Genomic DNA, 96,431 nt, shown 5'->3' on the forward strand with positions numbered 1-96,431 from the left:
CTTCGAGATCAGCCAGCGGGATCGGGTGTTTTTCCAGACGCTCAAGCAGCAGCGTTGCCGCATTCACAAAACCCGGCGTGCAGTAACCGCACTGGAAACTGTAATGTTCCAGAAACGCCTGCTGAACCGGAGAAAGGTGGACTTCGCCTTTGTCATCGGTTTTCGCGTGCCCTTCGACGGTACGCACTTTTTTGCCGTTGAAGAAATGTGCGCCGGTGATGCAGGTCCGCACTTCTTCGCTGGTGCCGCTTTCATGGTCGACGATCGCCACGCAGGCGTGACAAATCCCCTGACCGCAGCCCAGACGGCAACCGGTCAGCGCCACATACTCATGCAGGAAATCAATCATCATCAGGCCTTCAGGAACCTCCAGCGGGCCGTATTGTTGATTGTTGATGGTCAGCGTCATTGGCTGAGTTTTGATGCTCATTGTAAAACCTCACGAATATTTTCAGCACGAACAGGCAAATCACGGAAACGGTGGCCGGTGGCTTCGGCAATGGCGTTCACCAGCGCAGCGACGACCGGGATCATCACCACTTCAGCCATGCCTTTCGGCGGATCGGTTTCCGACAGCGCAGGCAGGATATCGCTGGTCTGTTTCCAGACCGCCACATCACTGGCACGCGGCAAATGGTAACGGTTGAAGTTCCACGTTCCGTTGCCCGGTCCGTCTTCGTACAGCGGTAAATATTCGTGTAATGCGTGACCGATACCCATCGCCAGCCCGCCCTGTAGCTGACCGGAAACCAGCTCAGGTACGATCAGATTGCCGCACTCCATAATGGAATGATGCGTCAGGAGTTCGACCTTGCCGGTGGCAATGTCGACTGCGATTTCGGCCAGCGTACCGACCGCGCTGTAGTAGGTCACAGAAGCGTTGTTACGCTGAGTTGGCGGGTAATACACCGCGTCACGCGCCAGGGTCTGGAATTGATCCGCACCGTGACGTACTGACATGCCATCCACCGGAATGCGCTGACGCACATTATTGAGGGTAAAATCGGCTTCTGCCCATTGCCAGCGGTTGAATACGTGAACGGCTGCGCCGGTCATGCCTTTCATTTCGTACACTTTTTTCGCCAGCATTTCGAGGCTGAGAATTTGCATTCCGTTAGCGGTCAGACCACCTTCCACCCAGCGGGCATCTTCTTTGCGCACGACATAAGGGGCAGCCTGTCCGCCACCAATGCCGGTTTGCCAGATAGCCATCGCCGCCGGCCAGATGCCGTTGTCGAAGATCAGGCGCGCTGCTTCGCGGGTGCTGTGAGAGAAGTAATAGGCCGAGTTACTGGCGCTGGATGGCGAGCAGTAAGAAGGCGACCAGCGCGGATTAGTTTGCAGTTTGTCCTGCTCTTCCTGCGACATAATGTACGGATCGCCGCTGGTTTCCACCGGCAGTACCGACCAGTCTGTCACCGAGAAATGCGCCTGTTCAGCCGGTTTCCCCAGCCATTCAGCGCACAGAACGGACTGCGATGTCGACATCCCCGTGCCCATTTCCGCGCCACTGTGCCACAGGCTGATTTCGCCTTTTTCACTGAGTTCCACGCGGGCAAAAGAGGTTTCCGCGCCGGTGCCGAAATCTTTCTGCACGCAACCAAAACCGACGCCATAGCGTTTACCCGGATTCTGACTTTCGTATTCGGCTTTACGCTTTTTACGCTCTGTCCATAACGGATGAACAGCGGCTTTTTCCAGCACTTCATCAGCACGAATAGCGCCCGCCGGAATGGCGCCCTGAGTGTTTTTCATGCCCGATTTCAGAACGTTGCGCATGCGGAACGCAATCGGATCCAGCTTCAGTTCAGCGGCCAGCTCATCCATCATCATTTCAGTGGCGGCCATACTTTGCAGCGTACCGTAGCCGCGTGCGGAACCCGCATCGAGCGCGCGCGAGGCCAGACCGACGGCAGATAAATCACTTTTCGGGAAGTAGTAAATCGACTGTGCCGCTGTTGCGCCAACCATCACCACCGACGGCGTGAAGTTGCTGCGCCCGCCGCCGTCTGCGGTCATTGCCGCATGGAATGACTGCAACATGCCGGTTTTACGGTTCACGGCAATGTCGTAATTCATATCAAACGCATGGCGTTTGAGCGCTGACTGGAACTGTTCAAAGCGGTCGTTAGCCAGACGCACCGGCGTGCCGTCACCGTACATCGCCGCGACGGCACCGTAATACGGGAAGTTGTAGTGATCTTTCGAGCCGTAACCGACGGTGTAGCACGGATGCATAATAAGCGTTTTCACCGTGCGGTGTGATTTCGCCATCATGCGCGGCATCTCATCCGCCACTTCCTGCGGCGACTGCGTTGGCACCACCATATGCAGCGTTTGTGTCGCAGCGTCATACCAGCCGTTGGCGTTGTCCGGCTCAAGCGCGGAAGTATCAACGGATTGCGTGGTAAAACGGCGCGACATCACCAGCCAGTCCTGCGGCGGCGATTTCAGTTCATCAGCCATTTCACCCGCGTAGAACATCCCCTGCTCGTCCAGCTTGCCGCCCTCGCGCCCTTCCGGCCAGACCGGCAGGTGTTTGCGCATCCCGACAGGGAAGACCGGCATATCTTTCAGGCTGGAGAATTTATCGTCTTCATAGGCAGTTTCACCCCCGATGCGCACGAAGCGGAACGTGCCCCACGGATCGCGCTCCAGCGGGCCTGTTTTCTCGCCGTAGCGCACCACACCGTCTTTGAATTTCAATGCATTTTTGGCGAAACGGAATTTGGCAAAATCCTGATAAACCAGGATCGCCACGGCTTGTCCCAGATAGGCAGGCGTTTTGCCTTCCGGCAGCAGCATGTCTTCGCCGTAAAAGGCCGGGAATGCCAGCCCGTCGCGCGCCAGCACGTCGGCCGTTACCAGCTGGTCGGGCTGAAGATCGTCGCCAAGCAGTGAGAGATCCAGACCGGTGTAAACTTTATCGGCTTCAGTTACGCGCAGGATAAAGGCGTGCGCCTGCTTCTGGGGCCAGTGCGGCATGTCTTTGGCGCGGATATCGCGGGCAAAGACTTTCTGTCCCATAACTTTCGCTTTGCCATCGATACGGAAACGGACGCGTTTGTTTTGTGCATCCCACTGGGGTGATTGCAAAATTTTTTCTTCGAACAGTGCGGCATATGCCCGACTGTGCAACGGCGCGAGATAAACGGAGACGCCAGCGATCACCGCGCCTTTCACAAAGCGCCGCCTGGACGGATTGAAATTGCTCATAAATTCCTTTGATTCTTTTATGTCTTTTTATTGTTCAGCACTTTCTAATATTCTGAAAATCCTGTTTTTCGCGGGCGATTATAGGTACGCAAAACCTTATAAGCTATGATGAGAAACACATTTTTAATATCTTGTTCACAAATGAGCGCAAAAAAGTGCGATAATTCATTTCTGTTGCGCAAACAATAACCAGAAGGGATAGAAGCGAAATGGCCGGAATTATTTTGCTCGCAGCAGGGTCAGGAAAGCGGTTTTCTGCCGCCGGTGGCGAGGGAAACAAGCTCAATGCCGTTCTGAGTCAAACAGCAGAAAATCCTGTCACAGTATTTGAAACCACGCTGAATCAGTTAACCGGCAGCGGTTTATCAGTCCATGTGGTCACCCGTCCGGAAAATGTGCAGGTTCAGGCCAGTTGCGCACGTAAAGCCGTGCCGTTTACCCTCGTCAGCAGTGCCGGAACCGGTGAATCCATTGCTGCCGGCGTACGCGATACGCCGGAATGGGACGGCTGGCTGATTCATCTGGCGGATATGCCCTTTGTTCCCGCAGAGGTTTTCACCGCGGTTGCTAAAAGCCTGCAACAGGCGCAGGTGGTACGGCCTTACTGGCAAAATGAGCCGGGCCATCCGGTCGGTTTTTCCCGGCCGTTGCGTGAGGGACTTTTGCAGTTACGCGGCGATCATGGCGCGCGGGATCTTTTGCGCGGACGCGAAGTTTTACGACTGAATTTTAACAATCCGGCAGTGATCGCAGATATCGATCTGCCGGAGCAACTCCCCAAATCTTCGCTTTTTCAGAACGGACAACCGCATGCAGCATCTTGATAATCAGGTTATTTCTCAGGCGATGGAATGGCTGGCGCACCAGCCGGTCTGGCTTTGTACGGTGCTGAACACTTACGGTTCTTCCCCGCGTGCGCCCGGCGCATTGATGGTGGCAACAGCCGGGGGGCATTTTTGCGGTTCGCTTTCCGGTGGCTGTGTCGAAGAGGATTTCCTGCAACGCATAGCGAGAGGCGAATATCAGCAAGCCAGCCAGATTGTGCGTTACGGAGAAGGCGGTCTGACGCCAAATATTGCCCTGCCGTGCGGTGGTTCGCTGGATGTGCTGATCGAGTATTTGCCGTCATCGCAATGTAATTTGGATTATCTGCAAAGAATGGGCATGGCGCTGGCGGGACATTACGCCCTGACCAAGTCACTTACCCTGCCCGCAGCCTGCGATCATCTGGAACTGACGAATTATCATAATGCGACTCAGGTGATGCGCAATGATGATTGCATCACCCTGCATCTGGCCGCCCCGCCGCGTCTGCTGATTGCCGGATTGTCGAGTGTCGCGCTTTACTGCGCGGATTTTGCCTGCGCGCTGGGATTTGAAGTGGTGGTATGTGAGTGCCGCGAGGACGTGCTGGAAAACTTTCTGCCGTCGCTGAAGGCGGATATTCGTCTGGAAAAACAGTTTCCTGCTAAATATCTCGAGCAAAAAAGCTGTCATGCGAATACCGCCATTGTTGCGCTGACCCATGACCCGAGAATGGATGATCTGACCCTGATGGAAGCGGTGAATACCCCGGCATTTTATATCGGTGCGATGGGATCGCAGCGCAACAGCGCACGTCGCCGTGAGCGTCTGCAAACCATCGCTGATTTCACAGCAGATGATTTTTCCCGTCTGCACGCGCCGGTAGGCTTGCCGATTGGCAGCAAAACTCCCGCCGAAATCGCGCTGGCCGTCATGGCCGATATCGTTAAACATAAAAATGGAGTAAAGCAGTTCAGCACGACGGACTGAATGCACGGTTGATTCCATAAAAAAAGCCTGAGGTTTACGCCTCAGGCTTTTTTGTACAGACTAACCGGTTGATTACGAACGGGTAAGCTGCAACTGACCGCTTTTATCCAGCGGGATCTGAGTGCCCGGATCGTGGTCCATACGAACTTTCCCTTGCTGATCGCCTATTTTATAGGTCACATCATAACCGAGCGTTTTATCTTCTTTGTCATACACGGTTTTACAGCGCTGCTGCTGAGTCGTGTAAGTATCGTTATCCTGCATGCTGCTTTGTACGCGGTTACCTGCATAACCGCCACCCAGCGCACCGGCTACCGTCGCGACGTCGCGTCCGCGGCCACCACCAAACTGGTGACCCAGAACCCCCCCCGCCACCGCACCCAGTACGGAACCGGTGATCTGATGCTCATCCTGCACAGGGCGGCGATGAGTGACAGTGACGTTACGGCATTCCTGACGCGGAGTTTTCGTGGTCTCTTTGATTGGCGTCGCGCTGACAACCTGCGCAAATTGCGGACCAGACGAAAAGACGTTCATGCTCGCAACGCCAGCAATGCCCAACGCCGCAGCCACACCAATTCCGACCCCAGCTAACATTGACTTGTTCACAGGACTTCCTCCGAAAATGTTACCACGCAATTCGCCCTTTCAAGGGCGCTCCTCAGCGGACAACAACACATCTGAGGTCCGGCGTGCGTGAAACGCCGTCTGTAAACTTATTGTCAATAGTGCATACCAAAACGTAAGCAAACAATAAGACGAAATCTGTAAGTGAGGAAAATGACCTGTCTGAGGGGCGTTTCGGAGGATTCTTAGCTGACAAAGTAATAGTGACGTGATCTTGTGCTGTGTGGGTATCTGTAACGTATTAAATATTGCATCAGAAATAAAAAAGCCTGTAATTAACAGGCTTTTAGGAACGAAACGATTCAGCTGACGTTCAAAAAAACGTCGCTGAACGGAATCAGTGCAGTTTAAGACGCGGGCGGATCACGCGGTTTATGCCACCGACCAGCATCATCAGACCGGTTTTGATGTAACCGTGCAGTGCAATCTGATGCATACGATATAGCGAAATATAAACCAGTCGCGCCAGACGCCCTTCGACCATCATAGAACCGCGCATCAGGTTACCCATCAGGCTGCCGACAGTACTGAAGCGTGAAAGGGAAACCAGTGAGCCATGGTCTTTATAGACGTAAGGCTTTAGGCTCTGCCCTTTGCGCTGCGCCATGATGTTTGCAAAGCAGCGGGAGGCCATCTGGTGTGCTGACTGAGCACGCGGTGGCACGAAACCGCCGGACGGCTGTGGACAGGACGCACAGTCACCAATCGCATAGATGTTCGGGTCGCGTGTGGTTTGCAACGTCGGTTCCACCACCAGCTGGTTAATACGGTTGGTTTCCAGACCGGCGATCTCTTTCATGAAATCAGGGGCTTTAATCCCCGCCGCCCAGACCATCAGATCGGCATCAATGAATTCGCCGGACCTGGTGTTCAGGCCGTTTTTATCCGCGCTGGTAACCATGGTTTGCGTCAGAACGCGCACGCCCAGTTTGGTCAGCTCATTATGTGCCGCCGCAGAAATCCGCGGTGGCAACGCCGGCAGAATACGTTCACCCGCTTCCACCAGCGTGACGTTCAGCGCTTCGCTGTCCAGACCTTCAAAACCGTAGCTGTGCAGCTGTTTGACCGCATTGTGCAGCTCAGCAGACAGCTCAACGCCGGTCGCACCGCCACCGACAATCGCGATGTTCACTTTCTTCTGCTTATCGGAACTGGCAGAGAACTTGAGGAACAGGTTCAGCATTTCGTTATGGAAACGGTGCGCCTGATGCGGGTTATCCAGGAAGATGCAGTTGTCTTTCACGCCCGGCGTACCGAAGTCGTTAGAGGTGCTGCCCAGCGCCATCACCAGAGTGTCGTACGCAATGTCGCGTACCGGCACCAGCATTTCGCCGTTCTCGTCGCAGATTTCAGCCAGTTTGATGGTCTGATTTTCGCGATCGATATCAGTCAGTGAGCCAATCTGGAAGGTAAAGCCGTGATTGCGGGCATGAGCCAGATAGCTCAGCGCATCCACGCCGTCATCCAGACTACCGGTCGCCACTTCGTGCAACAGGGGTTTCCACAAATGACTATGGTTGCGATCGACCAGAATGATCTTCGCTTTTTTCTTGCGGCCAAGTTTATGGCCCAGGCTGGTTGCCAGTTCCAGACCGCCGGCGCCACCGCCGATAATCACAATTTTCTTCATTGGTGATGTCAAAATGACCCCCTCAAATGTGAACCAATTGTTATATAAGAGTAAAAATATTATCCTTATATTACATGGGGTTGCTTAAGTTAAATCGGTATCTGAGACGGAGGATATCACGCGTGGTGATTTGGTCATACCAAAATTGATATAGGTCAATTTAAATTCATTTGGCTAATTTGACTTAGGGAAATGGCACGTATTTTGACGGATTTAAATCAGCAGGTTAGAGGAAAAACAGGCGGAAAAATGATTTCATCCCGCGGAATGAACCAAATAAAAAAACCACTGCTTTCGGGCAGTGGTTTTTAAATATTGCAGAAATGAAATGTTAAATCAGGCGATGTTTTTGAACGCTTTGATCCGCTGAAGATGGGTCGAGATGTCCTTGAACTTATGGCTCTGATGTTCATCCCATTCAACCGGGTAATAGTGATGAAGTTTCTCAGCGGTTTGCTTGCTGTCGAGCACACCGTCTTCGCGGGATAAAATCACCAGACAACGGTCGCGGTTTTTCTCGCGAAAATCACTGATGCATTTCGTCGCGATGTCTTCGTACTCTTCGGGACGGTCGATTTTCCCGGTCATATTGTCCTGCGGCGATAAGTTCGGATTGAACATCACCTGGCGGATACCGCACAGGAAACCGATACGTTCAGCCCAGAACCCGCCGAGCCCGACACCGCAAATCAGCGGATTTTTGTCGGTGGTTTCATGCAGCACTTTATCGACTTCTTTCAGCAAATGTTGCATGTCGTGGCGCGGATGCAGCGTGCTGTAGCTGATGAAACGGACGTCGGGATCAATAAACTGTAGCTGCAACACTTTCTCGTGGTTACCGGGACTGGTTGAATCGAAGCCATGTAAATAGATAATCATCGTTTACCTCATCCTGAATGTGCGTTGAAACCCTTACGCGGACTGAAAAACGTTACCGGGCAGTTTCTTTATGTTCCTGCCAGCGGGCGTCGAGCGCGGTCAGTTCACGGTTTGCGTCTTTCCAGCGACTGGAATTTTGCAGGTCCTGACGGGCCTGTTTTCCACTGTACAGTCCGCGATGATACAACTGCGCAACACGTTCAGCTTTGACCGGAGACAGGTTATCCAGCACGCTCACTGCGCCCTGACGGTTGTTACAGGCCAGGATCATATCGCAACCGGCATCCAGAGAAGCCTGAGCACGTTCCGGATAGCTGCCCATAATCGCGGCACCTTCCATCGAAATATCATCGGAGAAAATCACACCGTTGAAATTCAGTTCTTTGCGCAAAATTTCCTGTAGCCAGTAAGGTGAACCGCTTGCCGGACGCGGATCAGCCTGGGTATAAATCACATGGGCTGGCATGACGGCATCCAGCAATTTACGTTCATTAAGCTGCCGGAAGATTGCCATGTCGTGCCCGCGGATCACCTCAAGCGGGCGATCGTCACGCGGCGTTTCTTTATGAGAATCCGCACTGACCGCGCCATGTCCCGGGAAATGCTTACCGGTGGTTTTCATCCCCGCGGCATGCATGCCGAGAATAAACTGCTCTGCCATATCCAGCGCTTTCTGCGGTTCGGCGTGGAACGAACGCTCGCCAATGGCCGCGCTGATATGACCGATATCCAGAACCGGCGCAAAACTGATATCGATATCCATAGCAATCATTTCTGACGCCATCAGCCAGCCGCCTTCCTGTGCCAGGCGCTTCGCTTCATGCGGCGCATTCAGGGCCGCAAAAGACTGCGCGGCAGGCAGACGGGTGAAGCCTTCACGGAAACGCTGCACGCGTCCACCTTCCTGATCCACCGCCAGCACCAGCCGGTCGTGGGACGCGGCGCGGATCTGGCGGATCAGTTCATGCAACTGATCAACGTCATGATAATTTCGGGTGAATAAAATCAGCCCGCCGACCAGCGGATGCTGCAAAATTTCACGTTCCTCGGCATCCAGCTCAAAGCCAACGACATCCAGCATTACAGGTCCTAACAAAATGGACGCTCCTTTTTATTTTCAGACGATTGTCACGGCCGCAACGGTTGCGCCCATTCACGGTATTTATGCTCGCCGGTCTGCTGCCAGCGCACTTCAAACCACATCAGCATCAGGTAATCGACCCAGGGGATCCAGCGGTTAACCTGCTGCTGCAAAAGAGAAATATCCTGATAGCCACCCGCGTTGATGTACTCACGCAGAAAAACATTTTGCTGCTGTGTGCTCCAGCCATTGCCGCGAACAATCGCAGCCAGCTCCAGGGCAACATCCGCATCCGCCGCGTATTCCCAGTCAATCAACCGCAGGCCGTCTGGCGTATGCAATACATTTCCTGCGTGGATATCCATATGCACCAGCGCCAGTTTCAGCGGCACGGGCTGTGTCTGCGACATCATCTTGCGATGTAAACGCAACCAGCGCGGCGTGAGTCTGCGCCGGTCGATATGTTGCCAGTAACGTGCAAACTGATGCTGCAAATCCAGCCGGTAGCCTGAAGGCGGTAACTGGTGCAGCCTGACCAGCGTCCGGCTCAGTGACTGCTGTGTGGCGGGCGTTGCGAAGGTCTGTTCCGTATGCGGCGTACCTTCTATCCAGTCAACAATCAGCCACGGCGGCGAATAAAGTCTGACACACGGGCCTGATCTTTGCCGCGCGACATGCCGCAAAATCGCAGATTCTCGTCGCCGGTCAGCGCCCGCAATCCGCTTATCAAAAGACTGATGCCGCGCCAGTAAATCACCGGCAGGCGAACAGATTTTCCAGCTTTCCCCTGTCAGTCCGGCGACCGGTAATAAACGAAATCCGGCGGTTTTCACCGCCGGATAATGTTTTTCGATCAGCTGTTGTAGTTCTGATTGCAGAAGCTCAGCGTTAATTCTGGACTGCACCACGGCCTGACCAGACGATCTCGCCACTTGGTGCGGTAATCAGACGCATCGACATGGTCGGCGCTTTAACATCACCGCTCACGGTGCTGTAAAGCACGTACTGGGCCTTCACGATGTTTGCCAGACCGATGGCTTTGCTGACCGACGCCAGGCTGTCATCCGGCGATAATCCCAGTGACTGTTTGGCCGAAGACACCTGATCTGCCGGAACCACCTGGAAAGTGGTGTTGTTCGCCAGTGCATTACGCAGGGCATCCGTCGCTTTGGCCATCTGCAGCGAGCCGTTAGTGCTGTTTTTCACGCTATCCACCAGCAAAACGCTGCCGGACTGCACACCATCGGATTTCAGCATTTTTGCCAGCATCGGCTGAACGGTCGCCGTCCAGTCGATATTCGCGAATTTTGGCGGCTGTGGAACCGGTTGAACCGGTGGCTGCTCTGGCACTGGCGGATTGACCGGCGGCAGTGGCTGTTGCGGTTGCTGTGGTTGTTCTTGCTGCTGGGTTTGTTGCTGGTTTGGCAAAGTACAACCACCAAGGATCAAAGCGGCCATTGCCACAATGAGAAAATACTTTTTCATCAACCTTCTCCGTACGGGAATTTAGAGATAAAGGTACATGCGCACACTGTACGCATCGAGATTGCCATTAAGTGAACTTATGTCAACGCTGCTGTTGGCTGGCACGGTGACGGTCCGGGATTCGGCAATCGGTAATAAATCCAGTCCCTGCTTATCATACCAATAGAAACGGTAATGCAAGGTGACAGGATGTGGCTGGTTATTATCCAGTGTACTGGTGGCTTTTTTCTGCCCACCGGAATCAGACACGGATGGCGAACTAGGGATAATACCCGCCGTCAGCACGGGGGACTCCATGACCACTCTTTGCTGATTATTGAGCGCAATGCCTGGCTTACTGCTGCAGGCTGTCAACAAAATTACCGGCAATAATGCCATCAGGAAACGCATGTTTACCCTTACTGACGTGACAGCAATGGACCCAATGCACGGCCACCGACCAGATGCATATGGATATGATAAACCTCCTGACCCGCGTCTCGGTTGCAGTTGACGATCAGGCGGTAACCGCTTTCGGCAATCCCTTCCTGTTCAGCAATTTTAGCGGCAACCGTCATCATCCGGCCCAGCGCGGCTTCATGCGTGGTATCAACGTCATTCATTGTCGGGATCAGGGTATTCGGAATGATCAGAATGTGGCTTGGCGCCTGAGGAGAAATATCGCGGAATGCAGTTACCAGTTCGTCCTGGTAAACCACATCTGCGGGAATTTCACGGCGAATAATTTTGCTGAAAATTGTCTCTTCGGCCATCTTAACTGTCCTTAACAAAGTAAAAAGCGTTGTACGCAGTATGGGTTAGAATTTCCATTCCTTTCAACCTGATTACGCTTTTTGATGCTTAATTGACGCAGAAAGCGCCAGCGAGAGGCAGCGGCAACCGCTCCTCCAAATCGCAGGCATGAAAAAAGGAGGCCGAAGCCTCCTTTCTCAGAACCAGACATTGCTCACCATTAATGGTTACGCATGTACTCGTCCATATCAGTTTTCAGGTTGTCAGACTTGGTACCGAAAATCGCCTGAACACCAGAACCAGCAACCACTACACCTGCCGCACCCAGTTTTTTCAGGCCAGCCTGATCAACTTTGGAGACGTCCGCTACGCTGACGCGCAGACGGGTAATACAGGCATCGAGGTTAGTGATGTTGTCTTTACCGCCGAAAGCCTGAACCAGAGAAGCAGACATTTCAGAACCGCCTTGCGCTGTGGTTTCGCTGGTAGAGTCTTCACGGCCAGGGGTTTTCAGATCCAGTTTCGCAATCAGGAAACGGAAGATGCTGTAGTAAACCACGGCATACACCGCACCCACGATTGGGAACAGCCAGATTTTGCTGCTGTTGCCGCTCAGTACGATGAAGTCAATCAGACCGTGCGAGAAGCTGGTACCGTCACGCATACCCAACAGGATACAGATTGGGAATGCCAGACCGGCCAGGATCGCGTGGATCACATACAGAATCGGCGCAACGAACATGAAGGAGAATTCGATTGGCTCGGTGATACCGGTCAGGAATGCAGTCAGTGCAGCGGAAATCATGATGCCGCCGACTTTTGCACGGTTCTCAGGTTTTGCTGAGTGCCAGATAGCGATAGCCGCCGCTGGAAGACCGTACATTTTGAACAGGAAGCCACCGGACAGTTTACCCGCAGTCGGGTCACCCGCCATGTAACGTGGGATATCGCCGTGGAATACCTGACCCGCAGAGTTCACGTACTCACCGATTTGCATCTGGAATGGAACGTTCCAGATATGGTGCAGACCAAACGGAACCAGCGCACGTTCTACAACGCCGTAGATACCGAATGCCACAACCGGGTTCTGGTAAGCAGCCCATTGTGAGAAGGTCTGGATACCTGTACCGATTGGCGGCCAGATGAAGGACAGAACCACACCCAGAATAATCGCTGCCATACCAGAGATGATTGGCACGAAACGTTTACCAGCGAAGAAGCCCAGGTATTCTGGCAACTTGATGCGGTAGAAACGGTTGAACATGTATGCCGCAATCGCACCGGAGATAATACCGCCCAGTACGCCGGTATCCGCCAGATGCTTGGCTGCAATTTCTTCAGCAGGCAAATGCAGAACCAGTGGTGCAACAACTGCCATGGTTTTCACCATGATGCCGTATGCCACAACGGACGCCAGTGCAGAAACACCGTCGTTGTTGGTGAAGCCTAACGCCACACCGATAGCAAAGATCAGAGGCATATTAGCGAAGACGGAACCACCGGCTTCGGCCATAACATGGGAAACGATCACTGGCAGCCAGCTAAAGTTTGCAGAACCGACACCAAGCAGGATACCTGCGATTGGCAGTACGGATACTGGCAGCATTAGCGATTTACCGACCTTTTGAAGGTTTGCAAACGCGTTCTTAAACATAATTGAGTGTGCTCCTGAGTAATGATGCTTTTTGATACTTCATGCGGTTTAGCCTGATAACTAGCCGCTTTGCAAAAGGTCGTACAGCCCTTTGCTATCGGGTGTCTGAGCACCCCTTTTAATTTTTACGCAGGGTAAAATAATTCCCTTTGTTAATGTTTGATGGCAGTCACGTTTTTCTGAAAAATGCAGTGAGAGCGTTTAAAAAACCCACGATTTACAACATTTAATCCGAAATAAACGCCGGTGACCCCGCAAAAAACGGGGCCACGATACCTCATTCTGGTGATTAATTACGAGGTGTAAAATAAATCTGGCGTATATGACTAAGCCTAAGGTTAGATCAGGGAGGAAGTATCGATGTGAAATAATCGTGAAAAGTTTGCAGTGGTCGCTTCAGCCAGCTGTTCCACACTCACACCTTTGAGCACGGCCATGTAATCGGCAACGTCACGCACATAAGCAGGCTGGTTCTCTTTACCACGATGTGGTACGGGTGCCAGATACGGTGAGTCAGTTTCCACCAGCAATCGATCCAGCGGTACATAACGGGCCACTTCACGCAACGCTTCAGCGTTACGGAAAGTCACAATCCCTGAGAACGAGATAAAGAACCCCAGATCCAGCAGGAATTTTGCCGTCGGCAGATCCTCGGTGAAGCAATGCAAAACACCACCGCACTCCCCTGCGTTCTCTTCTTTGAGAATATCCAGCGTATCCTGACGGGCATCACGGGTATGGACGATCACCGGTTTGTTAAGCTCGCGGCCAATGCGGATGTGCTCGCGGAATGAATCCTGTTGCAGTTTCAGCTGATGCGCTTCTTTCTGATAAAAATAATCCAGACCGGTTTCACCCATTGCCACCACTTTCGGGCTGGCGGCAAGCTCACGCAGTTCTGCGAAATCATAGCCATCGTCAATATTCAGCGGATGCACACCGCAGGAAAATGCGACGGCGGGACGGTCACCAATCAGTTGTGTCATCGCGCGATAACCTGGCAATGTGGTCGCCACCGCCAGCATAAATTTCACGTCACGTTCACGGGCTTTTTCCAGCACATTATCCACGCCGGAGTGCAGCTCATTGTAATCAAGGCTGTCGAGATGACAGTGGGAATCGACTAAAAACATAGTATTTAACTCATGACAAATAAGGGGTTCAGCGGGAAAGCGCGGAACTGAAAATCGACGCAGAAACTGTGCCCTGAAGCATCTTTTCCCACTCAAGAAGTTGTTCGGTCAGCAGTAACTCACGGTTAACACCGACGATAGAAAGCAGCTGATGGCGGCAATGCATCCAGGCACTCACCGATTGCTGTAAAGCCAAACTGGACTGCGCACCGGCGAGCAACGCAATTAACGGCTGCTGATCGTGGTTGATGATGAACTGCCCCGCCTGTTGCTGCCATTTAATGGCATCAAGAAGTAACGTCGCCAGCCAGTACAGACGTTCCGGTGCATCATCATGATTAAGCTGCGGCAACAGGGAAAGCATATCCTGTTGCTGACATTGCGTATAAAGCTGCTGGCATAATGCCACGCGTTGCTTCCAGCGTTCCGGCTGCAACAGTTCAATGGCTGACAACGGCGCACCGTTGGTCAGACGCAATGCGGTTTTGATCGAGACAGGATCAGCACTGAGCTGACGGTTGATCCACTGCACCGCCAGCGCTTCTTCCGGCACCGGCAGATGCCAGTAAAAACAGCGGCTGCGGATCGTTGCCAGTAACGCCGAAGGTTCGCGGCATCCGAGCAGGAAATAGGTGCCCGCCGGGGGTTCTTCCAGCGTTTTCAGCAAGGCGTTCGCTGCAGCTTCAGTCAGCAATTCCGTTTGCGGGATCCAGACAACTTTCGAGCCGCCCTGTTGGGAATAATTGTAGAGCGTTTCGATGAGCTGACGCACCGGATCAATGCCCAGCGAGTTTTTGCCTTTTTCAGGTTGCAGGATATGCCAGTCAGGATGGTTGCCGGCAATCATCAGCTGACAGCTGTGGCATGAACCACAACTCTTTTCGCCATCCTTGTGCTGGCACAGCAGCCAGCGGCTCAGACCATATACCAGCGCCTCATCCCCAATCCCCGCAGCGGCATGCATCAGCACCGCATGATGCCCGCGGCCTGTCAGATATTGCCCTGTCAGCTGGCGATAAGGGGCGCTGAGCCACGGATACCAGTTCATGAATGCTCCCGGGTTGCCTGCTCGTCAAACCAGTTTTTCAGTGTCTGTTCGATCGATGACTTCACTTCTTCAATAGTCTGCGAGGCATCAATGGTTTTAATGCGGCTGTCAGCGGCGGCAAGCTCCAGATAACGGGCGCGCGTACGTTCAAAGAAAGGCAAGGCTTCCTGCTCGATACGATCCAGTTCACCACGCGCACGGGCACGTTGCAGGCCAATGGCCGGAGGTAAATCCAGATACAACGTCAGATCAGGGCGGAAATCCCCCAGAACGATATCGCGCAATGAGGTCATTAGTTTGGCATCAATCCCACGTCCGCCGCCCTGATAAGCTTGTGAGGAGAGATCGTGTCGGTCACCCACCACCCATGCGCCACGCGCAAGAGCGGGTAAAATCACCGTCTCAACCAGCTGGACACGGGCAGCGTAAAGCATCAGCACTTCGGCTTTGACCGTCGGTTTTTCGCCATCTACGCCACGCTTAAATAAATCGCGTAATTTCTCCGCCAGCGGCGTACCGCCCGGCTCACGGGTAAACACAATTTCTTCTACGCCGTGCTGGCGCAATGCATCCACCACCACGTTATGAGCAGTGGTTTTCCCCGCCCCTTCCAGGCCTTCAATCACAATGAAGTTACTTTTCATTCTTGTTCTTAAGAGCCTCTATATACACACGAACCGCCTTGTTGTGGTTCTCAAGGTTAGTGCTGAAAGTATGCCCGCCTTTGCCGTCAGCGACAAAATAAAGATACGGCGTTTTTGCGGGATGTGCCGCAGCCTGAAGTGAGGCTTCGCTCGGCATCGCAATCGGTGAAGGCGGCAGGCCGGTAATCACATAAGTATTGTAAGGGGTCGGCGTTTCTAAATCTTTCTTCGTGATATTACCGGTGTATTTATCACCCATACCATAGATGACGGTCGGGTCTGTTTGCAGACGCATGCCGATCCGCAGACGATTGATGAACACAGACGCCACTTCAGGACGCTCATCTTTCACGGCAGTTTCTTTTTCAATAATCGACGCCATAGTGACCATGTCTTCAGGCGTTTTATACGGCAGCGAATCAGCGCGGTCTTTCCAGATATCCGCAACGGTTTTTTCCATGCGCACATGGGCGCGTTTGAGCAGAGATAAATCCGTCATGCCCGCAGTGTAATGGTAAGTATCGGGATACAACCAGCCTTCGGCATTTTTGGTATCGGCCATGCCTAAGGCCGCGGCGATCTCTTCACCGCTTTTGCCGCTAAGTTCATGCCTGAGATACTCTGAAGTATCTAAAACCTTCATCCAGTCGCTGAGCTTAAAGCCCTCGACAAAACGAATACTAAATTGGGCTTCTTTGCCACTTTTCAGCAGCTCCAGCATCTGGCGAACGGTCATGCCTTTTTCCAGACGGTAGGTACCGGCTTTAAACTCACTCAGTTCGGGCTCTAAACGTAATAACCATGGGAACCACGGATTGGGCTTCATCAGGTTCTTGTCGATGAGCAGCGTTTCCAGAACCACACGCCCGGTACCGGCAGGCAGGGTGAAGATCGTTTCACTGCTGACATTGATCGGGCGGTCCGCAAACTGTTTCACTTTCTGGTAGGCAAACGTCGCCAGTCCTGCAAGGATCAGGACAATAATGGCGAAGATTTTGGTCTTTTTGTTTGTCATTGTTTATTCACTTTTTTAACAGTTCTGGAGCAAAAAATTGTACAAATCTCGGGATGAGTAATGCCATCCGCACGCCTGTGCCACGGGTAAAACCGGCATCAGCGCATTACAAATCAGCACCTCATCGGCATCAAACAATACCTCGGCGGGTTCACTGACAATGTACAACGCCCAGGGCGACGAGTTTTCAATGAGCCGGATAATGTGCTGACGCATAACGCCATCCACGCCCGACAGTGATAAATCCGGTGTAAATACCTGATTCCCCTTCCGCCAGAATAAATTAGCCGCACAGCATTCCACCAGGCAACCTGAGGTGTCAACCACCAGAGCCTCGTGGGCGTCCGTCTGGTCAAGATGCAGGCGGATCATCACCTGCTCAAGACGGTTGAGGTGTTTTATGCCCGCCAGCAGCGGATTTTTGCTCAACGTCACCGGGCTCAGGGCGAGTTTTACACCGGGCTGCCGTAACGCGTGATAATGTGCCGGATAAGCGGACACAGATACAATCCGGGTCGGTTCAGAGCATCCTGCCGAACTGTAGCCTCGTCCACCCTGCCCGCGTGTCACAACGGCTTTAACGACAGCCTCTTCCTGTTGCCCTGCGGCCTGAATCATTTCGCGTTCTAAAGCTGCCCAGTTCACGCCATCAATATGCAAAACAGACACCGCGCGCTGCATCCGCGCAATGTGCTCTGGAAGAAGCTGGATTTCACCGCGCAACACCCTGGCCGTAGTGAAGCAACCGTCGCCAAATTGCACAGACCGGTCTGCCGCTGGCAATGTTGTCGCCGCCGCACCGTTAATCCACATGGTTACTTCCTCCTGACTTCAGGGTTAGCGTTCTCCGACCGCTGAGACTGCGTGAGCAGGCCTCTGGCAGCAAGTGGAGCATTCTTACTTTATCGTACCGGCAGGCTGAAATGGCGGGAAGACTCTTTCCGTTGAGCTGCCGTTTGATTCCACTTTACCGCATAGCAAATGCTTTTATTCAGACAGCAAAAAGGCCCGATTAACGGGCCTTTCTCAATAATACACCGTCGCAATCACATCTTGCGGAATACCAGGGAACCGTTAGTTCCACCGAATCCGAAGGAGTTGCACAGTGAATATTGCATGTCTTTCACCTGACGCGCTTCGTGCGGTACAAAGTCCAGATCGCACCCTTCGTCTGGATTGTCCAGATTCAGGGTCGGTGGAACGGCCTGATCACGCAGCGCGAGTAAAGTGAAGATAGACTCCACCGCCCCCGCCGCACCTAACAGGTGGCCGGTCATAGACTTGGTTGAACTGACCAGCACTTTGTGAGAATCCGCACCAAAGACAGATTTAACCGCCTGCGCTTCGGCTTTGTCACCCGCAGGGGTAGAAGTCCCGTGCGCGTTGATATAGCCAATTTGCGACGCAGAAATGCCTGCATCACGCAACGCGTTTTCCATCGCCAGCGCGGCACCTGCACCGTCTTCCGGTGGAGAGGTCATATGGTAAGCATCGCTGCTCATACCAAAGCCGACGATTTCAGCATAAATTTTTGCACCGCGTTTGCGGGCATGTTCGTACTCTTCCAGCACCATAATTCCGGCACCGTCACCGAGTACGAAACCATCACGATCTTTATCCCACGGGCGGCTTGCGGCCTGCGGATTATCGTTGCGCGTGGATAGCGCGCGTGCTGCACCGAAACCACCGACACCCAGCGGGGTGCTGGCTTTTTCTGCGCCGCCTGCCAGCATCACGTCAGCATCGTTATAGGCGATGATACGTGCTGCATGACCAATATTATGCACACCAGAAGTACAGGCTGTAGCAATAGAAATACTCGGCCCACGCAACCCGAACATGATACTCAGATGACCGGCAATCATGTTAACGATGGTTGATGGAACGAAAAAAGGACTAATTTTGCGAGGTCCGCCGTTAACCAATGACGTATGGTTTTCTTCAATCAGACCAAGTCCGCCGATGCCAGAACCGATCGCCGCACCAATGCGTGTCGCGTTCTCAGCAGTCACTTCAAGCCCGGAGTCTTGCATCGCCTGAATACCGGCAGTAATACCATACTGAATAAAGGCGTCCATCTTGCGGGCATCTTTACGCGGGATGTAGTCTTCACAGTTAAAATCTTTTACTAAGCCAGCAAAACGCGTTGCATAGGCACTAGTATCAAAATGGTCGATCAGGCTGATGCCACTCTGACCGGCAAGGAGAGCGTTCCAAGTGGACTCTACAGTATTGCCGACAGGAGACAGCATGCCCAGTCCAGTCACTACAACTCGACGCTTAGACACGTGTGTCCTCCAGGGAGGGAAAAAAGTAGTAATACCGTGGGATATAAAAAACTTAGGCGGTCAAATGACCGCCTAACTATCTAAACTTAAAGCATGTACGCTTACTGTTGGCTAGCGTTGATAAAATCAATTGCTGCCTGAACAGTAGTGATTTTTTCAGCTTCTTCGTCAGGGATCTCGGTATCAAACTCTTCTTCCAGAGCCATAACCAGCTCAACGGTGTCGAGAGAATCAGCGCCAAGGTCGTCTACGAAAGATGCAGCATTCACTACTTCTTCCTGTTTAACACCCAGCTGTTCAACGATGATTTTCTTAACGCGTTCTTCGATAGTGCTCATACTCTTAAATTTCCTATCAAAACTCGCTTTCGCGATGGTTTTCGTAGTGTATAAAATGTTGAAAAAGATGCAACTAAATCCAGGCTGGTCAAACCACGAATTTGCTCTATTTTGCGGTTTTTACCGCAAAAAACGCAAATAATTTCGTAATTTTTAAATCATATACATGCCGCCATTGACATGTAATGTTTCACCCGTGATATAGCCGGCCTCGTCAGAGGCTAAAAAAGCAACGGCGCTGGCAATTTCTTTGGCATCGCCCAACCGGTTGGCTGGAACTGATGACAAAATGCCTGCGCGTTGATCATCTGTCAACGCCCTTGTCATATCCGTCTCAATAAAGCCGGGAGCGACGACGTTGACAGTAATGCCACGTGAAGCAACTTCACGTGCCAAAGACTTACTAAAACCAATCAAGCCAGCTTTAGCCGCCGCGTAGTTCGCCTGCCCTGCGTTACCCATGGTGCCAACAACGGAACCAATTGTAATAATCCGTCCACACCGTTTCTTCATCATAGCTCGCATGACAGCTTTTGAAAGCCGAAACACAGAAGTCAGATTCGTATCCAGGATATCCTGCCACTCATCATCCTTCATACGCATGAGAAGGTTATCACGGGTAATGCCGGCATTATTAACTAAAATATCAATTTCGCCAAATTCAGCTCGAATTGTCGCCAATACTTGCTCAATAGATGCAGAATCAACCACATTGAGCATAATACCTTTGCCATTTTCGCCTAAATATTCGCTGATCGCTTCAGCACCTTTCTCGCTGGTCGCTGTGCCGATCACTTTCGCGCCGCCTGCTACCAGTTTCTCTGCAATAGCGCGGCCAATACCACGACTGGCACCAGTAACAAGTGCAATTTTGCCTTCGAAGGTCATACTCATCCTCTTATTACTGCTCTAACGCCGCTGCCAGACTTGCCGTGTCATTCACAGCGGCCGCCGTCAGGGTGTCAACAATACGTTTTGTCAGACCGGTCAATACTTTACCCGGCCCCACTTCTAAAAGCTGCTCAACGCCCTGTGCTGCCATAAATTCGACAGACTCAGTCCAGCGCACCGGGCTGTACAGCTGGCGTACCAGCGCACTGCGGATGGCTTCAGGAGACGTTTCAATTTTCACATCAACGTTGTTCACCACGGAATACTGAGGTGCGCTGAATGTGACATTTTCCAGTGCAACGGCAAGTTTATCCGCAGCAGGCTTCATCAGAGCACAATGCGATGGCACGCTGACTGGCAGTGGCAGAGCGCGTTTTGCACCTGCTTCTTTACAGGCCGCACCGGCGCGTTCTACCGCTTCTTTGTTACCCGCGATCACAACCTGACCTGGCGAGTTAAAGTTAACCGGAGAGACAACCTGACCCTGAGCTGACTCTTCACAGGCTTTGGCAATCGCGTCGTTGTCCAGACCGATAATGGCGTACATCGCGCCAGTACCCGCCGGAACCGCTTCCTGCATCAGTTTGCCGCGCAGTTCAACCAGTGAAATCGCCTGTTTGAAATCCAGCACACCGGCACAAACCAGAGCAGAGTATTCACCCAGGCTATGACCCGCCATCAGAACAGGCTGAGCGCCGTTCTGCTGCTGCCATACACGCCAGATAGCGACGGAAGCGGCCAGCAACGCAGGCTGTGTCTGCCAGGTTTTATTCAGTTCTTCAGCAGGCCCCTGTTGCACCAGCTGCCATAAATCATATCCCAGCGCCGAAGAAGCTTCGGCAAATGTTTCTTCAACCACCGGATGCGCAGCGGCTAGATCAGCCAGCATACCGAGCGTCTGAGAACCCTGACCAGGGAAAACAACTGCAATTTTTGTCATTTTTATCATCCTGTTAAATCAAAAACGTACCAGCGCCGAGCCCCAGGTAAAGCCACCGCCAAATGCTTCGAGCAACACTAATTGCCCGCGCTGAATTCTGCCGTCACGCACTGCTTCGTCAAATGCTGCAGGCACAGAGGCCGCAGAGGTATTGCCATGACGATCGAGCGTAACCACGACTTTGTCCATTCCCATACCCAGCTTTTTCGCTGTCGCACTGATAATGCGCAGGTTCGCCTGATGCGGAACCAGCCAGTCGAGTGCAGTACGGTCGAGATTATTTGCGGTCAGTGTTTCATCAACAATGTGCGCCAGTTCAGTCACAGCGACTTTGAAGACTTCATTACCCGCCATGGTGACATAAGCAGGTTTTTCCGGCTCAGTCTGGCTTGGGTAGGCCAGCGTTAGCAGGTTGCCGTAATGACCATCCGCATGCATATGCGTAGAAATGATGCCCTGCTCTTCTGAAGCGCCCAGCAATACTGCGCCCGCGCCATCACCGAACAGAATGACCGTACCGCGATCTTCAGGATCGAGTTTACGCGACAACACATCAGAGCCGATCACCAGTGCATATTTCACTGCACCGTTTTTGATGTATTGATCGGCAACGCTCAGTGCGTATGTAAAACCTGCACAAGCGGCGGCCAGATCGAATGCTGCAGAATCCTTGATGCCCAGCATGTTCTGCACCTGGCAGGCTGAACTCGGGAATGCATGTGAAGATGAGGTTGTTGCAACAATGATCAAACCCACGTCGCTTGCGCTGACGCCGGCCATTTCAAGTGCTTTTTCTGCTGCGTGCAGGCCCATTGTGGCCACAGTCTCATCCGGTGCAGCGATACGACGTTCACGAATACCTGTGCGGGTGACAATCCACTCGTCGGAGGTATCCACCATTTTTTCTAAGTCGGCATTAGTCCGAACTTGCACGGGCAAATAGCTCCCCGTACCGAGAATTTTTGTATACATGTACGATCAGTCACTCTTGGGTAATACAGCTTCAAGGCGCGCGGCAATCCGCTGAGGGACCTGCCGCTGCACCGCCTGCACAGCCTGTTCGATAGCAACAGCAAACGCACGCTGGTTTGCTCCACCGTGGCTTTTAATAACGATGCCCCGTAATCCTAACAAACATGCGCCATTATACTGGTCGGGGTTGAGGTGGCTAAAACGCTTTAGCAACTTCTTCTGGACTATCCGTCCCAACCATTTCAACCACCAGGCTTTCTTGCCACCCTCACCGGAGGATTTTAACAGTGACAAAAACATCCTTATTACGCCTTCCATGGTCTTGAGCGTAACATTGCCCACGAAGCCGTCACACACCATCACATCTGTCTTACCGGTCAGAAGGTCATTGCCTTCAAGATAGCCGATATAGTTGATTAGTGCGGTATTTTTTAAAATAGCGGCGGCTTCGCGGATATTATCCAGCCCTTTGCTTTCCTCTTCACCGATATTGAGTAAGGCGACGCGGGGGTTACTGATACCCACCACCTGCTCCGCCATTACTGCACCCATCACGGCAAACTGGACCAACATTGTGCTGTCACACTCAACGTTCGCCCCCAAATCCAGCACCACAGTTTTACTGCGTTGCTGATTGGGCAGGACGGTCATCAGCGCCGGGCGCTCAATGCCATCCAGTGGCTTGACCACCATTTTGGCTAATCCCATCAGAGCGCCGGTATTCCCGGCACTGACACACGCTTGTGCATCTCCGCTTTTGATCAGTTCCAACGCCACACGCATTGAGCTTCCTTTACTGGCACGTATAGCTTGCGACGCGCGCATGTCGCTGGCTATAACTGATTCAGCAGGAATTATCCGAATTCGTTCTGATATAGAAGGATCGGCTTTGGCTAAGAAAGGTGTGATTGCGTCGGGATCGCCGACCAGAAGAAGATCTAATTCAGAATTAGAGATCAGTGCCTGCAATGAAGCAGGCACTGTGACGGAAGGACCGAAATCTCCGCCCATTACATCTAACGCGATGGTTAGACGAGTCAAGGTATCGCCTTGCCAGCACTTATCACGTGAATAAGTTGCAGGCAATTATCAGCCGATTACCTTGCGACCGCGGTAGAAACCGTCGGCAGTGATGTGGTGACGCAGGTGAGTTTCACCAGAAGTCTTGTCCACAGACAGAGTGGAAGTGGTCAGAGCGTCATGTGAACGACGCATGCCACGTTTAGAACGGGTTGGTTTATTCTGTTGTACGGCCATGGACCTTACTCCTTAAGTACTTTTCTTTAAACTCGCTAATACGGCAAATGGATTAGGTTTCTCCGCCTCTTCAGGCAGTTTGCCAAATACCATGTCCGCGTCGGACACTTCACAGTGTTCAGATTCATGTACCGGAACGACAGGCAGTGAAAGAATAATTTCGTCTTCAATCATTGCCAGCAAATCGACTTCGCCAAAATCATCGACTTCGATAGGCTCGTACGCTTCCGGTAATGCCTCAGCCTGTTCATCATTCTGGACAGGGCTAAAACAATATGTTGTGTGAACCTGATGTTCAAACGTCTTACCGCATCTCTGGCATTCCAGAGTCACAGCAACATCGGAGTGGCCGGTAATCACAGCCAGGCGCTGATTGTCGATATTAAACGACAATGAGGTTTGTATATCAGAATCCACACTGACCACTGATTGGGCAACACGCGTAACCTGATCTGCAGTATAGACACCTGTATAGTCTAAACGCTTCTGGGCAGTGCGGACCGCATCAAGGGTCAGGGGTAATTTTACTTTTTGCATAGGGCGCGCATATTAACTTTGTAACGACAGAGAGTCAAAGAAAAAGGCCTCAAAACCGCACCTTTCACCAATATTCGCTTCCGCAGCGGACGACAGTTTAAAATGTGTGATTCAATAACGCTACGCTTTGTGAAAAAAAATTATGATTATGTCTGCACCAGATTTACTTTTAGCCTCGACCTCGGTCTACCGGAAAGCCTTGCTGGAGAAAACCGGGCTGAAATTTACCTGCGCTTCACCCGATATTGATGAAACCCCTTTTCCCGATGAAAATCCGGCAGAACTGGTGCAGCGACTGGCACAATCCAAAGCTGACGCGCTCGCCACTGCTTACCCGCATCATCTGATCATTGGCTCCGATCAGGTTTGCTTTATCGATGGAAAAATCACCGGAAAGCCGCACACTTTCGATAATGCATTCCGTCAGTTGCGGGCAGCCAGCGGCAAAATGGTTACGTTCTATACCGGCCTGAGTCTCTATAACAGCGATGCAAAAACAGCGCAGACGTTATGCGAAACGTTTGACGTCACCTTCCGGCCATTGACCGATGAAGAAATTACCGGATATTTGCATCTCGAAGAGCCGTACGACTGCGCGGGTAGCTTTAAATGCGAAGGTTTGGGGATTACGCTTTTCAACAGTCTGACGGGGCGCGACCCAAACACGCTAATCGGGCTGCCACTTATTGCCCTGCTCTCCTTACTGCGCGAACACGGCATCAATCCATTGCTTGAAAGCCGTTAATTGAGAGGCATAAAAAAAGGCGCAACCAGTGCGCCTCTTTATAAGCTGATCTTTTTAACGAGCGTTTGCTTTGCCGCGTAAAATTTTCAGGCAGTTACGCAGTTTGGCATCCATAGGAGCCTCAATGCGCAGGGTTTCACCGCTAGCCGGATGTTCAAAACGTAGCGCAGCCGCATGCAGGAAAAGACGGTTCAGACCCGTTCCTGACAGTTTCGCATCGAAATCACGCTCACCATAACGATCATCAAAAGCAATCGGGTGACCAGCGTGCAACGCATGCACACGGATCTGGTGCGTTCTGCCTGTCACTGGGCTGGCTTTCACCAGCGTTGCAAATTCATAACGCTCTTCAATTTTGAAACGTGTTTCAGAAGGTTTTCCTTCCGCATTCACCCTGACAACACGCTCACCGCTTTGCAGGATATTTTTCAGCAGCGGAGCCTGCACCACTTTGCAATGCGAAGGCCATTCACCGCGCACCAGCGCCAGGTAATCCTTCTGCATACTTTTAACGCGCAATTGCTCATGCAGAGATCGCAGGGCGGAACGCTTCTTGGCGACCAGCAAAACGCCGGAAGTATCACGGTCAAGACGGTGAACCAGTTCAAGGAAGCGCGCTTCCGGACGCAGGGCTCGCAGACCTTCGATCACGCCAAAGCTCAGACCGCTGCCACCGTGGACGGCAGTACCGGAAGGTTTGTTCAGGATCAGTAAATGATCGTCTTCATATAAGATGCAATCAGCTAAAGCCGCGACTTTATCCAGCTTCGCAGAAACCGGCGCTTCATCACGCTCTGCCACGCGAACCGGCGGGACACGCACTTCATCACCGGCAAGTAATTTGTATTCAGGCTTAATTCTTTTCTTATTAACCCGCACCTCACCTTTACGCACAATGCGATAGATCATGCTCTTCGGCACACCCTTTAGGATTTTAAGTAAGAAGTTGTCGATGCGCTGACCGGCTTCGTCTTCGGAGATGGGGATTAATTGTACAGTTGGATTCTCAGTTTTCATGGCTCGAGATTCTAAATATCCGGCACGGTTCGCGCCACTGATTTTTATGTGCTTAACTCTTACTTTACCAGTAACTGCTGAGGAAAACCCTTCTATACCCCTTGTTTTTACAGAAAGCGAAAGTTCAGACAATGCGGCACATCTCTCATTGAGGTAAATATCTTACCCGCATGGGAAAAGTCACCTTGCTATCACAGTGCCTGCAATGGAATAATGAAACTACTTTCGGCGTTGTTTCTCTTAAGTTAGGGAAAACGCAGGAATTATAGATTTGCCTGATCGCGCAAAAACGCAGCAATGGCGTAAGACGTAATGTGAAATCAAGCAATTAGCGGGCTGCGGGTTGCAGCTTGGCCGGCATACGGAATGAGATCTGTTAACCTAAATTCAGAAGCTATTCCCCTAATAAAAGTGCTGCTTTCATAACGCTGGTGTCTTTAATACAGCAAAAGCAGACTTACCGAAATAATGCGCCCCTATGCAAGCGACAACCGTGAGGTTGACGATTTGCGAGAAGACTCGGGGCCAACGGTTTACCCGGTCATGAGGTCATTTTGCCCGCAGCTCTGTCAATAATGGAATAATAATGAGTAAGTTACGATGAAAAGAATGTTGATTAACGCGACTCAGCAAGAAGAGTTGCGCGTTGCCCTTGTAGATGGACAGCGGCTGTATGATTTGGATATTGAAAGTCCGGGCCATGAGCAGAAAAAAGCGAACATTTACAAAGGTAAAATCACCCGCATTGAACCTAGTCTGGAAGCGGCATTCGTAGATTACGGCGCAGAACGACACGGTTTCCTCCCTCTGAAAGAAATTTCCCGTGAATATTTCCCTAGCAACTATTCTTCCCACGGCCGCCCAAACATCAAAGATGTGTTGCGCGAAGGTCAGGAAGTTATCGTTCAGGTCGATAAAGAAGAACGTGGAAATAAAGGCGCAGCACTGACGACGTTTATCAGTCTGGCCGGTAGCTATCTGGTTCTGATGCCTAATAATCCACGCGCTGGGGGAATTTCCCGCCGGATTGAAGGTGATGACCGTACTGAACTGAAAGAAGCGCTGTCTTCTCTGCAACTGCCTGATGGAATGGGTCTTATTGTGCGTACTGCCGGTGTCGGCAAATCCGCAGAAGCCCTGCAATGGGACCTGACTTTCCGTCTCAAACATTGGGATGCTATCAAGAAAGCTGCTGAAGGCCGCCCTGCCCCATTCCTGATCCATCAGGAAAGTAACGTTATCGTTCGTGCATTCCGTGACTATCTGCGTCCGGATATCGGCGAAATCCTTATCGATAACCCGAAAATCCTCGACCTGGCAAAAGAGCATATCGCCGCTCTGGGCCGTCCTGATTTCAGCAGCAAAATTAAACCGTACGTCGGTGAAATTCCGCTGTTCAGTCACTACCAGATCGAATCGCAAATCGAATCCGCTTTCCAGCGTGAAGTCCGTCTGCCTTCCGGCGGCTCGATTGTTATCGACAGCACTGAAGCGTTGACCGCTATCGACATCAACTCCGCGCGTGCAACCCGCGGTGGCGATATCGAAGAAACTGCATTCAACACTAACCTTGAAGCGGCTGACGAAATTGCCCGCCAGTTACGCCTGCGTGACCTGGGTGGCCTGATCGTTATCGACTTCATCGATATGACGCCAGTTCGCCATCAGCGCGAAGTGGAAAACCGTCTGCGTGACGCCGTTCGTCAGGACCGCGCCCGCATCCAGATTGGTCGTATTTCCCGTTTCGGCTTACTGGAAATGTCCCGTCAGCGTCTGAGCCCTTCACTGGGTGAATCAACGCACCATATTTGCCCGCGTTGTGCAGGTACCGGTACCGTCCGTGACAACGAATCTCTGTCACTGTCGATTCTGCGTCTGATTGAAGAAGAAGCGCTGAAAGAAAACACCAAAGAAGTGCATGCCATCGTTCCGGTGCCAATCGCTTCTTACCTGCTGAACGAAAAACGTGAATCGGTGAATGCCATCGAAAAACGTCAGGGTGGCGTGCGTGCAGTGATCGTACCTAACGATCAGATGCAAACTCCGCACTACCACGTTCTGCGTGTACGTAAAGGTGAAGAAATCTCTGCACTGAGCTACTTGCTGCCTCAGATCCACGAAGCAGAAATGCTGCAACCTTCTGAAGAGTTGCCGGCTGAACGTCGTCGTCCTGAGCAACCGGCACTGGCTGCATTCGCGCTGCAAAGCGAAGCACCTCCTTCCAGCTTCGAGCAGGCTGCTGTGCCTGAAGAACCTGTCAAAACCAGAACAGCCACAGTGAATGCTCCGGCAGCGCCTGTTGTTGAAAAATCCGGTTTTGTCAGCCGTCTGCTAAGCGGGTTGAAGAGCTTGTTCGCACCGGAGCCACAACAGGAAGTTAAACCTGTTGAAACACCAAAAGAGACTACGGAAGCAACTGAAACCGAAAACCGTCGTAATAACGAACGCCGCAACCAGCGCCGTCAGGGCGGACGCCGTGAGCGTAACGGTGAACGTGGCGAGCGCAATGACCGCGGTAATCGTGGTGAGCGTGGCGAAGGTCGTGATAACAATCGTGATAATCGTGGCGAAGGCCGTGATAACCGCGAAAATAATCGCGAACAACGTGATGATCAGCGTCGTGGCCGTCGTAATCAGGAACCGGTTGTTACTGAAACCCGTAACGAAGAAGTTGAAACTGCTGCTCGCGAAGAACAGCAGCAACAACCTCGTCGTGAGCGTTCGCGTCGCCGTTCTGAAGACAAACGTAAACCACAAACTGAAGAGAAAATTCAGGATGCGGTTGCTGTTGAGCAAGTTGTTGTTGCACCGGTTGTTACTGATGAAACTGAACAGGAAGACCGTCAGCCAGCACAGCGCCGTCAGCGTCGCCAGCTGAATCAGAAAATCCGCTTCGAATCTGAAGAAGTTGATCATGAAGAAGAAGCTGCGGCTCAGTTGCTGATCACCGGCACTCGTCCGGCAGCACCAGCGCCAGCCGTGGTTGCGCAAGAATCTTCTGATGCCGAACCGGCAAACACAGCGGACAACGAAGACAATCAGAATGACAACGCCCGTGAAAATGGAATGCCGCGTCGTTCACGTCGTTCTCCGCGTCACTTGCGTGTCAGCGGACAGCGTCGTCGTCGTTACCGTGACGAGCGTTACCCGACTCAGTCGCCAATGCCAATGGCAGGTGCGTTCGTTTCTCCGGAAATGGCGTCTGGCAAAGTTTGGATCACCTATCCGGTGGCTCAATCTTCTGAATATCAGTCTTCTGAATATCAGTCCCATGAGCAGCAGAACACTGAAACAGAAGCACCTGAAGTGCTGACTCAGCAAGTTGAGATTGCCCAGGCGAATACGCCGGTCATTTCTGAAGCTGCAGAGGTTGCACCTCAGCCAGTAGCTCAGTCAGAAACAGTAGTTGAAGCTGCTCAGCAAGAAGCAGCTACAGATGCTACAGATGCTGCACCTGCAGAAGCGGCACAGCCTGTTGCTGACGAACCTGTATTGGTTGAGCCTGCAACAGCTGAACCTGTTGAAGAAACGCCTGTTGTCGAAGTGGCACCGGAAGCGCACGAGCCAGCCGTCGTTGAACCGACAGCCGTGCTTGCTGAACCTGAACTTCAGGCACCTGCGCCAGTCGCAGAACCTGAAGTGAAAGTGGAAGAGAAAGCAGAACCGGTTGCGGAAGTAAAACCTGCCGTGGAGGCTGCCCCCGTTGCGCAAGCTCCGGCAGTGACTGAAGCTGCGGTTGTTGCACCTCGCTTCAAGCATTTCGCGACAGCGCCTATGACGAAAGCACCAGCACCTAGCTATGTGCCTGAACCCGCGCGTCAAAGTGACTGGGTTCGCCCTGAGTTCAACTTTGATGGCAAAGGTTCTGCCGGTGGCCATGCTGCAGTAACTACTGCCACGGCTCCTGCCACTAAGCCGGAAATGCCAGCAGAGTAATTCCGCTGAGCTGACAGTGTCACAAAACTAAAAACCCGCCTCGGCGGGTTTTTTTATTGGCGAGTTAGCTGCCCCATGAAAATCAGGCCAGACTTTTCAGACGACGGATCGTCAGTTCCTCAAGTTTCCCTTCCAGGCTTCTGGCGAAATGCTGAAAATGCTCGGTCTTGTTGTGCTGGTTCAACGCATCTTCTGATGCCCAGCGCTCATAGAAAACAAAAGTGCCGTCGTTATCCAGATCCTGATGCAGCTCATATTGCAGGCAACCCACTTCCTGCCGACTTGGCTCAATTACGTCAAGCAATGCTTCTGTCACTTTTGCCCTGAATTCTTTTTTCGCGACAATTGTGGCAACAACTCTGATTTCCATAATGGTTCTCCCGTTATTTTGTCGTGCTTCAGGCACACACCATGAAGCACGGTGACTAAAATCTCCCTCCACTATGAACCTTTCGATACATTGATTTCAATACGAACTTTATTTAACAGATGCAACACAACGGTTTTACGCTTATTCTTGTTCCCCGCCGTTAATGCTCCCATTACCGCACCTGATCCCAACATCTTGTCTCTCAATGCCGGAGTTTTGCCTGATGACCGCAACACCGCAAGTTTTGAAAATCCGCCGCCCAGATGACTGGCATATTCACCTTCGTGATGACGAAATGCTCAGCACGGTGTTACCTTTCACCAGTGAAGTCTTTGGTCGCGCGATTGTCATGCCAAACCTGACGCCACCTGTAACGACTGTCGCTGCGGCAATCGCCTATCGTGAACGTATTATGGCCGCGCTGCCTTCCGGGCATAAATTCACCCCGCTGATGACCTGCTATCTGACCGATTCTCTGGATCCGGAAGAAATTGCCCGCGGGTTCGAGCAAGGTGTTTTCACTGCGGCAAAACTGTATCCGGCCAATGCGACCACCAACTCCCAGCATGGGGTTACGGATGTCAAAACGATTTATCCTGTGCTCGAGCGTATGCAAAAAATCGGCATGCCTTTGCTTATCCACGGCGAAGTCACTCACAGCCATGTTGATATTTTTGATCGGGAAGCTCGTTTCATCGATGAAGTGATGGATCCGGTTCGCCGTCAGTTCCCTGAGCTGAAAATTGTCTTCGAGCACATCACAACCAAAGAAGCGGCTCAGTATGTTCTTTCCGGTAATCAATATCTGGGCGCAACCATTACGCCACAGCATCTGATGTTTAACCGCAACCATATGCTGGTAGGCGGAGTTCGTCCGCATCTGTTCTGTCTGCCGATTCTTAAACGCAACGTTCATCAGGAAGCACTGCGTGAAGTCATCGCCAGCGGTGCTGACCGTTTCTTCCTGGGCACAGATTCCGCGCCACACACTAAAGACCGTAAAGAATCGAGCTGTGGCTGTGCTGGTTGCTTTAATGCACCACTCGCGCTGTCCGCTTATGCCACCGTCTTTGAAGAGATGAATGCGCTACAGCATTTCGAAGCATTCTGCTCCCTTAATGGTCCGCGTTTCTATGGTTTGCCGCTCAATGAAGATTTCATCGAACTGACGCGCACGCCGGTGACGCAGCCGGAAGAAATTGCTTTAGGTAACGAATCTGTTGTGCCATTCCTCGCGGGACAAACCCTGAACTGGAAAGTGACATCGTACTAAATACTTTTTCTCAGCACGGTAGCTTGCGCTGATCATGATTTGACTGTATAAATATACAGTCAAATCTATTCAGGAGGTCCTATGCGTGTTGAAGTCACAATCGATAAAACCAAGCCTCTGCCTGTTGGCGCGCTGGACGCGTTATCGGGTGAATTGAGTAAGAGAATTAACAAACAGTTTACTGATCGCGAAAATAAAGTTCAGGTCCGTTATGCGGGAGCAAATAGCCTGTCCGTATTGGGCGGAGCTAAAACTGATCGCGATCTGATCGAAGAAATTTTGCAGGAAACCTGGGAAAGTGCCGACGACTGGTTTTCAAATCAGAACGATGAGTAACACTATGAAATGTCTGCAAACCTATTCATTTTCTCTGCCCTATTTATAATAATCAGGTTTATTAAAACCACGCCGTAAGGCTATTTCTGTATTTCACCGGGCGTCGCAGTCCGGTTTTTTATTCATTGGAATGCATAAATCACACTTCCCCCAAAAATAATTTTGGTTAATCTTCGGACTATTCTGCTGAATTATTAATCGCCACAAATTATTTACAATTTAATACTCTCAAATCTCACCATAAATCGATTTAACTGTTTATACTGAACAAGCTCACCTGATAATGAGCCGCATTGATCCTCAGATAGTCACTCACGTTAGTCACTACAATATAAGGGGTCTATATGGACAGAAATGATGAAGTTATTCAGACACACCCGCTTGTTGGTTGGGATATCAGTACCGTCGACTCTTATGACGCCATGATGATACGTCTTCATTACCTGTCTTCAAAAGACCAGACACCCGAGGATGCTCAGGTAGACAGAACCCTGTGGTTAACTACCGACGTTGCCCGACAACTGATCAACATTCTCGAAGCCGGCATTGAAAAGATAGAATCTAACGAGTACGAATACAGTGATCACCGAAAACATTGATTTTAATCTGCCAGCCTGAGGCACCAGCGATTTCATCCTGGTGCCTTTTTCTTTGCCTCTGCCCTGCTTGCCTTCACCGTCGTAAACTCTCTATCATGCCTGTAGCCTATTTGTTAAAAACTCACCTCAGGAATTTTTAAATATGGATTACGATCTCATCATCGTCGGCAGCGGTTCCGTCGGTTCTGCGGCGGGCTACTATGCCACACGTGCCGGATTGAAGGTACTGATGATAGACAGTTCAATGCCGCCCCATCAGGCAGGCAGCCATCACGGTGAAACCCGCCTGATCCGCCATGCTTATGGTGAAGGCGCGCGATATGTACCTATGCTGCTCAGGGCACAAACGCTGTGGAATGAACTGGCAGAACTGAGCGGCGATAAGATTTTTCATCGCAGCGGCGTGCTCAACATCGGTCCTGAAAATTCTGAATTCATCGGCAATGTAAAACACAGCGCACAAACCTATCACCTGAACACACAGAATCTGAGCGCCGCCGAGATCCGCGATAAATGGCCCTTATTCACGTTACCTGACGGTTACTCAGGCGTGTTTGAACCTGACTCCGGTTATCTTCAATGTGAAATGGCCGTCACCGCATATATCCGTCTGGCACGAGAAGCCGGATGCGCGCAGTTGTTTAATTGCCCGGTTGAAAGTATTCAATGGCATGAGAACAGCGTTGAGGTGACTACGGCGGATGGCGTCTACAGTGCGGCAAAAATGCTGATATCTGCTGGAACCTGGGTCACCAAAATTCTGCCTGAATTGCCGGTTAAACCTCTGCGCAAAGTTTTCGCCTGGTTCCATGCAGATGGCCGTTATAGTGAGGAAAACCACTTCCCTGCATTTACCCTTGAAACACAGCAAGGCGATCAGTACTACGGTTTCCCCTCTGTCAAAGATGCCTTGAAACTAGGAAAACACAACGGGGGCCAGTGGATCACAGAACCGGTAGAACGGTCACCTTTCGGCAAAATCAGTCAGGATGGTACCGAGTCCTTCAATTTTTTCCGACATTTCCTGCCAGGAGTTGGGGTCAGTCTGCGCGGTGCATCATGCACTTACGATATGACTGTGGATGAAGACTTCATTATAGATACACTGCCTGACCAGAAAAACACGCTGGTTATTTCAGGGTTAAGCGGACACGGGTTCAAATTTTCCAGCGTATTAGGTGAAATAGTTACTCACTTCGCTAACAATCATCCTATTCCTTTTGATCTTAAACCCTTTTCTCTCTCAAGATTCAGTTAATGTATAAATGTTTCAACCATCGTTGATATTTAACGATGGTTGTCATTGTATTTCTGTAAGGATTATTTCTAATTTCGCTTTGAACGAGATCAATAGTCTGGTATTTCTGAATTGACAGCATTATAGAAAAAAAACTATGCTAGCCGCAGAAATCACAGGAGTGGTTTCCATCGCGTAATGACACGCATGACAAGGACGTGACATGAAAATCTCAATTATTGAACCCTGTGGTTTTACCCGATTAGGAATTTTCTCTTATCTGGCTGAGAATAATAATCTCCAGATTATTGATGCAGTGAATGTTTCTCAGGCGTTAGAATCAATCCCTGAATTTCAGCCAGACATTATCTTAGTTAACATGACGAGGTATTGTCACAACTCCGAATTGTCTCAGGAATTAAAAAACTTCTTCGAGTATCGACACGGCGCAAGTATATACTGCTATATCGATGCGAATTATCCTGATTATGATACTCCGATTCCGATTACCCGCGAGGTATTTATTCTCAACAAACAGTCACTGACGTCATTATTACGAGACATAGCGTTAGACCCGCAATCGTTTATGCCAGTCAATAATTTCAAGCTCCCCAGAACCTTGTTCAGCGATCAGGAGATTCTGGTGATGAGTTACTGGATGTCGGAAATGCCTAACTACCGCATCGCCAGAAAATTGAATATCAGCAGCCGTACGGTGTATGTCCATAAGCGTCATCTGGCGCAAAAAATAAAAGTGCGTAACCGTCTGGAGTTCTGCTTCGTTTATAATCTCATCAAGTATATGTTCTGGCCGATCGATGATATTTCCGCAACACCCGTCAGTCGTCAGATTAAAGATGACCTTCAGCAGATTTACAAAATCTACAGTTAAGTTAACAAAGCTAATTAATATCCTGTTCAGTCAGGGTATTAAGTGGCTTTGTCATCGCTATTTCTCCGCTTCAAACCTTCCACTTTACCCGTCGTGCTTTTAACTCCATGCCACAGGCAGGTTGCACTCCCCCCGCGGAGGGATACAATAAACTCAACGTTAGCAGACTAATTTTGAGTGGCCTCACAATATGATTGAACACACATCTGACGATGCAACTCCGGCGGTGATCACTGAAACGCTGCTGTCGGTTATCCGGCTGATGCGTAAACAAGTAGACGCCGCTATGTCCGCTCAGGGACTTTCTCTGGCACGCGAAAAACTGCTGACAGCAATTGCCCAGGAAGGGACCTGCCGTCCAGCTGAGCTGGCCAACGTGCTTCAGCAATCTCCCCGAACGATCACAGATGCGATAGATGCGATGGACAGAGATGGTTTACTGGTACGTCGTCGCCATCCTACTGACCGCCGTTCGCAATTGCTTGAGCTGACAGAAGCCGGCAAACAGGCACTGGCGCAGGTAAAAAAACCCAAGCAGGAAGCCATCGACAGATTGTTTGACGGGCTTGATCTAGCCGCCCGTCAGCAATTACTGATATCGCTTCAAAGCATCGAAATTCTCGCTCAGCGAATAGAAGAGCAAAACTGAAATTAGCGTTTCAGCGGTCCGTCGCCCAACAGGACGGCAATTTTGTGACCAGCAGCGGTCGGCTCCAGTGCAATTTTCAGCACAATGGTCAGCGGTACTGACAGCAGCATTCCCACCGGCCCCATCAGCCATCCCCAAAAAATCAACGATACAAACACCACCAGCGTTGAAAGCCCAAGCCCGCGGCCAAGAATTTTCGGATCAATAATGCTGCCAAACAGCAGATTGATCAGGATATATCCGCCGGTCAGAATCAGACCTTCACTGAAGCCATTGAACAAAAATCCCTGAATGATGGGAGGAATTGCCGCGATAAAAGAACCAATATTGGGGATATAGTTGAGCGCAAAAGCCAGCATCCCCCAGAGAAACGCAAACCTGATCCCCATAACGGCCAGCAACGCCCACACCGCCAGCCCGGTCACCACGCTGATCAGCGTTTTGATCACCAGATAACGGGTTACGCTGTCGAGCGCACGCTGAACATTCGCCATGCCCTTGCCCGGATCTTCGGACAACTGCTGCACCTTATAAGGCAGTTGCGGAACTTCGAGCAGCATAAAGGCGACGGTCATAAGCAGTAAAAATAAACCCGCCATAGCATTAGACAGATAGCTGATAAGCTTGCTGACCAGATTGAGCATGAAGGCCGGATCAATATAGCCGGCCAGTTGTTCAGGTGTTAATGAAAATTCTGACCAGTGGAACCTGGTATCAATTTCGATCAGCTTTGCTGCAATCAGCCCGCGATACTGCGGCAATGTGCGGGCAAACTCATTCAGGGTCATCAGCAACTTGGTGGTCAGAAACACCATCAGGCATACCGTCAGGGTCGCAACCAGTAATACCGCGAGTGCCCGGGGCACCCGCCATTTTCCCAGTAAGACAATCAGCGGATTGAGGACGAAAGCCAGAAACAGCGCCAGAATGAATGGGACAATGATATCCGCTGCCGATTTAATGCCCGCAAATATCACCACCAGCATCGCCATCATCACGACGATCCTCAGCCCCTGAGTTGTCACCATTGTCTTTCGCAAATTTCTTTCCCTCATGCCTTTAGCGGGATTTCGTCCACTCACGTAAACACTGAATATGAACATACAGCGCCGGGATAAACAGGATCCCCACCGTCGTGGACAGCAACATGCCGCTAAACACTGTGACACCGATAATATGACGGCTCATGGCTCCCGCTCCTGACGCCATTACCAGAGGTAACACGCCGAGAATGAAGGAAATGGCCGTCATCATAACAGCACGAAAACGCTGTTTCGCCCCTTCCTGCGCGGCTTCGCGGACGGATGCCCCTTCTTCCCTGCGCGCTTTGGAGAACTCGACGATCAATATAGCGTTTTTCGCGGCCAACCCGATGAGCAACACCATGCCAATTTGAGCATAGACATCGTTACTTAATCCCGCTAAATGCAGGCCGCCGATAGCGCCAAATACCGCAAAAATAACCGAAATCATGACCACCAGCGGAATGCTCCAGCTCTCGTATTGCGCTACCAGGAACAGATAAGCAAACAGAAGTGCCGCGGCATAGATAAGGATTGCCTGCCCTCCGGCCTGAATTTCCTGCAACGACATTCCGCTCCATTCATAGCCATATCCTGCCGGTAACTTTTCACTGAGGATATTTTCCATCTGCGCCATGGCCTCACCAGAACTGACGCCCGGCGCTGCCGCCCCGCTCACCGCCAGTGACGGGAACTGGTTATATTGCGTAATAAAGGGCGCGCCCAGTGACGGTTTCAGCTCCACCATTTTCCCAAGGCTTACCAGTGAACCGTTATCACTGCGCACAGTGAGTGTCGAAATCTGGTCCGCGCGCTGGCGATCTTCCATTTCATTTTGCATCTGCACGTTAAACAAACGGTTGTTCTTGATGAAATCGCTGACATTCACGCCGCCCAGAGACGTCTGTAATGTCGAGAAAATCCTGCCAACGGGCACCTGCATCATGGCGGCACGATCACGATCCACGCTTAAAGCAATTTCCGGTACGGAGGCGCTGAAGGTTGTGAAGACACGGCTCAGCTGCGGATTTTGATTAGCACTCTGGATTATCGTTCGCCCAATCTCTGCCAGTTCCTGCGGGGATTGTCCCTGCAAGGCCTGAAGGCGTAAATCCAGTCCGGAAGCGGTTCCCAGCCCGGAAATCGCCGGCGGATTTATCGCCATGATCATCGCGGAAGGAATGCCCGCCATTGCCGGTTGCAGACGACCGATCACCTGATCCACTGCGCTGCGCTCACCCCAGGGTTTGAGCAATACAATGCCGAACGCAGTATTGGGCGCACTTCCGCCGCTCATCAGGCTAAAACCGCTGATAGCGATCACATCTTCCACCGCAGGATCCTTCTCCAGAAGGGTCTGCATCTGTTCCAGCACGGCGTCAGTCCGGTTCAGGGATGCACCATCTGGCAACTGCACATTCACGAAGAAGTAACCCTGATCTTCATCCGGCAGAAAAGATTTTGGCAGGCTGTTGTAGCCCCACACGCAGGCGCCGGTAATGACCAGCACCGTCGCTACGCTGGTCAGGGCATGTTTACTCAGACCCGCAGCGGTTTTGACATACCTGTCACGCACCTTGTCCAGCCCCTGATTAAAGAGGTGGAAAATGCGGGCGGGTTTCTCAGGGCGCGGTTTGAGCAACGTCGCGCAAAGTGCCGGCGTCAGCGTCAGCGCATTGATACTGGAAAGCACCACCGCAGCAGACAATGTAACGGCAAACTGACGATACAGGGCGCCGGTAATGCCAGGCAAAACCGCAATCGGGACAAATACCGCCAGCAGAACCACGGTCGTCGCAATTACCGGGCCCGCAATTTGCTTCAGGGCTTTGCGGGTGGCGGCAACGCGTCCGAGAGACGGGTCTTCCATCATCAGACGCTCGACGTTTTCTACCACCACAATGGCATCATCGACCACCACCGTCAGGGCCAGAATAATGGCGAACAAACTCAGCGTATTGGCGGAATAGCCAAAGGCGTACAGCACAGCAAATGTGCCAAGCAACGAAACCGGAATGGTCAGCGCGACGATGAATGTCGCTCGCAAGCTTTGCAGGAACAAATACACAATTGTCAGAACAACGATAAAGGTCAGCACCAGTGAAACAGCGATTTCATCGAGCGTAGCGCTGACAAAACGGGTTGAGTCGAATTTAATTTCATAGGTTAGGTCGTGAGGAAAATTGCGCGCCTGACGCGTCATCTCTTCACGCACCGCATTGGCCACATTCAGCGCATTCGCTCCCGGCGCGGGATATACAGACAGGAACGCAGATGGCGTCTGATTCAGTGTGGCATTGACCTGATAATCCTGCGCGCCCAGTTCAATTCGCGCGACGTCCCGCAGACGAACCGTTCCGCCATTGGCATTCTTGCGCACAATGATATTGCCGAACTCTTCCGGCGAACTCAGCCGTCCGGCACCGCTAATGGTCAGGGTTTGCTGCTGCATCGATGGACTGGGTGACGCGCCAATCTGTCCGGCAGCGGCCTGTACGTTTTGCTCGCGGATAGCCGTGCTGATTTCAATACTGCTGACATCCAGCGCTTCCATTTTGTTCGGATCCAGCCAGATCCGCATACTGTAATCACGCGAACCGAAAACCCGGACATCACCTACACCATCAATACGCGCCAGCGCATCGCGTAACTGGATGCTGGCAAAGTTACTGATAAATAATTTGTCATGCGTATTCTTAGGTGAAAGCAGGCTGATCCCCATCAGAATATTAGACGCCTGTTTACGTACCGATACACCCGTACTTAGCACTTCCGGCGGAAGACGCGAGCTGACCTGAGAAATACGGTTCTGGACTTCCACGGCCGCGGTGTCCGGATCGGTTCCACTGGCAAAGGTGATGGTCAGGGTGTAACTGCCGTTATTGCCGCTGTTCGACGACATATACAACATATTACTGACGCCATTGACCTGCGCTTCAATCGGCGCAGCGACGGATTCCGCCACATCGCGCGCGCTGGCACCGGGATAAGTGGCGCTGACCGAAACCACCGGTGGAGTAATATCAGGATACTGCTCAACCGGGATCACCTTCAGTGCAACGGCACCCATCAGCGCCGTCACCAGCGCGATCACCACCGCAAAACGGGGTCTTTTGATAAATTGCTGAAGCATCGTTGTTCCTTAACCTTTCTTAGCAGCGGCGGCTGAGACGTCAGAAGCGTCCCGTACACTGACCTTCATGCCTGGCTGAACCTGTTGCAGGCCTTCCGTCACGACACTTTCGCCGCCCTGCAATCCTTCCGCCACGAAATAGCCGTGAGAAGTTTGTGCGCCAAGCCGGACAGGACGCGCCTCGATGCGCTGTTCAGCATTCACCAGCAGAACAAAATATCCTGTCGCATTTTGCTGCAGAGCCTGCGCCGGTAATACCGGCAGCTGATCCCCTGTGTGCGGCTGGGCGGTGACATTGACTGTTCCGCCCGGCAATAAACGATGCTCAGGATTGGCGACCGTCAGCCTGACCGGCAACGTTCCTGTCTGTGCTTCGATGCGGTTACCCAGTGACTCAAACACCGGCGTTTTCATATAGGGTGAGCCATCCGATAAGCACAGGGACAAAGCCATATGGGTATCAGAAAATGCCTGCCCGAGGTCACCGCTGGTATGCGTCGCGCTAAGAACATCCCGCTCGTTGACCGAAATCACCACGCGGACGGGATCAAGTTGCACAATTTCCGTCATTACACCGCTGGCCGGACTGACCAGGCTGCCGGTATGAAAATGACTCACGCCGATGCGCCCCGAAATGGGCGCGGTGATACGGGTGTAACTGAGCTGAAGTTCCTGCGTTTTCAATGCAGCCTGGGCTTGCGCCACGGCAGCGCGGGCGGTATCACGTGCGGCGAGCGCCGTATCGACATCGGACTGACTCACCGTACGCGCATCTCCCAGACGCTGAATACGGTTCAGATGTGTCTGGGCGTGGCGCGCGGTGGCATTCGCACTGTCCAGCTGGGCCTTTGCCTGAGCAACCGCGGCCTGATGCAGGGCCGGTTCGATTTCATACAGCAGATCCCCGGCCTTCACGAACTGCCCTTCTTCAAAGGCGCGGCGGGCAATAAATCCTTCCGTCCTGCTGGTGATATTCACCGCCTGAACGGCCTCAAGGCGCCCGAGATAAGTACGGCCAACGCCGTCAGCCTGAGTTTTGATAGTGGCCGCGGTTACTACCGGCAGAGACTGCGCAGCATGAACGACCAGCGGGGCGATGAATAATGTCAGCAGTACCGGAATGGCGGCAAAACGTTTTGTTGCAGTGAACCGTTTTGTTGCAGTAAACATAGTGTCACTCTCCATGTGATGCCGGATGCCGCTCTCTTTGAATTCAGGGAAAGAAACCTCATCAGGAAACATCAAATATAAGACAATAAAAATATTCCTAATCGGAATTAAAAAGGATTATAAATATCATCCTATTGCATAAGCTGATCTCGATCAGGTCTGAACAAAACCCTAAAAGTCTTTACGCTTTCTTTAAGAAACATTGAGTCTTTCCGACATAAATACTGCCTTATTCCGTATCCTCAGCCATTCAACAAACCTCAAGCCAAAAGCATTCGATTTTATTAATCACTGTTGCAATCATTATTTTTACTCAAATTTTTAGAAGAAAAGCAAACTTTACCGTCGATGACAAAAGTTGACAAACCCTTGCCCGCCCTGCCTTACACTCAAAAACCCGTATCTTCGTGCAGATAAAACGAAAGCACTGAATAAGATCATGATAAAAACATCAAAAATAATGAAAGAGTAAAATTAATCGCCTTTTTTGGAAATAATAGTTTGCCAGAATGTTTCTAAATGTTTAATTTCCACAAAAAGCCTTAGTCGAGATCGCCTGTTTATGTTGTGGAAAAATACGCCCGTCCGGTTTGGTCATATTTCAGTAATCCTTCACTGGATTATAGCACTGGCCGTTTACGGATTATTTGCACTGGGATTGTGGATGGTCGGACTGGGTTATTACGACACCTGGTATCACCGTGCGCCGGAAATACATAAAAGTATTGGCGTACTGGTATTTATTGCCATGGTATTTCGTCTGGCCTGGCGCTTTATTTCACCGCCGCCTGCGCCTCTTGAAAGCTATAGCGCGAAAACCCGGATCGGCGCGTGGCTTGCTCATGTTCTGTTATTTATCGGGTTGTTCGGCATTCTTATCAGCGGCTATCTCATTTCGACCGCTGAAGGCCAGGCCGTCAGCGTCTTCGGCTGGTTTGAACTTCCCGCAACGCTGTTCGGATTGAATCAGCAGGCGGACATTGCAGGCACCCTGCATCTGTGGCTGGCGTGGGGCATTGTGATTGTCTCGGGGTTCCACGCGCTTGCAGCGCTTAAACATCATTTTATTGACCGAGACAGCACCCTGACACGCATGCTGGGGCGCTGATCCGGTTAAGGTTCTGCTCTTTACTTATGTTGTTCGCATTATGGATAAACGGAGAATAACCATGTTGAAAAAAACCACTCTGGGTCTGACGCTGGCATCCCTGTTAATGGCCGCCGGTTCTGCCACCGCAGCAAATTACAAAATTGATAAAGAAGGTCAGCACGCCTTTATCGAGTTTCGTATCAAACATTTAGGTTACAGCTGGCTCTACGGCAGCTTTAACGATTTTGACGGCGGATTCACTTTCGACGAGAAAGACCCAGCGGCGGATAAAGTGAATGTGACCATTAACACGACCAGCGTGTTTACCAACCATGCCGAACGTGACAAACATCTGCGCAGCGCTGAATTCCTGAATGTCGGCAAACATCCGCAGGCAACGTTCAAATCAACGTCAGTGAAAAAAGAAGGTGAGGATCTGGAAGTCACCGGTGATTTCACTCTCAACGGCGTCACCAAACCGCTGACCCTTCAGGCCAAATTGCTCGGTCAGGGCAAGGATCCGTGGGGCGGCTATCGTGCAGGCTTTGAAGCCGCAGGCACTATCGCGCTGAAAGATTACGGCATCACCACCGATCTGGGTCCTGCGTCTCAGAATGTGGAGCTGATTATTTCCGTGGAAGGTGTGCAGGAGAAGTAATTCACTGCGCCAAAAAAGCCCTGAACAGCGAATGCCGTTCAGGGCTTTTTGTCATTCAGCATTCAGACGCAGATCAGTCGTTTTCTGGTGACGGAATGTGCATGGTGGTTTGCAACAGGCCTTTGGACTTATTGAAAATCTTGATGCCGTTTTCACGGCCAGCACGCAGCGCACGCTGTTCTTCCACCGGCAATTTCAGTTCGGTCATACAGATTTCGCTGCAACAACCGTCAAACTTCGCCGCACACGTCGGGCACTGAATAAACAACAGATGGCAGCCGTCATTTTTACAGTTGGTGTGGTTGTCGCACGCTTCGCCACACTGGTGGCAATGCGCGATCACGTCATCAGAAATACGCTCACCCATGCGTTCATCAAAGACAAAGTTTTTGCCTTTAAATTTGACCGGTAATCCCTGCTCTTTCGCACGGCGCGCATATTCAATAATGCCGCCTTCAACGTGATACACATTCTTAAAACCGTTATGCAGCATATAGGCGCTGGCTTTTTCACAGCGGATCCCACCCGTGCAATACATCACGATTTTTTTGTCTTTGTCTTCTTTAAGCATATCAACGGCCATTGGCAGCTGATCGCGGAAGGTATCCGATGGCACTTCTATCGCTTTGTCAAAATGCCCCACTTCATATTCGTAGTGGTTACGCATATCAACAAACAGCGTGTCCGGATCGTCAATCATGGCGTTGACCTGTTCGGCTTTCAGGTACTCACCCACGTTAGAAGGATCGAAAGTATCATCATCAATCCCGTCCGCCACGATACGGTCACGCACTTTGAGACGCAGCACCCAAAAGGATTTACCGTCGTCTTCCAGCGCCACGTTCAGACGAATTTGATCCAGCGCCGGATGGCTGGAAAACAGCTCGGTTTTAAACGCCTCAAACTTGCTCTGCGGAACGCTGATTTGCGCGTTAATCCCTTCTTTTGCCACGTAAATACGACCAAACACGTTAAGACGCGTCAGGCTGACATACAAAGCATCACGGAAGGTTTTCGGATCTTCGAGCTGGAAATACTTATAAAAAGAAACGGTGGTGCGCGGCTCTGTTTCAGCCAACATGCGCGCCCTGAGTTCCTCATTAGAAATACGGTTATGTAACACTGGCATGGTGTACGTTCCTGTCTTTCAGGGGAATTTAACTATTGGATACCGAATAGCTACTTTTGAAGCGGCAAGATTATACATTAAAGCAACAACGAGGACATCTTCCGTTGCAAATTCGTCATAAGAAAAACACCTGCTGTTCATTGCCCATGTTTTAAATGCGATAACCTATTCTTAGATATCACCCATCCTTGGGAACTCTTCACAACGCTGAATTTTAAGGGGCATGAAATATGAGTAAGCTTTTTGAACCAATTACCTTAGGCGAGCTGACGCTGGAAAACCGCATTGTGATCGCGCCAATGTGCCAGTATTCCTCCGATGAGGGGAAAGCTACTGCATGGCATCACGCCCATCTGGGGCAGTTATCCTTCTCGGGTGCCGGTCTGCTCATCCTTGAAGCCACTGCCGTTGAAGCCGCAGGACGTATCTCTGCCGAGGATTTGGGGTTATGGGACGATGCCACTGAAGCAGCAATGAAAGATCTGATTACCGGCCTGCGCGCCAACAGCAAAATGCCGCTGGGTCTGCAACTGGGACACGCCGGTCGCAAAGCCTCCTGCGCAGCGCCGTGGAACGGTGGCGCGCAAATCCCACAATCTGCTGGCGGCTGGCAAACGGTCGCACCTTCCGCGATTGCCTTCACAGAGGGCACTGAAGCACCTGAGGCGATGTCTCTGGCGCGTATTGATGAACTGAAAAAAGCGTACGTTGAGACTGTCCGCCGCGCGGATCGTCTGGGCTTAGACCTGCTCGAACTGCACGGTGCGCACGGTTATCTGCTGCATCAGTTCCTGTCACCGCTGTCAAACCAGCGCACGGATCAGTACGGTGGCTCACTGGAAAACCGTATGAGATTGCTGCTGGAAATCTTCCAAGAAATACGTGCCGAATTCCCGGCTGAAAAACCGATTGGTGTGCGAATCTCTGCCACTGACTGGGTGGAAGGTGGCTGGGACCTGGAACAATCCATTGAACTGGCTAAAGCGCTGGACAAGCTGGGTTGCAGCTATATTCACGTCTCCAGCGGCGGCCTGAGTCCGCAGCAGAAAATCGCCGTTGGCCCGAACTATCAGGTGCCTTTCGCTGACGGCATCAAGCGTTATGTGAACATGCCAGTGATCGCCGTAGGACTTATCACCGAACCGGAGCAGGCTGAAGCCATTATCGGCACCGGTCAGGCTGATATGATTGCCCTCGCTCGTGGCATTTTATATAACCCGCGCTGGCCGTGGCATGCCGCCGCGAAACTGGGCGCCAAAGTTTCGGCGCCGAAACAGTACTGGCGCAGCGAGCCTCACGGGCTGAAAGGTCTGTTCCATTCGGAATAACCCCTCAGTCGCAAAAGCACAACAGGCAGCCTTCGGGCTGCCTGTTTCATTGACAAAAACCGTTTATCTGCTGATATTTGATGCGATGTATACCATGGCAAAACGGATGAGCAGATAAAAACCAAATTGTTTTCCATTCACCCAATCCATAAGTAAAATGAGGTATTAGTGCCGTGAATTTTCACCTCATCCAAAAAAGATGCCACAATGTTTCACATTACTGCAAATAATTACGAACAACTTTTATTCCCATCGAAATATGGACGTATTTCCGTGGCAGGCTGCTGCACTAGACAGAGCTTATAAACTTTCTACTTCGATCCATTGACGCAGAGAATCTATGACTCAGGTACCCACCTTTAACCGCTCGTTGCTGCACCCACGCTACTGGATCACCTGGCTTGGTCTGGGCTTGCTGTATGCGCTGGTATTATTACCTTATCCGGTCATTTATCGAATTGGCACCGGACTGGGCCGCTTCTCTATGCGTTTTCTCAAACACCGCTATAAAATTGCGCAGCGTAATATCGAATTATGTTTCCCGGATATGCACCCGGAACAGCGTGAAGATATGGTGGTGAAAAACTTTGAATCCGTGGGGATGGGCTTATTTGAAACCGGTATGGCCTGGTTCTGGCCGGACTGGCGTATCGAGCGCTGGTTCAAAGTCAGCGGTCTGGAGCATATCCAGCACGCACGTGACAACAAACAGGGCGTGTTGCTGATAGGCGTACATTTCCTGACGCTGGAGCTGGGCGCCCGCATTTTCGGCATTCACAATCCGGGCGTGGGCGTTTACCGTCCGCACGATAATAAGCTGATGGACTGGATCCAGACCAAAGGACGTATGCGTTCGAACAAAGGGATGCTTGATCGCAAAGACCTCAAAGGTATGATCCGTAGTCTCAAGCAGGGCGACATCATCTGGTATGCGCCCGATCACGACTATGGCCCGCGTGCCAGCGTATTCGTTCCTTTCTTTGCCGTGGATAAAGCCGCAACGACCACCGGCACCTACCTGCTGGCGCGGATGGGCAAACCGGCCATTATCCCATTCACTCCGCGCCGTCTGCCGGGTGGAAAAGGCTATGAGATGATCATTCATCCTCAGGTGGCTGACTTCCCGCTGGATGATGAAGTGGTCGCCGCGACGTATATGAATAAAGTGGTTGAGAACGAAATCCGCCAGGCGCCGGAGCAATATATGTGGCTGCACCGCCGCTTCAAAACGCGCCCGCAAGGGGAACCGTCGCTCTATAAAGCCCTCAGGGATTAACGTACCAAACCGGCAGACTCAGGTTCTGCCGGTTTTTTGATTTGCTTCGACAGTTTTTTTGACAGACATCTTCAAAGTTATCAGATTTTATCCCATCCCGTTTAGGCCAATACTCTCTGCATAATTTCTCCACGTGATTACTCCGCTGATCTTGGAGCCGCGTGACCCCCTGCCTGCACCCGTGCATGTTACCTTCAAAAGGAACACATTATGTTGGCTAAACTGAACGCTTCTTTTACCCGCGCCATTGATCATCAGGATTTTGGTAAGCTGCTGTTACGTCTGACTTTTGGCATTCTCATTTTATTTCATGGCGTGGCTAAAATGGAAAACGGTGTCGGCTGGATTGCCCAGATGTTGCAGGCTGACGGTCTGCCTGGTTTTATCGCCTATGGCGCTTACATTGGCGAAGTGATTGCGCCGGTTCTGATTATCCTGGGTATTTTCACCCGCCCTGCTGCGCTGGTAATGGCCTTCAATATTTTAGTCGCTGTGTTCCTGGTCGTCGCCGGTAAGTTCTTTACCACCACAGAAGTCGGAGCCTGGGGTCTGGAAGGTGAAGCCATGTACTTCTTCGGCGGTCTGGTGATCATGTTCCTGGGCAGTGGCCGTTACTCCGTTATGAAAAACGAAGCCTTGCGTTAATCGGTCTTTTTTGCGTCATCCTGGCTGTTATTAAATCTGTGTCTGTCGCGGTCAGCTTCGTTGCTGGCCGTTTTTTTTGCATTTTTCACCCTCCATTTGATCTTCTTCACTCCCCGATTTTTTTAAACCTGTATTTTAGTTCTTACTGTTACAGTTCATTAACATCATTGAAGTGAATGATAATTAGGCGCATAATTATCATGCCAATTGATTGTTACTTGTGCTCTGTCTTGTTTCCGTCTGTCATTCCAGAGCGAACCTGACCTCATTTTTCGGTATTTTATGACTCCGGCACCTGAACCTGAAATCGCACCAGATCCTATAAACTGGAAACGTAATCTGTATGTTGCCTGGATTGGCTGCTTCCTGACCGGTGCCGCATTCAGCCTTATCATGCCGTTCCTGCCCTTGTATGTAGAAACCCTCGGTGTTACCGGCCATGAATCCCTGAATATGTGGTCGGGGCTGGTTTTCAGTATTACCTTTCTGTTTTCTGCTATCGCCTCGCCTTTCTGGGGCGGACTCGCCGACCGTAAAGGCCGTAAGCTCATGCTGCTGCGTTCCGCGCTGGGCATGGCGATTGTCATGGCGCTGATGGGCTTTGCACAAAATATCTGGCAATTCCTGATCCTGCGTGCGCTGCTCGGGCTTCTTGGCGGATTCGTCCCTAATGCCAATGCGCTGATCGCCACCCAAATTCCGCGCAATAAAAGCGGCTGGGCGCTGGGCACGTTATCTACCGGTGCGGTCAGTGGCGCACTGATCGGCCCGCTGGTCGGGGGGTTGCTCGCCGACAGCTACGGTTTGCGTCCGGTGTTCTTCATCACCGCCTGCGTGTTATTCCTGTGTTTTCTGATGACGCTGTATTTCATCCGCGAGCAGTTCGTGCCGGTGAACAAAAAGGACATGCTCAACCGTAAGCAAGTTTTTGCTTCGCTGAAAAACCCCAAGCTGGTGTTATGTCTTTTCGTCACTACGTTGATTATTCAGATTGCGACCGGCTCAATTGCGCCGATTCTGACGTTATATGTGCGTGAACTGGCGGGAAATACGCAAAATCTGGCGTTCATCAGTGGGATGATTGCGTCGGTACCGGGCGTGGCCGCGCTGATGAGTGCGCCCCGTTTGGGCAAACTCGGCGACCGGATTGGCCCGGAGCGAATTCTGGTGGCGATGCTGGCGCTGTCAGTGTTACTCCTGATCCCCATGGCTTTTGTCCAGACGCCATTACAACTCGGTATTTTGCGCTTTCTGCTGGGTGCCTGCGATGGCGCACTGCTTCCCGCCGTGCAGACGCTGCTGATTTATAACTGTACCAATCAGGTTGCCGGACGCGTGTTCAGCTACAATCAGTCTTTCCGCGATGTCGGGAACGTCACCGGTCCGTTACTGGGCGCGGCAGTATCCGCCAGTTACGGCTTCCGTACGGTATTTTTCGTCACGGCGATGGTCGTGCTGTTCAATGCGGGATATTCGTACTGGTGTCTGCAACGTCGCCCTAAACAGGCCATGGCGGACTAGCGCCTGACTGGCGTCGCAAGGCTTGTACTGACGCAAGTTTCTAGACGCTCCAGTCACGCTGAGCCAGAACCACGCGATAACCATCGATATCCTCAAAGGTTTTACCGCATTCATCCCAGTAAGGATTAAACGATGGCGCGGCGATAAAACCCGCTTTTGACATCAGCTCACACTGACTACGCCATTCCTCCTTATCCGGGATATAGAACACCAGGAGATTGTCCTGCGTGGGCGCCCGCCCAACTGATGTGCCGTGGTGATGCGTGAACTCCAGATGATAATGGTGATGCGGATGCCCTACCAGCACACCATCAAAGCCCTGATGATCGCTAAAACGGCCAATCTCCCCGAAACCCAGCCCCTCACAATACATCCGCGCCAACGGTTCAAGATTATCCGTCGGACGCGCCACCCGCATAACTGTCTGTCGTGAAACCATTTGTACCTTCTCTCTTTTTATCCGATGAAAATCACCAGCAAGAAATTGAGAATAGCAGAAAATAATCCGACTGATTTGGTCTGAAAACTTGCATCCTGCCAGTTATCGACAACAATCATTTAATCAGGTTTTTCACTGTCAGATGGTCGTTACTTGTTCATTAATAACGCTATTTGCTGCACCCCTATTTCCCTTTCAATCCAGGAGACAACAATGAGCATGTACGCAACGCTTGAAGAAGCTATTGATGCCGCCCGCGAAGAATTTCTCGAAGCTGCGCAAGACAGGATCCATGGTGATGAGGAGCCCGTTCCGGATCAGTTCAACCTGCAAAAATACATCATGCAGGATGGCGATATCATGTGGCAGGCAGAATTTTTCACCGGTGAAGGCGAAGCTGTCGACGCACTGACTTTCCGCAGCGGCGCGGCAGCGCAGGCTATCTTTGACGAGGACTATGATCAGATAGAACTCGAAGAAGAGTGGGATGACGAAGCCACGTTATATGAATGGGATGAAGGCGAATTCCAGCACGAGCCGCAGCTTGATACCGAAGAAGGTGAAGCCGCAGCGGAAGAATGGGATGATGAAGACGAATATCCCGGCCGCGATATCGATTAAGGGCGCGGATTAAGACTCATTCATAAGGCCCGTGGCGGGCATCAATCGGCAACATAAAAGTGTCGACAATCATTGATAAAGGGACGTCAATGACGGTGACGTAACGCCACGGGCTGTCACGCAAATCCCACTGCACGCCGGGATAATACTGATTGCCATGTCCCTGCCCCGGAACGGTACGGCTGATAATACTGCCACATCCGGCAAGCAGAGTGGTCAGTAACGCCAGCACACATCCACGTAAAACAACCCGTTTAATCACTCACACAACCTGTCGAATCAAATCAAAAGAAGCACGCTTTTTAGCGCAAAATTGCGCTCTGAGCTTAGCACGCGCGTGACACTTTCAATGTTAAGGGGAGGTAAAATTTACACTGTAATCCGCTAAAGATTACCTGTCTTCACGCATAAAGAAAACGGGCAGTATGTTTGCACATACTGCCCGTTTTTAGCCCTGCACTGTCAGTCAGGCGGGTTTTACTTCCAGCGTCTGCGTAACAGGGAACGCCTGTACGTTGCGAGGCAGCTGGTTGTAGTATGCACCCCATGCCTGCTGATCCGGTTGCGTCCACACCGCAGAGTGTAAACGTGCCATCAGCACCGGATCACTCAGCAGAATCAGACGATCCGCTTTACCCAGATCCTTCGGACCAGTTTTCAGCGCATGTTCCAGATGAGCACGACGACCGTTTTCAACGGCATCGCGCAGCAGGTGGCGGGACGTTGCCATCGCCGTTGCCAGTGCGTTGAAGCCCGGATCAAATACCGCGTGCATGAAGCCATTCTGCAGCTTACGTTCGCGGTTCAGCGTCAGGTATTCTTCAGTCGCCACCAGTTCACGCGGAGGATTGTACTCTTCCGGGATCAGGAACAGTTTGGCTCGTTTACTCTTAATCCCAAGCGTTGCACGGCTCGACAACACCGAAACAATCGGCGACAAGATCAGAGAGAAGACGATTGGCGCCAGCCACCACAGGAAACGCAAGTCCAGCCATGCCATACCGGCAGCCCAGACAGCACCCAGCAACAGCTGAGATCCATGACGCTTGAAGGCTTCGCCCCATGGCGTGTCATCATCATCACGCTGCGGTGAGTTCCAGACCACTTCCCAGCCAAGGAACGCGCTGACCACGAAAACGGTGTGGAACAGCATACGTACCGGTGCAAGCAGTACCGAGAACAACATCTCGAGGAACATCGAAACCAGCAGACGCAATGCACCGCCAAACTCTTTCGCGCCCTTTGCCCAGATCAGCACAATACTCAGCAGCTTCGGCAGGAACAGCAAGACCATGGTGGTCGAGAACAGGGCTATCGCCAGTTCAGGACGCCACTGCGGCCACACCGGGAACAACTGACGTGGTTGCAGGAAGTATTGCGGTTCCATCAGCGTATGAACGACCTGCAATGCGGTAGACAACGCGAGGAAAGTAAACCACAACGGAGCAGAAAGATAAGACATCACGCCCGTCAGGAATACCGCACGGTGAACCGGGTGCATCCCCTTAACCAGGAACAGACGGAAGTTCATCAGGTTACCGTGACACCAGCGGCGGTCGCGTTTCAGCTCATCCAGCAGGTTTGGCGGTAACTCTTCGTAACTGCCCGGCAGATCATAGGCAATCCACACGCCCCAGCCTGCACGGCGCATCAGCGCGGCTTCCACAAAGTCATGAGACATGATGGAACCGGCAAATGAACCTTCACCTGGCAATGGCGCCAGCGCACAGTGTTCGATGAACGGCTTCACGCGGATAATCGCGTTGTGGCCCCAGTAGTGAGATTCGCCCAGCTGCCAGAAGTGCAGACCGGCGGTGAACAGCGGGCCGTATACGCGGGTCGCAAACTGCTGGCAACGCGCATACAGCGTATCCATACCTGACGCTTTTGGCGCAGACTGAATAATACCGGCGTTCGGGTTAGCATCCATCAGACGAGCCAGGCCGGTCAGACATTCACCGCTCATGACGCTGTCGGCATCGAGAATAACCATGTAGGCATATTCCCCGCCCCAGCGACGGCACCAGTCATCAATGTTTCCGCTTTTACGTTTCACACGACGGCGGCGACGGCGATAGAAAATACGCCCGTGACCTTCGACGTCACGGCACACTTCCATCCAGGCTTTTTGTTCCGCTACGCAGATATCCGGATCGTAACTGTCGCTGAGCACGTAAATATCGAACTGATCCAAGTCACCCGTGGCTTTGACTGATTCATACGTTGCACGAAGACCCGCGAAAACGCGCTCCACGTCTTCGTTACAAATTGGCATGATCAACGCAGTACGGTTGTTCGGATTCAGCGGCTCATTGCCTTTAGTCGATGCTGTAATGCTGTATTTGTCACGACCGATGAGCAATTGCAAAAAGCCCATCAGTGCGGTCCAGAAACCGGCCGAAACCCAGCAGAACAGAATCGCAAACAGCACCAGAATTCCGGTCTGTAAGACATAAGGCAGCAATTGCAGAACCGACTGTTGCCAGTCCTGATTCAGCATATCGCTTGGGTCGATGAGCGCCCAGCCCTGATAAGGCAGGATAGTTTTCATGTACCAGGTAGCGATTGCCGTTTGAACCAGCATCAGGATAAGCAGGATATAACGACGAACAGAACCGGCATGACGCCAGCGCTTTTCCGACTCAGGCATTTCTGAGGCACGATGGCGGGAAGCCGCACTGCGCCCCATCAGGTTATCCCAGAAGCGACCGACCGGGTTGGTGCGCCAGACATCAGGGAACATGCTGGAGCGTTTAACCGGTGGCATCGCGCGGGCGATGGTACGGCCTTCATTATCGACTTCGTCCAGAGTGCCCTTCTCCCGGGCATCTGGCCAGCTTGCGCTGACGCGTGCTTTGACTGACACCAAAGGGGCATCAGGATCCGCAGCATCAACGATGGCCGACACATCACCGCCTAAGCGGTGATGGACGGTTGCAAAAGCCTGCTCTTCAGCAACGGGAAGCTGCTGAGTGAGCGCCGCTTTCTGTTCATCAGTAAGCGGCAAAGCTTCTACATAATCTTGAGTAGAGTGCGTTGACTTATTCATTTGCAGGCAGCTGATAGCTCCAGGTTTCACTCAGAGTTTTGTCGCCATTGGCCAGAGAAGCGCGCATTTCGATCGCTTTCTTCGGATCCTTCACTTTGAGGCGCAGCGTCAGACGCCAGCCTTTAGTGACAGGATTATAGCGGACGGAGTTTTCAACCAGATCACCGTTGTCACCAACGCTGACCTGAGACGCCACCGGCGTATCGCTCTTCAGTGCTTTCAGATTTGGACCGACGAAATCAATCAGGAAAGCAACACTGCCATCTGGCTCACGGATCAGGTTCGACTGTTTCACATCACCCGTAGAACGCATTGTCCGTTCAACCCACGCCAGATCAGGAGAATGTAATTTCTCCTCTTCACGGGTGAAGTGTAGACGATAGTTCAGACTCAGCGGTTTGCCTGCATCAGGCAATTGCTCCGGCGTCCAGAAAGCAACGATGTTGTCATTGGTTTCATCAGCCGTCGGAATTTCGACCAGCTCAACTTTACCTTTGCCCCAGTCGCCTTTGGTCTCAACCCAACCGCTCGGACGCAAGTCGTAACGGTCGTCCAAATCTTCGAAGTTGGAGAAGCTGCGACCACGTTGCAGCAGACCGAAGCCTTTCGGGTTTTCCATTGAGAACTGGCTAACCGCGAGGTGTTTCGGATTGTTCAGCGGACGCCAGATCCATTCACCGTTACCGGCGTGAATCGACAGACCGTTGGAATCATGCAGCGCCGGACGGTAGTTCAGTACCGGTGAAGGCTGATTTGCGCCAAACAAGAACATACTGGTTAATGGTGCCACACCCAGCTTGCCCACTTTGTCGCGCAGATAAACCTGTGACTGCACATCCACCGTCGCTTCTTTGCCTGGATAAACGTCCAGACGATAAGCACCGGTTGCACGTGGAGAATCCAGCAACGCATAAATGACTAAATGTTTTTCATCCGGATTTGGACGTTCGATCCAGAATTCACGGAAACGCGGGAATTCTTCGCCGGAAGCCAGTGCCGTGTCGATTGCCAGACCACGCGCGGATAAGCCATAAACCTGACCTTTACCGATGACGCGGAAGTAGCTGGCACCCAGCACACTCATAATTTCATCATCTTTGTCGGCTTTATTGATCGGATAAAGCACTTTAAAGCCGGCAAAGCCGAGGTTTTTCACTGAGTCAGCGTCATGTTTGACGTTGCCAAAGTTGAAGTAGTCCGGGCTGTATTTGATTTCTTTAACTGAGTTCGCCGTCACTTCGTTGATTTTAACCGGCGTATCGAAATACATACCCTGATGATAAAACTCAAGCTTGAACGGCGTATTCAGGTTTTTCCAGTACGCTTTATCATGATTGAATTGAATTTGTTGGTAATCTGCGAATTTGAGATCGCGAAACTGAGACGGAAGATTGCTTTTCGGCGCTTCGTAACCTTTATCGGCTAATGCCTTCGCTTGTTTGGCAACATCATCTATAGAAAAAGCCCAGGCAGATGAGGTGAACATGGTCATCAACACTGCGGCACTTAGCAAACGGACTTTGATCATACGTGACCCTATGGAAAAATTTTTATCCGACACCTTGTCTCCTTTACGCGCGCTTAACTCGTTAACTGTAACTATTTTAAGGGAAGTGTCAGGTTTCCGACAACTTGAGCAGTCGATGGTTCAGCCATTGATGAACCGTTTAAGCGCGACCGGATACAAGGATATCAATTCGTTGAAACTCCGGCTATGGAAACTTGTCCTATAACAAAGCATGTTTTAAGGTTAGAAACTAAACTAATGTCAACGAGGGTCATTTTTGCTTACCGGTAAAATTAGGCCTAAAGACAAATCACGCTCTAAAATTAGGATGAGCTCTCTACCACGGATACGTAATGAAAGAACAAAAACCACAACGTGAGTTCTTCTTAGACTCCATCCGCGCATATTTGATGCTGCTGGGTATCCCTTTCCATATATCATTGATTTACTCCAGTCATATCTGGGCGGTAAACAGTGCAATTCCCTCTCACGGCCTGACAATATTCAATGATGTCATTCACGCCTTCCGGATGCAGGTATTCTTTGTTATCTCAGGGTATTTTTCTTATATGCTCTATGAGCGCTACAATCCCCAGCAATGGCTGAAGGTACGTCTGGAGCGCGTCGCCATTCCGCTGGCGGCGGCTTTCCCGCTCATCACTATTCCGCAGTTGTATTTCCTGATGAAATTTACCGATAAATTCTCCGGCTGGGACAGCATGGGTTTTTATCAGAAAATTAATGCCACCGTCTGGGAACTGGTCTCACATTTATGGTTCCTGTTAACGTTAGTTATTCTTACCAGTATTTGTTTTTACCTGTTCAAATTCATTAAAGAAATTAAGAGTAGTCGTATTCAAATTATAAAAAGCCGGACAAACAGCTTAGGAAAACTCTCAATTATATTTTTGTTCATCGGATTAATTTACGCGGTATTTAACAGAAGCTTGTATCTTTTTGCGCCTGAGCTACTTTCAAACGGTGCTTTTAATTTCATCGTTATGCAGACGTTGTTTTATCTGCCATTTTTCATCATCGGTGCGTTTGCTTATAAATTCTCCTGGCTGAAAGAGTTGTTCCTGAAACCTTCGGCAACGGCGGGCGTGGTCAGCATCTTCCTGTTCGTGGCATACATGTTCAATCAGCATGTAAATACCCCGCAGCTGTATTCGATGGAAATTGATGCCATCATCACTACCCTGCTGGGCATCCTGATGGTTAACGTGGTGTTCTCGTTCAGCCATTACCTGCTGAATTTCCAGGCGCCGTGGATAACCTATCTGGTAAATTCATCACTGTTTATCTATCTGATCCACCACCCGTTAACGCTGATTTACGGTGCATTTATTACGCCGAAAATCCACAGTGACTGGCTGGGCTTCTTCCTGGGACTGGTGTTTGTGTTTGGTATCGCGTTCTTCCTTTATGAGGTTCATAAACGCATCCCGATCCTGCGTTTCCTGTTCTCAGGGAAACCACAGCACCCGGCAAAGAAAAACGCATCTGAGCCAACGCCTCCTCAAAATCAGGCATCCTGACCCCTTTTGCGAAGCAGACATAAAGAAAAGGCGGCCCTGCTGATGCAGAGCCGCCTTTTTAATTGCTGAGCAGGCGCTTTATCAGCGCGCTGTCTGAATCGACGGGATCACCGACATCCCCACCTTCAGACGACTGGCATCAGGCTGATGCGCATCCAGCACAATTTTCACTGCCAGCCGTTGCACCACTTTAGTGTAATTTCCTGTCGCGTTATCAGGTGAAATCGGCGAAAACGTCACGCCGGTTGCAGGAGAGATGCTGTCCACTTTGCCTTTCAGCACCACGCCCGGCAGCGCATCAACTTTAATTTCTACCGGCTGCTGCGTCTGCACATCACCCAGTTGAGTCTCCAGATAGTTCGCCACTATATAAGCGTCCTTCAGCGGCACAATCGCCAAAACGCGTGTGCCCGCGCTGACATATCCGCCAATACGAACCGAGCGCTGGCCGACCACGCCGTCAACCGGCGCAGTAATTTCAGTATAAGAAAGGTTCAGTTTAGCCTGCGCCAGCGCAGTCGCCGCTGAATCGATTCCGGCTTTTGCCTGCGCCTGCTGTGCTTTCAGGACATCCACCTGCTTTTCAGCACCCAGTGCCGCGGCTATATCACTTTGCTGCGACGCCAGTTTCGCACGTAAATTGGCATCGGATTCGTCACGTGCATCGGCAGTGCCAGAGCCATTTTGCAGCAGTCTTTTGTAGCGGTCCGCACTCTGGCGCGCATAGGCAATGCTTGCGGCATCCGAATTCACCAGTGCCTGCGCCTGCAAAATAGTTTGTTGCTGCTTAGCCAGTTGTGCGGTCAGGCTTAGCATCTGCGCATTGGCTGTTTCCAGATTAGCTTCCGCAGTCTGCACAGCGTTGCGGTAATCCCGGTCGTCTATTTTTGCCAGCACATCCCCCGCTTTCACGTTCTGGTTATCCTGCACATAAACCTCGGCGATAGTGCCAGAAATCCGCGGTGCGACCAGCGTGGAATCAGCAGATACAAAGGCATCATCGGTAACAGGCCGTGAGATGCCGCTGAGGATCCAGAAAGCGACTACCGTCAGAATGATCACCACCACAGCGGCAATCAGCCAGCTCAGGCGGACGGATGAGGTTTTCGTCATGATTCTTATCTCTCGTTTTTTTTATAGTAAATTCAAATAGTCAGGTGATGCTGCATTCAGGGACGCTTAACCAGCGACTGAGGGGGATAAGTCCTTTTCGGCAAAACGGCGACCAGCAAAACCAGGAACAGTGCCAGCCCGATGATGACCATATAGGTGTCGGATATCCCCAGCACCAGCGCCTGTCGTTTCACACCTTTGGCAAACTGAGCAAGGATTTCTGTCGAAATCGCTGCACCCGTGCTGTTCAGCGGCGCAAGGAAAGTGCTGTCGCCGGCATAAGGCTGGGACAGCAGATAACTCACACTGCCGGCATGATTAAGTAAAATGTTGGAATGGAATTGTTCACGATGGCTGACAAAAACGGCCACAAGGGAACCGCCCATGACACTGCCCAGCCCGCGGGTAGTGTTGAACATCGCTGAAGCAAAAGGCCCTTCCTGAGGCTGAACCACGCTGGTGGCGCTCATCAGAATTGGCAGCACCGCCATCGGTTGTCCGAAAGCCTGCATTATCTGGATCAGATAAAAGTTTTCGCGCGACCAGACACCGGTGATCTGCGTTCCCAGAAAACAAGAGAAACCCACCAGCCCCAACCCGCAGGCCAGCACCCAGCGGCTGTCTATCCAGCGCATGGTCAGCACGAAGGCCACCAGCGGTGCGAGCAATAACTGCGGTACACCTATGGTCAGCGCCAGCGGCCCGACCTGTACCGCGCGAAATCCGCCAGCTTGCTCCATATAGCTGGCAGGCAATACCGAGCCGGATAAGAAGAGAAACATCAGCGCGAAGAGCGTGATCAGGCCATGCGCCAGATTATGCCGACGCAACATCTGTAATTTGAAAAGAGGCAACGGATGGTGCCATTCGTTCACCAGGAAAAGTGTCAGCAAGCCGAGTGCGCCAAAAAACATCAGCGTGATAAGAGGAGAGTTGAACCAGTCCAGCCGTTCGCCCTGCTGCAACGCCAGAACTAACAGTGTAATCCCGGCGGGGCCGGTCAGCATTCCGACGGTGTCCATCTGTTTAAACCGCTCAAGCCGCAACGGATCCTGCGGCAGACCGTAAGCAACCATGGCGAAGGCCAGAAGACACGGCGGGATCACCTGCCAGAATACCCATTCCCAGCCAACGTAATCCGTCCAGATTGCCGCCAGTGACGTGGCCATATTGGGTCCGAATGTTGCCGTCAGCGCATAGGCGCTCAGCCCGTATAACTTGAGGTGCGGTGGCATAAAACGCAGTGCCGCAGTCATCAGCAACGGCGGCAACGCACCGCCAAAAATCCCCTGCACAGCACGCATTGCGATAAACACGGGCAAATTGGGGGAATAAGGCAGAACCGCGGCCAGAACCAGAAAGCCCATCGTGACGAACAGAGTAAAACGACGCAGCGAAAATGTCATAGCAAACCACGGTGCCAGCATCATGGCTGACACTTCCGCAGCCTGATAGGCACCGATCAGCCAGGAACCCTGATCAGAACTGATACTCAATGCACCACGCACATCCGCGAGCGCGATATCAGTCACACGGTCATTAAGACCTGAACAGAGCGAGGCGATTAATACGCCGATTAGCCCGATCACCAGTCTCAGGGTGAAAGGCTGCGGAACAGGCATCGTGGCGGCAGGTGCCGCCGTGACTGACTGATTCATAAATTCATCAACTCGTTAACTTCACTGCTTTATAAGTGCGGTGAGAGGAAAAGGCAGGTTTGTATCCTATGAGCTTCAAACATCGGATGGATCACATACATTTCGATGCAATGCACCACATTGCGATACAAGCAGAAATACTATAATACGGTGCAGTGTATTGCAATGTGATTAAAAATTGTTTTTAACCCGGCGAGCCATTACATTGACTGCTCAGGATCCAGATTGGGATCACCGGTGGGGGAAAAGGAGAAATGATGGCTCAGGACATTCCGGCAGACGAAGAACGCAGCAGTGGGATCCAGGTTATCTCGCGCGCAGCGACCATTCTCAATGCACTGGGAAAACACCCGCAGGGCATGAGTCTTGGCGCAATTGCCAATGAGGTAGACCTGCCCCGTTCGACCGTGCAGCGCATCGTCGCGGCGCTGGCCGAAGAAGGCTTAGTGCGCTCAGAAGGCAGCGGCGGCGTGCGTTTAGGCCCGACGCTGCTGAAACTGGTTTCCACCGTGCATACTGATGTGATTGCCATCGCCTCCCCTTTCCTGCGTCAGCTTTGCGATATCACGCAGGAAACTGTTTCACTGGGGCGTGCGAGTGGCCGCCAGATTGCCAATATTCACAGCATCGTGGCCGAGCGGGAATTACGCGTGGTTCCCCGGGTCGGTTTGAATCTGCCGATATACAGCACGTCCGGCGGCCGCGCCCTGCTGTCGCTGAAAACGGATGAAGAAATCCGCATTCTGGTGGGCGAGGTTCTGGAACCTGCAACCGAAAATACTGTACGCACATTTGATTCCCTGCTGGAAAAAGTTGCCGCTGTGCGTGAAAGCGGAATCGCGATGGAAGAAGGCGAAACGGTCAGCGGCGTCACCACCCTTGCCGTAGCAATAGATACTATTCTGGGGAGGTATTCCGTCTCCGTACTTTTCCCGACGGCCCGACGCGCAGCCAAAGAAGCACAAATCCGCGAAGCGTTGCTGGAGTGCAAAACCGCCCTGATTGGTGAAATCGGCAAGCTGAGTGAGAACAAATAACAGCCCTAAAAATGAATAAAGGAGTTCCCGTGTTTGATGTCATTTTGTTGGCGGTGGACGGATCAAAGCAGTCGCCTTTTGTCACAAATCTTGCCTGTCAGCTGGCTAAAGGTCAGCCTTCGACCGTTTATGTTACCTGTTGTATTGATGAATCTTATGCTCTGGAAGATAACGGAGATGAACCGGGTGAAATTGTTGATTATCCGCCGGCAGAAGTAGAGCAAAACACTGCCCGGGCTGTCGTCGGTCAGGCCATGGCAACACTAAAGCAGGCGGGTATCCGTGCCAAAGGTAATCTGATTGTCGGGCCTGCGGGTGAAGCGCTGGTGGCGGAAGCCGCAAGGATCAATGCTTCCGTGATTGTTATCGGCCACCGCCAGCTTTCCGCTTTTGGTCGCATGATGAAAGGCTCGGTCAGCGCCGACGTGATCGAAGATTCGCCCTGCCCGGTGCTGGTTGAAGTCCGGGGCAATTAAGCCTGTAGTTATAAACTTGTAGTGATTAACTCATCCTTATAAAAGCAAAAAGCGCCTGACGGCGCTTTTCATTATTCATAAAGAAAATAAGTGTTTAGCAAAAGTATTACTTGGTATTTATCAGCCCCATCGATTTTGCCCATTCACTGATATGATCCCGATAAAAGAAAGTGATATCCAGTTCCAGCGAGCTGTCTTTCGACGGCGTTACTGAGCCTAAACATGGATATTCCTGTGGCCGGTATTCAAAGAGAAAATCATCCATTTCCTCATCGGTCAGCAGTTTATCCCCCTCCATATCATCTTGATAAAAATAGGCATTCAGCATCCAGACCCGGTACTCATAATCATTTTTAATAAATTGCATAGGGATAATCTCGGTAAAAGACCTATTGCGTACCTGAAAAAATTCTCCCTAAAGTGCAGTTATCAAGTGCAACTATGACATCAGGCACGCGTCGCGTTCGAGCCATCCATTGCTGATTTCATATAACAAGAAATTAACATATCAATGGCCTTTAGCAAGCAGCAATTACTCTGAAAAATTCATTTTATGAACATTTAGTTATTAGATGGCAAATGTTTGAATTAAATATAATTTGAACAAATAGATTAAATTTTATTATTAATGACGTGATTAATTCATAAGAAGCATTTTAATAAAGAGAGGAGAACTGAGAGAAGAACTGAGAGGAACAGAACTGACATTGGGGATGCCTTCGCATCGCCACTGCCAACCCTGTTCCCTAAATTTGTTTAACTGTGTTTACCCTGACTATCTTAAACTGTTACCAGCGTCCCGGAGGCGGACCTTCGCGCCAGTGTCCCGGAGGTCCATCGCGCCAGTAGCCTGGTGGCGGGCCTTCATGCCAGTGCTCGTGATGCCAGTAATGCGGCGGTGGTGGTGGCGGAGCTGGCTCGTAATACACCCAGTGACCACGCCCTTCATCACGATAATGATGATCCCACCAGCCTGGCGGACGCCAGTCCCCCCCATCCCAATAGTACCCGCGGTTGTCGCGATCACCGATGTGCAGTGACAGGCCAGGCATATTAACTCCGAGCTCGACGTCTGCCTGTGCGATAGCTGGCAAAGTTAGCAAAACGGCGAGAACTAAAATCAATTTTTTCATTGTGAACCTCACGACCTGCTTATCAGGTGGTGACAAAGTACCGCCAGCTATCTTCCTGTTCTATAGGAATTTATCCCAAAAAAAATCCCTTAACGCTACCCTTACATTTGCGTCAAAATGCCATTGCCGATAACCGGTTGCAACGCTATGTCAGTAAAGGATATTCAGCAAAAAATCGGCAAAGAGAAAGGAATGACAGATACAAAAAAACCGCCGAAGCGGTTTTTTGTTTGCTGCATAGTTGTACAAAATCAGATTTTGCAACCTTCGCAGTCACTTTCGTCCTGAACGGCTTCAGGCACTTCCGCTGCTTTTTCAGCCGCTTTGACTTCAGCGGTTTCCAGTGCGGCATCAATGTCAAAATCAAAAATATCGTCGCTCATTCTCATCACCTTAATTGTTCGAAATCGGCCTAAGTATAACGACCCGCCTCGGCAGATGCCGGTTTTTTTGTGCCCTGAAGGCGTATAAAAGGCTACAGACACGCCACAAAAACCCGCAGGATTTGCATAAACACCTTTCGGAAACCATAGTTATAGTGAATATAACGGTGTCACGGAGACACTTTTTGCTGATAAATACGAGGAGAACCGGATGACGACGTCAAACATCAAAGCCTGGGCAAATACCCGTGAAACGTCTCACGAAATCGCTGAGGCTATTTTCGAACTGGCTAAAAACGACGAGAAGCTGGCGCAGAAAATTTGGGAAGAAGGAAACGATGAGGTTCTGCCTATCGCCTTCGCTAAAACCAAGGACGACTATCTGTTCTGGGGCGAAGAGAAAATCGACCGGAAAAACGTCTGATTACGTCAGGCCTAAACTGGTAAGAGTATACCGGTAACAGGAAGCCCTGAGTCCCGCTCAGGGTTTTCGCATGAGTGTCCCACAGCCTTCAGCTGTCGAAACCAAATCCCATTTTATGTGCCCACTCAAAGATTTGCTCTTTGTAAAAGAAGCGCGGCTCACAAACGCCCGGCTCTCCCGGCGTCTGGATCATGACAGCCACACACGGATAAGCCACTGGTCGCGCATCAAAGATAAAGTCATCCACTTCCTGATCGGCAAACTCAGAGGTCTCGCCTACCGCACTCGCCTGGAATATTTCATCCATAATCCATTTACGGTATTCAAATTCATTGTTGATAAATTTCATCATGCACCTCTGTTCGGCTTTTACTCTACATGCGGACAGTGCCAGGTTAAATCAACCGTGTAAGACGTCACCGCCACAGCAGGGGCATACTTCGGCGCGGGAAACTGACATTTCAGCGCTGCCGTCGCTGTCCCATTCAACGCGTAAAGGTTTGCCATTATCGCGTTCAGCTTTAATGAAGCGATCAAAATGCGTCGCCTGCCCGATCATCGTTTCAGTCAGCAGCAATTCGTCCCCGGCATAAATGCGTGCGGTCGCCTGAGCATCTTGTTTCTCGCCCGAAATGATTTTGTGCAGATGATGAATAGTCAGTTTGATACGTTCCACAGTCGCTCCTGTCACGGCTCAACATCTTTTTCGCTTGTCAGATTCATTCACGAAAATGATGTCCAGCCGCTATTTTATCAGAGCATACAGGGTAACGTCATGGCCTGTAGCCATGTTTACACGCAGGATTAATGAGCTAACTGTGCTGTTCCGGTGGGATCCGGCAGCTGTTGTTGTTCGAGACGAGCCAGATCGTACACATCGTAAAAATCGACAAAACCTTTATGGCTGACGATCGACTGAATGCGATTTTTGATCCGTGCGCTTACGCTGTCGGAACTGAGGATTTGTTGCACGGCATCCGAAGATAATTCTCGGCTGAAATACCATTCACCGTTGTAGCAGACGCGTAAGTCCAGCACGCCGATATCTTCATAGCGATAAACCGGTTTGATTTCCAGCAGTAACATTGCCGACATGAAGACCAGAAACGCGGTGAACCCGATGAACCAACCGATGCCCATGTAAGGCGAAACGTACATCACGATGCCCACCGCGATATACCCCATCAGCATGGCCAGACATAACCAAGGGTGATTCACAAAAAATTCTGCGTTAATGCGTGGTTTCCCGTCGCGCCCTTCCTGATGGTTGATAAGATCAATTTCACTGTTTAATACACTTTTGATTACGTCCATCTCATTTCCTCATTGCGTCACGACTATAATGCAATCTGATAGGTGAATTTTATCATGACAACTGTTATAGCGCGTAGAGCAGTTGCCGGGAGTTAAACGGCAAACTGTTATAGTTTGGCATTTGCTTCATCCCAAAAGGAACCCACTCTCTGCATGTCAGATAAAAGGAGATCATCGTGGCATTACTCATCGTAGAAAGGCCGGCGAAAAAGCTGGTGAGCTACCGGGTTGTTGGCCCTTATAAGGAGTCAATCCATCACGGCTTTCAGCACCTGACAAAATGGGTTGCACGGCACCATCAGCCGCAAAAAGAATGGCTGACGTGGTTTCACGATAACCCGGATACAACGCCTGCGGAAGCTTTGCGTGCTGATCCTTCGGTGTGCGTTGCGGATAACTTTATTCTTGATGATGCCGAAGGGTTGACGTTGCAAACGCTGCCCGGTGGCACTTATGCGGCATACCACACCACGATAACAGATGAGAATTTCGAGAAAGCCTGGCGTGAGTTTTACAGCCAGCTGCTCGCCAGCAGTCATTACCGTCCGGATGGTAAGGCCTGTTTTGAGCACTATCTCAGTGATGGCTCAAAAAATGGCATCTGGGAAGTGGTGCTGTATCAGTCGGTGGAGAAAATCCCGCCGATACGTTAGATGATCAAACTAGCAACGGGATGTCAGACTGGTCGCAAAAATCGATATAAGCCTGTGGTGGCTCAGCATCGCTGACCACCACATTAAAACGGGCAAGAGGTGCGATCGCAGCCGGTCGCACCTGATCGAACTTGCTGCTGTCAGCCACCAGAATGCTTTGCGCAGAACGTTCAATGGCCTGATGTTTCATCAACAGCTCATCAAAGTTGAAACACGTCACGCCATGCTCAATGCTCACACCAGCAGCGGAAATGAACGCTTTCGAGGGCCGGATAAAATCCAGTTCACTGCTGCGCCCTATCGGCGTGAAGATACTGTTGCTGGATTTGAACGCCCCGCCGCACAAAATAACCTCGCAGTGCGGTTTTTCCTGCAACGCCAGAAATGTATTCAGTGAATAGCAAATAGCGGTAAATACACAGTCTTCGGCAATTTTTTCAATCACATAAGGCATAGTCGTGCCGCAATCGAAAAATACAGTATCGTTATTCTGGATGAGGCTGGCAGCACGCGAAGCAAGTCGTCGCTTTTCTTCTATCTGCCGCATTTTCTGTTCACTGACAAAATAATGCGTGGAAGGGCTATTTTTGGGATCCATAACGATGTAACCGCCCAGCAGAATAACCGGGGCGGGGGCGGAATTCAGGTCACGGCGAATCGTCATTTCGGAAACATCGAGCAGCAACGACGCTTCTTTCAGATGAATTTTGTCGGTTTTTTTTAAAGCCAGTAACAGACGCTGGATCCTGTCTTCACGCTTACTTTCCATGATGTTATCTCACGCCCTTACCGTTTCGCAGCCGCTCACTATACCGTTGCCCGGCACTCACCGCAAACCCCTGCAACGCCTCAATTTATTGCAACTGGCGCAGCGTCAGATAGCCGTCAAAAACCGCACCGGTATCAATATAAAACTGATTAGCAAACTGCATCGCGGATTCCACCGGCGTATGGCCGAAATAGAACTCGTCAGCACCGGAAATGGGTTTGTAACGCCCTGCCAGAGCGAAATTAACGCGATCCCGGTTCCAGATAATCTCATACCCATCCAGAGGCTTGCCGAAAACATAATCATCGGAAATATAATCCGCGTGAGCGACCACAATAAGCTTGCCTTCACGGGTGGTCAGTTCAAGAACGTGTGGCAACTTATCAGCCTGAAGAATAAGTGATTTTGCTTCCTCCTGTTTGTCGCCTTCCAGTGCATAAAACCAGTCGCCACCGTTGCGCAGCCAGCGGGGGATATTTTCTTCATTCACTGCATCAATAGCCATTTGTTCATGATTGCCCCGGACACAGGAAAACCAGGACTCATTCAACAGTCTCAGGCATCCCAAACTGTCAGGCCCACGGTCGGCGAGATCTCCGACTGACAGCAATAAATCCCGATGCGGGTCGAAAGCTACTCTCGCCAGCTGCTCTTCAAGCAGGCTCAGGCAGCCGTGTAAATCCCCGACGATATAAATATGTCTGTAAACCGAACCATAGATACGCTGGTATAAAGCGGAAGTCATATGAAGCAAGGATCCATAGGAGAAGTGAATCTTTTAAGTGTAACGCAGGAAGGTGAAGTGAGAAGCACGGAAGTGAAATGAACAGTATGAAGAAAACCGGCGGTCACTTTTCCCAAGGCATCAGCGGTTTGTGGGCTCTCTACACTGAGTTGGCGCTGAAATCCACTGATAATTAAATTATCGTTAAGTAACTGGCGCCTTTTTGTGCTAGACTACTGCCCGCTCTAAGTAAAACCGGAGGTTTTATGAGTTCCACAGTTGTAAGCGCTCAAGACGAGTGTCCGTTGTGCCAAAGCACGAATAAGACGTCGGTCAATATGTCCGCAAAAATTGTTACTGTGACCTGCACATCTTGTGGCCGGTACAGTATCTTCCGTAAAACCATGGAAGAGATCTCAATTGACCGTAAGAAACGCGTTGCCCTGCAGGCGTTTTTCACCAGCCAGCCTAACTACCACCTGCCTTTATCTATCAGGGCACTGAGCAATACTGAATCACCGGGTGAATTCTGACCCTAAAAACGCCCCTCGGGGCTGTTTTACTATCTGATTTTCTTCATTCTTTTTATCCATAACCAGCATTCTGTTCAGAAATAAAACTCTGACTGCGGCTCTTTGCGCGAAGGATGTTATTGAAGAAACACTTAAGGCCCCCTGTTGCAGGTGGCCTTTTTTATTGCGCCGATTTTGTGGCAATAGGTTCTTGGCAACAGAATGCGTCGTATCAGAGTGGAGCAACGGGAAGTGCCTGAATTGCAGACATAAAAAAACCACCCGAAGGTGGCTATAACGACATTACTACTATATTGCTTTTGATTATTCTTTGCATTTTCCCATGGTACCCGGGACGAGACTTGAACTCGTACAGCCTAAGGCCGAGGGATTTTAAATCCCTTGTGTCTACCGATTCCACCACCCGGGCTCCGGGAAAATTGGAGGCGCGTTCCGGAGTCGAACCGGACTAGGCGGATTTGCAATCCGCTACATAACCGCTTTGTTAACGCGCCTTAAATCTTACTACTTGTCTTGCACTTAAACCAATTCACGAACCAGTTTAATAAAATTTGGAGCGGGAAACGAGACTCGAACTCGCGACCCCGACCTTGGCAAGGTCGTGCTCTACCAACTGAGCTATTCCCGCTTTAATCAGAACGTACTGATTTTTTTAACTAATCTTCTGCATAAGACTGGCTGCCTTCCGATGCGTTGCATTCTACTGACCTGACGGATTGAGTCAATAAAATTATCGCTTCTGGCGATCGTTTGACGTTTTTTACGTCAGTTTGATCAGGGTTCCAGCAAATCGTGGCGCGCAGCGTTGAGATATTGGAACATTGACCAGAAAGTCAGCACCGCAGCAATGTACAACGCCACGACACCCACGCCCACAACAATCGCATCCGGACGCCATAATAACGCGACCAGCGACAGCATTTGCGCTGTGGTCTTCACTTTACCAATCCACGATACCGCCACACTGCTGCGTTTACCAATTTCAGCCATCCATTCACGCAATGCTGAAATGATAATTTCACGGGCAATCATGGTCGCAGCAGGTAACGTAATCCACCAGGAGTGGAAATACTCCGCCACCAGCACCAGCGCAATAGCCACCATCACTTTGTCGGCGACGGGATCAAGAAACGCACCGAAGCGGGTTGTCTGCTTCAGACGACGTGCCAGATAACCATCAAACCAGTCAGTCGCGGCGGCAAAAACGAAGATCAACGCACAAGCCAGCGGTGCCCATGGATAAGGCAGGTAAAAGGCCAGCACGAAGAACGGTATCAGTACAACGCGAAACAGGGTAAGGCACGTAGGTATATTAAATTGCATAGCGAAGGTAACTGTTTGTCCGGTGTGGATATTATGAGTATGTTGCTACAACGCCCTTAGTGTTTCAACGCATTATGAATCTTTTCTGCCAATGCGATAGAAATACCCGGTACCTGTGCAATTTCCTCTACGCTGGCATTCAGTAATGGCTGAATGCCTCCCATGTATTTCAGTAAAACCTGACGCCGTTTCGGCCCGACGCCTTCGATTTCTTCCAGTGCGCTGGTAGTGCGGACTTTAGCGCGTCTCTGCCGGTGACCTGTAATGGCGTGATTGTGTGAATCATCGCGAATATGCTGAATAACATGCAGAGCCGGGGAATCTGCCGGTAGCGCAATCCCCTCGCCTTCTGGCACAAAGAACAGCGTTTCCAGTCCGGCTTTGCGATCCGCCCCCTTGGCGATACCAATCAGCAACGGTTTGGATTTATCCCACTCCACATTCAGTGAATTGAACACATCCAGCGCCATGCCAAGCTGCCCTTTACCGCCATCGATAAAGATGACATCCGGGATTTTATTATCATCCAGCGCTTTACCATAGCGGCGATGCAACACCTGCGCCATCGCAGCGTAGTCATCGCCGGGCGTAATACCGGTGATGTTATAGCGCCGGTATTCAGAACGCACCGGACCATTGCCATCGAAAACCACACAAGATGCGACCGTCTGCTCGCCCATAGTATGGCTGATGTCGAAGCATTCCATGCGGTTAATTTCAGCTAGGTGCAGGGTTTTTGCCAGCTCCGCCAGCCGCTGATGGATTGTCGACTGCTGCGCCAGCTTGGTCGTCAGGGCTGTTGAAGCATTGGTGCGCGCCAGTTTCAGATAACGTGCACGATCGCCGCGCGGTTTACTCTGTATTTGCACTTTGCGCCCGGCCAGCTCGCTAAGCGATTCGGCCAGCAGGTCTTTTTCCGCCAGACTGAAGTCCAGCAAGATTTCACCGGGAAGTGTCCGCTGCTGGCTGCCCTGCAGATAAAATTGCCCGACAAACGTTTGTACCACTTCACCAAGATCAGTACCGCCCGGCACTTTCGGATAATAGCTGCGGCTGCCCAGCACTTTGCCCTGCCGGATAAACAATACGTGCAGACAAGCCATACCGGATTCAAAGGCCACGCCGATGACATCCAGATCTTCACTGTTACCGGACACGAACTGACGTTCGGTTACGCGGCGCACGGCCTGGATCTGATCTCTTATCCGTCCGGCATCTTCGAATCGAAGCGATTTGCTGGCTTCTTCCATGCGGTTAACAAGCTGGGTAACTACCTGCTGATCTTTACCGGACAAGAACAGGCGAACGTATTCAACCTGATCTTTATAATCTTCTTCACTCACCAGCCCTTTGACGCACGGCCCGAGGCAACGGCCAATCTGATATTGCAGACAAGGGCGCGAGCGGTTGCTGTAAACGCTGTTTTCGCACTGGCGGATCGGGAAAAGTTTTTGCAGCAACGCCAGGGTTTCACGCACGGCATAAGAGTTCGGGAAAGGCCCGAAATACTCGCCTTTGGCGTGTTTTGCACCGCGGTGAACCGTAATTCTTGGATGATTATCCGCGCTGAGGAAAATCAGCGGGTAAGACTTATCATCACGTAACAAGACGTTGTAACGTGGCTGATACAGCTTGATATAGTTATGCTCGAGGAGCAGCGCTTCCGTTTCCGTATGCGTAACGGTGACATCGATTTGCGCAATATTTTTGACCAGAGTTTCGGTTTTGCGGCTGGAAACCTGGACACGGAAATAGCTCGAAAGACGTTTTTTAAGGTCTTTGGCTTTACCTACGTAGATTACGGTGCCGCTGGCGTCATACATCCTGTAGACGCCGGGCTGGCTGGTGACCGTTTTCAGAAAGGCCTTGGGGTCGAAACGCTCATCACTCACTGCCTGATAAAGTCTCCGTGTTGAACAAACCGTGTCGAATAGCCAAATGGGTTAACTCAACATCGCCGCTGATATTTAATTTACTAAACATCCTATAACGATAACTGTTAACGGTCTTCGGACTCAAGTTCAGTTGTTCTGAAATTTCATTCACTTTTTGTCCCTTGGTAATCATCAGCATGATTTGTAATTCACGCTCAGATAAGGAATCAAACGGTGTTTCAGACTGAGGTTCTATCTGGCTCAGTGCCATTTGCTGTGCAATATCAGACGCAATATAACGCTGACCAGAATCGACCAGACGAATCGCATTGACCACTTCCTGTGGTGCAGCACCTTTGCTCAGATAACCTGACGCCCCCGCCTGCATCACTTTGGCCGGCAACGGGTTTTCAGTATAAATCGTTAACATGATGATCTTGATATCCGGGGAGAAACGGACGATTTTTTTCGTCGCTTCCAGCCCACCAATACCTGGCATGTTCATATCCATCAGGACAATATCAACATCATTGGTACGACACCATTTGACGGCATCTTCACCGCATTGCGCCTCACCAACAACTTTGATGCCTTTGATATCTTCAAGAATGCGTCGGATCCCTGCGCGCACCAGTTCGTGGTCATCAACAAGAAGAACGCTAATCAAAGAGAATTCTCCAAAAAATAAGGGCAACACACCGTCAGGGTCTTCAGGCCAGTCTTACGTATTCCAACGCGGCGAACATTAATATTGTTCTCAGACAGCGTATAAATGAAGAGAAGGTGGCAATTAGAGGCCAGCATCAACTAACTCGTCCCACTGCATGTCAAGGCAGTGTTTTTAAATCAGGAAGACACAGTTATTTATTATAGCCCGCGTATTTTACTCTAACATGCCTTCCTGACCAAGGAGTGTCTGCAAAAAACTACTTTGCTGAATGTAAATGAGAAATGCCATCACCTGTATTAATAATTTATAAAAAAGGCTTTTTAATCAAGGGCAAAACAGCAGGATCCATCCTGTCTTTTTTTCTGCAAAAAAATAATGCCCGCTGTCTTTTGAGGCTTAAACCCCATTGTTAACAGTGCTGTCTATTTAACCGCCAGCAAACCTCATTCATATATATCTGATATGGCCGATGATTATTTGCGATCGCACGAATTGCTGCGGGATTATATGAATAAATCTGCACGTGGGGATGAAATGTTCTCGTCCGGCAATAATGTTTAGTATTCTTTACTCCATGTACAAAAGCACTATATGTTTATATCCAATAAACGCGCTGACAGCGCCGACACCGGCGATGCACTAAAACCTGCCAACTATGCTAAAATGCCGCCACTTTCCACCCGGCACGAACGGGTGAGTTCATTTTTAGCCCCATTTTTCTGCCCTTTAGAATTCGGCGTGCTGCCTGGCAGCCAGCCTGAGGAGATATAAATAATGAGTAATTGCGATTTTACGACTGAAGCAAACGTTGAAACACTGGCGACCGAAGTTGCCTGCCTGAAAGCCACGCTGACCCTGATCCTCAAAGCCATCGGTCAGGCTGATGCGGGTAAAGTCATGCTGAACATGGAGCGTTTTGTTGCGCAGATGGAAGACGAGCAACAGGCTGAAGTCTTCAAAAACTCCCTGCAACAAATTAAGTTCGCATACCGCCAGTAATGTATTCAGGAGTCTGTCGCCCGACAGGCTCTGCCTTTCCCCGTTTATACCCTGCACTTTCTGCGCTAACTCTCTGCTATAGTTAAGTCCTGAATTCATTTAACGGGAACAAAAGCATGAGCGACGAAAAGAATAAAGAAAACAAAAGCAAAGCCGATGATGTCCATGTCAGTGACGGCTTGGGAGAACTGCTGGAAGTTTCGGAACAACTGACTGAAGAAGAAATTCAGAAAGCGGCAGAAGAAGCGAAACAAGCCGTTGAAGATGCCAAGAATCAACAACATCATTGATCCATGCAGCACAACTTCCTTGCTCCTCACCAGGCGATAGCCCCTCTGGCTATCGATTACCAGCATGGCGACAGTGAGCCCGCGCACAGCCACAGCTGTTCACAACTGATTCATACTTTATCCGGCGTGGTGGAAGTGCATACCACGCTCGGAACCTGGATAGTGCCACCCGGACGCGGCGTCTGGTTACCCGCTTACGTCGAGCACAGCCTGCGTTTTATCGGTGGCGTCAAAGCCCGCACCCTGTTTGTTGAGCCTCTGGCCCGTGCAGATTTGCCCGCACAATGTCAGGTTGTTCAAATTTCGCCATTGCTGCGCGAACTGATCCTCACCTCGCTGACCGTTCCGGTCGATTACCTCCCCGGCGGTCGCGACGAACGCATTATGGAGCTTTTGCTTGACGAATTACGTCTGTTGCCGAGCTTACCGCTTCATCTTCCGGAACCGAAGGAGCCGGAGCTTCTGATACTGACTCAGCAGATCCGGGCAGACTTGTGTTCATCCTGGGAGCTGGAAGACGTCGCACAACGGCTGGGGATCAGCAGCCGCACCCTCTCGCGCCGTTTTCAGCGTGAAACAGGATTACGTTTTAGTGACTGGGTACGTCAGGCGAAATTACTCGAAGCACTGAATCAGCTGGCGGCTGGCGTATCAGTGATTGATGTGGCGCTGGCACTCGGCTATGACAGCCCGAGTGCCTTTAGTGCGATGTTCCGCCGTTTACTGGGCGTTTCACCCAGCGAATACTTTAATCAGACAGCTTAACCAGAAAAATCAGTCAGCCACATTAATCAGCCATTATGGCGCTGGCTGCATTAAACAACGCCTGCAAAGATGCGCTGGAAACATCGCTGTCGATCCCAACGCCGTAACAGGTTTCCCCCGGACGCCCCTGACAGCTCAGATAGGCTACCGCACGGCTGTGACTCTGATGCCCCAGCGTATGCTCATGATAATCGCCGATCTCCAGTTGCACGTCGAAACTGCGACGCAATGCATCAGCTGCGCCGGAAAGCAGACCATTGCCGCTGCCGGAAATATGCTGTTCTTCATTGCGATAACGGATCCGCGCGCTGAAATGACAGACGTTTTGTTCATCACTGCGGATGTCATAACCCAGCAGTTTGATCGCCGGTTGTTCAGTTAAACCATAACGCTGGCGGAACAGGCGCCAGATATCACTGGTACTCATTTCTTTGCCATGCGTATCGGTCTCGCGCTGTACGGCTTTGCTGAAATCAATCTGCAAGCCACGTGGCAATTTCAGACCGTGGTTTTGCTCAAGCAGCCACGCCGCCCCGCTTTTCCCTGACTGACTGTTGACGCGAATGACCGCTTCGTAGCTGCATCCGACATCCGCAGGATCCAGCGGCAGGTACGGCACGCGCCAGTACGGGCTATCTGAGGCTTTCTGCGCCGTAAATCCTTTCTTGATAGCGTCCTGATGCGAACCAGAAAACGCTGTAAAGACCAGCTCCCCCGCATAAGGATGGCGCGGATGCACCGGCAACTGATTGCACTCTTCCACCGCTTCCACAATAGCCTGCAAATTACTGAAATCCAGTTCAGGTGCAACACCCTGCGTATAGAGATTCAGCGCCAGCGTCACAAGATCTACGTTCCCCGTGCGTTCACCGTTTCCGAACAGACACCCTTCCACGCGATCTGCACCCGCCAGCATGGCCAGTTCGGCGCACGCCACGCCGGTCCCGCGGTCATTGTGCGGATGCACGCTGATGGAAACCTGCTGGCGGCGGCTGAAATGACGGCAGAACCATTCAATCTGATCGGCATAAATATTCGGTGTGCTGACTTCCACAGTCGCCGGTAAATTAATGATCATCGGTCTTTGCGCGCCCGGCTCCCAGACATCCGCCACGGCTTCACACACTTCCAGCGCAAACTCCAGTTCTGTAAAACAGAAAGTTTCCGGTGAATATTCGAACGTCCAGTCGGTTTGCGAATATTGTTCGCAAAGCTGGCGGATCTGCTGCGCGCCGCGCACGGCCAGTTCGCAGGTTGCAGCCTGGTCCTGATTGAAAACAACTTCGCGGAAAACCGGCGCGGTGGCGTTGTATAAATGCACGATAGCGCGTGGCACGTCTTTCAGAGCTTCAAAGGTGCGCGCAATCAGATCAGGACGCGATGGCGTCAGAACCTGGATCACCACGTCATCAGGGATCAGCTTGTCTTCTATCAGCCCGCGAACAAAATCAAAATCGGTTTGCGATGCCGACGGGAATGCGACTTCAATCTGCTTAAAACCACACTTAATCAGCAAATCGAAAAACTGACGTTTACGCGCATTATCCATGGGTTCCGCCAGCGCCTGATTACCGTCGCGCAAATCACTTGAGCACCACTGTGGTGCCGCACTGAGCACATTTCCCGGCCACTGCCGGTCAGGCAAATTGACCTGCGGGAAGGGGCGATATTTCTGCGACGGGTCGTTTAACATACGATTCTCCTTGAGGTTTAGAGGCAGCTGCGATGCGCCGGTAGATTCATACTACGCAAACGATAACTTCCTGCGCCTGACTAACTGACAGCCACCCTCGCAAAACGGACAAAAGAAAATGATAAATGAATCAAAGTCACGCTATAGTGCATAACTAAACGCGTCCAGCTCGGCGATCAGAGGTCGTACAGAATGAAAAGGGTTCTGAATCCAAATGAAAAAAAACGGCTTGCGGCGCTGCAAAAACTCAAGATTGCTGACAGCAATCCGGATGAAGTCCTTGATCTGATTACCCGTCTCACTCAGCAGATTTTTGATATTCCAATTTGCATCATTACTCTGGTTGACCAGCATCGTCAGTGGTTTAAATCTAAAACCAATACCGCGCTGTGTTATACCGCACGGGATATCGCTTTTTGCGATTACACCATTCGCTCTTCGTCTGTGATGGTGGTGAATGACGCTACTCTGGATCCCCGTTTTAACGAGAACCCGCTGGTCACTGGTGAAGAAGGGATGCGCTTTTACGCCGGTGCCCCGCTGATTACCCGTGAAGGTTTTGCTGTCGGCAGCTTATGCCTGGCAGATAAAAATCCCCGCGACTTTTCCGTTCAGGAAACAGAAATGCTTTCGGATCTGGCGGCGATTGTCATCGACATTATCGAATCCCGCAGCAGCATGAGTTTTGTTGATATCGTTACGCGCTTGCCTAACCGCCAGCGTCTGATGGAAGACATCGGGCAACTGATCAAAGCGCCGGACAATACCGCTTATCTGCTGATAATGATCGACACGCTGGATACGCTCTACGCCTATGACATTGGCCGTGCCATTGGTATCCCCAAAGTCGAAAATATCCTCAAAGATATCGGCTCATTCCTGCGCAGTGAACTCAACGAAAATGACAAAGTGTACAGCCTGATGCTGGGTCGCTTTGCACTCATCAAGCGCATTGATGAGCAGGAAGAAATCTTCACTCAGCTGGAAAATGCGGCGACAAGAATTCAGAAAAGTATCACCAGCGACATTCCGATAAATGTCCGCCTGCATGCCGGTTATACGGTGTTTTCGCCAACCTCTGACTGCGCTGAAAACATCATGCGGCAGGGGATGTCCTCATTGCATGAAGCCATCAGCAAAAACCAGCTGGTGATGCCCTATCATCAGGAATCGGATGTTATCCAGCGGCGCGCCTTTAACCTGTTGAATGATCTGATGGCAACCGTTGCCTCCTGCAAAGATTTCCATTTGCTGTATCAACCGAAAATTCGTCTGGCCGATAAAAAATTCCAGGGAGTTGAAGCGCTGATCCGCTGGCAGCATCCGACTCTCGGCGTGATTTCGCCGTCCGAATTTATTCCTCTGGCTGAAAAAACACCGCTGATTACTCCGCTGACCAACTGGGTGATCACCCAGGCCGTGATGCAAATTGCCGAATGGCAAAAACGCGGCGCACAAATTCAGGTATCGATTAACCTGACCGCCAATAATCTGGTAGAACAGGATCTGGTGCAGCGCATTCACAACGCGCTGATTCTGCATCAGGTATCGCCCTCGATGCTGGAAATCGAATGTCTTGAAACTCAGACGCTGGCGAATAATCCGCACGCCGTGGCTTCGCTGGATGCACTACGCAATATGGGGATCAGCATCGCGCTGGACGATTTCGGCTCCGGTTACAGTAATCTTAATTACCTGCAAAAAATCCCGGCGGATACGCTGAAACTGGACCAGTCATTGATTCAGGGCATCAGCAATGACAACAAAAGCAAAGTCATTGTGAAATCGATGATAGAAATGGCGCATGCGCTCAGTTATCAGGTGGTGGCGGAAGGGGTTGAAGACAACGATACCCTGTTGTGTCTGGAAGAGCTTCGGTGCGATTCGGTGCAAGGTTTCTATTTCTCACGCCCGCTGAAGCACGATCAGATTCTTGAGTGGTCCAAACCGTACATCTGAAAATGCAGATAAATGGCTGACAATAAAAAACCCGCTTTCGCGGGTTTTTCATTTTATTACTTATTAGTGCTGCCTTCAGGCCGGATATTGTAGGTTCCGAAGAAACTACGGTCGGTTTCCAGACTGATGCTTTTCCCGTTCGCATCGACCGTGATCGAGCCAGTGGTTTTCGTTAGCGCACAGGCAATCCGCACTTCAATCTTGCGCATACCGTTTGGCACATTCAAATCCACATATTGATTGAAATGCAGAGTGGCGATTGTCTTTCCGTCCAGAATCACCAGCAGCGGGCAAGTCTTCTCAAACGGAATGATCGAAGATTGTTCTAACCGATGCAAACGGATATGCGTTTGCCCTTCTGGCGCAACCGCGCTGGCATTCGCGTAGGTTGATTTAACCTGAAGCGTCGGTTCATAAGGATTACTCGCACACCCGGCTAAAAATAAAGCAGCCAAGGCCACCAGTGTTTTTTTCATCGTTATCTCCCTGAGTTTATGAACGAATGATAGCAGCGTGCGCGCAACGGGCAACAAAAAACCTGTACCGGCAACCGGTGAAGTGTCCGCAGCTCTTAAAAGTCGTGCTGATTTGTGACATCCGTATAAAAAACCATCACCCGAATTGCTAATAGTTATCAGGTCGTATTTGATATTCTTAATCAGATTTATCCGATCAGATGTTCAACTCAGTGTCAGGAATGATTATGTACAGTTACACACTCATCGCTCCCGCAGGGATAGTTAAGGCATACGAAGACGAATTTCGTGAAAAAGGGATTGAGTTGCTGGTTGCCAAACAGAACCGATCCGAAACGGTCGTTTTACGCAGCAGTCAGTTTGCTGAAGAACGTACTTTTATCACCCACGTTCATCTGCTGATTTTCAGCTTGTGTATGCGGGTGCAAAACAGCTAAAGAATGGTAAGACTCCCAATACGACAATTATGTATTGATATATACCTGCATCACCTCGCCATAACATATTCTGGCCTCATTCAGGGGCCTGACTTCTCCATAATCATTCAGTCATTACAGCCGTTAAGGCTTGTGTGAATAATCCCAACTTGCTGGTTAATTTAAAAACAAAACTTCATCGATTTTTTAAGAACAAAAACCTTCTGAGAACAAAAGGCGTTCTTTTATCTCTGGCTTATATTGTCTGGCGGAGAACGTATTACGTAATAATGAAAGGAGAATTAAAACTGCAGGAGATAATGCAAGGGCTTGCGAATTGTTGGTGGGTCGTGGCGGGTTCGAACCGCCGACCAATTGATTAAGAGTCAACTGCTCTACCGACTGAGCTAACGACCCAACGGGACGAATTATTCTCCTCTACCCTGATGATGTCAAACGCTTACCCTTACTTTTTTTACCGTCTTTCCGGTAAATATTTGTGAAGCTCATCACACCAAAAAAAGGTATTATTCTTCCCCTTCGGCTCATACCTGATTAATTAACACTCAGTTATCCACTATGTAAAAATTACGATACATTTACCCCCGCTGGCATTTTTCATGCCGGTTATAACATATTCGAAATTAACATTATTATTACAATCACTCACTCCGGCTGTCGTTCCAGCTGAGAGGATATAAGAGCCTCAGAGCTCGAATAATTGCCGTAAATGAATGCGATATGGCGGAGTTCATACGCAGAAAGCAAAAAACAGGAATCTATACAACATGCAAGAAGAGTCAAAAATCCTCGCCCGGCCAGAGGAAGAGAACGCGGAAGGTCTGCGGCGAAATCTCTCCAACCGCCATATCCAGCTTATCGCCATCGGTGGCGCTATCGGTACCGGCCTGTTTATGGGCTCGGGAAAAACCATCAGCCTCGCCGGTCCGTCCATCATCTTCGTCTACATGATCATCGGCTTTATGCTGTTTTTCGTCATGCGTGCGATGGGCGAACTCTTATTGTCCAACCTCGAATACAAATCTTTCAGCGATTTTGCCGCCGACCTGCTGGGCCCGTGGGCTGGCTATTTCACCGGCTGGACCTACTGGTTCTGCTGGGTGGTGACCGGCATCGCGGATGTCGTGGCAATTACCGCCTACGCACAATTCTGGTTCCCCGGCCTCTCGCAATGGATCGCCTCCCTGCTCTGCGTTCTGGTGCTGCTCAGCCTGAATCTAGCCACGGTGAAAATGTTCGGTGAGATGGAATTCTGGTTTGCGATGATCAAAATCGTCGCCATCGTCGGGCTGATTATCGCCGGACTGGTGATGGTGCTGACCCACTTCCAGACTCCAGCAGGCACCGTCGCCTCCTTCAGCAATCTATGGAATGACGGCGGATTCTTCCCGAAAGGCGTCAGCGGCTTCTTTGCCGGTTTCCAGATAGCAGTGTTCGCGTTTGTCGGAATCGAGCTGGTGGGCACTACTGCCGCCGAAACCAAAGATCCGCAGAAGTCCCTGCCGCGCGCGATTAATGCCATTCCGCTGCGCATCATCATGTTCTACGTTTTCTCGCTGATCATGATTATGTCCGTCACACCGTGGAGCCACGTAGTTGCGGATAAAAGCCCGTTTGTTGAACTGTTCGTGCTGGCCGGTCTCCCCGCGGCGGCGAGCATTATCAACTTTGTGGTGCTGACTTCGGCGGCCTCTTCCGCTAACAGCGGCGTGTTCTCCACCAGCCGCATGTTGTTTGGTCTGGCACAGGAAGGCAATGCGCCGAAAGCGTTCGGTAAACTCTCTTCCCGCGCGGTGCCGTCAAACGGCCTGACCTTCTCCTGTATCTGCCTGCTCGGCGGTGTGGTACTGATTTATCTGATCCCAAACGTGGTGACGGTCTTCACGCTGGTCACGACCGTTTCGGCGATTCTGTTTATGTTCGTCTGGACCATCATTCTTTGCTCTTACCTGGTCTATCGCCGTCAACGCCCTCAACTGCACGAAGCATCCATCTACAAAATGCCACTCGGTAAACTGATGTGCTGGGTCTGTATGGCATTCTTCGCCTTCGTTCTGGTGTTGCTGACCTTACAGGATGACACCCGTCAGGCGCTTCTCGTCACGCCGTTGTGGTTTGTGGTGCTGGGGATCGGTTATTGGTTGCGCACGAGAAGTCGCCGGGCGTAATCACTGAAATCATTTCGACAAAGAGAATTTTCGGGTTCTCTTTTTTATTAAAAAATTTCAGAAAAATCATCAGGAAATCAATTAATTTTGACGCTGGTCAACTGCGAGCATTTCTGAATACTTCATATAATGCACTCCCTTAGTATGGCGCGTAACCTTTGGGGATTATTTTAAAAACCAAAGGATTGATTGTAATGAAAGCTGCCGCAGCGAATTTACTCAGCCTGATTAAAGGCCCAAAACAATTTGTAATTCCCATCTATCAGCGCACTTACAGCTGGCAACAAGCTCAATGTGAACAATTGCTTCGCGATATCCTGCGAATCAGTGACAGTGAAGATATTCACGGTCATTTTGTCGGTTCAGTGGTCTATTTTCAGGAAAGCCTGCACAACGTCAGCGATGTTCCGCAATTACAGGTGATTGATGGTCAGCAACGTCTGACGACCGTCACATTACTGATCGCAGCGTTGGCTGATTTCGCGAAAGACAATCCCGACATTATCGATACCAACGCAACGAAACTTAAAAACTATTATCTTTTCAATGCCGAAGAAGATGGCGATCTTCACTACAAACTTCTTCTGACACGCAGGGATAAGCAGACACTCATCTCGCTACTGAAAGAGATCCCACACACAGAGCCCGCCTCTCAGCGCATTTTAGAAAACTATCAGTTTTTCAAGTCACAGATAAACGCGACGACAGCAATCGCGATTTACAACGGGTTGATGCGGCTGTTTGTAGTGGATGTGGCACTCGAGAAAAATGTTGATAATCCACAGTTGATTTTCGAAAGTCTAAACAGTACGGGGCTTGATCTCTCACAGGCAGATCTAATTCGAAATTACGTTCTGATGGGACAACCCCATAAACAGCAGACTGAACTGTATGAAAAGTATTGGTATCCAATGGAGCAAGGCTTTGGAGACGAATACACGCAACGTTTTGATGCTTTTATGCGCGATTACCTTTCAGTCAAAACGGGAAATATCAGCCGTATCGCGCAGGTATATGACGAATTTAAGCAATATGCTTACGACTGGCTGAGAACAAGTACCCTTGACGCGTTGCTGGCCGATGTCCAACGCTATGCCAATTTCTACACCAATATGGCATTACATCAGGAACCTTCAGAAAAAATACTTAATGTATTTAGACGAATATCCCGGATTAGAGTCGATGTCTGCTATCCATTCCTTCTCGCTGTATATTCTGATTATGCCAACAATGTTATCTCGGAAGAGGAGCTTATCGAAGTACTCTGCCTTGTCGAAAGTTACGTATTCCGTCGTTCAATCTGCGGCATTCCACCCAACAGCTTGAATAAAACTTTTGCAAACCTCTATAAATCTGTAATTCAGGAACAGTACGTAGAAAGCGTTCAGGCAGCTTTCCTCCTGCTCACGACCTATAAACTTTTCCCACTGGATACGGAATTCAAAAATGCGCTGCTGACAAAAGACGTCTATAACTTCCGTAATGGCAGCTATCTTTTGGAAAGACTGGAAAATTACAAAAGAAAAGAACCCATCAATGTTGAAGACTACACGATTGAACATGTCATGCCGCAAAATCCGCATTTGAATAATGAATGGCAACAGCAACTGGGTGATAACTGGAAGCTGGTTCAGGAAACGTGGCTTCATTCGTTAGGTAATCTGACGCTTACCGGTTACAACGCGGAAATGAGTGATAAATCCTTTGAGAAGAAAAAGTGCAGTGAGGAAGGGTTCGATCATTCGCCACTTCATCTTAATACCTGGATGCGTCAGGTTGATGAGTGGAATGAAGAACAAATCAAGGGCCGGGCAAATGATTTGATCAATAAAGCAATTAAGGTCTGGCAGGCACCGTATCTTGATGAGGAAACGTTGAGTAAATATCAGTAAAACAACGAGTGATACAAACAAGGAGCCACCCGGCTCCTTTCACCTTACTGCGGATTACTCCACTTCAAGCGCCTGCCAGAACTGATCCAGCATTTTTCTGGCGGACGGTCTGGCGGATGCCACTTTCACCGGCAGTTCTGGCGGCATACCGGGTTTCATTTCGCCGAGATCAAACACAAAGGTGTAATCCGGTTCCTGTCCCATGCGTAAATCGCTGACCAGAATGTGGCCGCCCTGCTCTTTTACGCTGAAGAAACCGTGGCTAAACCAGGCGACGCGCGCCAGAAACGCATTATCTTTATGCGCCTCGTATAACGCTTCGCCGCGCGGATAAAAGCGAAAGCGGATCGGTGAATCCGGATGCAACAGCGAGGTGAATCCTTCGCCGTAGCTGTCCTTATTCATCACCACCACGCGCCATACCAGCGAATTGAGCGGCGTCGGCGTGACCAGCACCTGCGTGCTTTCGATATTCTGGCGTTGTAATTCCTCGCCAACATGCCGCGTCACCTGGTGTTGCTCGAAAGCGGTACAGGCCAGATACAAACAACTCACCCCCAGCAGCACGTTATTCCACGTGATCCCGCGCTGTTGCTCGCGGTACAGCGCCAGCCCGACGCCGATGATCAGCGGTAAGGTATACAGCGGATCGACGATAAAAATGCTGCCGACCGCAAACGGATAGTTTGTGAAAGGTAATCCGAGCTGCGTACCGTAAACGGTCATTAAGTCCAGCAGCGGATGGGTGATCAGCGCCAGCCAGACCGCGCCCCACCAGTGTTTGAAATGCCGCCCGCCGCTGAGCAGTTTTGCCATCAGCCAGGCCAGCAGCGGTGAAATCAACGTCAGATACAACAGCGCATGGGTTTCAGTGCGGTGCATCGTCATATTACTGATGGCGTCACCGTGATCGTAAAACACATCCAGATCGGGCAACGTACCGCAGACTGCCCCGGCCAGTGCGGATTTCCACACCGGCGCGCGTTTGCCCATCACCGCGATACCGACCGCCGCGCCCAATACTAACTGAGAAACCGAATCCATCCTGACCTCTTTAAGCCCGAAGCTGAATGCCTTCGGTAATAATGTGCTGCACGTTATTCACCGTCTGTTCAAAAAACTCAGGATCGCTGAGCGTTTTACCGGTGATAGCCTCAACCTGTACGCCAAAGTCCGCGTAATGCTGGGTGGTTGCCCACAGCATAAAAATCAGCTGCATCGGATCAACCGGCGCGATCAGCTCATCTTTGATCCAGCCGCGAATAACATCCGATTTATCTTCCACCAGCGTTTTCAAACTCCCGCCCAGTTCCTGTTTCAGCAACGGCGCGCCCTGCACCATCTCCAGACAAAACAACCGCGATGCCTGCGGATGGTCACGGGATACACACAGTTTCAGGCGGATATATTCACGTATCGCTTCCAGCGGATGCTGATCAGACTGCAATGCTTTCAGCGGCGCCAGCCAGATATCCAGCAGCCCTTTCAGTACCGCGATATACAAATCTTCTTTTGACGGGAAGTAATACAGCAGGTTGGTTTTTGACACGTCGGCGCGCTCGGCAACCTGATCCAGACTGGTGCCATGAATGCCGTACAACGAAAAGAATTCCAGCGCCGCCGCCATGATGTTGCCGCGCTTGGCAGCGACCGCCCGCGAGCGACGCGACGGGGTTTTCGCCGCCGTCTGACGGGATTTTTTCTCTCCGGCGGCAGGCTGCGGAGGTTCGACCAATGGCTTCACAACGTCTCCCTGAGACAAACGGCAAGGCTGAAATCATAGCAAATGGCGCTACAGGCGACTATCGCTATGCATCCCGATGATGGAAGTAACACTGACAATATTAATGCGTAACCATTAAGGATTATAAAATTAACAATTCTGCACCATTTACGCTCAATCCTGCCTGATAAACGTGCAGTTATTTTTGACCAGATGGTCTGAAACAGACCGTTTGCTCCACCAAAATTTCGGACTTGTTTTTAACCTGCTGATAATCATCATGATTTAAAAACTGGCATCCGCTTTGCAATAACCTTTCCGTCTGGAGATTTCAGCACGGTGCAATTCGGAACCCGCAGGACGCACTCAAGCCGCGCAGAGATTTTCGCAAGCCCTTGTTTTGGTACTTATTATTTTCAATCGAGGTGAGCTATGAAAATCGGTGTCTTTATTCCTATCGGCAACAACGGCTGGTTAATTTCAGAAACTGCGCCGCAGTACAAACCGACCTTCGAACTGAACAAAACCATCGTGCAGAAAGCGGAGCACTACCATTTCGATTTCGCGCTGTCGATGATCAAACTGCGCGGCTTCGGTGGCAAAACCGAATTTTGGGAACACAACATGGAGTCATTCACGCTGATGGCCGGTCTTGCCGCCGTGACCTCCCGCATCCAGCTTTACGCCACCGCCGCCACGCTGGTGATGCCTCCGGCGATCGTGGCCCGCATGGCGGCGACTATCGACTCAATCTCTAATGGCCGTTTCGGCGTGAATGTCGTCACCGGCTGGCAGAAACCGGAATACGAACAAATGGGCATGTGGCCGGGAGACGACTATTTCACCCGCCGCTATGACTACCTGACCGAATACGTCAGCGTTCTGCGCGACCTATGGGGCACCGGCCACTGCACGCTCGACGGCGAATTCTTCAAAATGGACGACTGCCGCGTCAGCCCGCGTCCGCAAAGCGAAATGAAAGTGATCTGCGCCGGCCAGAGCGATGCCGGTATGGCGTTCTCCGCCAAACACGCCGACTTCAACTTCTGCTTCGGTAAAGGCGTTAACACGCCCACCGCCTTTGCGCCAACCGCTGCGCGCATGAAAACGGCGGCAGAAGCTGAAAACCGCGACGTTTCCTCTTATGTCCTGTTTATGGTGATTGCCGACGAAACCGATGCCGCTGCCCGTGCTAAATGGGAGTTATATAAAGACGGTGCCGACGCCGATGCGCTGGCGTGGCTCACCGATCAGAGCAGCAAAGACACCAAATCCGGCGCCGATACCAACGTCCGCCAGATGGCTGACCCGACGTCCGCGGTCAATATCAACATGGGCACACTGGTCGGTTCTTACGCCAGCGTCGCCAGAATGCTCGACGAAATCGACACCGTGCCCGGCGCAGGCGGCGTGCTGCTGACCTTTGATGATTTTGTGCAAGGCATTGAAAACTTCGGCCGTTACATCCAGCCATTAATGAAAACCCGCCAGCACATCGGCACTGAGCAAAAAGAGGTCGCATGATGAACGTTGTTGAGAATCAAACTGTGGTCCGCCGCGAACCCCAAAATACCGGCGAGGAAACGATCCTCACAGCACGTCCTGAAGCCATTGCTTTCACGCCGCAGCAAACGGCGCTGATTGTGGTGGATATGCAAAACGCCTATGCCTCACAGGGCGGTTATCTGGATCTGGCCGGTTTTGATGTTTCCGCCACCGCGCCGGTGATTGCCAATATCAAAGTGGCGATTGCTGCCGCCCGTGCCGCCGGTATCAAAGTGATTTTCTTCCAGAACGGCTGGGACAACCAGTATGTCGAAGCTGGCGGTGCCGGTTCGCCGAACTTCCATAAATCCAACGCGCTGAAAACCATGCGCAAGCGCCCGGAACTGATGGGTAAACTGCTGGCAAAAGGCGACTGGGATTATGACCTGGTGGACGAACTGCAACCACAGCCCGGCGACATTGTGTTGCCCAAACCGCGCTACAGCGGCTTCTTCAATACCCAGCTCGACAGCCTGCTGCGCAGTTACGGTATTCATCATCTGGTGTTCACCGGCATCGCCACCAACGTGTGCGTCGAATCCACGCTGCGCGACGGTTTCTTCCTCGAATATTTCGGCGTGGTGCTGGAAGACGCCACCCATCAGGCCGGACCTGAATTCGCGCAAAAAGCCGCGATTTATAACATCGAAACCTTCTTTGGCTGGGTCTCCAGCGTGCGCAATTTCTGCGACGCCGTAGGCTACAAAACTGAACAAAACGCGGCCTGACCGCTTTCTGAAAAGGACGATTAACGATGCCTAAAAGCGCCATTATTCCGGCTGGCAGCGGCGTTCCGCTGGCACCTTTTGTTCCGGGCACTCTCGCCGATGGCGTGGTGTATGTTTCCGGCACCCTGCCGTTTGATAAACACAATAACGTGGTGCATGTCGGCGATGCCGCTGCGCAAACCCGTCATGTGCTGGAGATCATCAAAAGCGTGATCGAAACCGCAGGCGGCACCATGGATGACGTCACCATGAACTCGATTTTCATCACCGACTGGGCAAATTACGGCGCAGTGAATCAGGTGTATGCCGAATACTTTCCGGGAGAAAAACCGGCACGTTTCTGCATTCAGTGCGGGCTGGTGAAACCGGATGCGCTGATCGAAATCGCGTCCATCGCCCATATCGGCAAATAATCCGTGCGATGGAACCTGTCCTGAACTCCCTGAGGTAACAGCATGTATTACAAGATACTGGGTAAGAAAAATGCTGATGCAGAAACCGTCGTGCTTTCTTCCGGTCTCGGCGGTTCCGGCGGCTTCTGGCAGCCACAGCTGGCGATGCTCGCGGAACATTTTCGTGTAGTGGTTTACGACCAGCACGGTACCGGCGTCAGTCAGGGCACGGTGCCCGCCGGTTACCGCATGGAAGACATGGCCGATGAGCTGGCAGGCATGCTCAACGAGCTGGAAATCAGCCGCTGTCATCTGGTCGGTCACGCTCTCGGCGGCATTATCGGCCTGCATCTTGCCCTGCGATATCCGGCATTGCTGCAAAGTCTGGTGGTGATTAACGGCTGGACGAAGCTCGACAGCCAGACGCGGCGCTGTTTTGAAGTGCGGCAGAATCTGCTGCTCAATAGCGGTGTGGATGCCTATGTGCAGGCGCAACCGCTGTTTCTGTATCCGGGTGACTGGCTTTCTGAACATGAGGCGTTATTGCAGGAAGAGCGCCAGCATCAGGTGGCGCATTTTCAGGGGATGGAAAACCTGCTGCACCGCTTGCAGGCGCTGATGGATTCAGACCTGACGGACAGCCTGGACCAGGTGATTGCCCCGACGCTGGCCTTCAGCGCTAAAGACGATTTGCTGGTGCCGTGGTCGCGTTCGGTGGTTCTGGCTTCCCGCCTGCCCCAGGGCGAACACACACAAATGCTGTACGGCGGCCATGCCATGAGCGTGACCGACCCGGAAACCTTTAACCCGATTTTACTGGACTGGCTGCGGCGACATTCAGCGCAAGCGCCCGCTACGCCGTCCGGTCACCTGCCCACGGAGACATCATGGCCGAAGCATTAACCGCCAGCGCACTGGCGACTTTATTCACCGAAGCCCGCACCCACAATGGCTGGCTGGATAAACCGGTGACCGGCGAACAGCTGAGAACGATTTACGAACTGGCGCACATGGGCCCGACCTCGGCCAACTGCAGCCCGGTGCGCATCGTGTTTATACAGAGTCAGGAAGCGAAAGAAAAACTGGCTCCTGCGCTTTCGGGCGGCAATCTGAAAAAAACGATGACCGCACCGGTGACGGCGATCATTGCCTGGGATCCGGAATTTTACGAACTGCTGCCGGAACTGTATCCCTCCGGCGATGCCCGTTCGTGGTTCACCTCCAGCCCGCAACTGGCGCATGACACGGCATTTCGCAACAGCAGCTTGCAGGCCGCGTACCTGATCATGGCCTGCCGCTCCCTCGGGCTGGATACCGGGCCGATGTCCGGTTTTGACAACGCCAAAGTCGATGAAACATTTCTGGCGCAGGAAGGCTGGAAATCTAATTTCCTGATCAACATCGGTTACGGCGATCACAGCAAAGTGTATCCCCGTGCGCCGCGCCTTGATTTCAACCGCGCCTGCCGTGTGCTGTAAGCATCACTGAATAAATTCTGAGGACATGACCATGCAATCCCCCCTGAACGCCACATTGTCAGCGACCGATATGCCCGTCGTTGAGAAACAAGTCGTTGTTGAAAAACAGGCCGCCGTTGAAAAACAAGCCACTGTCGAGAAACAAGAGTATCGCGATGCGATGGCGCGTCTCGGTTCTGCCGTCAATATCATCACTACCGACGGCCCCGGCGGACGTGCAGGTTTCACCGCCTCTGCCGTGTGCAGCGTGACCGATACGCCGCCGACATTGCTGGTTTGCCTGAACCGCTCAGCATCCGTGCATTCAGCGTTTACGCAAAATCAGGTGCTGTGCGTAAACACGCTGGCTGATTGTCATGAGTCACTGTCCAATTTATTCGGCGGAAAAACGCCGATGGAACAACGCTTTGACGCCGCCGAATGGGCACGTCTCGCCACGGGTTCGCCCATCCTCACCGACGCGCTGGTGTCGTTTGACTGCAAAGTCACACAAATCACCCGCGTCGGCACCCATGACATCCTGATTTGTGAAGCCGTTGCATTGCGACGCAACGACGACAGCCACGGACTGGTGTATTTCGACCGGCGCTATCACCCGCTGATGCGTCAGATAGCCTGATAACTCAATCCTCTCAACTTAGTAAGGGTCGTGCATGGCAAATACCTGGTTTCCACAATGGCGTAAAAGAGAAGGCAATCTGGATGGCGCGGTGATCGCACCGGATGAACGACTGCCGTTCGGATCGACAGTGATCATGGGTCTGCAACATACGGTGGCAATGTTTGGTGCCACCGTCTTAATGCCCTTGCTGATGGGTTTTGACGCCAACATGGCGATTTTGATGTCGGGCATCGGCACCTTGCTATTCTTCCTGGTCGTCGGCGGGCGTGTGCCCAGTTATCTCGGTTCCAGTGCTGCGTTTGTCGGGCTGGTGATCGCGGTGACCGGCTACAGCGGCCACGGCGCCAACCCGAATATCGGCGTGGCGCTGGGCGGTATTATTGCCTGCGGCGTGGTCTATACGCTGATCGGTTTTGTAGTGATGGCGGTCGGCACGCGCTGGATTGAACGCCTGATGCCGCCGGTCGTCACCGGTGCGGTGGTGATGGCGATCGGCCTGAACCTCGCGCCGATTGCCATTAACAGCGTATCGGCTTCTTCATTCGACAGCTGGATGGCGGTGATGACCGTGCTGTGTATCGGCTCAGTGGCGGTGTTCACCCGCGGTCTGGTGCAACGTCTTTTGCTGCTGCTCGGGCTGGTGGCGGCGTATCTGATTTACATGGTGATCACTAACGGACTCGGGCTCGGTACTCCGGTGGATTTCAGCGCCGTGGCACAAGCGCCATGGTTTGGCGTGCCGGCCATCACCACGCCGGTATTCAGCTCTCACGCCATGCTGATGATTGCACCGGTCGCGGTAATTCTGGTGGCTGAAAACCTCGGCCACATTAAAGCGGTGGCTGGCATGACCGGCAAAAACCTGGATCCCTACATGGGTCGCGCCTTTGTCGGTGACGGACTGGCGACCTTACTTTCCGCCTCGGCGGGCGGTACCGGCGTCACCACTTACGCAGAAAACATCGGCGTGATGGCCGTAACTAAAATCTACTCCACGCTGATTTTTGTCGCCGCCGCCCTCGTTGCCATCGTGTTGGGCTTCTCGCCCAAATTTGGTGCACTGATCCACACCATTCCGGGGCCGGTACTCGGTGGCGCGTCGATTGTGGTGTTTGGATTAATCGCCGTGGCCGGTGCGCGTATCTGGGTACAAAATCAGGTGGATCTGGGACTTAACGGCAATCTGATTATGGTGGCGGTCACGCTGGTACTGGGCGCAGGCAACTTTACCCTGAGCCTGGGCGGTTTCAGCATGGGCGGTATCGGCACCGCGACTTTCGGTGCGATTCTGCTGAATGCCTTCCTGAGCCGCAGCAAACAGGTAAAAACACAGCCTGAAATAAAAACTGGCACAGAAGCTGCATTAAAAGATCACTGACGACCTCAGTTTCTCCTTAGCTCATCATTTTTGATGATCGCCAGCGGTTATCCGGTCCACCCGTCCGGATTAGCCGCTGGTTTTTTTCTTTCTTCCTCCCGCCCATTTTCCCTAATGCCGTTTCCAGCTAACGATTGCAAAATTCCTTCGTTCACCTCCCCCTTAAATTGGTTTGTTATGGGCTCAGCACTTTCGTTCTAAGAACGCATATGTCATTCACCTGCCATCACACCAAATAAGAAAAAGGGTTTAACGATGAAGAACATTCGCCGGATTAACGCGGTGACCCGCGCACTGGCTTTAGGGGCACTTCTCACCAGCACGTTTTCCGCCATCGCCGCTGACGGCACACCGGTACAGGGCGGCACCCTGATTTATCTCGAGCAACAGGCGCACACTAACCTGTATCCGCCCGCAGGCGGCTTCTATCCCAACGGCGGCATACTGAATCAGATCACCGATAAACTGACCTATCAGAATCCGAAGACGCTGGAGATTGAGCCTTGGATCGCCGAATCCTGGACTTTCAATGCCGATAAAACCGAATACACATTCAAGCTGCGTCCGGGCGTAACCTTCTCCGACGGCACGCCGCTGGACGCCAGCGCGGTCGCCAAAAACTTTGATACTTACGGTCTGGGCAATAAAGCGCATCACCTGCCGGTTTCCGAAGTCATCAACAATTACGACCACAGCGAAGTGGTTGATCCGCTGACCGTGAAGTTCTATTTCAAAAAATCCTCGCCGGGCTTCCTGCAGGGCACCGCGACGATTGGCTCCGGTCTGGTGTCGCTGAGCACGCTGGATCGCAATTTTGATGCGCTGGGCGACGCCACGCACATCATCGGTTCCGGCCCGTTCGTGGTCAGCAAAGAAACGCTGGGACGTGAAGTCGATCTGACGGCGCGGAAGGATTACAACTGGGGGCCGAAAAACCTCAAACAGCAGGGTCGCGCCAATCTTGACAGTATCAAAGTGATCGTCACCGGCGAAGACAGCGTACGTATCGGCGCGCTGCTGGCGGGTCAGGCTGATTTCATCCGTCAGGTTCAGGCGTATGACGAGAAACAGGCTAAAGACCAGAACTTCCCGATTTATGCCGCGCCGACCAAAGGCGTTAACGACAGCATTTCGTTCCGTCCGGACAACGCACTGGTGTCGGATCTGAAAGTGCGTCAGGCGCTGCTGCATGCCACCAACAGCAAACAGGTTGTCGACACGCTGTTCTCGCCAAACTATCCGCAGGCCACGTCTGTGATTGCCAAAACGGCGGCCGGTTATGTCGATCTGAGTAACAAACTGACTTACGACCCGACGCTGTCCAAAAAGCTGCTGGATGAAGCGGGCTGGAAACCGGGTCCGAACGGCATACGCCAGAAAGACGGCAAAACGCTGTCGCTGACTATTTATGAATCCCTGCCACAACCGCAGAACAAAGAAGTGTTGCAGCTGGTTTCTCAGCAGTGGAGCCAGGTCGGCGCGAAGCTGAATATTCTGGCGGGCGATGCGGGCAGCCGAGTGGCGGATAACCTCGATCCTGAGAAAACCCCGGCCAACGTGGTGGAAGTCGGACGTGCCGATCCGGACGTGATTAAAAGCTCCTTCTACCCAACTAACCGCGATGCGCTGCTGCAAAAAGGTGGCCTGAGCAGCAAGGTGAAAAGCTTCCGCGACGACAAACTCAACGATCTGCTGACCGCGATCTCTGCCGAAGTCGATCCGAAAAAACGTCTGGCACTGACCGGCGACGTGCAGAACTACCTGCTCGATCAGGCATACGTGATTCCAATTTTCGAAGAGCCGCAGGTGTTTGCCGGTGCGCCATATTTCAAAGGCGTGAGCTTTGAAGCGGTCGGGCGTCCGAGCTTCTATGGCGCTTGGCTGGAAAAGCATTAACAGACGGGAGTCAATCATGAGCCGATACGTAAGCGGTCGATTCGGGCAGGCATTGCTGGTGCTGTGGGCGGCGTTTACCGTCTCCTTCATCTTGTTGCAGGTGCTGCCCGGCGATGCGATTCTGATTAAATTCCAGAACCCGGACATGGGATTAAGCCCGGCGCAGATTGCCGATATGCGCGCTGCGTACGGCGCGGATGTGCCGGTCTGGCAACAATATCTGCATACGCTGGGTAATTTCCTGCGCGGGGATCTGGGCTATTCGATTCAGGCTGGCGTACCGGTCACCGAATTACTCAGCAGCAACTTCCCGCCGACGCTGCGTCTGGCGCTGATTGGTTTCGCACTGGCCGCCGTGGTGGCCTTTGCGCTGGCATTTCTTTCCAGCCTGCTGCATTTCGGCTGGCTGAAAAACGCCTTACAGGCAGTGCCGTCGCTGTTTATTTCCATTCCCACCTTCTGGCTGGGCATCGCGCTGATTCAGTTCTTTTCGTTCCACCTGCGCTGGATCCCGGTGATCAATCCGGGCGAATGGGTCGGGCTGATTTTGCCGATTATCACGCTGGCGGTGCCGATTTCCGCGCCGCTGGCGCAGATCCTCATCCGCAGCATTGATCAGGTGCAAACCCAACCGTTCGTCGCCGTCGCCCGCGCCAAAGGCGCCAGCCGCAGCGGCGTGTTGTGGCGACATGTGGCACGCAACGCCCTGCTTCCGGCGCTGACCATTGCCGGTTTGCTGTTCGGCGAACTGATTGCGGGAGCACTGATCACCGAAACTGTCTTCGGTCTTAACGGCCTCGGACAACTGACCCAGCAGGCAGTCAACAATCAGGATGTCGCGATATTGCAGGCGATTGTGGTGATTTCCGCCGCCGCCTTTGTCGGCATCAATTTACTGGTCGATTTGCTGTATCCGTTACTCGATCCGCGCCTTAAAGCTTCTGCTTCTAAAAACTCACGGGGAGCCACCGCATGAGCAGCTTACCGCTTGGCAAAAGTACGCTTTCATTGCCGCTCACACAACGCCGCCGCTGGAAACCGGCCAGCCTGCAACCGGGATTAATCCTGGCGTGGCTGGTGATGGCGACCGTCATTTTGTGGGCGATTGCACCTGGTTTATTTACGGATTACAGCGGCACCGAAGGGATTGCCGGTGCGCAGCGTCTCGCGCCGCAGGCCGGACACTGGCTGGGCACGGATCAGCTTGGCCGCGATGTGTACGCGCGTATTGTCTACGGCGCATCACATTCACTTTCCGGCGCGCTGGTCGCCGTGGCGCTCGGGCTGGTATTCGGCACCGCACTCGGTCTCGCAGCCGGTGCCAGCGGCGGTCTGGTGGATGCCATTGTCATGCGCATCAACGACGTATTGCTGTCCATCCCCGGCCTGCTGCTGTCGCTGAGCGTGATTATTTTGCTTGGTTTCGGCACGGTTCATGCGGCGATTGCCGTCGGTGTGACGTCGGTTGCCAACTTCGCCAGACTGGCACGTGCTGAAGTGGTGCTGGTGCGTCACAGCGATTACGTCGAAGCGGCGTATGGCAGCGGCGGTTCCTTCTTCTCCATTTTGTGGCGACACATTTTGCCCAACTCGCTGACCTCAGTGATTGCCTTTTCCGCACTGCAGTTCGGCAGTGCCATTCTGGCGATTTCCACCCTGAGCTTTCTCGGTTACGGCACGCCGCCGCCGACGCCGGAATGGGGGTTACTGATTGCCGAAGGCCGTAACTACATTTCCACAGCCTGGTGGCTGACCACCTTCCCCGGCGTGGTCGTGGTGTTAGTGGTGCTTTCCGCCAACCGCATCAGCCAGTCATTACGCAGGAGAACGCGATGAACGCACAGGCCACTTTTACGCATGACGCTCCGCCGGTTCTCGAACTGGAAAACGTATCAATTGCCTACGACGGCAAACCGGTGGTGCATAACGTATCGTTTACGATTAACGCCGGAGAAGTGCTGGCGCTGGTCGGCGAATCCGGCTCAGGGAAAACCACCACCGCACAGGCGATTATTGGCCTGCTGGCGGAGAACGGTCATATCGAACAGGGCGAAATTCGCCTGAACGGCACGGACATCAGCCAGTGGTCGCAGCGCCGTCTGGATGCCCTGCGCGGCGCGCGCATCAGCCTGATACCGCAGGATCCGACCAGTTCGCTGGATCCGGTGAAAACCATCGGTTCGCAGGTGGCGGAAATTCTTGATATCCATCAGAGACTGCCGCGTGCGCAGCGCAACGCCCGCGTGGTGGAACTGCTTTCCCGCGTTGGCCTGTCACATCCTGAACAGCGGGCTAAACAATATCCGCATGAACTTTCCGGCGGCATGAAACAGCGCGTTTTAATTGCCATTGCAATTGCGCTGCAACCGGCGCTGATCATCGCCGATGAGCCGACCAGCGCACTGGATGTCACGGTGCAAAAACGCATTCTGGATCTGATCGACGAACTGCGCCGTGAATTCGGTACGGCCGTGTTGCTGGTGACACATGACCTGGCGATTGCCGCTGAACGCGCCGACCGGTTACTGGTATTCCGTCACGGCAAAGTGCAGGAACAGGGCATCACCCGCGAGGTGCTGGATGCGCCGAAAAGTGATTACACCCGCCAGCTGTTCGCCGATATCCCTGCCCTTTCCGGCCGCCACCGCGCGCAACTTCGTACGTCGGAAGATCCGGTGCTGGTGGTCGAAAACATCACCCATGATTTCACGCTGGGCGGCAAAAATCAGGCGGCGTTCCGCGCTGTAGATCATGTGTCATTTCGTATTCCGCGCGGCACTACGCATTCGCTGGTCGGCGAATCCGGCTCCGGCAAAACCACGCTGGCACGCATTCTGCTCGGTTTTCAGAAACCGGACAGCGGACGTGTGCTGATTGACGGCGAAGACATCACGCGCCTGAAAGGCGAAGCCTTGCGTCAGCTGCGCAGGAAAATCCAGCTGGTGTATCAGAACCCGTTCGCCTCGCTGGATCCGTCGCAAACGCTGTTCAAAGTGATTGAAGAACCGCTGCTGAATTTCGAAAAAATTCCCGCTGCCGTGCGCCGTGAACGGGTGCTGGATATCGCCCGCCGCGTGGCGCTGCCGGAAGAATTACTCAGCCGCAAACCGCGTGAACTGTCCGGCGGGCAGCGCCAGCGGGTGGCGATTGCGCGCGCATTAATTTTAGAGCCGAAAGTGCTGATCCTTGATGAAGCGACGTCGGCGCTCGACGTCACCGTGCAGGCGCAAATCCTGACATTGCTTTCACAGTTACAGGATTCACTCGGCCTGACCTATTTGTTTATCTCGCACGATCTGGCAACCGTCCGGCAAATCTCGCACAGCGTCTCGGTGTTAAACCGCGGACAGCAGGTAGATTCCGGCAACGTGGAAGACGTATTCGCCCTGCCTTCCAGCGATTACACCCGCCAGCTGATTGACGCCATACCCGGCCGCCACCGCGCCGCCTGAACCCGTACATGACCGTCCGTACAGAAAAAAGAGGGACATTATGAGCAGTAAACGTCTTGGATTCTTCACCCGCCTGCTGGACAACACCAGCGCGCAGGAACGTTACCGGCTGGCGACCGAGCAAATTATTCATGCCGAACAGTTAGGCTTTGATTCCGCGTGGGTCGCGCAGCACCATTTTCACGAGGCCGAGGGCGGCCTGCCTGCGCCGCTGGTTTTCCTCGCGCAGGTGGCAGCGCATACCCGCTTTATCCGTCTCGGCACTGGCGTGATCACGCTGCCGATGGAAAACGCATTGCGCGTTGCCGAAGACACCGCCGTGCTGGATTTACTCTCCGGCGGACGGCTTGAAATCGGTTTAGGCTCGGGCGGTACGCCGACGTCATTCCCGCCGTTCGGGCTGGAAAGTCAGGATCGCGGCAAGGCCTTTGGCAACAATCTGCAAACCCTGCTCACCGCCTGGCGCGGCGAACCGCTGGCAGGCACCGATAACCGTTTATATCCGGCGGCACCACAACTGGCGAACCGTGTCTGGCAGGCGACGTTCTCGGTGGACGGCGGCGCACGTGCCGGTAAATCCGGCGACGGGCTGATGCTTTCGCGCACTCAGCCACGTCCGCAAGATGCGCCTGATTTACGTCTCGATGAACTGCAAAACCCGATTATCGATGCCTATCTGGATGCACTGCCGGAAGGCGTGACGCCGCGCATCATGGGATCGCGTACCGCATTCGTCACTGAAAACGGCGATGAAGCTCGTGAACTGGCGCAAAAAGGCTTACGCCGTCAGGCCGAAAACCACCGCGCCAGCGGGCAGATTGTGAAAGGCGATACGCTGGACGATTACATCCGCGCTTTCGACGTGCATCTCGGCACGGCGGCACAGGTCACCGCGACATTGCAGGCCGATACTGCGCTGGCACGTGTCACCGATCTGGCGTTTCAGGTGCATTCCATCGATCCGCCGCACCCTTACATTTTACGTTCCATCGAACTGATTGCCCGTCACGTTGCGCCCGCGCTCGGCTGGGTTCGCCGCACGCCGCAACGCCGTGTTTCCACCTCCGCTGCCGACTCCTCATTCTCAAGGGAAGCCCTATGACTACCTATTCGACCGACCTGCTGGAAAAGCTGGCTGACATCGCCCCGGACTCGGCGCTGAAACAGGCTCGCGACACGCGTGATGCCGCAACCCGTCACGCACAGGGCAGCTATGACGCGCTGTTTACCGAACAGGATGGCGTGGATTTTTCACTGGCTGAACGCCTGCGTTTAGCGCAAAACGTCGCGCGCTGGCATGGCGATTCGCAACTGACTAACCACTATTCCGAACGTTTGCAGGATTTGCCCGACATCGACGAAACTGCCCGTCTCGACGCTGCGCTGACGCACGGTGAACGCCTGAGTTTCAAACCTGCCAGCGCGACGCCGGCGCATTTGCAGGCACTGAAAAAAGCTGGCTGGTCGGCAGATGCGATTGTCACACTGTCGCAACTGATCGCTTTCGTCAGTTTCCAGAGCCGTGTGCTGCGCAGCTACCGGCTGATTGGCGGCAAGCCGGTAGATAACGGCAGCAATAAACCGGTCGGTGCCGCGTTCTGGCGCACCGAACCGAATACCCACAGTGGCCGCGATGCACCACAGGCCTTTACCCAGGAAGAACTGGGCTGGGAGCCGTGGATACCGGCGAAAAAGCTGGAAGAATTTGATGAAACCCAGCAAGCGATCCTGGCGAAATTCGGTCATACGGATTCCGACTATTTCCGCCTGTTAGGCCGTAATCTGCCGGTGCTCGAGCAGCGCACGCTGACCGACAAAGGAATTTTCTACACCTCCGGCGGGCTGCCGCGTAAAGAGCGCGAACTGGCCGCCACCGTCGCCAGCAAAATCAACGGCTGTATTTACTGCGCATCGGTGCATTCACGCAAAGCCAGCCAGCTTTCCAAACAGACGGAAGATGTCCAGCGCCTGATCGACACCCCGCCGGGTGGCATTCTCAGCAAAGAACAATCCCCGCGCTGGCAGGCCGAAATTGATTTCGCCGCCGCGCTTTCCGCTACCCCGCCGGTCGCCACTGAGCAGCACATTGCGGCGTTGCGCGAACAGGGTTTAGACGAACTTGAGATTGTCGATCTGGCGCAGTCTGCGGCGTTCTTCGCCTGGGCAAACCGTCTGATGTTAACGCTGGGAGAACCGTTTAATGACTGAAGCTCAACATCCGCAGCCCCTTCGCCCGCAGCTTGATCACGTGGTGATCAACGTCGCCGAACAACTGGATCAGGCCGGGCAGCAGTTTCGCCGTCTGGGATTCCATCTCACGCCGCGTGGCCATCACTCGCTGGGATCCAGTAATCATCTGGCGATTTTCGGCGAAAACTATCTGGAACTGCTCGGCTTTGAGCCGGGCAACGCGCACACCCGCAAAGACCTGTGGCAGGCGCCGCTTGGCCTGACCGGTCTGGTGTGGAAAACGCAGAATTCATCGGCGGTGTACGAACATCTGCAACAGCAAAACATTGCGGGTTCCGCACCGGCAGAATTCTTCCGCCCTGTGGCGCTCAACGATGGCACCTCGCCGAATGCGCGTTTCCGTACCGTACCGCTGGCCGCCAGCCGCGTACCGAATGGCCGCAGTTTCTTCTGTCATCATCTGACGCCGGAACTGGTGTGGCGCAACGAATGGCAAAACCACCCGAACGCCGTGGCTGATATCACCAGCTTCGTGATTTCTGCAGCAAATCCGCAGGACGCCGCAAAAGTCTATGGAGAGTTATTTGGTGCCGCTGCACTGGAGATCAGACCGCAGGAAGTGGCCCTGCGCGCGGGTCGCGCCACCGTCCGGTTTATCACGCCGGAGCAAGCCACCGCTGAATTCGGCATTGTGCCGGAAGGCGAAAACGGCAGCGCGCGGATGGTCGGACTGGAATTCGCCACCCGATCGCTGGAGGCAGTACGGAATAGTTTGCGGGTGGGGGAAATACCCTTCAGGGATGACGTTAACCGTGTGTCTGTCCGGGCAGCGGACGGGCTTGGGGTGGCGCTTGGATTCAGCGAGGAATGATCTGCTTTTAGCTCCTCCCCCTGCGAAGGGGGAGGCCGGGAGGGGGTTTTAA

96 protein-coding genes and 4 tRNA genes (1 of these 100 only partly in view) are annotated in these 96,431 nt (G+C 51.9%); 45 read left to right on the forward strand and 55 right to left on the reverse strand.

Features of this window, described 5'->3' with window-relative positions; all coding sequences use genetic code 11:
* Both UC15_RS22560 and UC15_RS22565 read right to left on the reverse strand, forming a co-directional pair.
* Positions 1-430, reverse strand: partial view of a (2Fe-2S)-binding protein gene (locus UC15_RS22560; protein ID WP_112291108.1) — the 5' portion only. 119 nt of this gene lie to the left of the window's left edge; only the first 430 of its 549 coding nucleotides appear in the window; its start codon is at positions 428-430; its stop codon lies beyond the left edge, outside the window.
* Entirely contained in the window at positions 427-3,216 is a 2,790-nt protein-coding gene (locus UC15_RS22565; RefSeq protein ID WP_112291109.1) for a xanthine dehydrogenase family protein molybdopterin-binding subunit, read from the reverse strand. Before UC15_RS22565 ends, UC15_RS22560 begins: the two co-directional genes overlap by 4 nt.
* 209 nt (positions 3,217-3,425) lie before the next feature.
* Between UC15_RS22565 and UC15_RS22570 the strand changes: the two genes are divergently transcribed.
* Entirely contained in the window at positions 3,426-4,040 is a 615-nt protein-coding gene (locus tag UC15_RS22570; RefSeq protein ID WP_112291111.1) for an NTP transferase domain-containing protein, read from the forward strand.
* On the forward strand, positions 4,027-5,010 hold the full coding sequence (locus tag UC15_RS22575) for an XdhC family protein (RefSeq protein WP_112291113.1): 984 nt from the start codon (positions 4,027-4,029) through the stop codon (positions 5,008-5,010). Before UC15_RS22570 ends, UC15_RS22575 begins: the two co-directional genes overlap by 14 nt.
* Positions 5,011-5,082: 72 nt before the next feature.
* On the opposite strand, the gene UC15_RS22580 is transcribed toward UC15_RS22575, so the two are convergent.
* The 22 genes from UC15_RS22580 to yceD form a co-directional block, all read right to left on the reverse strand.
* Positions 5,083-5,619 carry a glycine zipper 2TM domain-containing protein gene (locus UC15_RS22580; protein ID WP_112291115.1) on the reverse strand — a complete coding sequence of 179 codons (537 nt, stop codon included), beginning with the start codon at positions 5,617-5,619 and terminating at the stop codon, positions 5,083-5,085.
* 355 nt (positions 5,620-5,974) lie between these two features.
* Positions 5,975-7,279 carry an NAD(P)/FAD-dependent oxidoreductase gene (locus UC15_RS22585; RefSeq protein ID WP_112291116.1) on the reverse strand — a complete coding sequence of 435 codons (1,305 nt, stop codon included), beginning with the start codon at positions 7,277-7,279 and terminating at the stop codon, positions 5,975-5,977.
* 324 nt (positions 7,280-7,603) lie between these two features.
* Positions 7,604-8,146 carry an alpha/beta hydrolase YcfP gene (ycfP, locus tag UC15_RS22590; protein ID WP_112291118.1) on the reverse strand — a complete coding sequence of 181 codons (543 nt, stop codon included), beginning with the start codon at positions 8,144-8,146 and terminating at the stop codon, positions 7,604-7,606.
* A 52-nt stretch (positions 8,147-8,198) separates the two neighbouring features.
* Complete coding sequence (nagZ, locus tag UC15_RS22595) at positions 8,199-9,227, reverse strand: beta-N-acetylhexosaminidase (RefSeq protein WP_112291119.1); 1,029 nt, start codon at positions 9,225-9,227, stop codon at positions 8,199-8,201.
* 47 nt (positions 9,228-9,274) lie between these two features.
* On the reverse strand, positions 9,275-10,132 hold the full coding sequence (locus tag UC15_RS22600; RefSeq protein WP_112291234.1) for a phosphotransferase: 858 nt from the start codon (positions 10,130-10,132) through the stop codon (positions 9,275-9,277).
* Positions 10,116-10,712: a penicillin-binding protein activator LpoB gene (gene lpoB, locus UC15_RS22605; protein ID WP_112291121.1), complete on the reverse strand. Its 597-nt coding sequence runs from the start codon at positions 10,710-10,712 to the stop codon at positions 10,116-10,118. The genes UC15_RS22600 and lpoB overlap by 17 nt, the downstream gene beginning before the upstream one ends.
* A 21-nt stretch (positions 10,713-10,733) precedes the next feature.
* The gene (locus tag UC15_RS22610) at positions 10,734-11,102 is read right to left on the reverse strand and encodes a YcfL family protein (protein ID WP_112291123.1); all 369 of its coding nucleotides are present in this window, start codon (positions 11,100-11,102) and stop codon (positions 10,734-10,736) included.
* An 8-nt stretch (positions 11,103-11,110) separates the two neighbouring features.
* Positions 11,111-11,464, reverse strand: a complete 354-nt coding sequence (gene hinT, locus UC15_RS22615; protein WP_112291124.1) for a purine nucleoside phosphoramidase — start codon at positions 11,462-11,464, stop codon at positions 11,111-11,113.
* A gap of 200 nt (positions 11,465-11,664) precedes the next feature.
* The gene (gene ptsG, locus UC15_RS22620) at positions 11,665-13,098 is read right to left on the reverse strand and encodes a PTS glucose transporter subunit IIBC (RefSeq protein ID WP_112291126.1); all 1,434 of its coding nucleotides are present in this window, start codon (positions 13,096-13,098) and stop codon (positions 11,665-11,667) included.
* Positions 13,099-13,436: 338 nt separating this feature from the next.
* Entirely contained in the window at positions 13,437-14,231 is a 795-nt protein-coding gene (locus UC15_RS22625; protein ID WP_112291127.1) for a metal-dependent hydrolase, read from the reverse strand.
* Between the two features lie 28 nt (positions 14,232-14,259).
* Positions 14,260-15,279 (reverse strand): DNA polymerase III subunit delta', encoded by a 1,020-nt coding sequence (gene holB / locus UC15_RS22630; protein ID WP_112291129.1) that lies wholly within the window; start codon positions 15,277-15,279, stop codon positions 14,260-14,262.
* A complete protein-coding gene (gene tmk / locus UC15_RS22635) occupies positions 15,276-15,923 on the reverse strand; it encodes a dTMP kinase (protein WP_112291130.1) in 648 nt (215 codons plus the stop codon). The genes holB and tmk overlap by 4 nt, the downstream gene beginning before the upstream one ends.
* The gene (gene mltG / locus UC15_RS22640) at positions 15,913-16,938 is read right to left on the reverse strand and encodes an endolytic transglycosylase MltG (protein WP_112291132.1); all 1,026 of its coding nucleotides are present in this window, start codon (positions 16,936-16,938) and stop codon (positions 15,913-15,915) included. The genes tmk and mltG overlap by 11 nt, the downstream gene beginning before the upstream one ends.
* A gap of 15 nt (positions 16,939-16,953) precedes the next feature.
* Complete coding sequence (gene pabC / locus UC15_RS22645; protein WP_112291133.1) at positions 16,954-17,751, reverse strand: aminodeoxychorismate lyase; 798 nt, start codon at positions 17,749-17,751, stop codon at positions 16,954-16,956.
* A 233-nt stretch (positions 17,752-17,984) separates the two neighbouring features.
* Complete coding sequence (gene fabF, locus UC15_RS22650) at positions 17,985-19,226, reverse strand: beta-ketoacyl-ACP synthase II (RefSeq protein WP_112291134.1); 1,242 nt, start codon at positions 19,224-19,226, stop codon at positions 17,985-17,987.
* 101 nt (positions 19,227-19,327) lie between these two features.
* The gene (gene acpP, locus UC15_RS22655; RefSeq protein ID WP_015690190.1) at positions 19,328-19,564 is read right to left on the reverse strand and encodes an acyl carrier protein; all 237 of its coding nucleotides are present in this window, start codon (positions 19,562-19,564) and stop codon (positions 19,328-19,330) included.
* A gap of 153 nt (positions 19,565-19,717) precedes the next feature.
* On the reverse strand, positions 19,718-20,452 hold the full coding sequence (gene fabG, locus UC15_RS22660) for a 3-oxoacyl-ACP reductase FabG (protein ID WP_112291135.1): 735 nt from the start codon (positions 20,450-20,452) through the stop codon (positions 19,718-19,720).
* 13 nt (positions 20,453-20,465) lie between these two features.
* Positions 20,466-21,395 (reverse strand): ACP S-malonyltransferase, encoded by a 930-nt coding sequence (gene fabD, locus UC15_RS22665; protein WP_112291136.1) that lies wholly within the window; start codon positions 21,393-21,395, stop codon positions 20,466-20,468.
* An 18-nt stretch (positions 21,396-21,413) separates the two neighbouring features.
* The gene (locus UC15_RS22670) at positions 21,414-22,367 is read right to left on the reverse strand and encodes a beta-ketoacyl-ACP synthase III (protein WP_112291138.1); all 954 of its coding nucleotides are present in this window, start codon (positions 22,365-22,367) and stop codon (positions 21,414-21,416) included.
* A 6-nt stretch (positions 22,368-22,373) separates the two neighbouring features.
* Positions 22,374-23,408 carry a phosphate acyltransferase PlsX gene (gene plsX, locus UC15_RS22675; protein ID WP_112291139.1) on the reverse strand — a complete coding sequence of 345 codons (1,035 nt, stop codon included), beginning with the start codon at positions 23,406-23,408 and terminating at the stop codon, positions 22,374-22,376.
* A gap of 48 nt (positions 23,409-23,456) precedes the next feature.
* Entirely contained in the window at positions 23,457-23,624 is a 168-nt protein-coding gene (rpmF, locus tag UC15_RS22680) for a 50S ribosomal protein L32 (RefSeq protein ID WP_013576249.1), read from the reverse strand.
* Between the two features lie 12 nt (positions 23,625-23,636).
* Positions 23,637-24,161 (reverse strand): 23S rRNA accumulation protein YceD, encoded by a 525-nt coding sequence (gene yceD / locus UC15_RS22685; RefSeq protein WP_112291141.1) that lies wholly within the window; start codon positions 24,159-24,161, stop codon positions 23,637-23,639.
* A 148-nt stretch (positions 24,162-24,309) separates the two neighbouring features.
* Here yceD and UC15_RS22690 point away from each other — a divergent pair, with 148 nt between their 5' ends.
* Positions 24,310-24,906, forward strand: a complete 597-nt coding sequence (locus tag UC15_RS22690) for a nucleoside triphosphate pyrophosphatase (protein WP_112291235.1) — start codon at positions 24,310-24,312, stop codon at positions 24,904-24,906.
* A 54-nt stretch (positions 24,907-24,960) separates the two neighbouring features.
* Here UC15_RS22690 and rluC read toward each other — a convergent pair whose 3' ends face one another.
* Positions 24,961-25,923 carry a 23S rRNA pseudouridine(955/2504/2580) synthase RluC gene (rluC, locus tag UC15_RS22695; protein WP_112291142.1) on the reverse strand — a complete coding sequence of 321 codons (963 nt, stop codon included), beginning with the start codon at positions 25,921-25,923 and terminating at the stop codon, positions 24,961-24,963.
* 600 nt (positions 25,924-26,523) lie between these two features.
* Here rluC and rne point away from each other — a divergent pair.
* Positions 26,524-29,859 (forward strand): ribonuclease E, encoded by a 3,336-nt coding sequence (rne, locus tag UC15_RS22705; RefSeq protein WP_112291144.1) that lies wholly within the window; start codon positions 26,524-26,526, stop codon positions 29,857-29,859.
* An 82-nt stretch (positions 29,860-29,941) separates the two neighbouring features.
* Here rne and UC15_RS22710 read toward each other — a convergent pair whose 3' ends face one another.
* Positions 29,942-30,229, reverse strand: a complete 288-nt coding sequence (locus tag UC15_RS22710) for a putative quinol monooxygenase (RefSeq protein ID WP_112291145.1) — start codon at positions 30,227-30,229, stop codon at positions 29,942-29,944.
* A 223-nt stretch (positions 30,230-30,452) separates the two neighbouring features.
* Here UC15_RS22710 and pyrC point away from each other — a divergent pair, with 223 nt between their 5' ends.
* From pyrC to UC15_RS22740, 6 genes are all read left to right on the forward strand, one after another.
* Positions 30,453-31,502, forward strand: a complete 1,050-nt coding sequence (gene pyrC, locus UC15_RS22715; protein ID WP_112291147.1) for a dihydroorotase — start codon at positions 30,453-30,455, stop codon at positions 31,500-31,502.
* A gap of 81 nt (positions 31,503-31,583) precedes the next feature.
* Positions 31,584-31,838, forward strand: coding sequence for a DNA damage-inducible protein I (dinI, locus tag UC15_RS22720; RefSeq protein ID WP_112291148.1), 255 nt, complete (start codon positions 31,584-31,586; stop codon positions 31,836-31,838).
* A gap of 344 nt (positions 31,839-32,182) precedes the next feature.
* A complete protein-coding gene (gene bssS, locus UC15_RS22725) occupies positions 32,183-32,437 on the forward strand; it encodes a biofilm formation regulator BssS (RefSeq protein ID WP_013576258.1) in 255 nt (84 codons plus the stop codon).
* 142 nt (positions 32,438-32,579) lie between these two features.
* Complete coding sequence (solA, locus tag UC15_RS22730; RefSeq protein WP_112291150.1) at positions 32,580-33,695, forward strand: N-methyl-L-tryptophan oxidase; 1,116 nt, start codon at positions 32,580-32,582, stop codon at positions 33,693-33,695.
* Positions 33,696-33,897: 202 nt separating this feature from the next.
* On the forward strand, positions 33,898-34,566 hold the full coding sequence (locus UC15_RS22735) for a LuxR C-terminal-related transcriptional regulator (RefSeq protein WP_112291151.1): 669 nt from the start codon (positions 33,898-33,900) through the stop codon (positions 34,564-34,566).
* Between the two features lie 190 nt (positions 34,567-34,756).
* Positions 34,757-35,215 (forward strand): MarR family winged helix-turn-helix transcriptional regulator, encoded by a 459-nt coding sequence (locus UC15_RS22740; protein ID WP_112291153.1) that lies wholly within the window; start codon positions 34,757-34,759, stop codon positions 35,213-35,215.
* 2 nt (positions 35,216-35,217) lie between these two features.
* Here the strand turns inward: UC15_RS22740 and UC15_RS22745 are convergent, their stop codons facing one another.
* Genes UC15_RS22745 through UC15_RS22755 form a run of 3 tightly spaced genes read right to left on the reverse strand, consistent with a single transcriptional unit; the run spans position 35,218 to position 40,540 of the window.
* Entirely contained in the window at positions 35,218-36,255 is a 1,038-nt protein-coding gene (locus UC15_RS22745; protein WP_112291154.1) for an AI-2E family transporter, read from the reverse strand.
* Between the two features lie 19 nt (positions 36,256-36,274).
* Complete coding sequence (locus UC15_RS22750; RefSeq protein ID WP_112291156.1) at positions 36,275-39,370, reverse strand: efflux RND transporter permease subunit; 3,096 nt, start codon at positions 39,368-39,370, stop codon at positions 36,275-36,277.
* Between the two features lie 9 nt (positions 39,371-39,379).
* Positions 39,380-40,540, reverse strand: a complete 1,161-nt coding sequence (locus UC15_RS22755) for an efflux RND transporter periplasmic adaptor subunit (RefSeq protein ID WP_112291237.1) — start codon at positions 40,538-40,540, stop codon at positions 39,380-39,382.
* Between the two features lie 562 nt (positions 40,541-41,102).
* Here UC15_RS22755 and UC15_RS22760 point away from each other — a divergent pair.
* On the forward strand, positions 41,103-41,648 hold the full coding sequence (locus UC15_RS22760) for a cytochrome b (protein ID WP_112291157.1): 546 nt from the start codon (positions 41,103-41,105) through the stop codon (positions 41,646-41,648).
* A gap of 64 nt (positions 41,649-41,712) precedes the next feature.
* Positions 41,713-42,288: a YceI family protein gene (locus tag UC15_RS22765; RefSeq protein WP_112291238.1), complete on the forward strand. Its 576-nt coding sequence runs from the start codon at positions 41,713-41,715 to the stop codon at positions 42,286-42,288.
* 73 nt (positions 42,289-42,361) lie between these two features.
* On the opposite strand, the gene UC15_RS22770 is transcribed toward UC15_RS22765, so the two are convergent.
* Positions 42,362-43,417 (reverse strand): rhodanese-related sulfurtransferase, encoded by a 1,056-nt coding sequence (locus UC15_RS22770; protein WP_112291159.1) that lies wholly within the window; start codon positions 43,415-43,417, stop codon positions 42,362-42,364.
* Between the two features lie 230 nt (positions 43,418-43,647).
* Here UC15_RS22770 and UC15_RS22775 point away from each other — a divergent pair, with 230 nt between their 5' ends.
* The 4 genes from UC15_RS22775 (at position 43,648) to mdtG (ending at position 48,187) form a co-directional block, all read left to right on the forward strand.
* On the forward strand, positions 43,648-44,745 hold the full coding sequence (locus UC15_RS22775) for an NADH:flavin oxidoreductase/NADH oxidase (protein WP_112291160.1): 1,098 nt from the start codon (positions 43,648-43,650) through the stop codon (positions 44,743-44,745).
* Between the two features lie 340 nt (positions 44,746-45,085).
* Positions 45,086-46,021, forward strand: a complete 936-nt coding sequence (locus UC15_RS22780) for a Kdo(2)-lipid IV(A) acyltransferase (protein ID WP_112291162.1) — start codon at positions 45,086-45,088, stop codon at positions 46,019-46,021.
* 210 nt (positions 46,022-46,231) lie between these two features.
* Positions 46,232-46,666, forward strand: coding sequence for a DoxX family protein (locus tag UC15_RS22785; protein ID WP_112291163.1), 435 nt, complete (start codon positions 46,232-46,234; stop codon positions 46,664-46,666).
* A 282-nt stretch (positions 46,667-46,948) separates the two neighbouring features.
* Positions 46,949-48,187 (forward strand): multidrug efflux MFS transporter MdtG, encoded by a 1,239-nt coding sequence (gene mdtG / locus UC15_RS22790; protein WP_112291165.1) that lies wholly within the window; start codon positions 46,949-46,951, stop codon positions 48,185-48,187.
* 40 nt (positions 48,188-48,227) lie between these two features.
* Here the strand turns inward: mdtG and UC15_RS22795 are convergent, their stop codons facing one another.
* A complete protein-coding gene (locus tag UC15_RS22795) occupies positions 48,228-48,626 on the reverse strand; it encodes a VOC family protein (RefSeq protein WP_112291166.1) in 399 nt (132 codons plus the stop codon).
* A 213-nt stretch (positions 48,627-48,839) separates the two neighbouring features.
* Here UC15_RS22795 and UC15_RS22800 point away from each other — a divergent pair, with 213 nt between their 5' ends.
* On the forward strand, positions 48,840-49,247 hold the full coding sequence (locus tag UC15_RS22800) for a MysB family protein (RefSeq protein ID WP_112291168.1): 408 nt from the start codon (positions 48,840-48,842) through the stop codon (positions 49,245-49,247).
* A gap of 16 nt (positions 49,248-49,263) precedes the next feature.
* Here UC15_RS22800 and UC15_RS22805 read toward each other — a convergent pair whose 3' ends face one another.
* The 3 genes from UC15_RS22805 to UC15_RS22815 form a co-directional block, all read right to left on the reverse strand.
* On the reverse strand, positions 49,264-49,509 hold the full coding sequence (locus tag UC15_RS22805) for a YceK/YidQ family lipoprotein (protein ID WP_112291169.1): 246 nt from the start codon (positions 49,507-49,509) through the stop codon (positions 49,264-49,266).
* Between the two features lie 204 nt (positions 49,510-49,713).
* Positions 49,714-52,296, reverse strand: coding sequence for a glucans biosynthesis glucosyltransferase MdoH (gene mdoH, locus UC15_RS22810; protein WP_112291171.1), 2,583 nt, complete (start codon positions 52,294-52,296; stop codon positions 49,714-49,716).
* The gene (locus UC15_RS22815) at positions 52,289-53,824 is read right to left on the reverse strand and encodes a glucan biosynthesis protein G (RefSeq protein ID WP_112291240.1); all 1,536 of its coding nucleotides are present in this window, start codon (positions 53,822-53,824) and stop codon (positions 52,289-52,291) included. Before UC15_RS22815 ends, mdoH begins: the two co-directional genes overlap by 8 nt.
* Positions 53,825-54,156: 332 nt before the next feature.
* On the opposite strand from UC15_RS22815, the gene mdoC reads away from it, so the two are divergent.
* Entirely contained in the window at positions 54,157-55,341 is a 1,185-nt protein-coding gene (gene mdoC / locus UC15_RS22820) for a glucans biosynthesis protein MdoC (RefSeq protein ID WP_112291172.1), read from the forward strand.
* Between the two features lie 81 nt (positions 55,342-55,422).
* Here the strand turns inward: mdoC and UC15_RS22825 are convergent, their stop codons facing one another.
* Both UC15_RS22825 and UC15_RS22830 read right to left on the reverse strand, forming a co-directional pair.
* Positions 55,423-56,454, reverse strand: a complete 1,032-nt coding sequence (locus UC15_RS22825) for an HlyD family secretion protein (RefSeq protein WP_112291174.1) — start codon at positions 56,452-56,454, stop codon at positions 55,423-55,425.
* A gap of 56 nt (positions 56,455-56,510) precedes the next feature.
* On the reverse strand, positions 56,511-58,112 hold the full coding sequence (locus UC15_RS22830; RefSeq protein WP_112291175.1) for an MFS transporter: 1,602 nt from the start codon (positions 58,110-58,112) through the stop codon (positions 56,511-56,513).
* Between the two features lie 257 nt (positions 58,113-58,369).
* On the opposite strand from UC15_RS22830, the gene UC15_RS22835 reads away from it, so the two are divergent.
* A complete protein-coding gene (locus UC15_RS22835; protein WP_112291177.1) occupies positions 58,370-59,149 on the forward strand; it encodes an IclR family transcriptional regulator in 780 nt (259 codons plus the stop codon).
* Positions 59,150-59,178: 29 nt separating this feature from the next.
* Positions 59,179-59,625 carry a universal stress protein gene (locus tag UC15_RS22840; RefSeq protein ID WP_112291178.1) on the forward strand — a complete coding sequence of 149 codons (447 nt, stop codon included), beginning with the start codon at positions 59,179-59,181 and terminating at the stop codon, positions 59,623-59,625.
* 106 nt (positions 59,626-59,731) lie between these two features.
* Here UC15_RS22840 and UC15_RS22845 read toward each other — a convergent pair whose 3' ends face one another.
* The 3 genes from UC15_RS22845 to UC15_RS26205 all read right to left on the reverse strand — a co-directional run bounded on the left by UC15_RS22845 (position 59,732) and on the right by UC15_RS26205 (position 61,141).
* Positions 59,732-59,992, reverse strand: coding sequence for a hypothetical protein (locus UC15_RS22845; protein WP_112291180.1), 261 nt, complete (start codon positions 59,990-59,992; stop codon positions 59,732-59,734).
* A 421-nt stretch (positions 59,993-60,413) separates the two neighbouring features.
* Positions 60,414-60,758: a DUF2502 domain-containing protein gene (locus UC15_RS22850; RefSeq protein WP_112291181.1), complete on the reverse strand. Its 345-nt coding sequence runs from the start codon at positions 60,756-60,758 to the stop codon at positions 60,414-60,416.
* 251 nt (positions 60,759-61,009) lie between these two features.
* Positions 61,010-61,141, reverse strand: a complete 132-nt coding sequence (locus tag UC15_RS26205) for a hypothetical protein (RefSeq protein ID WP_013576285.1) — start codon at positions 61,139-61,141, stop codon at positions 61,010-61,012.
* Positions 61,142-61,352: 211 nt separating this feature from the next.
* Here UC15_RS26205 and UC15_RS22855 point away from each other — a divergent pair, with 211 nt between their 5' ends.
* Positions 61,353-61,565 (forward strand): YccJ family protein, encoded by a 213-nt coding sequence (locus UC15_RS22855; RefSeq protein ID WP_095921306.1) that lies wholly within the window; start codon positions 61,353-61,355, stop codon positions 61,563-61,565.
* 88 nt (positions 61,566-61,653) lie between these two features.
* Here the strand turns inward: UC15_RS22855 and UC15_RS22860 are convergent, their stop codons facing one another.
* The 3 genes from UC15_RS22860 to UC15_RS22870 all read right to left on the reverse strand — a co-directional run bounded on the left by UC15_RS22860 (position 61,654) and on the right by UC15_RS22870 (position 62,879).
* Positions 61,654-61,917, reverse strand: coding sequence for a hypothetical protein (locus UC15_RS22860; RefSeq protein ID WP_232829968.1), 264 nt, complete (start codon positions 61,915-61,917; stop codon positions 61,654-61,656).
* Between the two features lie 48 nt (positions 61,918-61,965).
* The gene (locus tag UC15_RS22865; protein WP_112291185.1) at positions 61,966-62,241 is read right to left on the reverse strand and encodes a hypothetical protein; all 276 of its coding nucleotides are present in this window, start codon (positions 62,239-62,241) and stop codon (positions 61,966-61,968) included.
* 128 nt (positions 62,242-62,369) lie between these two features.
* Positions 62,370-62,879 (reverse strand): YlaC family protein, encoded by a 510-nt coding sequence (locus UC15_RS22870; RefSeq protein WP_112291187.1) that lies wholly within the window; start codon positions 62,877-62,879, stop codon positions 62,370-62,372.
* A 176-nt stretch (positions 62,880-63,055) separates the two neighbouring features.
* Here UC15_RS22870 and UC15_RS22875 point away from each other — a divergent pair, with 176 nt between their 5' ends.
* Positions 63,056-63,532: a GyrI-like domain-containing protein gene (locus UC15_RS22875; protein WP_112291188.1), complete on the forward strand. Its 477-nt coding sequence runs from the start codon at positions 63,056-63,058 to the stop codon at positions 63,530-63,532.
* Positions 63,533-63,536: 4 nt separating this feature from the next.
* Here UC15_RS22875 and deoR read toward each other — a convergent pair whose 3' ends face one another.
* Positions 63,537-64,301 (reverse strand): DNA-binding transcriptional repressor DeoR, encoded by a 765-nt coding sequence (deoR, locus tag UC15_RS22880; RefSeq protein ID WP_112291190.1) that lies wholly within the window; start codon positions 64,299-64,301, stop codon positions 63,537-63,539.
* A gap of 85 nt (positions 64,302-64,386) precedes the next feature.
* Positions 64,387-65,046, reverse strand: coding sequence for a metallophosphoesterase (locus tag UC15_RS22885; protein ID WP_112291191.1), 660 nt, complete (start codon positions 65,044-65,046; stop codon positions 64,387-64,389).
* Between the two features lie 245 nt (positions 65,047-65,291).
* Between UC15_RS22885 and UC15_RS22890 the strand changes: the two genes are divergently transcribed.
* The gene (locus tag UC15_RS22890) at positions 65,292-65,558 is read left to right on the forward strand and encodes a hypothetical protein (RefSeq protein ID WP_112291193.1); all 267 of its coding nucleotides are present in this window, start codon (positions 65,292-65,294) and stop codon (positions 65,556-65,558) included.
* A 323-nt stretch (positions 65,559-65,881) separates the two neighbouring features.
* Here the strand turns inward: UC15_RS22890 and UC15_RS22895 are convergent.
* The 6 genes from UC15_RS22895 to uvrY form a co-directional block, all read right to left on the reverse strand.
* A tRNA-Leu gene (locus UC15_RS22895) sits at positions 65,882-65,967 on the reverse strand.
* Positions 65,968-65,978: 11 nt separating this feature from the next.
* A tRNA-Cys gene (locus UC15_RS22900) sits at positions 65,979-66,052 on the reverse strand.
* Positions 66,053-66,110: 58 nt separating this feature from the next.
* Positions 66,111-66,186 (reverse strand) — tRNA-Gly (locus UC15_RS22905).
* 146 nt (positions 66,187-66,332) lie between these two features.
* On the reverse strand, positions 66,333-66,881 hold the full coding sequence (gene pgsA, locus UC15_RS22910; RefSeq protein ID WP_101077248.1) for a CDP-diacylglycerol--glycerol-3-phosphate 3-phosphatidyltransferase: 549 nt from the start codon (positions 66,879-66,881) through the stop codon (positions 66,333-66,335).
* 56 nt (positions 66,882-66,937) lie between these two features.
* Complete coding sequence (uvrC, locus tag UC15_RS22915; RefSeq protein ID WP_112291195.1) at positions 66,938-68,773, reverse strand: excinuclease ABC subunit UvrC; 1,836 nt, start codon at positions 68,771-68,773, stop codon at positions 66,938-66,940.
* Complete coding sequence (gene uvrY / locus UC15_RS22920) at positions 68,766-69,422, reverse strand: UvrY/SirA/GacA family response regulator transcription factor (RefSeq protein ID WP_013576296.1); 657 nt, start codon at positions 69,420-69,422, stop codon at positions 68,766-68,768. The genes uvrC and uvrY overlap by 8 nt, the downstream gene beginning before the upstream one ends.
* A gap of 594 nt (positions 69,423-70,016) precedes the next feature.
* Between uvrY and UC15_RS25720 the strand changes: the two genes are divergently transcribed.
* The 4 genes from UC15_RS25720 (at position 70,017) to UC15_RS22930 (ending at position 71,479) form a co-directional block, all read left to right on the forward strand.
* Complete coding sequence (locus tag UC15_RS25720; protein WP_157961023.1) at positions 70,017-70,196, forward strand: hypothetical protein; 180 nt, start codon at positions 70,017-70,019, stop codon at positions 70,194-70,196.
* Positions 70,197-70,199: 3 nt separating this feature from the next.
* Positions 70,200-70,424, forward strand: coding sequence for a DUF2594 family protein (locus UC15_RS22925; protein WP_015697982.1), 225 nt, complete (start codon positions 70,200-70,202; stop codon positions 70,422-70,424).
* Between the two features lie 116 nt (positions 70,425-70,540).
* Positions 70,541-70,714, forward strand: coding sequence for a hypothetical protein (locus tag UC15_RS25795; RefSeq protein ID WP_165353140.1), 174 nt, complete (start codon positions 70,541-70,543; stop codon positions 70,712-70,714).
* A gap of 3 nt (positions 70,715-70,717) precedes the next feature.
* Positions 70,718-71,479, forward strand: coding sequence for a helix-turn-helix transcriptional regulator (locus tag UC15_RS22930; protein WP_112291196.1), 762 nt, complete (start codon positions 70,718-70,720; stop codon positions 71,477-71,479).
* Positions 71,480-71,501: 22 nt separating this feature from the next.
* Here the strand turns inward: UC15_RS22930 and leuA are convergent, their stop codons facing one another.
* Positions 71,502-73,172, reverse strand: a complete 1,671-nt coding sequence (gene leuA / locus UC15_RS22935; RefSeq protein WP_112291197.1) for a 2-isopropylmalate synthase — start codon at positions 73,170-73,172, stop codon at positions 71,502-71,504.
* 192 nt (positions 73,173-73,364) lie between these two features.
* Here leuA and UC15_RS22940 point away from each other — a divergent pair, with 192 nt between their 5' ends.
* Positions 73,365-75,131: an EAL domain-containing protein gene (locus tag UC15_RS22940; RefSeq protein ID WP_112291199.1), complete on the forward strand. Its 1,767-nt coding sequence runs from the start codon at positions 73,365-73,367 to the stop codon at positions 75,129-75,131.
* A 56-nt stretch (positions 75,132-75,187) separates the two neighbouring features.
* Here UC15_RS22940 and UC15_RS22945 read toward each other — a convergent pair whose 3' ends face one another.
* On the reverse strand, positions 75,188-75,607 hold the full coding sequence (locus tag UC15_RS22945; RefSeq protein ID WP_112291201.1) for a hypothetical protein: 420 nt from the start codon (positions 75,605-75,607) through the stop codon (positions 75,188-75,190).
* Positions 75,608-75,834: 227 nt separating this feature from the next.
* Here UC15_RS22945 and UC15_RS22950 point away from each other — a divergent pair, with 227 nt between their 5' ends.
* Positions 75,835-76,044 (forward strand): hypothetical protein, encoded by a 210-nt coding sequence (locus UC15_RS22950; protein WP_232829969.1) that lies wholly within the window; start codon positions 75,835-75,837, stop codon positions 76,042-76,044.
* Between the two features lie 320 nt (positions 76,045-76,364).
* On the opposite strand, the gene UC15_RS22955 is transcribed toward UC15_RS22950, so the two are convergent.
* Positions 76,365-76,440 (reverse strand) — tRNA-Lys (locus tag UC15_RS22955).
* A gap of 371 nt (positions 76,441-76,811) precedes the next feature.
* Here UC15_RS22955 and cycA point away from each other — a divergent pair.
* Both cycA and UC15_RS22965 read left to right on the forward strand, forming a co-directional pair.
* A complete protein-coding gene (gene cycA, locus UC15_RS22960; RefSeq protein ID WP_112291202.1) occupies positions 76,812-78,212 on the forward strand; it encodes a D-serine/D-alanine/glycine transporter in 1,401 nt (466 codons plus the stop codon).
* Between the two features lie 194 nt (positions 78,213-78,406).
* Entirely contained in the window at positions 78,407-80,104 is a 1,698-nt protein-coding gene (locus tag UC15_RS22965; RefSeq protein ID WP_112291204.1) for a DUF262 domain-containing protein, read from the forward strand.
* Positions 80,105-80,158: 54 nt separating this feature from the next.
* Here the strand turns inward: UC15_RS22965 and UC15_RS22970 are convergent, their stop codons facing one another.
* Entirely contained in the window at positions 80,159-81,148 is a 990-nt protein-coding gene (locus UC15_RS22970) for a metal-dependent hydrolase (RefSeq protein ID WP_112291205.1), read from the reverse strand.
* A 10-nt stretch (positions 81,149-81,158) separates the two neighbouring features.
* Positions 81,159-81,848, reverse strand: coding sequence for an HTH-type transcriptional regulator RutR (gene rutR / locus UC15_RS22975; RefSeq protein WP_112291207.1), 690 nt, complete (start codon positions 81,846-81,848; stop codon positions 81,159-81,161).
* 411 nt (positions 81,849-82,259) lie between these two features.
* Between rutR and rutA the strand changes: the two genes are divergently transcribed.
* From rutA to UC15_RS23045, 14 genes are all read left to right on the forward strand, one after another.
* Positions 82,260-83,351: a pyrimidine utilization protein A gene (gene rutA, locus UC15_RS22980; protein WP_095921289.1), complete on the forward strand. Its 1,092-nt coding sequence runs from the start codon at positions 82,260-82,262 to the stop codon at positions 83,349-83,351.
* The gene (gene rutB, locus UC15_RS22985) at positions 83,348-84,100 is read left to right on the forward strand and encodes a pyrimidine utilization protein B (protein WP_181955514.1); all 753 of its coding nucleotides are present in this window, start codon (positions 83,348-83,350) and stop codon (positions 84,098-84,100) included. Before rutA ends, rutB begins: the two co-directional genes overlap by 4 nt.
* Positions 84,101-84,126: 26 nt before the next feature.
* On the forward strand, positions 84,127-84,513 hold the full coding sequence (rutC, locus tag UC15_RS22990; protein WP_112291208.1) for a pyrimidine utilization protein C: 387 nt from the start codon (positions 84,127-84,129) through the stop codon (positions 84,511-84,513).
* A 42-nt stretch (positions 84,514-84,555) separates the two neighbouring features.
* Complete coding sequence (gene rutD / locus UC15_RS22995; RefSeq protein ID WP_112291210.1) at positions 84,556-85,395, forward strand: pyrimidine utilization protein D; 840 nt, start codon at positions 84,556-84,558, stop codon at positions 85,393-85,395.
* Positions 85,380-85,970, forward strand: coding sequence for a malonic semialdehyde reductase (locus UC15_RS23000; protein WP_112291211.1), 591 nt, complete (start codon positions 85,380-85,382; stop codon positions 85,968-85,970). Before rutD ends, UC15_RS23000 begins: the two co-directional genes overlap by 16 nt.
* Before the next feature lie 31 nt (positions 85,971-86,001).
* Positions 86,002-86,589 (forward strand): NADH-dependent FMN reductase RutF, encoded by a 588-nt coding sequence (rutF, locus tag UC15_RS23005; RefSeq protein ID WP_112291213.1) that lies wholly within the window; start codon positions 86,002-86,004, stop codon positions 86,587-86,589.
* A gap of 34 nt (positions 86,590-86,623) precedes the next feature.
* The gene (gene rutG, locus UC15_RS23010; protein ID WP_112291215.1) at positions 86,624-87,970 is read left to right on the forward strand and encodes a pyrimidine utilization transport protein G; all 1,347 of its coding nucleotides are present in this window, start codon (positions 86,624-86,626) and stop codon (positions 87,968-87,970) included.
* 255 nt (positions 87,971-88,225) lie between these two features.
* Positions 88,226-89,866 (forward strand): TIGR04028 family ABC transporter substrate-binding protein, encoded by a 1,641-nt coding sequence (locus UC15_RS23015; RefSeq protein ID WP_112291217.1) that lies wholly within the window; start codon positions 88,226-88,228, stop codon positions 89,864-89,866.
* Between the two features lie 16 nt (positions 89,867-89,882).
* Positions 89,883-90,842 (forward strand): ABC transporter permease, encoded by a 960-nt coding sequence (locus UC15_RS23020; protein ID WP_112291218.1) that lies wholly within the window; start codon positions 89,883-89,885, stop codon positions 90,840-90,842.
* A complete protein-coding gene (locus UC15_RS23025) occupies positions 90,839-91,702 on the forward strand; it encodes an ABC transporter permease (RefSeq protein ID WP_112291220.1) in 864 nt (287 codons plus the stop codon). The genes UC15_RS23020 and UC15_RS23025 overlap by 4 nt, the downstream gene beginning before the upstream one ends.
* Complete coding sequence (locus tag UC15_RS23030) at positions 91,699-93,318, forward strand: ABC transporter ATP-binding protein (protein ID WP_112291222.1); 1,620 nt, start codon at positions 91,699-91,701, stop codon at positions 93,316-93,318. Before UC15_RS23025 ends, UC15_RS23030 begins: the two co-directional genes overlap by 4 nt.
* Positions 93,319-93,358: 40 nt before the next feature.
* The gene (locus tag UC15_RS23035; protein ID WP_112291223.1) at positions 93,359-94,420 is read left to right on the forward strand and encodes a putative FMN-dependent luciferase-like monooxygenase; all 1,062 of its coding nucleotides are present in this window, start codon (positions 93,359-93,361) and stop codon (positions 94,418-94,420) included.
* Positions 94,417-95,526 (forward strand): alkylhydroperoxidase domain protein, encoded by a 1,110-nt coding sequence (locus UC15_RS23040; protein WP_112291225.1) that lies wholly within the window; start codon positions 94,417-94,419, stop codon positions 95,524-95,526. Before UC15_RS23035 ends, UC15_RS23040 begins: the two co-directional genes overlap by 4 nt.
* The gene (locus tag UC15_RS23045; RefSeq protein WP_112291227.1) at positions 95,519-96,379 is read left to right on the forward strand and encodes a VOC family protein; all 861 of its coding nucleotides are present in this window, start codon (positions 95,519-95,521) and stop codon (positions 96,377-96,379) included. Before UC15_RS23040 ends, UC15_RS23045 begins: the two co-directional genes overlap by 8 nt.
* Positions 96,380-96,431 lie beyond the last annotated feature (52 nt).

The organism is Rahnella sp. AN3-3W3, from assembly GCF_003263545.1.
GTDB classification, from domain to species: Bacteria; Pseudomonadota; Gammaproteobacteria; order Enterobacterales; family Enterobacteriaceae; genus Rahnella; species Rahnella variigena.

Coding starts and splice junctions, on each gene's coding strand:
- UC15_RS22565 (WP_112291109.1), bottom strand. CDS start 3,216: ATGAGCAATTTCAATCCGTCCAGGCGGCGCTTTGTGAAAGGCGCGGTG.
- UC15_RS22570 (WP_112291111.1), top strand. CDS start 3,426: ATGGCCGGAATTATTTTGCTCGCAGCAGGGTCAGGAAAGCGGTTTTCT.
- UC15_RS22575 (WP_112291113.1), top strand. CDS start 4,027: ATGCAGCATCTTGATAATCAGGTTATTTCTCAGGCGATGGAATGGCTG.
- ycfP (WP_112291118.1), bottom strand. CDS start 8,146: ATGATTATCTATTTACATGGCTTCGATTCAACCAGTCCCGGTAACCAC.
- nagZ (WP_112291119.1), bottom strand. CDS start 9,227: ATGCTGGATGTCGTTGGCTTTGAGCTGGATGCCGAGGAACGTGAAATT.
- lpoB (WP_112291121.1), bottom strand. CDS start 10,712: ATGAAAAAGTATTTTCTCATTGTGGCAATGGCCGCTTTGATCCTTGGT.
- UC15_RS22610 (WP_112291123.1), bottom strand. CDS start 11,102: ATGCGTTTCCTGATGGCATTATTGCCGGTAATTTTGTTGACAGCCTGC.
- hinT (WP_112291124.1), bottom strand. CDS start 11,464: ATGGCCGAAGAGACAATTTTCAGCAAAATTATTCGCCGTGAAATTCCC.
- ptsG (WP_112291126.1), bottom strand. CDS start 13,098: ATGTTTAAGAACGCGTTTGCAAACCTTCAAAAGGTCGGTAAATCGCTA.
- UC15_RS22625 (WP_112291127.1), bottom strand. CDS start 14,231: ATGTTTTTAGTCGATTCCCACTGTCATCTCGACAGCCTTGATTACAAT.
- holB (WP_112291129.1), bottom strand. CDS start 15,279: ATGAACTGGTATCCGTGGCTCAGCGCCCCTTATCGCCAGCTGACAGGG.
- tmk (WP_112291130.1), bottom strand. CDS start 15,923: ATGAAAAGTAACTTCATTGTGATTGAAGGCCTGGAAGGGGCGGGGAAA.
- mltG (WP_112291132.1), bottom strand. CDS start 16,938: ATGACAAACAAAAAGACCAAAATCTTCGCCATTATTGTCCTGATCCTT.
- pabC (WP_112291133.1), bottom strand. CDS start 17,751: ATGTGGATTAACGGTGCGGCGGCGACAACATTGCCAGCGGCAGACCGG.
- acpP (WP_015690190.1), bottom strand. CDS start 19,564: ATGAGCACTATCGAAGAACGCGTTAAGAAAATCATCGTTGAACAGCTG.
- fabG (WP_112291135.1), bottom strand. CDS start 20,452: ATGACCTTCGAAGGCAAAATTGCACTTGTTACTGGTGCCAGTCGTGGT.
- fabD (WP_112291136.1), bottom strand. CDS start 21,395: ATGACAAAAATTGCAGTTGTTTTCCCTGGTCAGGGTTCTCAGACGCTC.
- UC15_RS22670 (WP_112291138.1), bottom strand. CDS start 22,367: ATGTATACAAAAATTCTCGGTACGGGGAGCTATTTGCCCGTGCAAGTT.
- rpmF (WP_013576249.1), bottom strand. CDS start 23,624: ATGGCCGTACAACAGAATAAACCAACCCGTTCTAAACGTGGCATGCGT.
- yceD (WP_112291141.1), bottom strand. CDS start 24,161: ATGCAAAAAGTAAAATTACCCCTGACCCTTGATGCGGTCCGCACTGCC.
- UC15_RS22690 (WP_112291235.1), top strand. CDS start 24,310: ATGTCTGCACCAGATTTACTTTTAGCCTCGACCTCGGTCTACCGGAAA.
- rluC (WP_112291142.1), bottom strand. CDS start 25,923: ATGAAAACTGAGAATCCAACTGTACAATTAATCCCCATCTCCGAAGAC.
- rne (WP_112291144.1), top strand. CDS start 26,524: ATGAAAAGAATGTTGATTAACGCGACTCAGCAAGAAGAGTTGCGCGTT.
- UC15_RS22710 (WP_112291145.1), bottom strand. CDS start 30,229: ATGGAAATCAGAGTTGTTGCCACAATTGTCGCGAAAAAAGAATTCAGG.
- pyrC (WP_112291147.1), top strand. CDS start 30,453: ATGACCGCAACACCGCAAGTTTTGAAAATCCGCCGCCCAGATGACTGG.
- dinI (WP_112291148.1), top strand. CDS start 31,584: ATGCGTGTTGAAGTCACAATCGATAAAACCAAGCCTCTGCCTGTTGGC.
- bssS (WP_013576258.1), top strand. CDS start 32,183: ATGGACAGAAATGATGAAGTTATTCAGACACACCCGCTTGTTGGTTGG.
- solA (WP_112291150.1), top strand. CDS start 32,580: ATGGATTACGATCTCATCATCGTCGGCAGCGGTTCCGTCGGTTCTGCG.
- UC15_RS22735 (WP_112291151.1), top strand. CDS start 33,898: ATGAAAATCTCAATTATTGAACCCTGTGGTTTTACCCGATTAGGAATT.
- UC15_RS22740 (WP_112291153.1), top strand. CDS start 34,757: ATGATTGAACACACATCTGACGATGCAACTCCGGCGGTGATCACTGAA.
- UC15_RS22750 (WP_112291156.1), bottom strand. CDS start 39,370: ATGCTTCAGCAATTTATCAAAAGACCCCGTTTTGCGGTGGTGATCGCG.
- UC15_RS22755 (WP_112291237.1), bottom strand. CDS start 40,540: ATGTTTACTGCAACAAAACGGTTCACTGCAACAAAACGTTTTGCCGCC.
- UC15_RS22760 (WP_112291157.1), top strand. CDS start 41,103: ATGTTGTGGAAAAATACGCCCGTCCGGTTTGGTCATATTTCAGTAATC.
- UC15_RS22770 (WP_112291159.1), bottom strand. CDS start 43,417: ATGCCAGTGTTACATAACCGTATTTCTAATGAGGAACTCAGGGCGCGC.
- UC15_RS22775 (WP_112291160.1), top strand. CDS start 43,648: ATGAGTAAGCTTTTTGAACCAATTACCTTAGGCGAGCTGACGCTGGAA.
- UC15_RS22780 (WP_112291162.1), top strand. CDS start 45,086: ATGACTCAGGTACCCACCTTTAACCGCTCGTTGCTGCACCCACGCTAC.
- UC15_RS22785 (WP_112291163.1), top strand. CDS start 46,232: ATGTTGGCTAAACTGAACGCTTCTTTTACCCGCGCCATTGATCATCAG.
- mdtG (WP_112291165.1), top strand. CDS start 46,949: ATGACTCCGGCACCTGAACCTGAAATCGCACCAGATCCTATAAACTGG.
- UC15_RS22795 (WP_112291166.1), bottom strand. CDS start 48,626: ATGGTTTCACGACAGACAGTTATGCGGGTGGCGCGTCCGACGGATAAT.
- UC15_RS22800 (WP_112291168.1), top strand. CDS start 48,840: ATGAGCATGTACGCAACGCTTGAAGAAGCTATTGATGCCGCCCGCGAA.
- mdoH (WP_112291171.1), bottom strand. CDS start 52,296: ATGAATAAGTCAACGCACTCTACTCAAGATTATGTAGAAGCTTTGCCG.
- UC15_RS22815 (WP_112291240.1), bottom strand. CDS start 53,824: ATGATCAAAGTCCGTTTGCTAAGTGCCGCAGTGTTGATGACCATGTTC.
- mdoC (WP_112291172.1), top strand. CDS start 54,157: ATGAAAGAACAAAAACCACAACGTGAGTTCTTCTTAGACTCCATCCGC.
- UC15_RS22825 (WP_112291174.1), bottom strand. CDS start 56,454: ATGACGAAAACCTCATCCGTCCGCCTGAGCTGGCTGATTGCCGCTGTG.
- UC15_RS22830 (WP_112291175.1), bottom strand. CDS start 58,112: ATGAATCAGTCAGTCACGGCGGCACCTGCCGCCACGATGCCTGTTCCG.
- UC15_RS22835 (WP_112291177.1), top strand. CDS start 58,370: ATGGCTCAGGACATTCCGGCAGACGAAGAACGCAGCAGTGGGATCCAG.
- UC15_RS22845 (WP_112291180.1), bottom strand. CDS start 59,992: ATGCAATTTATTAAAAATGATTATGAGTACCGGGTCTGGATGCTGAAT.
- UC15_RS22850 (WP_112291181.1), bottom strand. CDS start 60,758: ATGAAAAAATTGATTTTAGTTCTCGCCGTTTTGCTAACTTTGCCAGCT.
- UC15_RS26205 (WP_013576285.1), bottom strand. CDS start 61,141: ATGAGCGACGATATTTTTGATTTTGACATTGATGCCGCACTGGAAACC.
- UC15_RS22855 (WP_095921306.1), top strand. CDS start 61,353: ATGACGACGTCAAACATCAAAGCCTGGGCAAATACCCGTGAAACGTCT.
- UC15_RS22860 (WP_232829968.1), bottom strand. CDS start 61,917: ATGATGAAATTTATCAACAATGAATTTGAATACCGTAAATGGATTATG.
- UC15_RS22870 (WP_112291187.1), bottom strand. CDS start 62,879: ATGGACGTAATCAAAAGTGTATTAAACAGTGAAATTGATCTTATCAAC.
- deoR (WP_112291190.1), bottom strand. CDS start 64,301: ATGGAAAGTAAGCGTGAAGACAGGATCCAGCGTCTGTTACTGGCTTTA.
- UC15_RS22885 (WP_112291191.1), bottom strand. CDS start 65,046: ATGACTTCCGCTTTATACCAGCGTATCTATGGTTCGGTTTACAGACAT.
- UC15_RS22890 (WP_112291193.1), top strand. CDS start 65,292: ATGAGTTCCACAGTTGTAAGCGCTCAAGACGAGTGTCCGTTGTGCCAA.
- pgsA (WP_101077248.1), bottom strand. CDS start 66,881: ATGCAATTTAATATACCTACGTGCCTTACCCTGTTTCGCGTTGTACTG.
- UC15_RS25720 (WP_157961023.1), top strand. CDS start 70,017: ATGTTTATATCCAATAAACGCGCTGACAGCGCCGACACCGGCGATGCA.
- UC15_RS22925 (WP_015697982.1), top strand. CDS start 70,200: ATGAGTAATTGCGATTTTACGACTGAAGCAAACGTTGAAACACTGGCG.
- UC15_RS25795 (WP_165353140.1), top strand. CDS start 70,541: ATGAGCGACGAAAAGAATAAAGAAAACAAAAGCAAAGCCGATGATGTC.
- UC15_RS22930 (WP_112291196.1), top strand. CDS start 70,718: ATGCAGCACAACTTCCTTGCTCCTCACCAGGCGATAGCCCCTCTGGCT.
- leuA (WP_112291197.1), bottom strand. CDS start 73,172: ATGTTAAACGACCCGTCGCAGAAATATCGCCCCTTCCCGCAGGTCAAT.
- UC15_RS22940 (WP_112291199.1), top strand. CDS start 73,365: ATGAAAAGGGTTCTGAATCCAAATGAAAAAAAACGGCTTGCGGCGCTG.
- UC15_RS22945 (WP_112291201.1), bottom strand. CDS start 75,607: ATGAAAAAAACACTGGTGGCCTTGGCTGCTTTATTTTTAGCCGGGTGT.
- UC15_RS22950 (WP_232829969.1), top strand. CDS start 75,835: ATGTACAGTTACACACTCATCGCTCCCGCAGGGATAGTTAAGGCATAC.
- cycA (WP_112291202.1), top strand. CDS start 76,812: ATGCAAGAAGAGTCAAAAATCCTCGCCCGGCCAGAGGAAGAGAACGCG.
- UC15_RS22965 (WP_112291204.1), top strand. CDS start 78,407: ATGAAAGCTGCCGCAGCGAATTTACTCAGCCTGATTAAAGGCCCAAAA.
- UC15_RS22970 (WP_112291205.1), bottom strand. CDS start 81,148: ATGGATTCGGTTTCTCAGTTAGTATTGGGCGCGGCGGTCGGTATCGCG.
- rutA (WP_095921289.1), top strand. CDS start 82,260: ATGAAAATCGGTGTCTTTATTCCTATCGGCAACAACGGCTGGTTAATT.
- rutB (WP_181955514.1), top strand. CDS start 83,348: ATGATGAACGTTGTTGAGAATCAAACTGTGGTCCGCCGCGAACCCCAA.
- rutC (WP_112291208.1), top strand. CDS start 84,127: ATGCCTAAAAGCGCCATTATTCCGGCTGGCAGCGGCGTTCCGCTGGCA.
- rutD (WP_112291210.1), top strand. CDS start 84,556: ATGTATTACAAGATACTGGGTAAGAAAAATGCTGATGCAGAAACCGTC.
- UC15_RS23000 (WP_112291211.1), top strand. CDS start 85,380: ATGGCCGAAGCATTAACCGCCAGCGCACTGGCGACTTTATTCACCGAA.
- rutF (WP_112291213.1), top strand. CDS start 86,002: ATGCAATCCCCCCTGAACGCCACATTGTCAGCGACCGATATGCCCGTC.
- rutG (WP_112291215.1), top strand. CDS start 86,624: ATGGCAAATACCTGGTTTCCACAATGGCGTAAAAGAGAAGGCAATCTG.
- UC15_RS23015 (WP_112291217.1), top strand. CDS start 88,226: ATGAAGAACATTCGCCGGATTAACGCGGTGACCCGCGCACTGGCTTTA.
- UC15_RS23020 (WP_112291218.1), top strand. CDS start 89,883: ATGAGCCGATACGTAAGCGGTCGATTCGGGCAGGCATTGCTGGTGCTG.
- UC15_RS23025 (WP_112291220.1), top strand. CDS start 90,839: ATGAGCAGCTTACCGCTTGGCAAAAGTACGCTTTCATTGCCGCTCACA.
- UC15_RS23030 (WP_112291222.1), top strand. CDS start 91,699: ATGAACGCACAGGCCACTTTTACGCATGACGCTCCGCCGGTTCTCGAA.
- UC15_RS23035 (WP_112291223.1), top strand. CDS start 93,359: ATGAGCAGTAAACGTCTTGGATTCTTCACCCGCCTGCTGGACAACACC.
- UC15_RS23040 (WP_112291225.1), top strand. CDS start 94,417: ATGACTACCTATTCGACCGACCTGCTGGAAAAGCTGGCTGACATCGCC.
- UC15_RS23045 (WP_112291227.1), top strand. CDS start 95,519: ATGACTGAAGCTCAACATCCGCAGCCCCTTCGCCCGCAGCTTGATCAC.